Below are 112302 nucleotides of genomic sequence, written 5' to 3'. Positions count from 1 at the left end.
TCGGTTCGCAGCACCTCCAATATCGCCTTCCGCAATGCCTCTGCCGGCGAGGCGGACATATGGCGGTCAGCGCCTTCGTTGATGATGTGGATGGACCTGTGAACGATTGCCCATCCCCACTCGACGTCCTCAACGGTCACGACAGGATCGGATGGCGCTCGGCTTATGGCGCGGATGGTGGCCAGCCGCAGGCTGTTCTCCGCGGCGCGGCCGTTGATGTTGCGGGCCGTCTCGTCCCATGATGCGTGGTGCTGCCATATGAAGATCTCGCCCCAACGACGGTAGGCCTCACCGTCTTCTCCGTCTTGGAAAGGAATTTGAATCTTTGAGCCGCCAGACGGTTTGGGAAACCCTGTGATGGCGTTCTGGAGCGCGTGAACCAGTACGGCGGGTGGTTTGATATCCTTGCCCAACTTCGGCGGCGTTATCTCACCCTCCGGTCGACCAGCGGTGATGAAGACGAAGCGGTTCAAGAAACCGTCCGACACAGAGTCAGACGATAGGCCCGCATACAGCGTGGTGGCCGTAGTCATCCCGAGCACGGTCAGCGCCGGGCCAACAATGGGTCCGTCATCCTTCTTCGTCTCACTGCTGGCATACACCCGGCCATCAAACTTGCTGTTTGCCTGGTCATACACGGCAAGCAGGAACTTCCGGATTCCCGCTGCTACGCTATTCTTATGCTTGGCGTTGACGTCCTGCAGCGTAATTCCGAATTCATCCATGGTGATGACCGTCGACGAGTTCTTGCGGAGGATGCGCTCTATCGCAGCATAGGATGTTGGGTCGCCATTCGTGACCGCACCCATGGCGCCGCACTTGTCCGACAGGGAGCGGATGGCCTTCGGCGGATGGCCCTTGCCGCCCGCCGTGGCAAGCAGTGTGGTCATGTATACGTTCACACCAGAGTTGGTCGGCCCCAGGGCATACTTGCCGAAGACACCCGCCAGGAGGGCGATTGCGGAGGCCAAAGACAGCTCCTTGACCGGCACGATTGCAGTGTCTGCAATCCAGTCCGCAATGTGCTCTAGGAGGCCGCCGGCGGCTTCCGGACTGAAGGGGTCGGGATGCATCGCTGGTAGGGTTGCGACGGCATGATTGTCGTTCGCAGGCTTGTGGGCCGCGCGCCACTTTAGGAAGCTATAGAGGATGCGTTTCCTGCCGACGCGATCGAACTCGACGGTGATCTTGTCGCCATCGGCGTCGATAATAAGTCCATCGCCGAATTCCGGATGTGTGATCTGTTCGCCGATGTAAATCTGATCAGGCTGCTTTGTGGATGCCATTGGCCGTCAACGCCCTCAGTTCGTCGGTTGCGAGTTTCGTGATCTCGGACGCAAGCGGTGCCGCAAAGGTGGCAACGCGCCGATAGCCGGCCTGAGGCGCGAACGTCAGCAGGCGTCCGTCGGCCATGCGCAGTAGCCTCAGGCCGTACAACCTGCATTCTGGGGTTAACTGGAGGTCGAACACCGCGGCGGCGCGATGCCGGCCGGAGGGCTCGTCTATCAATTGAAAGTCGAGGATTTGCATTTGTCTCCCATAGGGGTTTGCCCCGCCGACTGCGGCCGGCGGGGTGGTGGTGGTATTGGCTGCGGGTCAGGCGGCGCGCTTCTCCCGCATCTCCGCTTTGATGACGGAAATTCGCTCTTCACGTTCGTTTGCGTGATCTGCGATAACCTCGTCGGCACGCTTTACGATGAAGTCTTCGATCCAGGAGGCGTGGCCCGCCTGCCACAGGCGGGCCACCTCGGTGCGCGCTTCTTCATTGGTTTCCCAGTAGCTGACATTCGCATTGCCGTAATCATGCTGAACTTCGTAGGGTCGCCCACCATCGCCGCCGCAAACCACCGCTCCCTTGTAGATCTCAAAAAGTTCGGTCTTCGCGAATTCGATGATCTCGGTGATGGTCATGTCGTGCTGATCCTCTTCGAACATAGTTCCTCCTTCCGCCGGTGAGGCGGTTTGAAACTGAGATGGTGTTGGGGGTGTAGGGGAGATTAGGCGGCTATACCCCAGGCTGCGAATTCCTCGGCCTTGTCGATGCGCTCGGCGATCTGCACTTTGCGCAGCCTGCGTGGATTGACGACGACCTCCGGCTCGGCACCGGACGTTTCCCACAGCGCGAGGATCGCATCACGGGGTATTTCGGCTGCAAGCACGACACCTTCACCGCTTCCGTGGCCATGGAGGGCGAAGCGTCGAGCGGTTGGATAGTCGCGGCTCCACGATAGGGCGAATGATGTGCTCTTGACGGTGTCCTTCATCTTTGCGCCGCGGAAGACGCGGACCGTCTCGCTCAAGCTCGACAGCGTTTCGATCTCCTCCGGAGCCATCAGGTCATTTCGCTCTACCTCTTGGAAGTATGTTACGATAGAGCTCAGGCTCCCTCCGTTTAGGGCAAGAACCGATCCGCTCTTTCCGTGCAGCCAAGCGTCCTTCAGTAGCGCCGCACGAACCCTCGGCCCGCAACCATGACAATGAAGGATCATTGCCGGAATGCTTCCGCGAGGTGCATTGCTGATCGCGATGAACAATCGCCCCGCAACTTCGAGAGCTTCGTCATCGTCCTTTTCGCCCTGGATGACGGTATCGCAGAAACTGTCGATCGCCTTCAGTTCGAAATCGTGGGGTTGATCGTCGCCGTGATGCAGACCCTCTTCGATGAGGTAGCGGCGATGCGCGATGATCTCTGCAACGGCGAACTTCCAGAACCAGTCCGATCGCTGCTTTGGGGTGGCTATGTGCCAGGAAAACATGGAGTGCAACCGGCTCATGCTGCACCTCGCAGTTTGCCGTTATCGTTGGCCGGCTGCCGGTTCGCAGCGACCCATGCATCCAGGTCTTCGCTGCGATAGATGACTGTCGTGCCGAGCTTCACGAAGGTCGGTCCGCCACCATAGCAGCGGGCCTTGTCCAGATACGATTTAGAAACGCCGACATATGCGGCGGCTTGCTTTACCCTAAGATTCGCCATGCAATTCCCTCCATGTTTGTGGTTGCATGGAGGAAGATGGCTGTTCAGGTGTCCCAAGAATAGGCCATCATTCTTGGGACAGTTTTTTGGCTGCTGCCCTTATCGCACGATCAGCTTTCCATTCGTACGGCCACCGGCGCATGAAATCCGGTGCGGGCGCGTTGCGCGATAATGCGCTATTTGCTGTTTTGAATGTGATTTTCCCTTTCGATTCCTTTGCGATCGTCCGCGCTGCTTCAGCCTGAGTTTTACCCTTTCGCATCTCGGCCTTCATCCGTGACCGAAGAATAAAGTTGCCCATCCCAACTGGACGACCACCAAGGCTTTCGCGATCTTCCGGCGTTTGAATCTGGAACAGCGGCTCGTACTTCAGCGCTAACTCGAGTGCCAACTGGCGCCAACCATCGGCGGTGGGCTCCAGTCCATTGTGCGATCGGAGGAGGGCATCCAGACGCTCGGCCATTTCTTCCGCGAGCTCGCCTTCATCCGTATGTTCCGTGACAGCCATCGGCCCGCGCCCCAACACCTCTGCCCAGGCGGGGAGGTGGTCTTCTTCATCGTCTGCCATCACTTCCCCTCCAGTGCCACGGCGATCTGTCCCGCGATTGCGTCGGCTGCCCGACGCGCAGCGTCGTCAGCAATGTGCGCATACTTCTGCGTCGTGCTCACGTCGGCATGACCGAGCAACGATCCAATTACGGGAAGACCGAGGCCAGACCACGCACCGACCGAGGCAAAGCTGTGCCGCAGGTCATGAATCCGAAGGCCGTCGAGGCCGGCACGTTTCGTCACCGAAGCCCAAGGTTTTTTCAGATCGGCGCGGGGCCTTTCGTCTTCCTCGCCGGCACTTGCTCCTGCGACAACATATATGCCGACGCGCGGCATCTCCTGCAGTACGGCCAAGGCAGCGCTCGACAAAACGACAGTCTTCCGGCCGGTTTTGCTGTCAGGGAGGAACAGTAGGCCGCGTTCCGCATCGACCTCATCCCAACGCAAGTGGAGGATTTCGCGCAGACGACAGCCGGTCAACATGATCAGCCGGATCGCACCTGTTACCGACGGGTGGAACGTGATGCGCTGCCCTTTGGGCGCGTGCTTCGCATCTCCGGCGTTAACGGGAAACCCGATCGTCTCAGCTTCGCGGAGAGCCTCGCCCAACCGCTTCATCTCATCCGTAGAAAGGAACCGCTCCCTACCTTCCTCTTTATTGAGGTCGATGCCTGAGGCGGGATTGAAGCCCTCCGGCACATATCCATTCTTCGCGCCCCAGCCGTACGCTGCAGATAAAAGCTTGATGGCGCGATTGGCCGCTATCCGGGCTTCCTTCGTCATGGATGCGTGAGCGCGCTGCACGTCGACACGGGCTAGGGCCACCGCCTTTTGGGTGCCCAGATGCGGCTCCACGTATTTCTTCAGCGATATCTTATAGAAATCCGTCGACGCCTTTTTCTTGTTCGGCTCAACGAACTCGTCGACGTACTTCTGTACCAGCTCTTTCACGGTCAGGCTGGCGCGCTCCTCGGCGCGCCCCTTTGCCAAATCCTTACCAAGGCCGGCATGCGCGATTGCCTTGCGAGCTGCCTCCCTGGCCTCGTTCGCCTTGAGGATGCCTACGCGGCCTAGCTTGAGCCGCTTCTTGGCACCACCCGCGATGGGCCTATATTCAACGAAGAATGTGCCAGTGCCTGTCGTGGTCCGATAGAGACCAAACCCGGCAAGATCCGCATCGAAATAGAAGGTGGTTTTGTTCGGACGCGCTGATGCCATCACCTCAGTGACCGTCGCTGCGCTGATCTTGATTGTAGCCATATCGCCTCAATTTGTAGCCAGAATATAGCCAGCATAGTAGAGGGGAAGCGAAATCAGTCAAGCGGGCATGGGTTGGACAACGTTGGAAAATGAGATGATGCAGCCGTTGCATCCAACGCAAAGAATGGCTATAAAACGTACTCAATAAGACTGGGGGTCAAGGGGTCGTGGGTTCGAATCCCGCCATTCCGACCATTTTTCCTTTTATTTTCGACACTATGCCTGGTTCCGACGGGAACCTTGTGGCTTCGCCTGCGTTTTCCACGGCCGGCCTCGATTGCCGGTGATATCGGCAGCGTGAGGAGACGGAAATGGAAGATGCAGGTGTCGGCTGGATTGCGGCCATCATCATCGGCGGTATTGCGGGCTGGCTCGCCGAAATGTTCATGAAGAGCAATATGGGCGTGCTGATGAACATCGTGCTCGGCATCGTCGGGGCGGCGGTGGCGAACCTCTTGCTCGGCCTGATCGGCGTCTCGCTCGGCGGCTGGATCGGCTATCTGATCGCGGGCTTCATCGGCGCCTGCATTCTCATCGCGCTGGCGCGGGCGATCAGGCGTTAACACGCCGCGCTGGAGAGAAGACGGTTCATCATCGAAGACCGCCGTTCCGAAAGAGCGGCGGTCTTTTACTTCAGGCGATCAGGCCGCGGTAGATCGCTTCCGTTTCACAGACCATGCGGTCGAGGCTGTAGTCGGGGCTGCGGGCGCGGGTGAGGGCGGCGGCGGTGTGGCGGGCGAGGTGGCCGGGATCGCTGAGGCGCAGCATGGCCTCGGCGAGGCGCGTCGGATCGTCGTCGTTTTCCACCAGAATCCCGTTCTCGCCGTCCTTCAGCACCATGGAAACACCGCCGACATCGGTAAGGATCAGCGGCCTGCCGGCGGCGGCGCCCTCCAGCATCACATAGGACATGGCCTCGTAGCGGCTCGGCATGGTGAGCACGTCGATGGCCGCCATCGCCTCCACGCCGGTAAAGCCCGTGGTGAGGTGGATGCGTGCGCCCTGGCCGCTCGCTTCGACCTGCCGGCGCACCTCCGCCTCCATGTCGCCGCTGCCGATCATCAGGAGATGGGCGTGCGGCAGGCGCTCGGCGACCTGCGCGAAGGCCGCCACCAGGCGCTCCGGCGCCTTCTGGCGGCAGAGCCGGCCGACGAAGCCGAAGAGCAGCGCCTCCATGGGGATGCCGAGCGCCTGCCGCACGGAGGCCCGGGAATCGGCGGGCGGCGTTTTAACGCCGTTGACGACGATCGACAGTTTTTCGCGCGGCATGCCGAGCGCGCGGGCATGGGCATATTCGTCGGCCGAGACGCAGATGACGCGATCGGTGAGGGCGCGGGCGAGCAGCTTCTCGATCGCGCCGTAGACCGTGCGGCCGAGCGCGCCGAGGCCGGGATCCATGGTGTAGAAGGCGTGCGGCGTGTAGACCCGCGGGATGTGGCGGCCGGGCAGGCGCAGGCGCGCCAGCGCACCGGCCTTCGAGCTGTGGGCATGGATGATGTCGAAGGGGCCGGCGCCGCGCATGACGGCGCGGATCGCGCGCCAGGCGCCGACATCGGACGGGCCGGGCGCACGTGTCATGGCGACGGCGTGCAGGCCGGCAAGGCCGAGTGCCTGCAGTTCCTCGACGAAGCGCGCTTCCGCCCGCAGCGGCGAATAGATGGCGTGCACGGCATGGCCGCGGGCCGTGAGGCCGCGGCACAGGTCGATGAAGTGCCGGCCGGATCCGCCGCCGCCGGTCTCCAGCACCTCCAGGAGGCGCATCTGGCGCGGGGCCCTGTCCTGTTTTCTGCTCATGGTGGGGTTAGTCCGGGGCGATCTGCCGGTTGTGGCGCTTCTCGAGGGCAAGACATCCCCAGACGATCCCGAGCAGCAGGTAGAAATGCCGCCAGTGATCCGTGTCGATGACGAAGCCGATCGCGGTGTGGCCGACGATGGTGATGTAGGAGATCATCAGGAAGGGTTGCCACGGCCGGTTGCGCAGAAGCGCCTTGAAGCCGGCGGAAAGCGTCCAGAGGATCAGGGCGAGGTAGGAGAGGAAACCGAGCCAGCCGTAGGTGGTCAGCGATTTCAGCCAGATATTGTGCTCGTCCTCTGGAAACATCTTGCTGAATTCCATCGGGCCGATGCCGAGCGGCTTCTCCATCGCCATGAGGAAGCCGATGCGGTGGCGCTCGAAGCGGCCGAGATGGCCGCCGTCATAGTCCTGCACGAGCTGGGTGCGGCTGGAGAAGAGGTTCGCCACCTTGTCGAATTGCAGCGCGACGACGAGCGCCACGACCATCAGGCCGGCGGCCGAGAGGCTGAGGATGAGAATCTTCAGGCGGAACGCCCCGGTGCGCTCCTTCAGCAGCATGACGAAGACGAGCGCCACGACGCAGACGAGATAGAGCCCCCAGGCGGCGCGCGAGAAGGAGAGGAAGATGCCGAGCGCCAGGACCAGCACGCCGGCGACCTTCAGCGGCGCGCCGAGGATCCGGCCGGAGAGCAGGCCGTACAGCAGGTAGAGCGAGGGGCCGACGAGGAAGGGACCGAAGACGTTCGGGTCCTGGAAGGCGCCCTTGGCGCGGTCGTAGAGCGTGAAGACCTCGGCGCCGGGAAAGGCATGGAAATAACCGAGGATGCCGAGCGAGGCGGTGATGAGCGCCCCGGCCACCCAGGCGCGGAAGATCAGCTCCAGCCGCGCCGGCCTCGCCTCGACGATGGCGGCGAAGAAGACGCTGGAGAGCGCCAGGAACAGCGAGACGGCGATGTACATCGGCCCGGCCGAGAGGTCGTCCAGCACCGTCAGCGAGAGCATGCCGCCGATATTGAACAGGACGAGCAGCACGAGCAGCGGAGCGATGCCCCGCGAGATGCGCAGGCCCACGATCGCCCACAGGCCGATGAGGCCGGCCATGAAGAGCTCATAGGGCGCCGGTTCGCTGATGACGAAGCCGGACAGGAACACCCCGACCGCCACCAGCAGCGAGCCGACGACGCCGAGGGCCGCCAGCTGCGGCCGGAACGGCGCGGCGTAGGGGAGGGCCGCGTCGCTCAATAGGCGTTTTCCGTGTTGAGCAGGCGGAAGGGCGTCAGGACGAGGATCTTCAGGTCCAGCCAGAGCGACCAGTTCTCGATGTAGTAGAGGTCGAATTCCGTGCGGAAGCGGATCTTGTCGTCATGGTCGATCTCGCCGCGCCAGCCGTTGATCTGCGCCCAGCCGGTCACGCCGGGCTTTACCCGGTGGCGGGCGAAGTAGCTTTCGATGACATCGACATATTTGCGGTCGTTCGACTGCGCCTGGATGGCGTGCGGGCGCGGGCCGACGAGGGAGAGGTCGCCCTTCAGGACGTTGAAGAACTGCGGCAGCTCGTCGATCGAGGATTTGCGCAGGAACCGGCCGACGCGGGTGACGCGCGGGTCGCCCTTCGTCACGGCGGCCTTCGCCGTCGGGTCGGCGAGATGCGTGTACATCGAGCGGAACTTGTAGACCTCGATGATCTCGTTGTTGAAGCCGTGGCGCTTCTGCTTGAAGATGACGGGACCCGGCGAGGAGAGCTTGACGGCGATGGCGGCGCCGAGCATCACCGGCCAGAGCAGGAGGATCGCGACGACGCTGAAGAAGACGTCGAAGAGGCGCTTGGCGACATTGTCCCAGTCGGCGATCGGCTTGTCGAAGATGTCGAGCATCGGCAGGCTGCCGACCTGCGAATAGCTGCGCGGACGGAAGCGCAGGCCCTTGGAATGGGCGGCAAGGCGGATGTCGACCGGCAGCACCCAGAGCTTCTTGAGCAGCGCGAGGATGCGCGCCTCGGCCGAGAGCGGCAGCGAGATGATCAGCATGTCGATGCGGGCGAGGCGTGCGAACTCGACGAGCTCGGCGACATTGCCGAGCTTCGGGTAGCCGGCGATGATCGCGGGCGAGCGGCGCTCGTCGCGGTCGTCGAAGATGCCGCAGATGCGGATGTCGTTCTCCGGCTGGTGCTCGAGCGCGCGGATGAGCTCCTTGGCCGGCTCGCCGCCGCCGACGATGACGGCGCGGCGTTCCATGGTGCCGTTGCGCGCCCAGCGGCGGATCGAATAGGCGATCACCTGCCGCTCGATGACGAGGTAGAGCGCGCCCGCCGCGAACCAGGAGGCGAACCAGACGCGGGAATAGTGCTCGCCGGACTTGAAGAAGAAGACGATGAGCGCCATCGCGCCGAAGGCAAGCGCCCAGGCGGCGAGGATGCGCGGCGTCATGCGCCAGGGCGAGCGCAAGGCCGGAACCTGATAGGCATCGGCGAGCTGAAGGATCAGGACGCCGATCGCCGCCCCGCCGACGATGACGAGGAGGTAGAGGAAGGGCAGGCCCATGCTGCTGACATAGAGCGCGTGGATGCTGTAGCCGAGCGCCAGCAGCGCGCCGAATTCGAGAAGGCGCAGGAGGCCGATGATCATGCTCGGGGAATAGGTGTCGACGCTGAATTGCGTGGCGATCCTGCGGGCGAGCGGATTGAGGTCGACGGTCTTGCCGGCATCCTGGGTTTCGCCGGGTGCGGCGACCGATATTTCGGACACCTTGCGCCTCAGCGCATCCGGATCGAAGGAGACGGGTTTGTCGACATGGTTCATGGCACGCACCTGTGGGGGCTTCGTCCTGGAAATAGCACGAAGCCCCTAAGAAACGTTTACGTTGTCGCTGCCGTAGCGTCAGGTGCTGTGCCGATTTCCTCCAGCCTGCCGGGCAAGGATGTCGCGATAGAGGTCGAGCAGGGCGTTGGACATGACGGAGGCGGAGAAGGCCGCCTTGAAACCGGCCGGCTCCGGCATCACCTTGCGCGGCCAGTCTTCGTCGGTGATCGCCTGGGCCATCAGGGCGGCGAGCCCGTCGGGATCGCCCGGTTCCGTCAGGGCGACGCTCTTTCGGCCGAGCACTTCCGGAATGCCGCCGACGCGGGTCGCGATGACCGGCTTTCGTGCGGCGAGCGCCTCGAGCACGATATAGGGCATGGCCTCGGCGCGCGAGGGCACGATGACGTTGCGCGTCAGCGCGAAGGCGTCGTGCGCCTTCATGGCGGGCAGCATGCCGATGCGCCGGCCAAGGCCCATGCGCAGCATCATGTCCTCGTATTTCGCCTTGTCCGGCCCGTCGCCGATCATCAGGGCGGAAAGCGGACGGCCGATCCGGCGTTCCGTGCGGGCGAAGGCCTCGACGAAGACGTCCGGCCCCTTCAGGTCGCGCAGCATGCCGATATAGAGGAAATCGACGGCATCCTCGCGGGAATAGACGGGTGCGAAGTCGCGGTCGTGGATGCCGTTGTAGATGCGTTCGGCCCTGACGCGCGGCCGGCCGACGCGGGCGGCATAGGCCTCGCGCTCGTAGTCGCAGACGAAGACGAGCGCATCGCCGCGCCTTTCCAGCAGGCGCTCGGCGGTCAGGATCGCCATGCCCGTCGCGGTGCGGCGATCGTAGTGCAGGCTGCCGCCATGCGGCGAATAGAGGCGGGCTACGCGATACCTGTTGACCCGCAGGGCTGAGCCGATGAGCCGGGCAATGGCGCCACCCTTGGCGCCGTGCCCGTGCAGGACATCCGGCTGCAAACTTCTTATTTCGTGATAGCTGCTCCAGAACGCGCCGACGTCGCGCGGGCTGACCGACCGGCTGATCGGCAGGCGCACGAGGCCGAGCGAGAGATAGGGGCGGATTTCATCGAAGAGGCCATCCTCATAGGAACTGCCGGTGAGACTGTCGCAGACGATGCCGACGTCGTGGCCCGCCTTCGCGTGGAACTCGGCAAGATCGCGCACATGGCGGAAAATCCCCCCGATGGGTGAGCGGAAGCAGTGAATGATGCGCAGAGGCCCATCGTCCGCCATCTTGCTTAGAACAGCCGTTCGCGGACATAGATGGTGTCGCCGGCCAGCACCGGATCGGAAATGGAGACACGGCCCGTAAGGATCTTGCCGTTGATCTTGCGGGTGACGTCGACATCGCCCTGGTTGGCGCGCGGCGAGAAGCCGCCGGCCAACGCAATGGCGTTCTGGATCGTCATGCCGGCGACATAGCTGTACTGCCCGGCCTGGCCCACTTCGCCCATCACGTAGATCGCGCGGTAGCGGTCGACCTCGATGGAGACGTCCGGATCGCGCAGATATCCCTGCCTGAGCTTCGTCGCGATGATGCTTTCCAGTTCCTGGATCGTCTGGCCGCGCGCCGGCACCGCGCCGATGAGCGGAAAGGCGACGTAGCCGGCCTGGTCGATCGAGTAGGTATTGCTGAGGCCGGCCTGTTCGAAAACGGTGATGCGCAGCCGGTCGCCGCTGTCGAGGCGGTAGGGCTGGATGGTCGCCTCATGAAACGCCTTTGGGGCGGGGCGGTAGCCGCTGCAGCCCGCAACGGCCGGCACGACGAGTGCCAGCGCAAGCAGCATGCCCTTGTTGATTGTTGCGAATGCCATTCGCTTTACCCAGTCCCGGAATCAGAAGTCTGGCCCCCGTTATCGATCCGTTAGGGTTAATAGCCGGTAAAGGCATGGGCGGGATCGGTCGGGCAAGGCGGTTTTTTCGCAGGGCGCGGCCCGCGGGAAGGGACGGGGCAGCCGCCGGCGATTAACCCTTGCGTTACCATGTTTGTTTACCCTGCGCGAAATTCGTGGTGTTTGGAGTTGGGATATGTCGGGCGCGCACAGCCAGCAGGATGTCGATATCGATCTTGGCGGCCTTTTCGGCGCGATCTGGCGCAACCGCATGCGCGTGCTGCTTGCCACCGTCGCCTGCGCGGGCGTTGCCTTTGCCGGCGCCAGCCTCGTCACGCCGCGCTACAAGAGCGAGGCCCGCCTGCTCATCGAAACGCGCGAGCCGGCCTTCACGACGGGCACCGACCGCGCGCAGGGCCGCGAGCAGCAGCCGGCCCTGGACGAGCTCGGCATCGCCAGCCAGGTTCAGCTTCTGCGGTCCGCCGACCTCATCAAGCAGGTCGCGCGCAACATGAAGCTCTATGAGCTGGAGGAGTTCGATCCGGCGGCGAAGCCCTCGGCCATTTCCGACCTGCTCGTCCTCTTCGGCCTGAAGAAGAGCCCGCTCGACCTCGAGCCGGAGGAGCGCGTGCTGAAGGAGTTCAACAGCAAGCTCGTCGTCTACCAGGTGGAGCGCTCGCGCGTCATCGGCATCGAGTTCTCCTCCAAGGACCCGCGCCTTGCCGCCGAAATTCCCAACGAGATGGCGAAGGTCTATCTCTCGCTGCAGAGCGGAGCGAAGCTCGACACCAATTCCGAGGCGACGCGCTGGCTGGAGCCGGAGATCGCCAACCTGCGCGAGAAGGTGCGCGAGGCCGAGCAGAAGGTCGCCGAATACCGCTCGCAATCCGATCTCCTGCCGACCGGCGAGAACTCCACCTTCGCCGTGCGCCAGCTCACGGACATCTCGACGGAACTTGCCCGCGTGCGCGGCGAGCGCGCCAATGCGGAAGCGCGGGCCGAAAGCGTGCGCACCGTGCTCAAGACCGGCGGCGCGCCGGACACGCTGAGCGACGTCGTCGGCTCGCAGATGATCCAGCGGCTGAAGGAAAGCGAGGCGCAGATCCAGGGCCAGATCTCCGATCTCTCCACCTCGCTGCTCGACGGCCACCCGCGCCTCAAGGGCCTGCGCTCGCAGCTTGCCGGCATCCGCGGGCAGATCAAGGCGGAGACGCAGAAGATCCTGTCGAGCCTCGAAAACGAGGCCCGCACCGCCCAGCTGCGCGAAACCCAGCTTCTGCAGCAGCTCAACACGGTGAAGGCGAACAGCGCGCGCGCCGGCGAGGACGAAGTCGGCCTCAAGGCGCTGGAGCGCGAGGCGACCGCCCAGCGCCAGCTGCTCGAAACCTATCTCGCCCGCTACCGCGAGGCCACCACGCGCACCGACAGCAGCTCCACGCCGGCCGATGCCCGCATCATCTCGGCCGCCGTCGAGCCGACGGAGGTGGCCTTCCCGAAGGTCGTGCCGATCACCATCGTCGGCGGTCTTGCCGGCTTCATGCTGAGCGCGATCGCCATCCTGCTGGCCGAGCTCTTCAGCGGCCGCGCGCTGAAGCCGGTGGGCGCTGCCGCTGCGGTCCCGGCGCGGCGCGAGGAGGAGGCCGTCGAGGACGAGGTCGAGGCGGACCTTCCTGCGGAGGAAGCGGTCATCCACAAAACCCCCGCCTTGCACCGCGATCCGGTCGCGCGCCTCGACCATGGCCCGGTCCGCGACGTCCGCGCGCCGGCAAAATCGCTGCTGGCCGACATCGCGCCCGACGAGGACGAGGAGGAGCAGGCGACAGAGGCGGGCTCACCCGCTTCGCTGCTCGATACGGCCGACCTCGGGGAGGAGGAGGCGGAATTCTCCATTGCCGCCGTTGCCCGGTACATGGTCGAGAACAACGTCTCGGTCGCGATCTCCGTCTCGCCCTCCGGAGACCGCGGCTCCACCGCCACCGTCATGCTGGCCCGCCGCATCGCGGAGGAACATCGCAAGACGCTGATCATCGACCTGACCGGCTCGGCCTGCCCGACGCGCCTGATGGCGCAGTCCGCCCATATGCCCGGCATCACCGATCTCCTCGTCGGCGACGCCGTCTTCGGCGACATCATCCATGGCGACCGGTTGTCCGGGGCGCACGTCATTCCGCGCGGCAATGCGAACATCAAGCGCGCCATGCGCGGCATCGACCGGCTGGCGATGGTCATCTCCTCGCTTGCCGATGCCTATGACACGGTGATCGTGGAATGCGGCCCGGCCGACGTGGAGGGCGTGCGGCGCCTGACGCGCGACCAGGAGACCGATATCATCCTCTCCCTTCCGGGCGCCGACGAGGACGAGATCGTCGAGATGATCGACGCCTTCGGCGCGGCCGGCTACAGCGAGGTCATGCTGATGACGGGCGAGGGGGGCGAGCCGCCGCGCTATCCGGGCCGCCGGGCGGCATAGGGCGGATCAGTCCGCGTCGTCCGCGCCATCCGCGCGCGGGCGTGCCGTCTTGCCGGAGCGCAGGCGCTGCAGGAAGGCGTAGACCTGCGGGTTCTGCTTTATGAGGCGTTTCGTGCCGGTCTTGGCCCGGTGCAGCGCGGCGACCGTCGCCCCGGCAACCGTCGTCGGCCAGAGCAGGTCGTGCTGCCGCGTCTCGATCGTGCACCAGGAGCGCTTGTAGGGCTGGTCGCCGATGCCGAAGTCGAACAGGCGCACGCCCTCGCCGCACAGTTTCCGGATGGCAAGGTAGAACAGGAATTCACCGGGGCTGGCATCCGCGGCGATCGTGTCGTCGATCGAGCCGAACTGGCAGATCACATGGTCGCCCTTGCGCGACAGGCCGGCAATGGCGGCAATCCGGCCGTCGTTCCCGCCCTTGAGGCGCACGGCATGGAGTTGCAGCGGATAGCTGCCATCCGCCTCGGGCACCGACACCAGCCGGCGGAAGAAATCCCGCGTGTCCTCGTCGCGAAAGACGTCGGGCAGGCCCATGGCGTCGAAACGTGCGGCCTTCTGCTGGAAGAAGGTTTCCAGCAGCGCCCGGCTCTCCCTGCCGGCCTCGGCGATGACGTATTCGTAGCCGCCAAGCGCCATCAGGCGGCGCTCGGAGGAGCGGAACTTCTTGCGGCGGCGGCGGGCGTTGACCTGCGCCAGCGTGCGCTCGAAATCGGGGAAGAGCTCGATCTGGAAGGCGGAATTCTGGTTCAGCACCGCGGGAAGATCGGAAAAGGGGCTCGCCTCGGCGCGCCAGTCCAGCGGCATGTTCTCAAGTAGGAAGATGTCGCAGTGGCGGGCAAGCTGCCCCCGCACCGTGTCCAGCGCCTGCCGGAGGCGTGGCGGGGCGGCGAGGGCGCGGAAATCCCGCGAGTAGAGACCCGTATTGATGTTGCTGAACGGGGCGGCGAGGAAGCGGGCGATGCGGATCGGCCCGCGGCGCACGATTTCGAACGGCAGCAGGAGATGCGTGCGCCCGCCGGAAAGGCCCTCGACGATCAGCAGCCGGCAGGCATGGCTTTCCGCCCAGGCGCGGCACCAGTCGTAGCTCTGGTGGAGCGAAAGCGGGTTGTCCGTTTCGAGCGCCCGCCAGCAGGCCTCCAGCGGTTCCATCCGCTCGTGCAGGCGGATCGACAGCGGCAGCGTCGAGCGGGTATGGTCGTCGCCGGCCGCCGGCGCCAGACCGCCGCGTGTGCGGTCGCGTTCGGACGGCATGATCTGGAAATGGAGTTGCATCGCTCCCATGGCCTGGCCTTCGTGCATTCGGTTGCCGCAGCGACACAATAGGCGTCAGGCCTGCGCAATTGGTTTAAATCCGCTGACGCCGGCCCGTATGCCCCGGGAAATCGGCCAGCGCGGTTAGCAAGTCGATAACGAGAGCGGCGGGTGATGCACCCCGCCGGCAGGAGGGACCCATGCAGACCTGGCGGCCGCCGCAGAAGATCCATGTGAAGGTGCTGGGCCTTGCCTGGCACGGCGGCCGGCTGCTGGCGGCGGAAGTGACGCGCGACGACGGCACGGTCAAGGGCGTGCGCCCGCCCGGCGGCTCCATCGAATTCGGCGAAACGCGGGAGGAGGCGCTCGCCCGCGAGTTCCGCGAGGAGTTCGGCTGCGAGATCGCCATAGACGGCCCGTGGACGACCTTCGAGAACCTCTACTGGCATGAGGGCGCGCAGGGTCACGAGTTCATTTTCGCCGCGAACATCTACCTGCTCGACGAAAGCCTCTATCGCCGGCCCGAGATCACGCTCGTCGAGCATGACCGCTCGCTCTGGACGGCACGCTGGTTCTACCCGCTCGCGCTGCCGGCCGGCGTGGAGCTTTATCCCGCCGGCCTTGCCGCCCATCTTCAGACATAGCCTATTCGTCGCGCGGCTTGCCCGGCTTTTCCATCCACTTGATGATCAGCATGGCCGGCAGGATCCACAAAAGGCCGGTCACGGTGAAGTAGAGAAGGTGGACGTACCATGGCGATTGCCCGAGCGTGGCGGCGGCGACGGTGGTCGCGACCAGCGCATAGACGAGCACGAGGATGATGATCAGGATCGTGCCGACCAGTTTTCTGAGGCGAGGGGGCATGGGCAGTCTTTCACTTCGGTAGCGGCAAAATGGCGCGACGGCATGCCGCAAAGGTTCGGGCCTTGTTTTGCACGGGCCGGTCAGGCAAATCAACGCCACAGTCGTTCCGGCTGAAGCCGCGCGCGCGGTTTTGCCGGAAGGACGCGAGAAAGGAACCGGAATGGCGGGCCGCCCGCCGCTCCGGAAAAGGAGCCGAGACGATGAGCGCCACGACCGCGACCGCATACCGCAGCCACAGTGACACGGACAGGACCGACCGCAACCGCCGCCAGGTGCGCCGGTGGCTCGGCTTCGTGCTGTTCACGCTGTTCGTGCTGGTGCTGGTGGGCGGCGCGACGCGGCTCACCGAATCCGGCCTTTCCATCACCGAATGGAAGCCGATCCACGGCATTGTCCCGCCGATCGGCGACAAGGAGTGGCAGGAGGAGTTCGACCTCTACAAGCGCATTCCGCAATATCAGCAGATCAACAAGGACATGACCGTCGAGGAGTTCAAGACGATCTTCTGGTGGGAATGGGCCCACCGGCTGATCGCCCGCTCCATCGGCTTCGTCTTTGCCGTGCCGCTCGCCTTCTTCTGGCTGACCGGCCGGATCGAGAAGAAGCTGCGCTGGCCGCTCGTCGGCCTTCTGGCGCTCGGCGGTTTCCAGGGGTTCATCGGCTGGTGGATGGTCACATCCGGCCTTGCCGAGCGGGTTTCCGTCAGCCAGTACCGGCTCGCCACGCACCTTACCATCGCCTGTCTGATCTTTGCCTGGACGACATGGCTGATGCGGGCGCTTTCGCCGCACAGCGACGACGCCGCGCCGACGGACGGTTCCCGCCGGATGGCCGGCATCATCGCCTGCATGGCGATCTTCCAGATCTATCTCGGCGCCCTCGTCGCCGGCCTAGACGCCGGCCTCACCTACAACACCTGGCCGCTGATGGACGGCGCCGTCGTGCCGGGCGGCCTCTTCGTGCAGCAGCCCTGGTGGATCAACCTCTTCGAGAACCCGAAGACGGTGCAGTTCGTCCACCGCATCGGCGCCTACGTGCTCTTCGCGCTCGTCGCCATGCACATGATCGCCTCGCTGCGCGCCGCCCCCGAAACGACGCATGCCCGCCGCGCCCTCGTGCTGTTCGGCCTCGTCTGTCTCCAGGCGATGATCGGCATCCTCACGCTCCTCTGGCAGGTCCCGCTCGGCTGGGCGCTGGCCCACCAGGGCGGAGCGCTGGTCGTGCTCGGCTTCGCGGTCGCCCATTGGCGCGGGTTCCACGGGGAAATGGAACGGTCGTGACTTGAAGCGTCACCTCTTATATAATCCCGAGGGTTTTATAGAAGAGGTGTGCCATGGCACTCAGCCTGAAGGATGCGGAAACGGATCGGCTCGCCCGCGAAGTGGCCGCCTTGACCGGTGAGAGCCTGACGACGGCGATCCGCAAGGCGCTTGCCGAGCGCCTCGAACGGGAACGCCGCCGCCGCGGCCAGCCGTCCGACCTGAAACGCCGCCTGCATGCGATCGGTGCCGCCTGCGCGGCGCTGCCCGACAGGGACGGCCGGTCCGCGGACGACATCGTCGGCTATGATGACGACGGGCTCTGGTGATGGTCATCGACACCTCGGCGCTCGCGGCCGTGCTGTTCCAGGAAGATGACGCGGCGATCTTCGAAGAGGTACTGGCAACTGGCGGGCGATGCCTGATTTCCGCCGTCACACGCGTCGAAGCCACCTGTGTGGTCGAAGGACGAAAGGGCGAAGAGGGGCGTGCCGCGTTGGAGGCGCTGCTGGATGCGGTGAGCGCCGAGACCGTCTCGGTCGATGGCGCCCAGGTCAATCTCGCCATTGCCGGCTTTCGTGCCTATGGCAAGGGGAGGCATCCGGCCGGCCTGAATATCGGCGACTGCTTTTCCTACGCGCTCGCAAAGGCTCTCGACGAGCCCTTGCTGTTCAAGGGCAACGATTTCGGCCTGACGGATATACGCTCCGCGCTTGCCTGAGGCGAACTCATGCCTTCAGCATCAGGTCCATGTTCTGCACGGCGGCGCCCGATGCGCCCTTGCCGAGATTGTCGAGCAGGGCGACGAGATTGACATGCGGCGCGCCGGCGGTGCCGAAGACGTAGAGCTTCATGCGGTCCGTATCGGCCAGCTCAACGGCGTTGACGCGGGCGAGGTTGGCGCTTTCCTTGAGGTCCACCACCTCGACGATGTCCTGGCCGGCGTAATGCGCGGCCAGCGCCTCGTGGATCGAGCCGAGCGAGGCGTGGTCGTTGAGGTCCGCAAGATAGAGCGGCACCTGAACGATCATGCCCTGCGGGAACTTTCCGACGGAGGGCGAGAAGAGGGGCGCGCGGGAAAGCAGGCCGTGCACCTGCATTTCCGGCACGTGCTTGTGCTTGAGCGTGAGACCGTAGAGGAAGTGCGGCGCGTCGATGGGATCCGGATGGCCGGCCTCCTCCATCTGCGCGATCATCTGCTTGCCGCCGCCCGTATAGCCAGAAACGGCGTTGACCGTGACCGGATAGTCCTCCGGCAGCAGGCCGGCAAGGCGCAGCGGGCGGAGGAGCCCGATGGCGCCCGTCGGGTAGCAGCCGGGATTGGCGACATAGCGGGCACCGGAGATCTTCTTCGGCTGTTCGCGATCCATCTCGGCAAAGCCATAGGCCCAGTCCGGGTTGACGCGATGCGCCGTCGAGGTGTCGATGATGCGGACGGAATTGTTGCCGGCGACCATGGCGACGGCCTCCTTCGCCGCATCGTCGGGCAGGCAGAGGATGGCGACGTCGGCACTGTTCAGGAGGTCCTCGCGCAGCCTGGCATTGCGGCGCTCGGCCTCGGGGATCGAGAGGAGCTCGACATCATCGCGGCCGGCCATGCGTGTGCGGATCTGCAGGCCCGTCGTGCCGTGTTCGCCATCGATGAAGATCTTCGGTTTCATCTGCAATCCAATCCTGTGAGAAGCCTGCCGCAATTCCGGCAAGACCCTGTCGCGGCCTTGCGTCCGAACGTGCGGAAAAGAGAATTTCCGGCCCGATATAACTCCTCGGCCCGTCGCATTCAATGCGGCGCCGTCAGCGCCGCTCGGCCAGCTTTGCGGCGTGAAGCCCCAGCATGTACATGGCGATGCTGGAGCCGGCGATGGCCGTGATGTCCGCATGGTCATAGGCCGGCGCGACCTCGACCACATCCGATCCGACGATGTTCAGCGCACCGAGCTTGCGCAGGACCGACAGGATTTTCGCGCTCGACGGACCGCCGGAGACGGGCGTGCCGGTGCCGGGCGCGAAGGCCGGGTCGAGGCAGTCGATATCGAAGGTGAGGTAGGTCGCCCCGTCCCCGACATGGTGGACGATCGCATCGGCGATCTCGCCGGCGGTCATCTCCTCCACGTCATAGCCGTAGAGGATGCGGATGCCGCAATCCTCCGGCGCATGGGTGCGGATGCCGATCTGGATCGAGGTCTCGGGATCGATCAGCCCCTCGCGCACCGCCGTGCCGACGAAGGAGCCGTGGTCGATGCGCCCCTTCTCGTCCGCCCAGGTATCCTGGTGGGCGTCGAACTGCACGAGGGAGAGGGGGCCGTATTTTTCCGCATGGGCGCGCAGGAGCGGCAGCGTGATGAAATGGTCGCCGCCGAGCGTCAGCATGTAGGCGCCGGATTTGAGGATCTTCCTCGCCTCGCGCTCGATGGTGCCGGGCGTTTTCTGGTGGTTGCCGTAGTCGAGCAGGCAGTCCCCGTAGTCGATGACGGCCATGTCCGCGAAGAGGTCGCGCTCGAAGGGATATTGCGGGTCGTTGTCCATGATCGCCGAGGCGCGGCGGATGGCCTGCGGCCCGAAGCGCGTGCCGGGCCGGTTGGAGGTCGCGGCATCGAAGGGAATGCCCCAGACGACCGCGTCGACATCCTTCAGGATTTTCGTATAGCGCCGGCGCATGAAGGAGAGGATGCCCGCATGGGTCGGGTCCGAGGCGGCGCTCTTCAGCGTCCTCGCCGTGATGGCATGGTCGATCGTCTTGTTGGCCATGAATGATCCCTCCGAATGTGGCGGGACGTTCGCCAATCGCGATCCTGAAGGCAAGGGAATTTTGGGGGCAGGGAAGCGAAAGATGTGGTGGCGAATCGTTCGATGGAACCGGGGTCGCCCCTCATCCAGAAACGAAAAGGCCGGGGTGAACCCCGGCCTTTCCTGAAAACCATGTCGTCCGAGCGATCAACGCTTGGAGAACTGGAACGAACGGCGGGCCTTGGCCTTGCCGTACTTCTTGCGTTCGACGACGCGCGAGTCGCGGGTCAGGAAGCCTCCCTTCTTGAGGACCGAGCGCAGGCCCGGCTCGAAGTAGGTCAGCGCCTTGGAGATGCCGTGACGAACGGCACCGGCCTGGCCGGAAAGGCCGCCGCCGGCGACGGTGGCGTCGATGTCGAACTGGCCGTCACGGGCCGCCGCGACGATCGGCTGCTGCAGGATCATCTGCAGGACCGGGCGGGCGAAATAGGCTTCGAACGACTTGCCGTTGACGGTGATCTTGCCGGAGCCCGGCTTGACCCACACGCGGGCGACAGCGTCCTTGCGCTTGCCGGTGGCGTAGGAACGACCCTGGGCGTCAACCTTCTTGACGTGAACCGGGGCGGAAGCGGCCGGAGCTGCAGCAGCGACGCCGAGGTCCTTGAGCGAGGAGAGGTCGGCCATTATCAGGCGCTCCTTGTGTTCTTGCTGTTCAGCTTGGCGACGTCGAGGGCGACGGGCTGCTGGGCTTCATGCGGGTGGTTGGCGCCGGCGTAGACGCGCAGGTTCTTCATCTGGCGACGGCCGAGGGGACCGCGCGGAACCATGCGTTCGACGGCCTTTTCGAGGACGCGCTCCGGGAAGCGGCCTTCGATGATCTGGCGAGCCGTACGCTCCTTGATGCCGCCCGGGTAACCGGTGTGCCAGTAGTACTTCTTGTCGGAGTACTTCTTGCCGGTGAAGACGACCTTCTCGGCGTTGATGACGATGACGTTGTCGCCGTCATCGACGTGGGGCGTGAAGGTTGCCTTGTGCTTGCCGCGCAGGCGGTTGGCGATGAGGGTAGCGAGGCGACCGACAACGAGGCCTTCGGCGTCGATGAGGATCCACTTCTTTTCTACCTCGGCGGGCTTCTGTACGAAGGTTGCCATGGGAGATGTCTTTCTTTTGCGATCCCGAGGTTTTGAGGCGACGGGCGTTTCTTGTTGCTTGGTTTGGCCCCTTGCGGGTGCCAAAAATCGAACGCGGCCCGTGGGGACCGCGATCTGGAGCGGTTTATAAGCGAGAGCCGACGGGACGTCAAGGGACGCCACTCGGTGGCCGTCAAAGATAAATAAGCAAAAACAATATGTTATAGAAGGGGTATTTCGATACCACAAATTATCGCGGCGGAATCGAATAGGTCGCGGTGGCATGCGCCACCAGATCCGCGGCATCCTCGCCGAAAATCGACGCCTCGATCACCGCCAGCCGCTTGCCGAGCTTGAGCAGCCGGCAGGTGCAGGTGAGGGGGCCGGGTTCGGGCCTCCGCAGGAAGTTGATGTTGAGATTGGTGGTGACGGCGAGCGCCACGGGGCCGATATGCGCCAGCACCACGCAATAGGCCGCGACATCGGCCAGCGCGAACAGGGTGGGGCCGGAGACCGTGCCGCCGGGGCGCAGATGCCGCTCGTTCGGCGCGAGCCGCATGACGACCGTGCCTGGCCCCACCTCGGTCACGTCGAAAACCTTTCCATCCGTATGGATCTGCGGAAAATCGGTTTCGAGGAACCGATTCAGGGCGTCCCGGTCCATGATGGGGGTCAGGGTCATGGTTTCCTCCTCCGCCTGCCTGGCGTTTACAGACCGATTTGCGCCGAGGGGCAAGCCCTCTCAAAGTCTATGTCGACCAACTTGAAACGGGGTGCGGTGAAGCGTAGGACGCTGTGGAAAGCTCACAAGGGAGGCGATCATGGCGGATGTGGTGTCGTTCAGGAAAGAGGAGCCGGCCGGGCTGGTGCGCATCGAACGGCATGAGCCGATCCTCAGGATCACACTCAACAACCCGCCGGCCAATGTTCTCTCCATCGCCGTCATGGAGGCGCTCGGCGAGGCGCTCGATGCGGCCGCGGGCGACGAGGCCATCCGCGTCGTCGTGCTCGCCTCGACCGGAAAGGTGTTTTCCGCCGGCCACGACCTCAAGGAGATGACCGCCCGCCGCGGCGATGCGGACGGCGGGCGCGCCTTCTTCGAGAAGACCATGCGCATGGCGGCGGATATCATGCTGAAGATTGCCGCGCTGCCGCAGCCGGTCGTCGCCGAGATCGACGGGCTCGCCACGGCCGCCGGCTGCCAGCTCGTCGCCAGCTGCGACCTTGCCATCTGCACCGACACCTCCGCCTTCTGCACGCCGGGCGTCAATATCGGCCTGTTCTGCTCGACGCCGATGGTCGCCGTCACCCGCGCCGCCCATCCCAAGCAGGCGATGGAGATGCTGCTCACGGGCGAGACGATCGACGCCTCCACCGCCAAGGATTTCGGCCTCGTCAACCGCATCGTGCCGCAGCAGTACCTGCGCCAGGTCGTCGACAAATATGCCGCCGTCATCGCCTCCAAGTCGCCGCAGGCGCTGCGCATCGGCAAGGTCGCCTTCCGCGCCCAGGCCGGCCTGCCGCTTGCCGAAGCCTATGACATCGCCGTCGCGACGATGGTCGACAACATGCTGGTCGATGACGCGAAGGAGGGGATCGGCGCATTCCTCGCAAAGCGCATGCCGGAGTGGAAATAGCCCTTCAGCCGTAGTGGTAGCGGCAGGCGGCGATTTCCAGCATCTGGGCCTGGCCGCTGCCGCTCACGCGGTAGACCAGCCGGTGCTCGTGCGTGATCCGGCGTGACCAGAAGCCTTTCAGCTCCCCGCGCAGCGGCTCGGGCTTGCCGAGGCCGGAAAACGGTTCCCGCCGGCATTCCTTGATCAGGCCGACGATCTTCTCCGCGGTCTTGCGGTCCGTTTCGACCCAATAGGTGAAATCGGCCCAGGCTTCCGGAGAAAAGCAGATCTTCATTCGCCGGTGACGGTCAGCTCATCGAGCGTTCTTGTCTCGCCCTTGCCTGCATCGAGCGATTGGATCGAGCGCAGCAGATGCGCGCGGTTCGCCGGGCCGGCGGTAAGGTACATCGTCTCTTTCCAGCTCTCGAAATCGGCGAGCGACATGACGACCATCGGCTCGCGGTTCTGCCGCGTGACGATCAGTTCGTCCCGGTCGGCCTCGACGCTGTCGAAGTGCTTGGCAATGTTCGCGCGCAGTTCGGAAAGGCTGACGACCTTCATGCCGGTGTCCTCTGTACAATAATACGTACATACACTCTGCGGGCGAGGATTTCAATCCTCAAGCCAGCTTCAGCACCAGCACGCCCGTCGCGATCACGGCACTGGCGATGTAGCGCCAGATGCTGGCCCTCTCCTTGAGGATGAAGACCGAGATGAGGAGGGCGAAGAGGATGGCGGTTTCGCGCAGCGCGGCGATGGTGGCGACCGGCGCCTTGGTCATGGCCCAGAGGGCGAGGCCGTAGGAGGCGATGGAACCGGCGCCGCCGAGGAGGCCGCGCACCCAGTTGCGGCGCACATGCGTCCAGACCGGCCTGCTGCCGCGCCGCGCGACCGCCCAGCCGAAGAGCAGGACCGGCGGCAGCAACGACATCCACAGCGTGTAGGAAACCGCATTGCCGGAAACGCGCGCGCCGGCGCCGTCGACGAAGGTATAGGTGGCGATGACGGCGGCGTTCGCCAGCGCATAGGTGATGGCCCGGCGGCTGCCATGACGCGATTCGAAGGCGAGCGTCAGCACGCCGACGGAAATGACCAGCACGCCCGCCATTGCGCCCGGTGTCAGGTGCTCCCCCAGGACGAGGCCGCTCGTCATGGCGACAAGAAGGGGCGCGGCGCCCCGCATCAGCGGATAGACGAGGCCGATATCGCCGGCCCGGTAGGCGGCGGCGACGAGCTGGAAATAGGCGAATTGCAGGACGGCCGAGGTGAGCACGAAGGGCCAGGCCGCCGGATCGGGCATGGGCACGAACGGCAGGAAGGCAAGGCCGACCATGCCGCCGCCGAGCGAGACCATGGCCGCGTCGAGCGACTTGTCCGTGCCGGATTTGACGAGGGCATTCCAGACGGCATGAAGAGCCGCGCCGAACAGCACGAGAAAAAGAATGTCTAGCGGCAATCCGGGACCTCGAAGGGGCAGGCCATTGGGGGAGGAGCGTGGTCCTTCATCGGCGCAATTTCGCCGATTTGCAATCGGGATACTGGCAGGATTTTCGGCAAAATGCGCCCTGGCGGCGGCAAAATGACCGAAGCTGATCCGCAATGGCACAATCGGCGCGCGAATGCCGGCCCCGGTGCGGTCGTCTTCTTTAAGGTTCTGCGCTAGCCTGGAAGGCAGGAAGACATGTGAGAGACGGTTGCGAACGCCGGAGGAGGCAGCGATGAACCACGATCACTATCCCGACAGCTACATCCGCCACATTCTCAAATCCGTGCACACGATCGCCGTGCTCGGCGCCTCGCCGAACGATGCGCGGCCGAGCCATGGCGTCATGGGTTTCCTGCTCGGCAAGGGCTATCGCGTCATTCCCGTCAATCCCGGCCACGCCGGAAAGACCATCCTCGGCCAGAAGGTCTACGCGCATCTTGCCGATATCGCCGAGCCGATCGACATGGTCGACGTCTTTCGCGCGGCAAGCCAGTTCGGTGCCGTCGTCGACGAGGTGCTGGCGCTCGATCCGCTTCCCGCCGTGCTCTGGGGCCAGTTCACGGTGCGCGACGATGCCGCCGCCGCGCGGGCGGAGGCCGCCGGCATCCAGGTGGTCATGGATCGCTGCCCGGTGACGGAATATCCGGTGCTGATGCTCAAGGCCTCCTGAGCGCCGCGCATATTGACTTCACGCAACGTTACCCCAATTCTCCGGCAGCAAAACGGGGTAGCCGCATGAACCACGATTCCTATCCGGACTATTACATCGCCGACATCCTGCGCTCGACCAAGCTCATCGCGCTCGTCGGCGCCTCGCCCAATCCGGAGCGCCCCAGCCACCGGGTGATGGCCTTCCTGCTGCGCAAGGGCTATCGGGTCATCCCGGTCAATCCCGGCCAGGCCGGCAAGGAGATCCTCGGTCAGCCGGTCGTCGCCCGTCTGGCCGATATCGTCGAACCCATCGACATGGTCGATGTCTTCCGCGCGGCGGATGCGCTCCCGTCGGTCGTCGAGGAGGTGCTGGCGCTGAACCCGCTGCCCAGGGTCATCTGGGGCCAGCTCTCGGTGCGCCATGACGCGGCGGCGGCAAAGGCGGAGGCGGCCGGCATCAAGGTGGTCATGGATCGCTGCCCGGCGATCGAATATCCCCGCCTCGTCGCCTGAGGTTTTCAGGCGGCAAAACGTCTGTTGCCGCGCCTGTGCCTTTTTCCGGAAAATCTTTCTTTGACCGGCTCTTACCACTCTGAAATAGTGCGCCCGACTTTAGCCAGGGAGGCCATTTCATGACGCAGAACAAGCCCGGATTTGCAACGCTCGCCATCCACGCCGGCGCCCAGCCGGACCCGACGACGGGCGCGCGCGCGACGCCGATCTACCAGACCACGAGCTTCGTGTTCAACGACACCGACCACGCCGCCTCGCTTTTCGGCCTCCAGGCCTTCGGGAACATCTACACCCGCATCATGAACCCGACCCAGGCGGTGCTGGAAGAGCGCGTCGCGGCGCTCGAAGGCGGCACGGCGGCGCTCGCCGTCGCCTCGGGCCATGCCGCCCAGCTCCTCGTCTTCCACACGATCATGCGCCCGGGCGACAACTTCATCGCCGCGCGCCGGCTCTATGGCGGCTCGATCAACCAGTTCGGCCATGCCTTCAAGAGCTTCGACTGGCATGTGCGCTGGGCCGATACGGCCGACCTCTCCTCCTTCGAAAGCCAGATCGACGACAAGACCAAGGCGATCTTCATCGAGAGCCTGGCAAACCCCGGCGGCACCTTCGTCGATATCGCGGGTATCGCCGAGATCGCCCATCGCCACGGCCTGCCGCTCATCGTCGATAACACCATGGCGACGCCCTATCTCGTGCGCCCGCTGGAGCACGGCGCCGACATCGTCGTGCATTCGCTGACCAAGTTCATGGGCGGCCATGGCAATTCCATGGGCGGCGTCATCGTCGACGGCGGCACCTTCGACTGGACGGCCTCCGGCAAGTATCCGATGCTGTCCGAGCCGCGGCCGGAATATGCCGGCATCGTGCTGCATGCCACCTTCGGCAACTTCGCCTTCGCCATCGCCTGCCGCGTTCTCGGCCTGCGCGATTTCGGCCCCGCCATCTCGCCCTTCAATGCCTTCCAGATCCTGACCGGCATCGAAACCCTGCCGCTGAGGATGCAGCGCCATTGCGACAATGCGCTCGCCGTCGCCAAGTGGCTGAAGGGCCACGACAAGATCTCCTGGGTCACCTATGCGGGCCTCGAGGACGATCCGAACCATGCCACCCAGCAGCGCTATTCGCCCAAGGGCGCCGGCGCGGTCTTCACCTTCGGCCTCAAGGGCGGCTACGAATCGGGCAAGCGCTTCGTCGAGGGCCTGGAAATGCTCTCGCACCTCGCCAATATCGGCGACACGCGCTCCCTCGTCATCCACCCGGCCTCCACCACCCATCGCCAGCTCAGCGAGGAGCAGCAGGTCGCCGCCGGCGCCGGCCCCGACGTCGTGCGCCTGTCGATCGGCATCGAGGACGTCGCAGACATCATCGCGGATATCGAGCAGGCGCTGGCCAAGGCATAGACGGGCCAGGGCATAAACGGGATTGCCCTTCATCCGGCCTGCCGGCCACCTTCTCCCCGCAGGCGGGGAGAAGGAAACACGCGGAGCGCTTTTCCCGTTCGTTGTCTGCATTGCTTGAGGAAACCGGTGCATCATCCCTTCGCCCCGCTTGCGGGGAGAAGGGGGCGGCAGCCGGATGAGGGGCATCTGGCTCAGGAAGGAACGGACAGCCTTATGACCAAGATACGCGATTTCGACATTGAGGGCATCGAGCCCGAGACGGGCCGCCCGGCCGCCGACCGGCTGATCGCTGGCGATCCGGTCTTCACCACCTGGAACATCGAGGAGGCCGATGGCGGCATCTATGCCGGCATCTGGCAGTCGACGCCGGGAAAATGGCGCATCCAGTACGACGAGTGGGAGTATTTCCATATCCTCGAGGGGCGCTCGATCGTGGTTTCGGAAAATGGCGAAACGACGCACCTGAAGGCCGGCGACCGCCTGATCCTGAGACCCGGCTTCAAGGGAACCTGGGAAGTCGTTGAAACGACTCGCAAGGACTACGTCATCCGCGTCTAGGATTTCGCCCGCAAGGCTTTTGTCAAATCGGGCGGCGGGTGAGCCCCAATCTTATGCAGGGGCTAGGATGCCGCCTGTAGAGGGAAAAAATTGGCCAAGATAGTCGCGAGGCCCAGCGTCCCTGCGAGCGAGAAGCATATGAAGCCGTACGTGTCGAACGGCTGCTTCAATCGTAGTCTGCTGCGTCCTGAACACGCTTGATAGAGCAGGAAGCCAGTCAAACAGACCAGAACAATGGTGACGGCTGTATGTGGCGGTTGGGCAAAAAGGCCCACTTGGCCGAGCCCGGTGAGAGGTAACGGAACGCCAATAGCGAAGCCCAGCAGCATGCTGCCAATCCAGGATGGCTCGCGACCAGAGGGAGATAGAAAGAAGCGTAGCGCGCCGCCGCCGACCGACGTCAGAACAACCAGGCCGAGGTACGGTAAAGAAAGACCCGATGCTAAATTGTCCTGACCCATGGATGTCGTGAACAATACCCAAAGTGCAACACTGGCGGCCACGAGCGCCGGGAACGTCCACTCATCGCCGCGCGACCTCAGAAAGCCGGAGGCGAGCGTGGCGAGGGGAACGAGCAGATAGACCGCGACGAAGATCGCGCCGATGAGGACGAGATTGTTATCGTGTGCCACTCAGCGCCTCACCATTCCAGCTCCAGCGCCTCCAGCCCGTGGAAGTGGTAGACATCCTTCACCACGGGCTTCTGCGCGATTCTTAGTCCCGGCAGGCGCTGAAAGAGGATCGGCAGGGCGATGTTGAGCTCCAGCCGGGCGAGCGGGGCGCCGATGCAGAAGTGGATGCCGGCGCCGAAGGAGAGGTTGGCGCCCTCGTTGCGGTCCGGCTTGAAGACGAGGGGATCGGTGAATTTCCTCGGGTCGAGATTGGCGGCCGCGAGGATCATCGCCACCTTGTCGCCGCGGCGGAAATGGATGCCGTCGAGTTCGACATCCTCCAGCGCGAAACGGTCGAAGATGTGCACCGGCGCGGAGATGCGCAGGCATTCCTCGACCGTGCGCTCCGTCGCCTTCCCGTCGGCGAAGAGCACGGAAGGATCGGCGCCGTTTTCCAGGATGGTGCGCACGGCATTGCCGATCTGGTGCACCGTCGCCTCGTGGCCGGCATTGAGCAGCACGATGGTCGTGGAGATCAGCTCGTCCTCGGTCAGGAGCTGGCCGCGGTGCTCCGTATGCACCATGTGCGAGAGCAGGTCGTCGCGCGGGTCCGCCCGGCGCTCGGCGATGACGCCGCGGACATAGGCGGAGAATTCCTCGGCCGCCCTGTCGGCCGCGATCTCGTCCGCGTGGGTGCGGCCGAACATGTACATGCGCACATAGGCATGCGACCATTTCAGGAGCTGCGGCCCCATCTCGTCGGGAATGCCGATCATGCGGGCGATCATCGTCACCGGCAGGATGTCGGCGAAGGCGGTGAGCAGTTCGACCTTCCCGTCCTTCTCGAACCGGTCGATCGCCTCGTGGCAGAGCGCGGAAATCTCCGGCGTCAGCTTCTCGATCATGCGCGAGACGAAGGCGCGGTTGACGAGGGTGCGCAGCCGCGTGTGTTCCGGCGGCTCCAGCTCCAGCAGCGACCAGGCTTCGGCGGCGTCGAAATGCGTCAGGTGCGGCTGCGGCTCCGGCAGGCCCAGTTCCTCGCGCGTCGCCACATGCAGGATCTGCCGGCCGAAGCGGCGGTCGCGCAGGAGGCCGTTCACATGGTCGTAGCCGGTGAAGTACCACATCTTCTGCTCTTCCCACCAGAAGGTGGGACAGTGCGCATGCAGCGCCGCGTAAACCGGGTTCGGATCGCGGTAGAAATCGGGATTGCGGCCGTCGAGCGAGACGCGGCGGCTGGCGGGATCGATGGAGAGGAAGGGGAAGTGTGTCGTCGTCATGATCGATGGGTAGCGCATACCGGCGTCGGGTGAAACCGGAATTTGATTTATCCAAAGCAATGGACTAAGTTTATCGGACTAAGTCCATGGGGAAGGCGATGCGTACGGTCAACATCCATGATGCGAAGACCAACCTTTCACGCTTGGTCGAGCAGGCGGCGAAGGGGGAAAGTTTCGTTATCGCCAAGGCGGGAAAGCCGATGGTCAAAGTCGTGCCGCTCGAACCGGTGGGGGAGGGCAAGACGAGCCGTTTCGGCTTTCTGCGCGGGGAGTTGACGGTTCCCGACGATTTCGACCGGATGGGCGAGGATGAGATCGCCCGGCAGTTTTCCGGTGAAGAATGAAGCTCCTCATCGATACGCACCTGCTGCTCTGGGCGGCGTCGAGCCCGGAGCGCCTCAGCGAGGCCGCGACGGCGCTTATGGCGGATCCGGAAAACACCCTCTATTTCAGCGTCGCGAGCCTCTGGGAAGTGGTCATCAAATCGAGCCTCGACCGCGAGGATTTCCAGGCGGACGCCGCGCGGCTGCGGCGCGGCCTGGTCGATAACGGTTACGTCGAGTTGCCGATCATCGCCGGCCATGCCATCGCCGTGGCGGACCTGCCGCACCTGCACCGCGATCCTTTCGACCGCATCCTCATCGCGCAGGCGAAACATGAGGGCCTGCTGTTGCTGACGGCGGATGCACGCGTTGCCGACTATGGCGGACCTGTCCGCCTCGTCTGACCCTATTTCCCGACCGCAATCCCCTCCCGCCGCGGATCGGCAGCGCCGGTGAGGCCGTCGGGGGAGATGGCGATGGCGTGCAGGCCGGAGTTCATTTCGCTCAGCTTCACCTCGTAGCCGAGGGCCTTCAGCGGTTCGGCGAGCTTTTCCGCGTCCGTTCCGGCTTCGAGGTCGTAGGGGCCGAAGCGGTTGACGAGATGCGGCATCGAGACGACCGCGCCGACATCCATGCCCCAGTCGATATGGGCGATCAGCGCCTGGGCGACATAGCCGATGATCTGGCTGCCGCCGGGCGAGCCGATGGCCAGCACGGGCTTGCCGTCCTTCATGACGATGGTCGGCGACATGGAGGAGCGGGGACGCTTGCTGGGCTCCACGCGGTTGGCGACGGGCAGGCCCTCGTCATGGGTCTTGAAGGAGAAGTCGGTGAGCTCGTTGTTGAGCAGGAAACCGCCGGTCATCAGCCGCGAACCGAAGCCGTTCTCGATGGTGGCCGTCATGGAGACGACATTGCCGGCCTTGTCGACGATGACGAAATGGCTGGTGGAGGGCAGTTCGAGCGCGGCATCCCGGCCGAAATTGAAGGCGTGGTCCCATTCCGGCCTGCCCGCCGTCACGGCATCGCCGGCGAGCGCCTTGTCGCCGTCGAGCAGTTTCGCCCGCTCGCCGAGATAGATTTTGTCGAGGAGCCCCTTGATGGGCGCAGGCACGAAATCCGTGTCCGCAAGGTAGCGCTCGCGGTCGGCGAAGGCGAGGCGCTGGGCGTCGCCGATCAGCCGCCAGCTTTCCGGATTGTCCCTGCCGAGCGCCTTGAGGTCGAAATTCTCCAGCATGCCGAGCACCTGGCCGACGGCGACCGCGCCGGAGGAGGGCGGCCCCATGCCGCAGATGTCGAGCGCCCGATAGGCGATGCAGACCGGCCGGCGCTCCTTCACCTGGTAGTTCCGAAGGTCGGCGAGCGAGAGCACGCCGGCATTGCTGCCCGAGCTGCGCACCGTATCGACGATCCCCTGGGCGATGGCGCCGGTATAGAAGGCCGGCGCGCCGCCGCCGGCAATGGCCGACAGCGTCTCGGCATAGGCCGGGTTCCTGAGGATGGTGCCGGCCTTCAGCGGCGCGCCGTCCGCGCCGAAGAAATAGGCGGTGGTCGCCTCGAAGGTCTTCAGCCGGTCCCCTTCGGCGGCGATCAGGCCGGCAAGGCGCGGGGAGACGGCAAAGCCGTCGCGGGCGAGTTTTTCGGCGGGGGCGAAGAGGTCCTTCCAGGGCTTGCGGCCCCAGCGGTTGTGCGCCTCCTGCATCAGCATGACGGTGCCGGGCGTTCCGACGGATCGCCCGCCGACGACGGCGTCGAAGAACTGCATCGGCGCGCCCTTGTCGTCGAGGAAGAGCTTGGGGGTCGCCTCCATCGGCGCCGTCTCGCGCCCGTCGAGCGTGGTGAGGCGCCCGGTCCTGGCGTCGTAGTAGACGAGGAAGGCGCCGCCGCCGAGGCCGGAGGATTGCGGCTCGACGAGGCCGAGCACGGTCTGGACGGCGATCATGGCGTCGATCGCGCTGCCGCCGTCCGCGAGGATCCTTTCGCCGGCCTCGGCCGCAAGCGGGTGCGCGGCTGCCACCATATGGGTCTTCGCGGTGGCGACCTTGGCCGCCGCAAGGCCGGTCGCCCGTTCGGGCGCGACGGCGTCGGAGGCCTGCTGGGCGGGTGCCCCGGCCGATGTCAGGAAAAGAAGCCCGAGGGCGACGAGGGATCGTTTCATCATGGCTGCCTCCGCTGGAGCACGATATAGTGCAGACAATCGCCGGGGGGAGGCAAGGCCGGGGCGGAATTCACCCTTCCTTCACCTTGCCGGCGCTCCGGTTGTGGAAATCGCCGCCGCCCGTTGCGTCAGTTAACTGCATTCTCGCATAGAGCGCCGCAAAACGCGCACCTGTCTTGAAGTCCGCCACCCTCACACTCTATGTAGGGAAGACGAAACTTGCTGATTCCCAACGCTTGCGAAGGGTTTCAGGGCCACACCGATGAAGGATTGACATGAGAAATCCCGTAGATACCGCCATGGCTCTGGTGCCGATGGTCGTCGAGCAAACCAACCGCGGCGAGCGTTCCTACGATATCTATTCGCGCCTCCTGAAGGAGCGCATCATCTTCCTGACGGGTCCCGTCGAGGATCACATCGCAACGCTCGTGTGCGCGCAGCTTCTCTTCCTCGAGGCCGAGAACCCGAAGAAGGAGATCGCGCTCTACATCAATTCGCCGGGCGGCGTCGTCACCTCGGGCATGGCGATCTACGACACGATGCAGTTCATCAAGCCGGCCGTCTCGACGCTCTGCATCGGCCAGGCCGCCTCGATGGGCTCGCTGCTGCTGGCCGCCGGCCACAAGGACATGCGTTTCGCGACGCCGAACGCCCGCATCATGGTGCACCAGCCCTCGGGCGGCTTCTCGGGCCAGGCGTCCGATATCGAGCGCCATGCCAAGGACATCCTCAAGATGAAGCGCAAGCTGAACGAGGTCTATGTCAAGCATTGCGGCCGCACCTACGAGGAGGTGGAACAGACGCTCGACCGTGACCATTTCATGAGCGCCGACGAGGCGAAGGATTGGGGTCTGGTCGACCGCGTGATCACCAGCCGCGAGGCGATCGAGGGCGTCGAGGGCGCGTGACGCCATGCTTTTGCCGCGGATGAAGTTATTGTGACGCATTTGTAATGGTCGCGGGGCTTTATCCGCACGGCAAAGCCGTTAATATTGGCCGTTAATGCTATGTTGATTTGTAACGGCCTAGCATTCGGTGTTCGGTGGGGGATTCGTTGCCACCGGTTTGGGGAAACCCTTTTCCGGTCAGTACCCCTGGAGCCTTTGAAGGACGGCGAGAACGCTTCCGGCAAAGGCGGTTTGAGTGGTCCGGCCATCTTGTCTAAGATGAACGGCGTGCTGGAAGGATAGTGACATGAGCAAGGTCAGCGGCAGCAACGGCGGCGACTCCAAGAATACCCTTTACTGCTCCTTCTGCGGCAAGAGCCAGCACGAGGTCCGCAAGCTGATTGCCGGACCGACCGTGTTCATCTGCGATGAATGCGTCGAATTGTGCATGGACATCATCCGCGAGGAGAACAAGACCTCGATGGTGAAATCCCGCGACGGCGTTCCCACGCCCCAGGATATCATCAAGGTCCTCGACGAATATGTCATCGGCCAGCAGCAGGCGAAACGCATCCTGTCGGTCGCGGTGCACAACCACTACAAGCGCCTGGCGCATGCCGCCAAGGGCTCGGACGTGGAACTGGCGAAGTCGAACATCATGCTGGTCGGCCCGACGGGCTGCGGCAAGACCTATCTCGCCCAGACGCTCGCCCGCATCATCGACGTGCCCTTCACCATGGCCGACGCCACGACGCTGACCGAAGCCGGTTACGTCGGCGAGGACGTGGAGAACATCATCCTGAAGCTGCTTCAGGCCGCCGACTACAATGTCGAGCGCGCCCAGCGCGGCATCGTCTATATCGACGAGGTCGACAAGATCTCGCGCAAGTCCGACAACCCGTCGATCACGCGCGACGTCTCGGGCGAGGGCGTGCAGCAGGCGCTTCTGAAGATCATGGAAGGCACGGTCGCTTCCGTACCGCCGCAGGGTGGCCGCAAGCATCCGCAGCAGGAATTCCTGCAGGTCGACACGACGAACATCCTGTTCATCTGCGGCGGCGCCTTTGCCGGCCTCGACAAGATCATTTCCGCCCGCGGCGAGAAGACCTCGATCGGCTTCGGCGCGACGGTGCGTGCGCCGGAAGACCGCCGCGTCGGCGAGGTTCTGCGCGAGCTGGAGCCGGAAGACCTGGTGAAGTTCGGCCTCATCCCCGAATTCATCGGCCGCCTGCCGGTCCTGGCGACGCTGGAGGACCTCGACGAGGATGCGTTGATCCAGATCCTGTCGGAACCGAAGAACGCGCTCGTCAAGCAGTACCAGCGCCTGTTCGAGATGGAAGACGTGGAACTGACCTTCCACGAGGACGCGCTGCGCGAGATCGCCCGCAAGGCGATCGTCCGCAAGACCGGCGCGCGCGGCCTGCGCTCGATCATGGAGAAGATCCTGCTCGACACGATGTTCGAGCTGCCGACGCTGGAAGGCGTGCGCGAGGTCGTCATCTCCGACGAGGTCGTCAAGGGCTCTGCCCGTCCGCTCTACATCTATTCGGAGCGCTCCGACGAGAAGGCCAACGTTTCGGCCTGATCGGCTGTTGGAATGAGGCGCGCGCCAGCACGTCGATCAAGTGCCGCAACCTCTCTTCCGTCATGGTCGGGCTTGACCCGACCATCCACTGGATCCTCGGCTCAAGGCCGAGGATGACGGTGAGGGTGGGCTGAGGTTGCCATCAATAAGGACCCGCCGCGGCGGGTCTTTTCGTTTGCGTCGCCTGGTGACATTTCGTGACTGGTCGCGTGCCGCGGGAAGGGGCATGATGGGCAAGCTTCCACTGCTTCGTCGGGCCGTTGCGAAACGGTCTGCGCCGGGCCAGAATGGAAGGCGTCGATTCTGTGCTGTGTATGCTCCGGCGGTCCCGCCGGGGGAAGGCCGCAAGTTCCGCGACAGCGCGGAAGACTACACTTCCTGTCGCTGGTTCGCTTGTCCGTCGTGGAGTGGGGCACTCTGCAACCGGGCTTGAAAATGTGTTAGCCGCACGCCACTTGTGGATGGAAAAGATCGCCGGCCCGGCACCCCAAGCGCCGAATGGACCGGTTCCCGGAAACGGGACGTTTGAAAGGAAATGACATGACGAAAAAGACGTCTGCGTCGCACGACTCCACGGCCTTCCCGGTCCTGCCCCTGCGCGACATCGTGGTGTTCCCGCACATGATCGTCCCGCTGTTCGTCGGCCGTGAGAAGTCGATCCGCGCGCTCGAAGAGGTGATGGGCACCGACAAGCAGATCATGCTTGCCACCCAGATCAACGCTTCCGACGACGACCCGGAAGTCGACGCCATCTACCGCATCGGCACCGTCGCCAACGTGCTCCAGCTCCTGAAGCTGCCCGACGGCACCGTCAAGGTGCTGGTCGAAGGCCGTGCGCGCGCCGAGATCGACGGTTACACCGAACGCGACGAGTTCTACGAGGCGATGGCCCATGTGCTGGCCGAGCCGGACGAGGACCCGGTGGAGATCGAGGCGCTGTCGCGCTCGGTCGTCTCCGAGTTCGAGAACTATGTGAAGCTCAACAAGAAGATTTCGCCCGAAGTCGTCGGCGCCGCGAGCCAGATCGAGGACTACTCGAAGCTCGCCGACACCGTTGCCTCGCACCTGTCCATCAAGATCGTCGAGAAGCAGGAAATGCTGGAGACGACGAGCGTCAAGCTGCGCCTTGAAAAGGCGCTCGGCTTCATGGAAGGCGAAATCTCCGTCCTGCAGGTCGAAAAGCGCATCCGCTCGCGTGTCAAGCGCCAGATGGAGAAGACCCAGCGCGAGTACTACCTCAACGAACAGATGAAGGCGATCCAGAAGGAACTCGGCGACGGCGAGGACGGCCGCGACGAGATGGCCGAACTGGAAGAGAAGATCGCCAAGGCCAAGCTCTCCAAGGAAGCCCGCGAGAAGGCGGACGCCGAATTGAAGAAGCTGCGCCAGATGAGCCCGATGTCGGCGGAAGCCACCGTCGTGCGCAACTATCTCGACTGGCTGACGGGCATTCCGTGGGGCAAGAAGTCGAAGATCAAGACCGACCTCAATGCGGCGGAAAAGATCCTCGACGAGGATCATTTCGGCCTCGACAAGGTCAAGGAGCGCATCGTCGAATATCTCGCCGTGCAGGCCCGCTCGACCAAGATCAAGGGGCCGATCCTGTGCCTCGTCGGCCCTCCGGGCGTCGGCAAGACCTCGCTTGCGAAATCGATCGCCAAGGCGACCGGCCGCGAATACATCCGCATGGCGCTCGGCGGCGTGCGCGACGAGGCCGAGATCCGTGGCCATCGCCGCACCTATATCGGCTCGATGCCCGGCAAGGTCATCCAGTCGATGAAGAAGGCGAAGAAGTCCAACCCGCTCTTCCTGCTCGACGAGATCGACAAGATGGGCATGGATTTCCGCGGCGACCCGTCCTCGGCCCTGCTGGAGGTGCTCGATCCGGAACAGAACTCGACCTTCATGGACCACTACCTGGAAGTCGAATACGATCTGTCCAACGTCATGTTCGTGACGACGGCGAACACGCTGAACATTCCCGCGCCCCTGATGGACCGCATGGAAGTGATCCGCATCGCCGGCTATACGGAAGAAGAGAAGCTGGAAATCGCCAAGCGGCACCTGCTGCCCAAGGCGATCCGCGACCACGCGCTGCAGCCGAAGGAATTCTCGGTCACCGACGGCGCGCTGATGGCGGTCATCCAGCAGTATACCCGCGAGGCGGGCGTCAGAAACTTCGAACGGGAACTGATGAAGCTCGCCCGCAAGGCGGTCACCGAGATCATCAAGGGCAAGTCGAAGACGGTCGAGGTCACGGCGGACAACATCCATGACTTCCTCGGCGTTCCGCGCTTCCGCCATGGCGAAGCCGAGCGCGAGGATCAGGTCGGCGTCGTCACGGGCCTTGCCTGGACGGAAGTCGGCGGCGAGCTGCTCACCATCGAAGGCGTCAGCCTGCCGGGTGGCAAGGGCCGCATGACCGTCACCGGCAACCTGAAGGACGTGATGAAGGAATCGATCTCGGCGGCGGCCTCCTATGTCCGCTCGCGCGCCGTCGATTTCGGCATCGAGCCGCCGCGTTTCGACAAGACCGACATCCACGTGCACGTGCCGGAAGGCGCGACGCCGAAGGACGGCCCGTCCGCCGGCATCGCCATGGCGACCGCCATCGTCTCCATCATGACCGGCATCCCGGTCTCGAAGGACATCGCGATGACGGGCGAGGTGACGCTGCGCGGCCGGGTGCTGCCGATCGGCGGCCTGAAGGAAAAGCTGCTCGCCGCGCTTCGCGGCGGCATCAAGAAGGTGCTGATCCCGGAAGAGAACGCCAAGGATCTGGCCGACATTCCGGACAATGTGAAGAACAATATGGAGATCGTCCCGGTGACCCGCATGGGCGAGGTGATCAAGCATGCGCTGGTCCGCCGGCCCGAGCCGATCGAGTGGGACGGCACGGTCGAGGATGCCAAGGTTCCGGCGGTCGAATCGACCGACGAGGGCACCGGCGCGATCGCGCATTGAGCCTTTATGCCGGGTAAAGCATCCGGCATTTTGGAGCGAAACGGGAAAAGACCGGCCGTTCGGCCGGTCTTTTTCGTTGAAAAGCGTGTGTAAAGCCCGGATTCTCAGGGTTTTGCGACGAAATTTTCTTGCGAGGCGAAGGGCGATGCGTATTCTGCCCCCGACTTGTATGAGTCGTTTCAAACCGTATGAAAGGGGTGGAAACATGAACAAGAATGAACTCGTATCCGCAGTGGCTGAGAAGTCTGGCCTCTCCAAGACGGACGCAGCATCGGCTGTCGACGCCGTTTTCGAGACGATCCAGGGCGAACTCAAGAACGGTGGCGACGTTCGTCTCGTCGGTTTCGGCAATTTCTCCGTATCGCGCCGCGAAGCTTCGAAGGGCCGCAACCTTTCGACCGGCGCCGAGATCGAGATCCCGGCACGCAACGTGCCGAAGTTCTCGGCCGGCAAGGGCCTGAAGGACGCCGTCAACGGCTGATCCTTGGTTCGGGCAGAGCGGTTATCCACTCCGCCGCCAAACCTGAAGTTCAGGGTCGGGGTCCGGTTCTTCCGGGCCCCTTTTTATTTGCGGGAGAAGGGGCGGCACTGTCGCCGAAATGTCATCGGCCTGTAACAGGAAAGCCTCAGAACCGCCGGGTTCCTTTTGACCGGATCCCGGAGGATTTCATGAAAACCCGTTCGATCACCGCCGCCCTCGCGGCGGTCCTCGCCGCATCGGTGGCCCCCGCCGCCAGCGCCGAGCCCGTATTCAATCGCATTGCGTCCTTCGCCGTCGCCGACAACCTGCCGGAGGGCGTGGACAGGGCGACGCCGACCTCGTCCGAAATCATTGCCGCCTCCGAGGACGGCAACACGCTCGTCTATTCCGACAGCCCGAACAAGGCGATCGGCTTCATCGACATCACCGACGCCAGGGCCCCGAAGGCCGGAGGCTCCCTTTCCTTCGAGGGCGAGCCGACCTCGGTCGCGATCGCGGCCGGCAAGGCGCTCGTCGCCATCAACACGCGCGAGAGCTTCGTGAAGCCGTCCGGCGTCCTCGCCCAGGTCGATCTCGCTTCCAAGGCCATCGAGGCGACCTGCGATCTCGGCGGCCAGCCGGATTCGATCGCCCTCAACAAGGACAGGACGATCGCCGCCATCGCCATCGAGAACGAGCGCGACGAGGAGGTCAATGACGGCGCCATCCCGCAGATGCCGGCCGGCGATCTCGTGCTGCTGTCCCTCAAGGACGGCATCGTCGATTGCGGCTCGATCAAGCATGTCGCGCTGACCGGCCTTGCCGATGTCGCGGGTGAGGATCCGGAACCCGAATTCGTCGCCTTCAACAGCCTCGACGAGGTCGCCGTCACCCTGCAGGAGAACAACCACATCGTCGTCGTCGACGGCAGGAACGGCACGGTGAAGAGCCATTTCTCCGCCGGCACGGTCAACCTTGAAGGCATCGACACCAAGAAGGACGGCGCCCTGAAGTTCACGGGCGAGATGAAGGATGTCGCCCGCGAGCCCGACGCCGTGAAGTGGCTCGACGACGACCGCCTGGTCGTTGCCAATGAAGGCGACTGGAAGGGCGGCGCGCGCGGCTTCACCATCTTCGACAAGCAGGGCAAGGTTCTCTACGAGAACGGTGCCGGCTTCGAGCGCGAGATCGCCAGGATCGGCCATTACCCGGACAAGCGCAACAAGAAGGGCGTCGAGCCGGAAGGCATGGAAGCGGCCAGGTTCGGCGACGACAACCTGTTCTTCGTGCTCGCCGAGCGTGCCTCGATCGTCGGCGTCTACAAGGACACCGGCGGCGAGCCCGAGCTTCTGCAGCTGCTGCCCTCGGGCGTCGGCCCGGAAGGCGCCGTCGCCATTGCGAGCCGCAACCTCTTCGTGACCGCCAACGAGACCGACCTCGTCGAGGACGGCGGCGCCCGCTCGCATGTCATGATCTATGAGCGTGCGGAAGGGGAGGTTGCCTATCCGCAGATCGTCTCCACCGACAAGGACGGCGAGCTGATCGGCTTCGGCGCCCTCTCGGGCCTTGCCCCGGTCAAGGACAAGCCGGGCATGCTCTATGCCGTCAACGATTCCTTCTACGCCGCGCAGCCGACGATCTTCACGATCGACGCCACTGCGAAGCCGGCGAGGATCGTCGATGCATTGCGCATCACGCGCAATGGCGCGGCCGCCCAGAAGCTCGACAGCGAAGGCCTGACGCCGGACGGCGAGGGCGGCTTCTGGCTCGCCAACGAAGGCGATGCCGACAAGCTCTACAGCCACGCCATCATCCATGTGAACGAAAAGGGCGAGATCCAGAAGGAAATCGCCATTCCCGCCGCGCTGCGCGCCGGCGAGAAGCGCTTCGGCTTCGAAGGCATCACCAGCGTCGGCGAAGGCGATGACAAGGTGCTGTGGATGGCCGTGCAGCGCGAATGGGGCGATGACGAGAAGGGTTTCGTGAAGCTCGTCTCCTACAAGCCGTCCTCGGAGGAATGGGGCGCCGTGCGCTACCCGCTCGAAAAGACGGAAAGCGGCTGGGTCGGCCTTTCCGAAATCACCGTGAACGGCGAGCATGCCTATATCATCGAGCGCGACAACCTGATCGGCCAGGCCGCCAGGCTGAAGAAGCTCTACCGCGTGGCGCTCGCCGACCTGAAGCCGGCCGCGCTCGGCGGCGACCTGCCCGTCGTCAGGAAGGAGGAGGTCCGCGACCTCATCCCGGACCTCAAGGGCGCCACCAACGGCTTCGTCGTCGACAAGGTCGAGGGCTTTGCCATCGATGCCGCCGGCAACGGCTTCATCGTGACCGACAATGACGGCGTGGACGATTCCTCCGGCGAGACGCTGTTCTTCGGCATCGGCCCGATGAACGCCATTTAAGCTGCGCGCATCACCGCCCCTTTTCCCGCAGGCGGGGAGAGGGGTCGGTTGCCGAAAGCAGGAACGAAAAAAGCCGGGATCCTGCGATCCCGGCTTTTTTGTCTTTCGTCTTCGCCGGGCTCAGCCGACGGCGCGCAACGGCCGCGCGGGGGCTGCCCCGGCGCTTCCTTCGGCCTTGTCCCGTTCGCGTTGCAATTCCTCGGTCTTCTCGCTGAGGCAGCCGATGATCTCCTTGAGATGCTGCTTCTGGTCCTCGGTCAGCACCGCGAAGATCGCTTCGATCGTCTTGTGCTGCGGCTGCTGGGCGGCGGAGATCACCGTGCGGCCCATATCCGTGATCGAGACGATCTTGGCACGACGGTCCTTCGGGTCCGGCTCGCGCTTGACGAGCTTGTCGCGCTCCAGCCCGTCGATCGCTTCCGTCACCGTGCGGGGCGCGAAGCCGAGCGCGCAGGCGATGTCCGTCGAGCGCTGCGGCCCCTGGCATTCCAGAAGAAGCAGGAACTTGCTGCGGGCAAGCGACACGCCTTCGTCCATCATGCACTCGTTCACCAGGCGACTCACCTGATGGTAGAGTTTGAACATGCCCTGGGAGATTTCTATCGTGCTACTCATGAGGGGAAATATAGGTATTATGAGGGACCATGTCAAATGATCACGAAGGTTTTCGGATAATTTGATCATAGATATTGAACGATCTCTGTAAATGCGAACGGTCAGGCGGAGGACGTTATTCCCGCCCTTTTCCGGATTTTTCCGGGTGGGACGATTTCTCTCCTGCATAACCCTGTCGGCGATGCGCCAAGCATTGACCCGGCGGGAGGGGAAAGCGATTGTCCGGGGATGCCGTTCCGCTTCATCCATACCGCCGATCTCCATCTCGATTCGCCCCTGACATCGCTCGCCCTGCGCAATGCCGAGCTTGGCGACCTGGTGCGCGGGGCGACGCGCAAGGCGCTGGAGCGCATCGTCGATCTTGCCATCACGGAAGCCGTCGACGCGCTCATCATCGCCGGCGATCTCTACGACGGCTCGCAGACCTCGATGGCGACGGCGCTCTTCCTGATGGAGCAGATGCGCCGGCTGGAGGCGGCCGGCATCCGCGTCTTCCTCATCCGCGGCAATCATGACGCCCAGTCGCAGATCACCCGCGAACTGACCTTTCCGCCGAACGTGCACGTCTTCGACGGCCGCGGGAAGCCGGTAAGGGCCGGCATATTGGCGAGCGGCCGCGAGGTCCACGTCCACGGCATCAGCTTTGCCAATCCCCATGCCCCGGCCTCGCTCCTGCCGGGCTTTCGCGCCCCGCTGCCGGACGCCGTCAATATCGGCCTGATGCACACCAGCCTTGCCGGCGCCAGCCGCCACGATCCCTATGCGCCCGTCGGCATAGCCGATCTTGCCGCGCACGGCTTCGACTACTGGGCGCTCGGGCACATCCACCAGCGCCGGGTGCATCTCGAAAAGCCGTGGATCGTCATGCCCGGCAATCCGCAGGGCCGTGACATCAACGAGGGCGGCCCGAAGGGCGTGACCCTCGCCACCGTCGACGATGACGGCACGATCACCTGCGCGCTGCATCCGGTTGCCGTCGCCCTGTTCGAGCGGCTTTCCGTCGATCTTTCCGGCATCGACGACTGGCGCGGCATGCTCGACCGCATCGAAGCCGCGCTGGCGGAGGCGCGGGTGGCCGCGGGCGGCGCCCATCTCGTCGCACGCCTCACCCTTGCCGGCGCCACGCCGCTCGCCTGGCGCCTGCGCCGCGACGAAGACCTGCTCGCCGCCGAATTGCAGAACCTTGCCGCCTCGCTCGGCGAATGCTGGATCGAGGCGGTGGAGCTTTCCGTCGCCGCGCCGCTTGTCGCGGCCGGTGCCGATGCCGGCCCTCTTACCGAGCTGTCGCGCCTGATGCGCGAGGACGTCGTCGAAAGCCATGCCTATCGCGAGGAGCTGCGCGAGGCGCTGGCCGACCTCCTGCGCCAGTTGCCGAAGGAGGCGCGCAGCCTGCTGGCGGCGGACGAGGCGGCGGAGGAGACCCTGCTCCATGAGCTCGCCCTTGAGGGCGCCGATGCCGTTCTCGCCCGCCTCGGCGGGGAAGGCGCGGGGGCATAGCCGATGCGCCTCGATCGCCTGGACCTCGTCCGCTACGGGAAATTCACCGACCGCAGCCTCGATTTCGGCGCGGCCCAGCCCGGAAAGCCGGATTTCCACCTCGTCTACGGCCCGAACGAGGCGGGCAAGTCCACGCTCTTTTCCGCCTATCTCGACCTGCTCTTCGGCATCGAGAAATCCAGCGCCTACGGCTTCCTGCATCCCTATGCCCTGATGCGCGTCGGCGGGCAGTTCTCCGTCGGTGCCGAGCGCCACGAGGCCTATCGCCTGAAGCGCAACCAGGCCTCGCTCGTCTCCGCCGACGACCGCCCCCTGCCGGACACGCTCTTTGCCACCGTGCTCGGCGGCATGGACCGCAATGCCTATCGCACCATGTTCTCGCTCGACGACGAGAGCATCGAGAAGGGCGGCGAGGACATCCTGAAGAGCGAGGGCGAGCTCGGCGCGATGCTCTTTTCCGCCAGCTCCGGCCTGTCCGACATGGCCACGGGCCTTGCGGCGCTGAAGGCGGAGGCCGACGAGTTCTATCGTCCCTCCGGCCGCAAGCACGCGCTCTCGGCCCTCAAGGCGGATATCGAGGCCCTCGCCGGCGAGCGCAAGGCGCTCGACGTCGCGGCCCGCGACTATGGCCTCCTGGTGCGCGAGCGCGATGCCGCCGCCGGGCGGCACGGCGAGATGACCGCCGCCCGGGCCGAGGTGCGCGCCGCGCTGGCGCAGGTGGAGCGCAGCCTCTCCGCGCTGCCATACCTTCGGCGCCTGCGCGCCTTGCGTGCCGAACTCGGCGCGTTCGACCTCGGTGATTCCCCGCCGGCTGCCTGGCGGTCGCTTTCCGGCGAACTGGCGCGCGAGGAGGCGGAAATCGCCGCCCGGGCCGCCCGCATGGAGGCCGAGCGCCTGCATCTTGCCGAGGAACTGGCGGTGCTGCCCGAGGACGCGGCCGTGCTGGCCGTGGAAGGCGACATCGCGGCCCTTGTCGGTTCCGCGCTCGAAGCCCGGTTCCGCACGGCGGCAATGGATCTTGCCGCCCGCGAGGCGGAGCGGGACCAGGTGGCCGTCTCCATCGGGGCGAGCCTTGCCGTGTTCGGCCTGCCCGCGGATGCCGACCCGGCCGGCATCCTGCTTCCTCCCGGCCTTGGCGAGAAACTCGCAGCCCTCCTGTCGCGGCGGGCGACGCTTGCGGAACGGGCCGAGGCGGCGCTTCGCGAGCGTGCCGAGGCGGAACGGGCGCTTGCTGCTGCCGGCGGCGAGGCCGGTGCCGTTTCGGATGAGCAGCGGCAGGCGGATGCGGCGCTGCAATCGACGCTCGCTGCCGTCCTGCGTGCCGCCCGGTCCACCGATCTTCCGGCGCGCCTTCGCGAGGCCCGGCGTCTCGTCGCGCTTGCCCGGCAGGAGGCCGACGGCGCGATGGCCCGTCTTGCGCCCTGGTCCGGCACGGCGGCGTCCCTGGAAGGCATGGCGGTTCCGCCGCCCGCCGAAATCGAGGGCCTGCGCAGACGATACGATATTGCGGCCGAGGCCCTGCACCGTCAGCGGGAGCAGGTTGCCGCGCTGGAACTGGAGGTCGCCTCTGCCCGTGCGACGCTTGCGGCGCTGCAAAAGGCGACCGGCGCCGCCGGCGAAGAGCAGGCGAGCCATCTGCGGGCCGTGCGCGACGCGGCCTGGCGGACGCATGTCGGAACTCTCGACAGCGCTTCCGCCGCCGCCTTCGAGCAGGCGATGCGCGACGACGACCGTGCTTCGGAGGCGTGCCTGCGCAATGCCGACCGCCTTTCGGAGCTTCGCCTTCTCGAACGGACGGCTGCGGAGGGCACGGCGCGGCTGGAGACCCTCGGGGATGACGTGACGCGCCTGATGGAGGCGCGGGCGGCGGTTGAAGCGCAGATAGCGGCGCTTGCCCGGCGCCTCGGCCTGCCCGAGGGGGCGACGCTGGCGGACATGGCCGGCTGGCTGGAACGGCGGACGGCGGCGCTGGACGCGCTTGGCGCGCTCGCGCTGCGCACGGTCGCGGCCGATCTCGTCGAACAGGACAGGCGGGACGTGCTGGCGCGGCTGGCGGCGCTGCTCGGCGAAGCGCTGGCGGAGGATAGCCCCTTCGAAGAAGCGTTGTTCCTTGCCGAGGATAGGCTGGAGGCGCTGAAGGCGGGCGAGGCCCGGCGGCTCGCCGCGGCCGCGCAGCTTGCCCGGTTGAAAGCCGATGCCGATATGCGCGGCAAGGCCGCGGAGGACGCCGGCGCGGCGCTTGCCGAATGGCAGGAGGCATGGGCGCGGGTGATCGCCGGCACCTGGCTTGCACGGCAGGATGCGCCCGTCTCGCTGGACCGCGTTGCCGCCTTCCTCCCGGCGCTGCAGACGCTCGCCCAGAATGTCGAGCGGCGCAGGGACTTCGACCATCGGATCGCCGGCATGCGCCGCGACCAGAAGGACTACGCCGACCATGCCCGCCGTCTCGCCGCGCGTCTGTCCGAGCCGTTTAACGCCGAGGACCCGCTCGCGACCGTCGCGGCTTTCGGTCGGCGGCTCGCCGCGGCGACGGCGGTGCGCCAGCGGCGCGAGGCGATCGACAAGGCGGTTCTGCGCCTTGACGAGGAGGAGAGGGCGCTGGACGAGCGCCGGACGGTGCTCGCCGCGCGGCTTTCGGAGGTCTACGCCGTCCTCGGCTGCGACACGCTCGCGGAGGCGGACGTGCTGCTCGAAGCTTACCGCAAGCGCGACGAGATCCTGGCGCGCGTCCATGACGTCGGCCGCGACCTCGCCCAGCAGCTCCGCACCGAGACGGTCGAGGAAGCCGAGGCGCTGCTCTCGGCGGTCGATGACGACCAGCTCGCCGTGGAGAAGGACGCGCTCTCCGCACGGCTGGAAGAGCTCGACCGCGCGGTGCAGGAACAGCACCTGCTGCGCGCGCGGGCGGAGGAGGCGCTGGCGAAGGTCGCCGGCAGCGATGCGGCGGCGGTGCTGGAGGAGCGGCGCCGCACGGTGCTGGTCGACCTGGCGGAGAAATCGCGGCGCTACCTTGCGACGCGCGCCGGCATCCTGGCCGCGGAACAGGCCCTGCGGCTCTACCGCGAGCGCCATCGCAGCGCGATGATGGAGCGTGCGTCCCGGACCTTCCGCGACATCACGGCCGGCGAATATACCGGCCTTTCGACGATCCTCGAAAAGGACAGCGAATTCCTCGTTGTCAATGCCGCCTCCGGCGGCGCGAAGCTGGCGAAGGACCTTTCCAAGGGCACGCGCTTCCAGCTCTATCTGGCGCTGCGCGTGGCGGGCTACCATGAGATCGCCGCCAGCCGCGAGATCGTGCCCTTCATCGCCGACGACATCATGGAAACCTTCGACGACCGGCGCGCGCTCAATGCCCTGACGGTGATGGGCGCGATGGCGACAGGCGGGCAGGTGATCTACCTCACCCATCACGAACATCTCTGCGATCTCGCGAAAAAAGCCTGCCCCGATGTCACGATCCATGAATTGTGAGGCCAGAAACGTCGAAGCGTAAAGGAAGCGTTAGCGTCGAAACTTGACTTGGCCGGTGGTAAGTGGTTCTTGGCGCACCACCGGCATTGCTGCGAAGCCTGCTTCGCGCGGCGCTCCGCCCTGAAGAAACGGACGGATATGACGTTGAGGACCGACAGAGAAGCGACGATCTGGGAGCGGGGTTTTGCGCCCGTCGGCTTCCTCGTGCTGCTCGTCACCCTGTTCCTGTCGCAATTTTCCCTGCCCGGCAATGCAGACGGCGCCGGTCATCCGCCGCGGGCGGCGGCCGAAGGCGGCGTTGCGCCGTCGCCGCTGTCGGCCACCGGCGAGGAGCTTTGGTTCCCCGCCAGCGGCCATGCCGAGCGGCGGGTCGCCAAGGTCAAGAGCGGCCTGCCGGAGGGCGATGCCGCCGGCAAGGCGCTCGTCCCGGGCGCCGGTGCCGTGCTTTATCCCTTCGAGACCGCCGCCTCGGTGGTCCCTGTCGCTGTCGACGATGCGGCGCCCGCCCGCCTGGGTCCGGCATCCTTCCGCAGCCGCGCGCCGCCGGCTCTTTCCGCCTGAGGCCCTGTGGCGTCCCGTACGCCGCGCCATTCGTTCGAAATTCCGATTCCCGCGGACGGTGCCGACTTCACGTCGCGCCCGTCCGGCAGTCTAGATGGAACAACCCCATGAAAACCTCCAAATGGGCATTGTTGGTCTATATCGCGATCATCCTCTTCGGGGTGCTCGCGGCCGTGCCCAACGTGCTGACGCCTGAACAGCAGGCGAAATTCGGGCGCTTCCTGCCCGCCAATCCCGTCACCCTCGGCCTCGACCTGAAGGGCGGTTCGCATCTCGTGCTGGAGGTCGATTCGGCGGCGCTGCGCAAGGCGCGCATGGACGTGCTGCTGAACGATACGCGCGCGATCCTGCGCACAGCCGGCGAGCGCGCTTCGGCCGCCCGCCTCAGCGGCACGACGCTGACGATCACGCTGCCCGACCCGGCGGCGCGCGACAAGATCCTGCCGGAGGTGCGCAAGCTCGCGACGCCGACGACGACGCTCGGCTTTACCGCCGGCAGCGCCGATATCGATGTCGCCACCAGCGACAACCTGATCAATGTCACGTTGACGGAAGCCGGCATCAACGAGCGCATGTCGGCCGCCGTCGAGCAGAGCCTCGAGATCATCCGCCGCCGCGTCGACCAGGTCGGCGTTGCCGAACCGCTCATCCAGCGCGTCGGCGGCGATCGCATCCTCGTCCAGCTGCCGGGCCTGCAGGACCCGACGCGCCTGCGCCAGCTGCTCGGCTCCACCGCGCAGATGAGCTTCCACATGGTCGATCAGACCGTGGACCCGAACGGCGTCGCCCCGCGCGGCGTTATGATCCTGCCCGGCGCCAACGACCCCGGCAAATATGCCGTGGAAGAGCGCGTCGCCATTTCGGGCGATCGCCTCGCGGATGCCAAGGCCGGCTTCGACCAGCGCACGAACGAGCCGATCGTCTCGTTCAGCTTCGATTCCACCGGTGCGCGCCAGTTCGCGGAGATCACCCAGGCGAATGTGGGAAAACCCTTCGCCATCGTGCTCGACGGCAAGGTGCTGACGGCCCCCGTCATCCGCGAACCGATCATCGGCGGCCAGGGCCAGATTTCGGGCAATTTCAACCCGCAGGAAGCGACCGTTCTGTCGGCGCTGCTGCGCTCCGGCGCGCTGCCGGCGCCGCTCACCATCATCGAGGAGCGCACCGTCGGCCCGAACCTCGGCTCCGACTCGATCCGCATGGGCCTTTATACCGGCCTTGCCGGCCTTGCCGCCGTCGTCGTGCTGATGCAGGTGCTCTACGGTTCGTGGGGCCTCATCGCCAATCTCGGCCTCGTGCTGCATACGGTGCTGACCATCGGCACGCTCGGCCTGCTCGGCTCGACGCTCACCTTGCCCGGCATCGCCGGCATCATCCTCGGCATCGGCATGGCCGTCGACGCCAACATCCTGATCAATGCGCGTATCCGAGAGGAGACGGCGGCGGGGGCGGGGGCCATGAAGGCGCTCGACGTCGGCTTCAACAAGGCCTATGCCACCATCGTCGACGGCAACATGACGACCATGGTCGGCATGATCCTGCTCTTCATGTTCGGCTCGGGCCCGGTGCGCGGCTTCGCCATCACCATGATCATCGGTCTTGCGATCTCGATGTTCACCTCGATCACCTTCGTGCGCCTCCTGATGCGCGAGGTGGTGATCCGCCGCAAGATGAAGCGGATCGACATCCACTCGATCTTCGGCAAGGTCTGGAGCATCCCGAGCTTCTCCTTCATGCGCGGGCGCTACATCGCCATCGCCATGTCGGCCTTCATCTCGATCAGCTCGATCATCCTGTTCTTCACGCCGGGCCTCAACTACGGCATCGACTTCGTCGGCGGCATCCAGGTCGAGGCGACGTCCAAGACGCCGATCGACCTCGCCCCGCTGCGCGAGAAGATGGAGGGGCTGAACCTCGGTGAAGTGGCCCTGCAGGAATTCGGCCAAGGCACCTCGGTCCTCGTGCGCGTCCAGCGCCAGCCGGGCGGCGAAGAGGTGCAGACGGCGGCCTTGCAGAAGATCCGCGACGGCGTTGCCGAAGTGATCCCGGATGCCAATTTCGAGCGGACGGAAGTGGTCGGCCCGACGGTCAGCACCGAGCTTGCCCGCTCCGGCTTCCTCGCCGTCGGCCTCGGCATGGTGGCGATCCTGCTCTATATCTGGTGGCGGTTCGAGTGGCACTTCGCCGTGGGCGCCATCGCGACGCTGATCCTGGATATCACCAAGATGATCGGCTTCTTCTCGCTGATGCAGATCGACTTCAACCTGACGGCCATCGCCGCCGTGCTGACGCTGATCGGCTACTCGGTCAACGACAAGGTGGTGGTCTACGACCGCATGCGCGAGAACCTGCGCAAGTACAAGTCGATGCCGTTCTCCGACCTCATCGACCTGTCGATCAACCAGGTGGTCATGCGATGCATCTTCACCTCGGTCGCCGTCGCCGCCTCGCTGCTGCCGATGGCGATCTGGGGCGGCGACACGGTCAAGCCCTTCGCCTGGCCGATGCTGTTCGGCGTGGTCGTTGCGACCACCTCGTCGATCTATATCGGCGGCCCGATCCTGCTCTTCCTCAGCCGCTGGTGGAAGGACCGCGATACCGCGCGGGCGGCCGCCTCGGCAACGACGCCGGCAACGGAAGCATAAAACAGAACGGGCGCCCCTGGGGCGCCCGTTTCGTTTCAGGAGAAGCGGCGGGGGCTGAAGGTCTCCGCCGTTATGCCCTCGCGGGCGAGCGGCTCGGGCACCGGGCTTCCGGTGAGGAGGGCGGCGGAAAGGCTGCCGAGGGCGGGCGAGGTCAGGATGCCGTAGCCGCCCTGGCCGGCGAGCCAGAAGAAGGACGGCTCGTCCCCGGCCGGGCCGATGACGGGCAGGCGGTCCGCCGAGAAACTGCGCATGCCGGCCCAGCTCCGGAAGACGCGGCGCACCGTGAGCGTCGTTGCCTCCTCGACATAGTGGGCGGCATAGGCGATGTCGAGCTCCTCCGGCTGCACATCCGCCGCCTCGCAGGGCGTCGCATCGGCAGGCGAGGCCAGCAGGCGGCCCCCTTCCGGCTTGAAGTAGAACAGATCCTCGATCTCGTTGATCTCCGGCAGGCGGCTCGCGTCGATGCCATCGGGCAGGTCGACGGTGATGGCCGTGCGGCGGTGCGGCACGATGCCGGCGGGCGCGACGCCGGAAAGCGCGGCGACCGCATCGGCCCAGCCGCCGGCCGCATTCACCAGCATGCCGGCGGCGATCGTCTCCTCGCCGGCTTCGATCAGCCATCGGCCGCCGGCGCGGCGGGCGCCGGCAAAGCGGCGGCCCTCGACGATCTGGGCACCATGGCGCCGGGCGTGGCGGGCATAGGATTGCAGCAGCGCGTCCACCTCGATGTCCCAGTAGTCGGGGTCGAAATAGGCGGCGGCCGCATAGGCGGGGTCCAGCATCGGCGCGCGGGCGAGCATCGCGGCCTCGTCCAGCCATTCCACCGCCACGCCGAGGCTTCTGGCCGTTTCGAAGCGTTCGCGCACCAGCGCCGCCTTCTCCGCCGCGCCGAGGATGATGCTGCCCCGCTCGATGAGCAGCGGCACGGCGGCGAACCCCTCGGGCGGCCGCATGAGGAAAGCATGGCTGGCGCGGGCAAGCGCATTCACCAGCGGCGCATTGTCCCGCAGCGTGAATTCCGCCGCCGAGCGGCCGGTGCTGTGATAGCCGAGCGCGCCCTCCTGCTCCAGCACGGCGACGGAACGGTGCGGGCTCAGGAAATAGGCGAGCGAAAGGCCGGCAATGCCGCCGCCGATGATCACGATGTCGAATGTCCGCATGACCCGCCTCCGCTCTAGACCCTTGTCCCTCCTGCCTAAGCAAGCCGGCCGCATTCTTCAAATTTATAGGGATGAAGGTGGTTATCAGCCGGATTGATGCGGCTCGCCCCAGCGCCAGGCCGGCACATCGGCCATATGGGCGAGGAAGGCGCGTTCGGCCGGGTTGAGCGCGGAGCCGGGATTGGTGATGCGGAAGGTCTCGGTCACCGGCAGGTCGTCATAGGGCGGCAACTGCCAGAGCTCGCCGGCCGCCAGCGCCGCGCCGGTCAGGTGCACCGGCAGCATGCCGATGCCGGCATTGGCCACCACCAGCCGCAACACCTCTTCCACGTTGAAGGCCAGCGCCCGTACCTGCTGGCCGAAGGAACCGATGGCGCGCACGGCCGTCACCGGGCCCATATGCGGCCCGCCGAGCACGTCGGCGAGGAAGCTGACATAGGGCTCGCCCCGTAAATCCTCCAGCCGGGCATCGCGCACGCCGAACAGCCGGTGTCCGCGGCCGCAATAGAGCGCGTAGCGCTCGTAGCAGAAGGGCGTCTTTTCCAATCCCTCCGGAATGATGCCGTCGGAAAGGCCGAGCGTCGCGACGCCCCGTTCCACCGAACGGATGACATCCGTCGTCGTCTCGACCGTCACGCCCATGGTGACGCGCGGATGCTGCCGGAAGAAATCGGCGATCGCCCGATCCCAGGCCGGATTCATGGCATGGCTGACGGCATGGAGGGTGATGTGGCCGGAAATATCCTCGCCGGAAAGCTGCATGGCCTCCGGCAGGCGCACGATGGCGGTGAAGATGTCGTGGCAGAGCGCATGCAGCCGCTCGCCGGCCTCCGTCAGCTCGAAGCGGCCCGGGCTGCGGTCGATCAGCCGGTGACCGACCGACTGCTCCAGCCGCTTCAGCGCCATGCTGACGGCCGGCTGCTGCAGCAGCAGCCGGTTCGCCGCCCGCGTGATCGAGCCTTCCTCCACCACGACCACGAAGGTGCGCAGCAGGTTCCAGTCGAGATTGTGGGCGAAGCGTTCGAGGCGGTTGATCGGCATGCACGTAGCTACGGCCAGGGGGGCGGGAAAGGCAAGAGGCGGCGGGCTGGCGTGCCCTGAAATGTGATCGGCAGGCGCCGTTTTTCGCGGAACCAAAAAGGAGCCCGGCGCATTCCGGTCCCCGGAAGAGGGGGAAATGCATTATGTGGCAAAGGTTTAGCACCAGCGGACTCGCGGGAGCCTATCTCGACGAGCTCCTGGCGGGCGGCGTGGAGGCGCGCATGGAGTTTCGTCCGCGGCGGGCGCTGGACCCACATCCGTTTCTGGTCAGCCTTGACGGCGAGGGCAGCGACGAAGCCTTCTTCACGCGACCCATGGACGGCGTTCGCGGTGAAAACCGCACCCGCTTCGATCCCTGAGCCCGGACAGGTGAAAGGCGGCCGAAGCCGCCTCGACCTGATCGCAACGTCGCCCTGACCAATCGCGTCATCCGCGAATTCAACCCGAGGACACACGCGGCTGTGGATGATCGGGTCGAGCCCGCCCACGACCGATGAGGGAGATTACTTCATCGTATAGATGTCGATGGAGAAGTACTTGTCGTTGATCTTCTGGTAGGTGCCGTCCTCGCGGATCGCCTTCAGCGCGGCGTTCAGCTTCTCGCGCAGGTCGTTGTCTTCCTGGCGCACTGCGATGCCGACGCCTTCGCCGACGAATTTCGGGTCGGTGATCGGCTCGCCGATCAGTTCGCAGCAGGCCTTGCCGTCGTCGTTCTTGGTGACCCAGTCGAGCAGCGGGATCATGTCGCCGACCTGCAGGTCGAGGCGGCCATTCGCCATGTCGAGGTTCACCTCGTCCTGCGTCGGGTAGAGCTTGATGTCCGCATCCGGATAGACGGCGGCGGCAAAATCGGCCTGCGTGGTGCCGGACTGGGCGCCGATCGTCTTGCCCTTCATGCCTTCATTGGTGAAATCGGTGATGCCGGCGCCCTTCGGCGCGGCATGGGTCATGGCGGCGAGATAGTAGGGGTCGGTGAAGTTGACCTGCTTCTTGCGCTCCTCGGTGATGAACATCGAGGCGATGATCATGTCGTATTTCTTGGCGACGAGGCCGGGAATGATGCCGTCCCAGTCCTGCGCGACCACGTCGCACTCGACCTTCATCTTCTCGCAGAGCGCAAGGCCGATCTCCACGTCGAAGCCGCCGAGTTTTCCCGCGGAATCCTGGAAGTTGAAGGGCGGGTAGGCGCCTTCCGTGCCGATCTTCAGCGTCTCGGCGAAAGCCGGGCCGGAAAGCAGCGTGGAGCCTGCGAGAGCCAGCGCGAGCAGCATTGTCTTCATGGTCGTTCCCCTGTTGTGATTGTGACCGATGGGGAACGGCAGCGCGGCCTCGTGCATAAACGAAATAGATAGCCATGATGTCGGCTATCATTTCAGTTGATGCGCGAAGCCGCAGGGCCGCGTCCTACCAGCGATCGTGCACATGCGGCGCGACGAGCCGGTAATAGATCTCGCGCGTCGCCTCCATCACGTCGTCCGAAAGCGCCGGCAGGCTTGCGGCCCGGGCATTCGCCTCGGCCTGCGCGGCGTTGCGCGCGCCCGGAATGACGACGCTGACCGCATCAGCCATCAGGATCCAGCGCAGCGCGAAGGCGGCCATGGCGGTGCCGGCCGGCACCAACGCACGGATTTCCTCGACGGCCTGAAGGCCGGTCTCGAAGGGCACGCCGGCAAAGGTCTCGCCGACATCGAAGGCATCGCCCTGACGGTTGAAGTTGCGGTGGTCGTCGGCGGCAAAGGCGGTGTCGCGCGTGATCTTGCCCGAGAGCAGGCCGCTGGCCAGCGGCACGCGGGCGATGACGGCGACCTGGCGGCGGGCGGCTTCCTTGAAGAAGAGCTGCGCCGGGCGCTGGCGGAACATGTTGTAGATGATCTGCACGCTGACGACGCCGGGATATTCGATCGCCTTCAGCGCCTCCTCGACCTTCTCGACGCTGACGCCGTAATTGGCGATCTTGCCGGCGGCCTTGATCTCTTCCAGCGCATGGAAGACCTCCGGACGGTAGTAGACCTCCGTCGGCGGGCAGTGCAGCTGCACGAGATCGAGCCGCTCGACGCCGAGGTTCTTCAGGCTGCGGTCGATGAAGCCTTCGAGGTTTTCCTTGGTGTAGCCATCGGCGACATGCGGGGAAAGCCGGCGCCCGGCCTTGGTGGCCACCATCGGGCGCTGGCCGCCACGGTCCTTCAGGACGTCGGCGATGATCTTTTCCGAGCGGCCGTCGCCATAGACGTCGGCGGTGTCGATGAAGGACATGCCGGCGTCGAGCGCGGCGTTGAGGGCGGCGCGGCCGTCCGCCTCGCTGACATCACCCCAGGCGCCGCCGATCTGCCAGGCGCCGAAGCCGATATCCGTGGTGGTGAAACCCGTGCGGCCGAATTTGCGATGTCTCATGAAAATCTCTCCCGACAAATGCCCAATGAATGAATGTGTCGGGAGGTAGCACTCCGCTCCGGGACGGACAAGGAAATCGCTTCCCCGCAAACGGTCAGTCCTGGGTGATTTCCACCAGATAGAAGGCCGCCTGTTTGCCGGCCGGCACGATCTCCGCCGCCGATCCGCCGTCGAGCACGAGCGCATCGAGCGGCTGGAGCCCGACGAGGCCTTCCGGCGTGGAGACGCCGAGCGGTTCCAGCGCCAGCAGCAGACGTTCTCCCATTGCTTCCGGCAGCGCCAGTGCGTCACGCGCGACGTGATGCGTCAGCCTGTGCCGGAAGGCACCGCGTCGGGTCATCACGTTGAGGTCGGTGATCGGCCCTCCCGTGAGGCGCGCCGTGGTCGGCGCATCGGCGGGGAAGGCCAGCGGCGCGGAGGCGGGCGTCAGCAGTCTCTCGCCAAGTCCCTCGATCGAGAGCGCCATGCCGTCTCCGGCAAGGACCGCCAGCGTGCGGTCGATGCCGGGGAAGACCGAGAAGGGCCCGTCGCCCGCCACGCGCGCCATGCTGACGCGCCAGCCGAAATCCGAAAGGCTCGCGCCTTCCGGATGGACGATCACTTCGACCGTCTCGCCGCCGCCGTTCTTCCACGGCATGCGGCGATGGTCGCTGTTGCGCAAAAGTCTCGGTTTGTTGTGCATATCGTTCTCCCAAAACCGCTGCGCACTTTCAGGCGATATGCATCAGTTGCCGAGGATGCCCGGCAGGCGCAGGCCCTTTTCGCGGGCGCAGTCGAGCGCGATGTCGTAGCCGGCGTCGGCGTGGCGCATTACGCCGGTCGCCGGGTCGTTCCACAGCACGCGGCCGACGCGCTCGGCGGCCTCATCCGTGCCGTCGCAGCAGATGACAACGCCCGAATGCTGCGAGAAGCCCATGCCGACGCCGCCGCCGTGATGGAGCGAGACCCAGGTCGCGCCCGAGGCGGTGTTGAGCAGGGCATTGAGCAGCGGCCAGTCGGACACCGCGTCCGAACCGTCCTTCATCGCTTCCGTCTCGCGGTTCGGCGAGGCGACGGAGCCGGAATCCAGATGGTCGCGGCCGATGACGATCGGTGCCTTCAGCTCGCCGTTCTTGACCATCTCGTTGAAGGCGAGGCCGAGGCGGTGGCGGTCGCCGAGGCCGACCCAGCAGATGCGCGCCGGCAGGCCCTGGAAGGAGATGCGCTCCTTCGCCATGTCCAGCCAGTTGTGCAGGTGCTTGTTGTCGGGCAGCAGTTCCTTCACCTTGGCGTCGGTCTTGTAGATGTCCTCCGGATCGCCGGACAGCGCCGCCCAGCGGAACGGGCCGATGCCCTTGCAGAACAGCGGGCGGATATAGGCCGGCACGAAGCCCGGGAAGGCGAAGGCGTTTTCGAGGCCTTCGTCCTTGGCGACCTGGCGGATGTTGTTGCCGTAGTCGAAGGTCGGGATGCCCATGTCTTGGAAGGCGATCATCGCTTCGACATGCTCGCGCATCGAGGCGCGGGCGGCCTTTTCGACGGCCTTCGGGTCGCTTTCGCGCTTGGCCTTCCACTCGGCCATGGTCCAGCCCTTCGGCAGGTAGCCGTTGATCGGGTCATGGGCGGAGGTCTGGTCGGTGACCATGTCGGGGCGGATGCCGCGGCGGATCATCTCGGGAAGGATTTCCGCGGCATTGCCGAGCAGGCCGACGGACTTGGCCTCGCCGGCCTTCGTCCAGCGGTCGATCATCGCCATGGCCTCGTCGAGCGTTTCGGCCTTCTCGTCGATATAGCGGGTGCGCAAGCGGAACTCGATCGAATCGGGGTTGCATTCGACGGCGAGGCACGAGGCGCCGGCCATGACGGCGGCGAGCGGCTGGGCGCCGCCCATGCCACCGAGACCGCCGGTCAGCACCCACTTGCCCTTGAGGTTGCCGCCATAGTGCTGGCGACCGGCCTCGACGAAGGTCTCGTAGGTGCCCTGCACGATGCCCTGCGAGCCGATATAGATCCACGAGCCGGCCGTCATCTGGCCGTACATGGCAAGGCCCTTCTTATCCAGCTCGTTGAAATGGTCCCAGGTGGCCCAGTGCGGCACGAGGTTGGAATTGGCGATGAGGACGCGCGGTGCATCCTTGTGCGTGCGGAAGATGCCGACCGGCTTGCCGGACTGCACGATCAGCGTCTCGTTGTCCTCGAGGTCGCGCAGCGAGGCGACGATCCTGTCGAAATCGGCCCAGGTGCGGGCGGCACGGCCGATGCCGCCGTAAACGACGAGCTCGTGCGGGTTTTCCGCGACGTCCGGGTCGAGGTTGTTCATCAGCATGCGCAGCGGCGCTTCGGTCAGCCAGCTCTTGGCGGTGCGCTCTGTGCCGGTGGCGGCGCGGATTTCGCGGATGTTGTGGCGGGGATTGTCGGTCATGGCTGGTTCTCCCGGATCAGCGTGTGAGGGTGGAGGCGAGGGCCTCGATACGGTTCAGGATATCTTTGAGGGGAATGCGCAGTCTTGCGGCCTTCGCCTCGTCGAGGGCGAAGGGCGGGGCTTCCGTGGCAAGGTGGCTGACCTGCGCCAGCTCCATCTGGATGGCGTGCACGCCGGTTTCCGGCCTGCCGTAGTGGCGCGTCGTCCAGCCGCCCTTGAAGCGGCCGTTGAGGATGCTTGTATAGCCCTCGGCCCGGGCGCAGATCTCGAACATCGCCGTTTCGATCTCCTTGGCGCAGGTGCGGCCCATGTCGGTGCCCACATTGAAATCCGGCAGCCGGCCTTCGAAGAGGAAGGGGATCAGCGAGCGGATCGAGTGGCAGTCGTAGAGGATCGCCACGCCGTGGATCGCCTTGACGCGCTCGATCTCGGCGGCAAGGGCCGCGTGGTAGGGCGCGTGGAAATGGGCGAGCCGGTAGGCGATGTCCGCCTCGGTCGGCGCCGCGCCGTCCTTCCAGATCGGCTTGCCGTCGAAATCCGTTTCGGGAACGAGGCCGGTCGTGTTCTGGCCGGGATAGAGGCTGACGCCGGCCGGATCGCGGTTGGCGTCGATGACATAGCGGTGGAACGTGGCACGCACCGTCGTCGCCTCCGGCAGCAGGCCGGCATAGAGACGCTCGATGTGCCAGTCCGTATCCGCGAGGATGCGGCCGTTGTCGTTCAGGCGCTCCCAAATATCGGCCGGGACATCCGTGCCGGTATGCGGAAAGGCGAGAATGACGGGCGAGGTGCCCTGGTGCGTTTCGAAGAGGGCGCTCATTGGACGGCCTCCGGGTGGCGCTCACCCCCCTTTGCCCGGCCGGGCATCTCGCCCACGAGGAGCACGGTTATCGCATATGGCGGGAAACCGTTGCCCCATCCCCTTCTCCCCCGCGGGGAGAAGGTGCCGGCAGGCGGATGAGGGGGGTGGCGAAGGCGCGGACGACCCGTCAGAGCCACCCCCTCATCCGACCCTTCGGGCCACCTTCTCCCCGCGGGGGAGAAGGGGAGAACGGCAACGTCGAACTCCATGGGCGATTGCCCTGTCCTTGAGGGGGAAATGCCCGGCCGGGCAGAGGGAGGTATGTTCGCGAAAATACTCATCCTCAAGCCTCCAGAACCGGCAGGATGCCCTTGGTGACGGAGGCGGCGAGCGCGCCGGAGGAGACGAAGGTGCTGGCGGCGGCAAGGTCATGCGCCATGTAGCGGTCCTCTTCCAGCGTCGCGACGACCGTGCGCAGCGCGGCGACGACCTTCTGCAGCTCCGGGCTGGTGACGAGCGGGGCGCGGAACTCGATGCCTTGAGCGGCCGTCAGCGCCTCGATGCCGATGATGGCGGAGAGGTTCTCCGTCATGCGCAGGAGGCGACGGGCGCCGTGGCAGGCCATGGAGACGTGGTCTTCCTGGTTGGCGGAGGTCGGCGTCGAATCGACCGAGGCCGGATGCGCCATCTGCTTGTTCTCGCTCATCAGCGCGGCCGAGGTGACCTCCGCGATCATCAGGCCGGAATTGAGGCCCGGCTTCTTGGCGAGGAAGGCCGGCAGGCCGAAGGAGAGGGCGGGATCGACCAGGAGCGCGATGCGGCGCTGGGCGATGGCGCCGATCTCGCAGGCCGCGATGGCGATCTGGTCGGCGGCGAAGGCGACGGGCTCGGCATGGAAGTTGCCGCCCGAGACGACGCTGTCGTCGGAGAGGACCAGCGGGTTGTCGGTGACGGCATTGGCTTCGATTTCGAGCGTCCGGGCGGCGGCACGCAGCAGATCGAGGCAGGCGCCGTCGACCTGCGGCTGGCAGCGGATGCAATAGGGATCCTGCACGCGCTCGTCGCCGGTGATGTGGCTTTCGCGGATGACGGAGCCGGCAAGCAGCGCGCGCAGCGCGGAAGCGGCGTCGATCTGGCCCTTGTGGCCGCGCAGCGTGTGGATATCCGGATGGAACGGCGCGGAGGAACCCATGGCCGCGTCGGTGGAAAGCGCCCCGGTGACGAGGGCGGCCTGGGCGGCGCGATGGGCGCGGAAGAGGCCGGCGAGCGCCAGGGCGGTCGAGACCTGCGTGCCGTTGATGAGGGCAAGCCCCTCCTTGGCGGCGAGGACGACGGGCTTCAGGCCCGCCTTTTCCAGCGCCTTGCCGCCGGAAAGGCGCTCGCCGGCATGAAAGGCCTCGCCTTCGCCGATCATCACCGCCGTCATGTGGGCGAGGGGGGCGAGGTCGCCGGAGGCGCCGACGGAGCCCTGTTCCGGGATGACCGGGATGACGCCCTTTGCCTGCATCGCCTCGATGAGGCGCACGACCTCGATGCGCACGCCGGACGCGCCGCGCCCGAGCGAGATTAGCTTCAGCGCCATGATGAGGCGCACGATGTTCTCGGCAAGCGGTTTGCCGACGCCGCAGCAATGCGACAGGATCAGGTTGCGCTGGAGGGTCGCGACGTCGGCCGGCGCGATCTTGATGGAAGCGAGTTTGCCGAAGCCGGTATTGATGCCGTAGACCGGCTCGTCGCCGCCGGCGATTTGTGCGATGCGCGCGGCGGCCTTCTCAATTCCGGCGTCGAAGGAGGCGTCGAGCTTGGCGGCCTCGCCGGTCCAGTAGATGGTTTCAAGGGTCTTGAGGGGCACGGAGCCCGGATGGAGCATGATCGTCATGGTGCATTCCCCGATGCAGCGCTGTGCTGCTTACTGGATGGATCAGTGTCCGCTGCGGATACGGGCATGCATGGGGTTGAAGCCCATGCGGTAGACCAGTTCCGCCGGCCGGCCGATGTCCCAGAGGACGAAATCGGCCCATTTCCCGGCTTCGAGCGTTCCCACCTCGTCGACGAGGCCGAGGGCACGGGCGGCCTCGCGCGTCGTGCCGGCAATGCATTCCGTAACAGTCATGCCGAAGAGGGTCGCGGCCATGTTCATGGTGAGGAGCAGCGAGGTGAGTGGCGAGGTGCCGGGATTGGCGTCCGTCGCGACGGCCATCCTGACGCCGTGCTTGCGGAAGAGATCGACCGGCGGCTTCTTCGTCTCGCGGATGAAGTAGAAGGCGCCGGGCAGGATAACGGCGACGGTGCCGGCCCTGGCCATGGCCGCCGCGCCCGCATCATCGGTATATTCGAGGTGGTCGGCCGACAGCGCGCCATAGCGGGCAGCCATTTCCGCGCCGTGGAGGTTGGAAAGCTGGTCGGCATGCAGTTTCACGGGCAGGCCGTGCGCCTTGGCGGCGTCGAAGACCCTGGCCATTTCTTCCGGCGAGAAGGCGATGCCCTCGCAGAAACCGTCGACGGCATCGGCAAGCCCCTCGGCCGCGACGGCCGGCAGCATCTCACCGATGACCTTGTCGATATAGGCCGCCTTGTCGCCGTTCATTTCCGGCGGCAGCGCATGGGCGCCGAGGAAGGTGGTGCGCACGGTGACGTCCCTCATCTCCGCGATGCGCCGCGCGGCGCGCAGGGATTTCACCTCGTTCTCGGTGTCGAGGCCGTAGCCGGATTTCAGTTCGACCGTCGTCACGCCCTCGGCGATCAGCGCGTCGAGGCGGGGTAGGGTCTGGCGCACCAGCTCGTCCTCGCTTGCGGCGCGCAGCGCCTTGACGGAGGAGACGATGCCGCCGCCGGCCCGCGCGATCTCCTCATAGGAGGCGCCGTCAAGGCGCAGCTCGAATTCCTGGGCGCGGTCGCCGGCATGGACGAGATGGGTATGGCAGTCGATGAGGCCCGGCGTGATCCAGCGGCCTTCGCAGTCGATGGTCTCAGCGGCGGAGAATTCGGCGGGAAGATCGGCCTCGGGGCCGGCAAAGGCGATGCGTCCGTCGCGGACGGCGATCGCGCCGTTCTCGATGATGCCGAGGTCCGGCAGGCTCTCCTTCAGCGTCGCAAGCCGGGCATTGCGCCAGACTCGGGGACTGTCCTTTTCCGGTGTCGTCATGGTGATTGCCTCTTCCCTGTGATGGATATAATGTATATACATAATTGCGAGAGGCGCAAGAGCCAATTTGCCGGCGCGGCGCCAGGATGTACCATCGGGAGAAGGAACGGGCCATGGCCGTCATTCATGCAAGGCAGGCGCTGCTTACGGGCGGCTGGGCGAAGGATGTGCGTATAGACATCGCGGACGGCCGCATCGCGACGCTCGAAACCGGCGCCGCGCCGGCGCCTGGCGACGAGCGCCACGACACCGTCGTCGCCGGCATGCCCAACCTGCACAGCCACGCCTTCCAGCGCGGCATGGCGGGGCTGGCGGAAACCCGCGGGCCGGGGAGCGACTCGTTCTGGAGCTGGCGCAACGTTATGTACCGCTTCGCGCTGTCCATGACGCCCGACGATGTGGAGGCCGTTGCCGGCCAGCTCTATGTCGAGATGCTGGAGGCGGGCTTCACCCGCGTCGGCGAGTTCCACTACCTGCACCACGACAAGGACGGCGGGCACTATGCCGATATCGCCGAGATGGCCGCGCGCATCGCCGCCGCGGCGTCCAAGACAGGCATCGCGCTGACGCTGCTGCCCGTCTTCTACGCCCATGCCGGCTTCGGCGGCACCGCGCCGGGCGAGGGCCAGCGCCGCTTCATCAACGACCGGCAGTCCTATGCCGCATTGCTGGAGCGCTGCCGCGCGCTGACCGATGCGCTGCCCGCCGGCATCACCGGCGTTGCCCCGCACAGCCTGCGCGCCGTCACCCCGGAGGAGCTTTCCGACGTCGTGGCGATGGCGGGCGACGCGCCGGTCCACATCCATATTTCCGAGCAGGTCAAGGAAGTGGAGGACAGCATCGCCTGGTCCGGCCGTCGTCCGGTGGAATGGCTGCTCGACAACCAGGCGGTCGACGGCCGCTGGTGCTTCATCCACGCGACGCACATGACGGAGGCCGAGACGCGCGGCATGGCGAAGGCCGGGGCGATCGCCGGCCTCTGCCCGGTGACGGAGGCCAATCTCGGCGACGGAACCTTCCCGGCGCCGGACTTTCTTGCCCATGGCGGCCGTTTCGGCGTCGGCTCGGATTCCAACGTGCTGATCGGCCTGCCGGACGAGCTGCGCCAGCTCGAATATTCGCAGCGTCTCGCCCACCGCGCCCGCAACGTGCTCGCCGCCCCCGGGGGCTCGACGGGCCGGGCGCTCTTCGACGGCGCGCTTCTTGGCGGCGCGGCGGCGCTCGGCGTCGAATCGGGCCTTTCGGCCGGCAGCCCCGCCGATTTCGTCAGCCTGAAGGCCCGGCACGACCTTGACCTTGCCGGCGACGCGTTGCTCGACGGCTGGATCTTCGCCAATGGCGCTAAGGTCGATTGCGTCTGGGTGAATGGCCGCCGGCAGGTCGAGGGCGGTCGCCATGTGGCGCGCGAGGCGGTCGGCCGGCGCTTCACGGCCACCATGCGGGCATTGGCCGAGGCCTGAGGACGTATTGAAAGGTGGCCCCGCCTTTCCTATGACTTTTCCGGACCGGGCGAATTTGTGCCCGGCAAGCGCGGAGGCGACCATTTTCACTCTCGGGGACAACAGGCAGGCCGAGGCCAAGGAGCCGTCGCTGCACCGCCGCATCCTGGAGGATGTGGAGGGCAGGATCCTTTCGGGCGAATGGCCGCCGGGCCACCGCATTCCCTTCGAGCACGAACTGACCGAGCAGTACCAGTGCTCGCGCATGACGGTGAACAAGGCGATCACCGAGCTGGTCAAGCGCGGCCTGATCGAGCGCCGGCGCAAGTCCGGCAGCTATGTCACCCACCCGCACGCCCAGTCGGCGGTTCTCGAAATCCACGACATCCGCCTGGAGGTCGAATCGCTCGGCCTGCCGTATCGCTACGAGCGGCGCACGCGGGTAAACCGCGCTGCGAAGGCTGGCGACCGGCGGCTGATGGAGCTTTCCGAATCGGCCCGGCTGACCGAGATTTCCGCCCTGCATTTTGCCGGTGCCCAGCCGTTCTGCCTGGAGGACCGCCTGATCAACCTGGAAGCCGTGCCGGAAGCCGTCGACGAGAGCTTCGACGAAACCGCGCCCGGCGCCTGGCTGATCAGCCGCGTGCCCTGGAGTGCCGCCGAACACCGCATCCGTGCCGTCGGTGCCGATGCCCGGGCCGCCGGGCTTCTGGCGATCGCGCCCGGAACGCCCTGCCTCGTCGTCGAGCGCCGCACCTGGAGCGGCGGCCTCTACGTCACCCATGTACGGCTGACCTATCCCGGTGAAAAACACGAGCTCGTCGCCGAGTTCGCCCCCTCGCATCCCAAGCAGGGCGCGTAGGACCTACGCGCCGCCGGCCGCATGTCCGGACCGGACTGTCGCGTAATAGGGGGCCAGCGCCGGAGCGATCTCGACCAGCGCATCGAAGGCCCTGTCATCGGCGGCGAGGCGTCCGGCATACTTGGCCTCGACGAACAGGGCGTGCAGCGCCTTCGCCTCTTCCGGCAGGCTGCGGACGGCGGTGAAGACCGGGGCCGCGCCGGTGCGGCCCTTGACCGTGATGCGGTCGAGTTCGAGCACGGCGAAATCCGTCGCCGTCAACTGCGCCGTGCTTTCGCCGATGAGCAGCGGCACGCCATAGGCCTTGGAAGCGCCTTCGAGGCGCGAGGCAAGGTTCACCGCATCGCCGAGCACCGAATAGTCGAAGCGCCGCGAGGATCCCATGTTGCCGACCACGCATTCGCCCGTGTTGATGCCGATGCCGATGCGCAGCGCATGGTGGGTGCCGCCGCTGGCCGCCGCCTCCGCCTGGAGCTTTGCATTCAGCGTCGCCATCACGTCGAGCATGTCGAGCGCGGCGGCCACCGCATGGCGGGCATGGTCCCCGTCGTCGAGCGGTGCGTTCCAGAAGGCCATCACGCAGTCGCCGATATATTTGTCGATCGTGCCGCCGTGCTTGAGCACGATATCGGAGAGCGGCGTCAGCAGCCGGTTGATCAGCGTCGTCAGCTGCTCCGGGTCGTCCTTCATCGTCTCGGCGATGGTGGTGAAGCCGCGCACGTCGCAAAACAGGATGGAGAGCGTGCGCCGCTCGCCGCCGAGCTTCAGTTGCGAAGGATCGCGCGCGAGGCGCTCGACGAGGGCGGGCGAGAGATATTGCGAGAAGGCGCGCACGATCGCGCGGCGCCGGCGCCGCTCCTCCGCATAATCGAGCGCCGTCTGGCCGGCCGCGACCAGGAGAAGCGCGATGGTGGGGCCGATGGGCGAGACGAAGAGCCTGGCCTCGCGGATCAGCGCGAAGCTGAGAAGGCCGAGCATGGCGCTTGCAAGGATGCCGAGCACGGCCGTCTGCCAGCGCGTCGCGCGGCGCACGATCGCCGCCGAAACCAGGGCGGCGAGGGCGACGGCGGCGATGGCCAGCGGCGTGCCGGCCCGGGTGATCGCGGCGCCGGCGGTGAGATTGTCGAGGATCGTCGCCTGGATTTCCGCTCCCGCCACCAGCCGGCCGGTATGGACCGTGTAGGGCGTGGCGAAGGCGTCCGCGCCGCCGGAATTGATGACGGGCGCATTCTGCAGGCTGAGGCCGACGATCACCACGCGGCCCTTGAACGTATCCTTCGGCAGCATGTTCTCCGGATCGAGCGCCTGGTAATAGGAGACCGTCGGATAGCTGCGCGCGGGGCCGAAGGATTGCAGCAGCTTGCCCTCGGGCGAGACCGCGGGCTTGCCCGCGATGCGGGCGAGGGCGCGCGCAAAGCCGTCCTCATAGCGCGGCAGGTCGCGAAAGACGCCGTCGCCGCCGAGCGTGATCGAGGCGATGCCCGTCACCGCGCCCGCCGCGGTGAACGCCGGCAGCGGCGTCGTGCGCAGAAGCTGCTCGGCCTGCGGCGTGACGATGACGCTCTCGTCGCCGGCCAGAACGACATCCGGCCCGAGCGTTGCGGCAAAGGCCGCATCGGAGGCCGGGTTGGAGGGTTCGGCGAAGATGATGTCGAGGCCGATCGCCGTGGCGCCGGCCTTGCGCAGGCTTTCCACCAGCCGGCCATGCAGTTCGCGCGGCCAGGGCCATTGCGCATTGATTTCCGCCAGCGACGGCTCGTCGATCGCGACGACCACCGGGCCATCGACCGGCGGGCGCGGATCGTCGACGGTGGAAAGATAGTCGAAGGCGCGCAGATCCGCGAGCGACCAGGCCGGAAGCTGCGTGAGGGCCGAGACGAGCACGACGACGGCAAGGGCGAGCACGGCAAGCCGGCGGGTGCGGCGCGACCAGCGGTGGGGAAGGCGCGGCGTTGTGCTCATGCACCGCTCCGGGCGGCGCGCCGCAGGGCAGGAAAGGTCGGCGGGCCGGGCGGCGGGATGAGGTTCAGCATGCAACCAGAACTCGACATCCCCCCGAAAAAGTCAAGCGGTGCCGAGGGCAGGCCGTTGCTTTCCGAAGGCACTCGGCTATCACGAGGCGGGCGCAGGAGGGACGGAAGCGACATGACGGCTTTGGAAACGCGGCAGACCATTCTCGGGCAGGCCCTCGATGGCACGCAGGGCATCGCGCTGGAGCATTTCGACCATATCCGCCGCATCAACGACGTCTTCTACGACCAGGTGAAGATCTCCGACCAGAAGGCCGCCTATATCTTCACCTTCATGCTCGCACTGCTGGTCACCTCCACCGAGAGCCGCGCCGTCTTCACCTGGGCGCGCTATGCGGAGGGCAACCCGACGGCGATCGCCTTTTCCGGCCTGCTCGCCTTCGCGCTGATCTTCTCCATCGTCTCGGCCATCCTCGTCGTGCTGCCGCGCCGGGTCGACAAGGCGACCTCGCTGTTCTGGGGCGCCTGGCCGCATCACCGCGAGGGGTTCCGCACGGCGGCGCACGAGCGTGACGTCGGCTACCTCTTCGAACAGTACATGCAGAATGCCGACGCCATGGCCTCGATCGCCCGCGACAAGTACCGCTTCGTCGGCTTCGCCTTCCGCGGCCTGCTGCTGACGGTCGTCGCCTATGTCGCGCTGCTCGCGACGCGCTAGCCGTGCCGCCGGCGGCGCGGGGCCGCTCATCCCGGAAAATTCCACGGCGGCGACAGACTTCGCCGCAAATACGGCGCGGGGCCGCCTTTTAGCGCGCGGCATATTAGCCTACGCTTGCCGGGGCCGGGAACCTGGGGGAGAGGGCGATGCTGAAGAAGCCACCGTCGGACTATGCACGAGGCTTTCATACCAAGGCGTTCGAGTGGAAGGGGATCTATATCCTCGCCAACGACGCCATTCCCGACGAGGCGGTCTACCGGGCTGCGGAGATCATCTTCAATTCCATCGCCGGGGCTGGAAAATACGTGTCCGCGATCGTCGATGCCGGCGGCCGCTTCGCCATCATCCCGGAAGGCACCAAGATCACCGAACTGCCGGATTATTCCGACCTCGGTGCGTCCTGGGATATCTATCGGGGGCTGGGGGCCGTGCCGGGGCGGCCGACCTCGTCGTCCGGCGAGGAGAACCTGCTCAACTACCCGACCGACCCCTATGGCGGCAGCGAGAGCATCGCGCTGCACGAATGGGCGCACGCCATCGACAATCTCGGCGTATCGACGGTCGACAAGGGGCTGATGGAGTCTTTCTCCGCCGTCTATGAAAATGCCAAGCGCACCGGTCTTTGGAAGAACACCTATGCGGACGACACGCTCGACGAATATTTCGCGGAGCTGAGCCAGGCCTATTTCAACGACAATCCCGAGCGGGAGGGCGCGGACGGCATCCACAACGAGATCAACACCCGCACCGAGCTCGCGAAATACGACCCGAAGGCCTATGCCATCCTGAAGAAGATCTACGGCGAGGGAAAATGGAGCCCCGGCGACTTCTTCGGCGAGGCCGGCGCCGACATGTTGAAGGGCACGTCCGGCGACAACCTGATCTTCGGCAATGGCGGCAATGACCGGATCTATGCCGGCGCCGGCGCCGACTATGTGCTGGGCGGCACCGGCAACGACACGATCAGCGGCAGCGCCGGCAAGGACAAGCTGATGGGGGAGGCGGGCAACGACCGGATCAGCGGCGGCACCGGTGCCGACAGTCTCCATGGCGGCTCCGGCGCCGATGTCTTCGTCTTCGCCTCGGTCCGGGATTCGACCGCTTCGACGTCCGGCCGCGACACGATCGCGGATTTCAGCCGCGCCCAGAAGGACAAGATCGATCTCAAGGCGATGGACGCGAACACGAAGTCCGCCGGCGACCAGGCTTTCACGTTCATCGGCACCGATTCCTTCCACAAGAAGGCGGGTGAACTGCGCTACGAGAAGAAGAACGGCGACACGATCATCCATGCGGATGTCAATGGCGACGGAAAGGCCGACTTCTCCATCCTGCTCGACACCAGCCTCAGCCTGAAGGCGACGGATTTCATCCTGTAGGCCGGCTCCTGCACGGCGATCCCGCGTGAGTGCCGGGTCGTGACGCTTTGCTGGCCGGGGCCTCGCCAGAGCATCTCCGCTTTTCTCCGAACAGCGAAAACACTCGAACCTTTTGTTCTGTCGCAATTCCGGACGCAAAACCGCTTCGCACTTTTGCTGGAATTGCTCTGATCACGGCCGCCCTTCGGCCTCGTATTGCCGGCGCATGACGAGCGTTGCGACGGCAAGCTGCTCCTCGACGGCATCCCGTTCGGCAATCAGCGTGCGCAGCGCTTCCAGGGCATCGCCATTGTGAAGGGCGAGGATTTCGGCGGCTTCCTCGCGCACGATGCCGCCCTGTCGTCTTGAAACGCGCATCATTGCAGCCGCAGCTCCAGCTGAGTCTTGGACTTCAGAACATAGAGGGGCTTGGCGACCGCCTCCAGCTTGCGCTGGAATTCCGCCCGGTGAGCCTGCTGCTTTTCGCGCAGGGCCCGGCAGGCAGCAACCTCGGCCAGGGCCCGTTCGATGGCATCGCTTTGCATCGGCACCTCCATTCGTTCCCTTTATGTTCTTATTTTTGGCCGCAACTGTCAAGCGGCCTGGCAACCCGCACGGAACGCGGCCGGAGGAGGGACGGCGGGGATATGACGGTGATAACCGGGGCAGACCCGGCGGGGCGTCACCCGGAAACGGCGGCGCCGACGAGCTGGCGAAGCACCTCGCTGTCGCGAAAGCACAGGACCTCTATCGGGTCCTGCTTCCCGGCCAGCATCACGGGGACGAAGGTGAAGGCGTGCGGTTCGCCCGCCGCCATCAGGACCGCCTCCTTCGAGGCGATCAGCGTCGCGCCCAGCTGCTTGGTCTGGGCCTCCAGCCGCGCGGCGACATTGCCGGTATCGCCGAGGAAAGGCATGCCTTCGAGGCCGCCCGTCCACTCCGTGCCGACGACCGCAACCCCGACATGCAGGCCGATCCCGATGCGCAGCGGCTCGTTCAGTTCCTGCCGCAGCTCCTCGTTCAGGGCGTCGATCCCCTCCCACAGCCGCAGCGCGGCGCGAAAGGCATCGCGCGCGGCATCATGCGTCGGCCCGTCGGTGCCGAAGACGCTCATGACGCCGTCGCCGGCAATGTTCGTGACATGGCCGCCGCTCGCCCGCACCGCGGAGGAGACGGCCTTGATGTAGCGTTCGACGATGAAGAAGGTGTCGTAGGGCAGGCGATCGTCGGCAAGGCGCGTGGATTGGCGCAGGTCGACGAAGAGCGCCGCCACCTCCGCCTCCCGGCGGGCGGCCGTCACCGGGCCGAACCGGCCCTTCGGCAGCTGGGCCGCGGTGGTCGAGTGCACGAGCGGCACGACGGCGATGTCGCGTTCCGGCCGGATCTGGCAGGCGAGCCGCACCGGTGGCGGTGCCCCGATGCGCCGCAGGAGGCGCTGCTCGTCGCCCGCCGGGGCCGGCAGCGTTTCGCCGCCGGCGGTAATCTCGACGCGACAGGTCGAGCACCGGCCCCGGCCGCCGCAGACGGAGGCATGCGGAATGGCCGACCAGCGGCTCGCCTCCAGCACGCTGAAACCGACGGGAACGGAAACGACGCGGCCGCCGGGATAGGTGATCCGGACCGAATCGAACCGCGTGGCGTGCCAGTCGCGCGCCATTCGCAGGATGAAGATGCCGGCAAGCAGGGCGAGATAGCCCATGGTGAAGCGGTTTGCGATGGCATTGGCCTCGGCGGCTGCGGCCGCGGCGGGTGAACCCGGCAGGTCATGCAGGCCGGGCCGCAGGGCTTCCGCGCCCTGGGCGGCAATGTCGCGCATGTCGAGGCCCGCATTGATGAAGCCGAGCACCGCCAGCACCGGCAGCAGGGTGGCGAGCGACATCAGGATGGGCACGGATCGCGGATACCAGGATTTGCCGCGCAGCCAGGCGCGCACGCCGATGCAGCCGTGGATCCACACGACGATGATCAGCAGGAACTGGCGGGGCAGGCCGACCTCGGGGCTGGCGACCCAGAGCGCGTAGACGGTCTTGTCGAAATCGATTCGCGCGCCGTAGACGCCCTTCAGATAGGCGATCGCCCCGGCATGGGCGAAGAGCACGGCCGGGATGGCGAGGCCGAAGGCCAGTTGCACGGCATCGACCGCGGGCAGCCGCAGGTGCCGCCGCCGATAGAGCGCGCGCAGCCCGAGCGCCGCGTGAACGGCGAGCCCGCCGTAAAGCAGCACCCGTCCCGGCAGGCTCTGCCACGGCTGGAAAAGCACCCGGCTCGCCATTTCCATCGCCTCGATGGAGCGGATGCCGAAAGCCTGGTTGAGGAGGTGCATCGTCGCGTAGAGAAAAAGGGTCAGGCCCGTCCACAGCCGAAGCCGGCGCAAAAACGCCCGGGATGCCGCCGGGCGCTCGTCGGTTTCGTTGCCAAAACGCTGCCCCGCCGCAACCTTGCCGCTCAAGCAAAACACCTCATATGCCTAAAATCCCGAATCCATCCGCGGGATGGCGCGGTGTCCTGCCCGATTTGCCGGCAGATCGGCGCAAATCCGCTCTTTCTCAAGTCAACTAGTGGCTCGGGCTCTGATTGCAAACCGAATCTGACGTGCCGCAGGACAATTCTCCGCGATCTCTTGACGGGAAGGCGCGGCTTGCAAGAATGAGCGCACAGGCCGTGCGCGAAAGCCCGGGAAAGACGGCTCCCCGCACGAAAAGCGTTGAAATCGCTGGAAAACTTGAACTTTTGGGGAAAATGGTGGGCGATGAGAGACTCGAACTCCCGACATCCTCGGTGTAAACGAGGCGCTCTACCAACTGAGCTAATCGCCCGCCGCGTTGGTGGCCGTGATCTATGCGGAACCGGATCAAACCGCAAGAGGCAATCGCAAAGTTTTTGCATTTTTTTGAACGCGACCATGACGATGCGTGAGGCTGTGGAAACATTTTCGGACGCGTCATTCTTTTGTCGTGAAACCTGCTTGACACCCAGGGGCGAACCCCTTAGTTAGCCGCTCATCGAACGGCTGAGGCCGCTCGGGACGGATGTTTTGCCATCCGGTCGCTTTCGAGGATGCGGGTGTAGCTCAGTCGGTTAGAGTGCCGGCCTGTCACGCCGGAGGTCGCGGGTTCGAGCCCCGTCACTCGCGCCACTCGAAAGACCGGACGAAACGTGCCAGGGCCGAAAGGCCACAAGATGCGCGGGTGTAGCTCAGTCGGTTAGAGTGCCGGCCTGTCACGCCGGAGGTCGCGGGTTCGAGCCCCGTCACTCGCGCCATTCTTCTTTCTCTCCAGTCTATTGCGGTTGTTTCCTGATGCGGCACGTTATGATTGCTCGTGGCTATCGGTCGGTTTCGTGTCGGGCCGCAGAATGCGGGGCGGCGGCGGATCGGTGCCGCCGGGCGACGCGATCGTGCGCCCGGCCCGTGCGCCGGGGACGGTGGCAGGGTCGTTTTCTTCGCAACTGCGGCGAAACGTCCCGCATTGCGTCAGTCATGAAATCGTAACGATTTAAATGGCTTTGCGCCCGGGGTTTCGCGGCTGTTCGGAAAACAACACAATGAATGGGGCGAAAGCCGGACAAAGCCTTGCGCGGGGGCGCTCACTGCGCTAACGACGGGGCGTTGCAACATACTTTCTCGGCTTGCAGGTTCTCACGACCAACAGGCGTCTCTCCGGCGCCACGAGCAGGCAGGATGGACGCCAATGACTGAACTTCTCGGTTCCTATATCCCGATCGCCATCTTCATCGGTATCGCGCTCGTGATCGGCCTTGCGCTGCTGGTCGCGCCGTTTGCCGTCGCATACAAGGCCCCCGATTCGGAAAAACTCTCCGCTTACGAGTGCGGCTTCAATGCGTTTGACGATGCGCGCATGAAATTCGATATCCGCTTCTACCTGGTGTCGATCCTCTTCATCATCTTCGACCTCGAAGTCGCCTTCCTCTTTCCCTGGGCCGTCTCCTTCGGCGACATGGGCTGGTTCGGCTTCTGGTCGATGATGGTCTTCCTCGGCGTGCTGACCATCGGCTTTATCTACGAATGGAAGAAGGGAGCGCTCGAATGGGAGTAGCCCACACCAACACGACGCTCGTCGCGCCGCAGGCCAGGGGGATCATCGATCCCAACACCGGCAAGCCCGTCGGCAGCAACGACGCCTTCTTCGGCGAGATCAACAACGAACTCGCCGACAAGGGCTTTCTCGTCACGTCGACGGATGAGCTCATCACCTGGGCGCGCACCGGCTCGCTGATGTGGATGACCTTCGGTCTTGCCTGCTGCGCGGTGGAGATGATGCAGCTCTCCATGCCGCGTTACGACGTCGAGCGCTTCGGCTTCGCGCCGCGCGCCTCGCCGCGCCAGTCCGACGTCATGATCGTCGCCGGCACGCTGACCAACAAGATGGCGCCGGCGCTCCGCAAGGTCTACGACCAGATGCCGGAGCCGCGCTACGTCATCTCGATGGGCTCCTGCGCGAACGGCGGCGGCTACTATCACTATTCCTATTCGGTGGTGCGCGGCTGTGACCGCGTGGTGCCGGTCGACATCTATGTACCAGGCTGTCCTCCCACGGCGGAAGCGCTCCTTTACGGTGTGCTCCTGCTGCAGAAGAAGATCCGCCGGACCGGTACGATCGAGCGTTAAGGGCAGGGGACTTTAAGATATGAGCGAAGCCCTCCAGGAGCTTTCCTCCCATATCGGCGAAGCGGCCGGCAATCTCGTCGCCTCCGCCGATATCGCCTATGGCGAACTCACCCTGAAGACGGACGGCGCCCGCGTCGTCGAGCTTCTGACCTTCCTGCGCGACGACGTGCAGTGCGGCTTCGTCAACCTCGTCGATATCTGCGGCGTGGACTGGCCCGCCCGCGCCGAGCGTTTCGACGTGGTCTACCACCTGCTGTCGCCGCGCCAGAACGTGCGCATCCGCGTCAAGGTCGCGACCGGCGAGGACCAGCCCGTTCCCTCCGCCTGTGCGGTCTATCCGGGCGCCGACTGGTTCGAGCGCGAAGCCTACGACATGTACGGCATCCTCTTCACCGGCCATCCGGACCTGCGCCGCATCCTCACCGACTACGGCTTCGAGGGGCACCCGCTGCGCAAGGATTTCCCGACGACCGGCTTCGTGGAGGTGCGTTATGACGACGAGGTGAAGCGCGTCGTGTACGAACCCGTCGAACTGAAGCAGGAATTCCGCAACTTCGACTTCCTCTCTCCCTGGGAAGGCACGGATTACGTGCTGCCGGGGGATGAGAAGGCGAAGCAGTAATCAGGAACTAGGCAGTAGCCAATAGGCAGTAGGAAGGAGCGAGCGGACGGCGATTAATTCCTATCAGGATCTGAAGGTCTGGCAGCGCGCCATGGATTTGGCTGTCGAATGCTACGACCTGACGCGGCGGTTCCCGCGCGACGAAGTCTATGGCCTTGTCTCGCAGATACGCCGTTCGGCAGCGTCGGTGGCAGCCAACATAGCTGAAGGCCACGGTCGGGATGCGACAGGACACTACGTCCAGCACCTCAAGATCGGGCAAGGGTCCCTGAAGGAATTGGAGACGCATTTGATACTTTCGTCACGGGTCGGCATCGTCTCACCGGATCAGGTGGATGGGTTGTTAAAATCGAGTGACGAAATCGGAAGAATGCTGAGATCGCTAATCCGCAGTTTGCAGGATGGACGAAATGAACGCGCAGAGTGAAGTAACCCCTACTGCCTACTGCCTATTGGCTAACCCCTCCCAGCGCGGAGCGCGCCCATGAACGAGCATAACGTTCGCAATTTTAATATCAACTTCGGCCCGCAGCACCCGGCGGCGCACGGCGTGTTGCGTCTCGTTTTGGAACTAGACGGCGAAATCGTCGAGCGTGTGGATCCGCATATCGGCCTCCTGCACCGCGGCACCGAAAAGCTGATCGAGACGAAGACCTATCTCCAGGCCGTGCCCTATTTCGACCGCCTCGACTACGTGGCGCCGATGAACCAGGAGCACGCCTTCGCGCTTGCCGTCGAGAAGCTGACGGGCACGGAAGTGCCGATCCGCGGCCAGCTGATCCGCGTGCTCTATTCGGAAATCGGCCGCATCCTCTCGCACCTCCTCAACGTCACGACCCAGGCCATGGACGTCGGCGCGCTGACGCCGCCGCTCTGGGGCTTCGAGGAGCGCGAGAAGCTGATGGTGTTCTATGAGCGGGCCTGCGGCGCGCGCATGCACTCGGCCTATATCCGCCCGGGCGGCGTGCACCAGGACCTGCCGCACGAGTTGGTGGAAGACATCGGCAAGTGGATCGACCCGTTCCTGAAGACCGTCGACGACATCGACGAGCTTCTGACCGGCAACCGCATCTTCAAGCAGCGCAACGTCGATATCGGCGTGGTGAAGCTGGAAGACTGCTGGGCCTGGGGCTTTTCGGGCGTCATGGTGCGCGGCTCGGGCGCGGCCTGGGACCTGCGCCGCTCGCAGCCCTATGAATGCTATTCCGACCTCGACTTCGACATCCCGATCGGCAAGAACGGCGACTGCTACGATCGGTACGTGATCCGCATGATCGAGATGCGCGAAGCGGCGAAGATCATGCGCCAGTGCGTCGACCGCCTGCTGGGCGACGCCAAGGTCGGCCCGGTCTCCTCGATCGACGGCAAGATGGTGCCGCCGAAGCGCGGCCAGATGAAGCGCTCGATGGAGGCGCTCATCCACCACTTCAAGCTCTACACCGAAGGCTACCACGTGCCGGCCGGCGAGGTATATGCGGCCGTCGAGGCGCCGAAGGGCGAGTTCGGCGTCTATGTCGTCGCCGACGGCACCAACAAGCCGTACCGCTGCAAGATCCGCGCCCCGGGTTACGCCCACCTGCAGGCGATGGACTTCATCTGTCGCGGCCACCAGCTCGCCGACGTCTCGGCGATCCTCGGCTCCCTCGACATCGTGTTCGGCGAGGTCGATCGCTGATGCCGAACGTTGCCCTTGCCACGCTGATCCTCCTGGCAACCGCCGCTGCCGCCAACGCGCAGCAGGACGTGCAGATCGGTGCGTCCGGCACCACCATGGGGGCCTTGGCGAGCCAGGGCTACGAGATCAAGGCGGCGGCGCCGAATGGCAGCCGCTACGTCGTATTCATGCAGAAAGACACGTCGGCCTACGCCTGCGAATTCGTCAACACGACGCAAACGCAGTGCCGGCAGATCAACTGAGACAAGGCGTTACAGAATGTCCGTTCGTCGACTAGCCGATGACAATGTCCAGCCCGCCAGCTTCGCCTTCACCAAGGAGAACGCGGACTGGGCCGAGGCAACGATCAACAAGTACCCGAAGGGCCGTCAGCAATCGGCGGTCATCCCGCTTCTGATGCGGGCGCAGGAGCAGGACGGCTGGGTCACCAAGGCGGCGATCGAATCCGTCGCCGACATGCTCGGCATGGCCTATATCCGCGTGCTCGAGGTCGCGACCTTCTACACCCAGTTCCAGCTGCTGCCGGTCGGTACGCGCGCCCATGTCCAGGTCTGCGGCACGACGCCCTGCATGCTGCGCGGCGCGGAAGACCTCATCAATGTCTGCAAGAAGCGCATCCATCCCGAGCCTTTCCATCTCAACGAGACGGGCACGCTCTCCTGGGAAGAGGTGGAGTGTCAGGGCGCCTGCGTCAACGCGCCGATGATCATGATCTTCAAGGACAGCTATGAGGACCTGACGGCGACGCAGCTCGAGCACATCATCGACCGTTTCGACGCCGGCAAGGGCGCCGACGTCACGCCCGGCCCGCAGGTCGACCGCATCTTCTCCGCCCCGGTTGGCGGCCTCACCAGCCTCAACGAGCCGGAGGCGGTTGCCAAGAAGGCGCCGGCCCGCGCCAAGAAGACCGAGGAGGAGAGCGTCAGCGTCCCCCCGTCGAATGCCGCCAAGCCGAAGACGGATGCCGTCGAGACCGATCCCAAGCTGAAGACGCCGGCGACCGCCAAGGCGGAAGCGGCCGCCAATGCCAAGGCGACCGGCGACACGCGCGCCGAGGGCGGCGATGCCGCCGCCAAGCAGCCGCTCGCGGAGGCCGGCAAGCCGTCGCTGGAAGACAAGAACCGCCCGGCCGCCATCGCGCGCCCGCAAACGCCCGACGACCTGAAGCTCATCTCCGGCGTCGGCCCGAAGATCGAGGGCATCTTGCACGAGCTCGGCATCTTCACCTTCGCGCAGGTCGCGGCCTGGAAGAAGGCGGAGCGCGAATGGGTCGATTCCTATCTGAATTTCAAGGGCCGCATCGAGCGCGACGACTGGGTCAGGCAGGCCAAGGCGCTCGCCAAGGGCGGCGAAGCGGAATACATCCGCGTCTTCGGCAAGAAGCCGCGGTAAAGGGGTGAATCATGCTTAAGGACCAGGATCGCATCTTCACCAACATCTACGGCACCAAGGACAAGTCGCTGAAGGGCGCCATGGCCCGCGGCCATTGGGACGGCACCAAGCAGCTGCTCGAAAAGGGCCGTGACTGGATCATCAACGAGGTCAAGGCCTCGGGCCTGCGCGGCCGCGGCGGCGCCGGCTTCCCGACCGGCCTCAAGTGGTCCTTCATGCCGAAGGAATCTGACGGCCGCCCGCACTATCTCGTCGTGAACGCCGACGAATCCGAGCCCGGCACCTGCAAGGACCGCGATATCCTGCGCCACGATCCGCACACGCTGATCGAAGGCTGCGTCGTCGCCTCCTTCGCCATGGGCGCGAACGCCGCCTATATCTATGTGCGCGGCGAGTTCATCCGCGAGCGCGAGGCGCTGCAGGCGGCGATCGACGAGTGCTACGACGCCGGCCTTCTCGGCAAGAACAACAAGCTCGGCTACGACATCGACATCTATGTCCACCACGGCGCCGGCGCCTATATCTGCGGCGAGGAGACCGCGCTGCTCGAAAGCCTGGAAGGCAAGAAGGGCCAGCCGCGCCTGAAGCCGCCGTTCCCGGCGAATATGGGTCTCTATGGCTGCCCGACGACGGTCAACAACGTCGAATCGATCGCCGTGACGCCGACCATCCTGCGCCGCGGCGCCAGCTGGTTCTCCTCGTTCGGCCGCCCGAACAATGTCGGCACCAAGCTGTTCATGATGTCCGGCCACGTCAACCGTCCCTGCACGGTCGAGGAGGCCATGGGCATCTCCTTCAAGGAAATGGTCGAAAAGCACGGCGGCGGCATCCGCGGCGGCTGGGACAACCTGCTTGCCGTCATCCCCGGCGGCGCATCCTGCCCGGTCGTCAAGGCCGAGGACATGATGAACGTCACGCTCGACTTCGACGGCCTTCGCGAGGTGAAGTCCTCCTTCGGCACCGGCGGCATGATCATCATGGACCGCTCGACCGACATCATCAAGGCGATCTGGCGCATCTCGGCCTTCTTCAAGCACGAGAGCTGCGGCCAGTGCACGCCGTGCCGCGAAGGAACCGGCTGGATGATGCGCGTCATGGAGCGCATGGTGAAGGGCAATGCGCAGAAGCGCGAAATCGACATGCTGTTCGACGTGACGAAGCAGATCGAAGGCCACACGATCTGCGCCCTCGGCGATGCGGCGGCCTGGCCGATCCAGGGCCTCATCCGCAACTTCCGCCCGGAAATCGAGGCACGCATCGACCAGTACACGGCCAACGCCATGGCGCACGGCGCCGTGCTCGAAGCAGCGGAGTAAGACGATGAAGACGCCGGCAGGACAGGATGCGAATGCAACCAGGGTTCAGCCGGCGGAAGCCGGCGGGAACGATCCCTTCGGGCTCGCGCCCTGGCTGAGGGAAATGCCGGACATGCCGCTGCACCCGCTGATGGCCCATCCGGTGGCGGCGATGGCCGCGACGACCGCGATCGGCTTCGGCATTGCGGGCCAGATGGCCGGTGCGATGCTGGGCCTGATGCAGAGCGCGGCGGAGCGGGCCAAGGTGGTGCTCGACGAGGCCGCGGCGCTGGCGGCGGAGCCGCAGCCGGTGGAGCCGGTCAAGGCGAAGCCGGCGCTGACCGTGGTGCCGAAGGCGGAAAAGCCCGCCGTGGCGAAGACGGTGACGGTGGCGCGCGAGAAAAGTGCGACGCCGAAGGCGGCCGGCGCCAGACAGGCGCGCAAGGCGCCGGCGGCAAAGACCGCCAAGGCCGATGACCTGAAAGCGATTTCGGGCATCGGGCCGAAGCTGGAGCAGGTGCTGAACGGCATGGGCTTCCGGCGCTATGCCGACATCGTGGGCCTGACGCCCGCCGATGTCGCAAGGATCGAAGCCGAACTCGGTTTCGCAGGGCGCATTGCCCGCGATGGCTGGGTGGAGCAGGCAAAGGCGCTGGCGAAGGGCAGGGGCTGAGACCCCGCCGGAACCGGCAGATGGAACAAGGCCGAAGGGACGGGACCCGGACCTGAGGCTGGACAGAATGGCGCTGGCGAGACGCGGGGCTTTCCCGCGTCAAAAGCGGGATTGAGATATGGCAAAGCTGAAAGTCGACGGAAAAGAAATCGAAGTCCCGGATCACTTCACGCTGCTTCAGGCGTGCGAGGAGGCCGGCGCCGAGGTTCCGCGCTTCTGTTTCCACGAGCGGCTGTCGGTTGCCGGCAACTGCCGCATGTGCCTCGTCGAGGTGAAGGGCGGCCCGCCGAAGCCGGCGGCCTCCTGCGCCATGGGCGTCAGGGACCTGCGTCCCGGCCCGAACGGCGAACCGCCGGAAGTCTTCACGACCACGCCGATGGTCAAGAAGGCGCGCGAGGGCGTGATGGAGTTCCTGCTCATCAACCACCCGCTGGATTGCCCGATCTGCGACCAGGGCGGCGAATGCGACCTGCAGGACCAGGCGATGGCCTTCGGCATCGACAGTTCGCGCTACGCGGAGAACAAGCGCGCGGTCGAGGACAAGTATATCGGCCCGCTCGTCAAGACGATCATGAACCGCTGCATCCACTGCACGCGCTGCGTCCGCTTCACGACGGAAGTGGCCGGCATCACCGAGCTCGGCCTGATCGGCCGCGGCGAGGATGCCGAGATTACCACCTATCTCGAACAGGCGATGACCTCCGAGCTGCAGGGCAACGTGGTCGACCTCTGCCCGGTCGGCGCGCTGACCTCCAAGCCCTTCGCCTTCACCGCCCGCCCGTGGGAATTGAACAAGACCGAATCGATCGACGTCATGGACGCCGTCGGCTCGGCGATCCGCGTCGATACCCGCGGCCGCGAGGTGATGCGCATCCTGCCGCGCGTCAACGAGGAGATCAACGAGGAGTGGATCTCCGACAAGACCCGCTTCATCTGGGACGGCCTGAAGACCCAGCGTCTCGACCGCCCCTATGTCCGCAAGGACGGCCGTCTGCAGCCCGCCAGCTGGGCCGACGCCTTCGGCGCCATCAAGGCCGCTGTCGCCGGCAAGCCGGGCGACCGCATCGGTGCGATTGCCGGTGACCTCGCCTCCGTCGAGGAGATCTACGCGCTGCGCGAACTGATGACCGCGCTCGGCTCGAAGAATATCGACTGCCGCCAGGACGGTTCGGTGCTCGATCCGTCGCTCGGCCGTGCCAGCTACCTGTTCAACCCGACCATCGAGGGCATAGAGCAGGCCGACGCGCTGCTCATCGTCGGCGCCAATCCGCGCCTCGAAGCCGCCGTGCTCAACGCCCGCATCCGCAAGCGCTGGCGCATGGACAACTTCCCGATCGGCGTGATCGGCGTTGAGGGCGAGCTGCGCTACGACTACGACTATCTCGGCGCCGGCACGGACACGCTTTCGGCCCTCATCGACGGCTCGCTCTCCTTTGCCGAAAAGCTGAAGAAGGCCGAACGCCCGATGATCATCGTCGGCCAGGGCGCGCTGTCGCGCGCCGATGGTCTCGCCGTTCTCTCGGCCGTCGCGAACCTGGCGGAAAGCGTCGGCGCGGTGACGGCGGACTGGAACGGCCTTGCGGTCCTCCACACCGCGGCCGCGCGCGTCGGCGGCCTCGACCTCGGCTTCGTACCGGGCGAGGGCGGCAAGACCGCGGCCGAGATGCTGACCGGCACGGACGTGCTCTTCCTGCTTGGCGCGGATGAAATGGATTTTTCCAACAAGACCGCCTTCACGGTCTATATCGGCTCGCACGGCGACAATGCGGCGCATGTCGCCGACGTCATCCTGCCGGGCGCGACCTATACCGAGAAGTCGGGCACCTGGGTCAACACCGAAGGCCGCGTCCAGCTGGGCAACCGCGCCGGCTTCGCGCCGGGCGACGCCCGTGAGGACTGGGCGATCCTGCGTGCGCTGTCCGACGTGCTCGGCAAGAAGCTGCCTTTCGATTCGCTGGTGCAGCTGAGAGCGAAACTCCACGCCGCACACCCGCATTTCGCCGCGATCGACGAGATTGCGGCGGGCGATATCGCCGATCTTTCCGCACTTGCGAAAAAAGGCGGGACGATGGCGAATTCCGGGTTTGCGTCTCCGATCAAAGACTTCTATTTGACGAACCCGATAGCGCGCGCCTCCGCGGTCATGGCCGAATGCTCGGCGCTGGCCCGCAACAATTTCAAAGCCGCGGCGGAATGAGCGCGAAGGGATAAAGCATTATGGACGCTTTCGTTTCGACCTATGTTTGGCCCGGCCTGATCATGGTGGCCCAGTCGCTGCTGCTCCTGGTCGCGCTCCTGGTCTTCATCGCCTACGTGCTTCTGGCCGACCGCAAGATCTGGGCGGCCGTGCAGCTGCGCCGCGGCCCGAACGTCGTCGGCCCCTTCGGCCTGTTCCAGTCCTTCGCCGACCTCTTGAAGTTCGTCTTCAAGGAGCCGGTGATCCCGGCGACGGCCAACAAGGCGATCTTCCTGCTCGCCCCGCTCGTCTCCGTGACGCTGGCGCTCGCCACCTGGGCGGTCGTGCCGCTCAACGACGGCTGGGTGATCGCCAACATCAATGTCGGCATCCTCTACATCTTCGCGATCTCCTCGCTCGAAGTCTATGGCATCATCATGGGCGGCTGGGCTTCGAACTCGAAGTACCCGTTCCTCGGCGCGCTGCGCTCCGCCGCGCAGATGGTCTCCTATGAAGTCTCCATCGGCTTCGTCATCGTCACGGTGCTGCTCTGCGTCGGCTCGCTGAACCTGACAGATATCGTCAATTCGCAGCGCGACGGCCTCGGCACGATGATCGGCCTGCCGGGTTCTTTCCTGGATTGGCACTGGCTGGCGCTGTTCCCGATGTTCGTGGTGTTCTTCATCTCGGCGCTCGCCGAGACGAACCGCCCGCCCTTCGACCTGCCGGAAGCCGAATCCGAACTCGTCGCCGGCTTCATGGTCGAATACGGCTCCACCCCGTACATGATGTTCATGCTCGGCGAATATGCCGCCATCTGCCTGATGTGCGCGCTGACCACGATCCTCTTCCTCGGCGGCTGGCTGCCCCCGGTCGACGTCTGGTTCCTCAACTGGGTCCCGGGCATCATCTGGTTCGTCCTGAAGGCGTCCTTCGTCTTCTTCATGTTCGCGATGGTGAAGGCCTTCGTGCCGCGCTACCGCTACGACCAGCTCATGCGTCTCGGCTGGAAGGTCTTCCTGCCGATCTCGCTCGCCATGGTCGTCATCGTTGCATTCGTGCTGAAGCTCACGGGCTGGTCCGCATGAGGACCGCCCTGACCCTCAGCAGCATTGGAGCTTGAAATGGCTAGTCTTTCGCAAGCCGTAAATTCGCTGTTCCTCAAGGAATTCGTCGGGGCGTTCTTCCTGTCGATGCGCTACTTCTTCCGCCCCAAGGCGACAGTGAACTATCCCTTCGAAAAGGGCCCGGTCTCGCCGCGCTTCCGCGGCGAGCATGCGCTGCGCCGCTACCCGAACGGCGAGGAACGCTGCATCGCCTGCAAGCTGTGCGAAGCCATCTGTCCGGCTCAGGCCATCACCATCGAGGCCGGCCCCCGCCGCAACGACGGCACGCGCCGCACGGTGCGTTACGACATCGACATGGTGAAGTGCATCTATTGCGGCTTCTGCCAGGAGGCCTGCCCGGTCGACGCCATCGTCGAGGGCCCCAACTTCGAGTTCTCGACGGAAACGCGCGAAGAACTTTATTACGACAAGCAGAAGCTGCTCGAGAACGGCGATCGCTGGGAGCGGGAAATCGCCCGCAACATCGCGATGGACTCGCCCTACCGCTGATAGCCGGCGCGAGGGTAAAACGAAATGCATGTGCCTGACGGCATAAGGTCGTCAGGCTTCGACGGGGGAGGGGGGACCTCCTCCGGGGAAGACGAAAAGGCACCAAAATGGGTCTGCAGGCTCTATTCTTCTATCTGTTCGCCTTCGTGGCGGTGGCGTCCGCCTTCATGGTGATCGCGTCGAGGAACCCGGTCTATTCCGTGCTGTTCCTGATCCTCACCTTCTTCAATTCGGCGGGCCTCTTCCTCCTGACGGGCGCCGAGTTCCTGGCGATGATCCTGCTGGTCGTCTATGTCGGCGCCGTTGCGGTTCTCTTCCTCTTCGTCGTGATGATGCTCGACATCGATTTCGCCGAACTCAGGGCAGGCGCGCTGGAATATGCGCCGGTGGGCGCGCTGATCGGCCTCATCCTTGCGATCGAGCTCGTGGTCGTCGTCGGCGGCTCGACGCTCTCGCCGGAGATCGCCGCCAATGCCTCGATGCCGATCCCGCCGGTCGCCGAGCGCACCAACACGGCCGCCCTCGGCGACGTGCTCTATACGCACTACGTCTATTTCTTCCAGATCGCCGGCCTCGTGCTGCTCGTCGCCATGATCGGCGCGATCGTGCTGACGCTGCGTCACAAGCCGCATATCAAGCGCCAGGATATCCCGACGCAGGTCGCCCGCACGCCGGAGACCGCCGTCGAGGTGGTCAAGGTGAAGCCCGGTCAGGGCATCTGAGGCAGCGCGGACCCAAGGAAAAGCATCATGGAAATCGGTATTTCCCACTATCTCACTGTCAGCGCCATCCTCTTCACCCTCGGCGTCTTCGGCATCTTCCTGAACCGGAAGAACGTCATCGTCATCCTGATGTCGATCGAATTGATCCTGCTTGCGGTCAACATCAACATGGTCGCCTTCTCGGCGTTCCTGAACGACATCGTCGGCCAGGTCTTCGCGCTGTTCATTCTGACCGTCGCGGCTGCGGAAGCGGCCATCGGTCTTGCAATTCTCGTCGTCTTCTACCGCAACCGCGGTTCGATCGCCGTCGAAGACGTCAATATGATGAAGGGCTGATCGGGTCATGGATACCATCATCAAGGCAATCGTCTTCCTTCCGCTGATCGGCTTCCTGATCGCCGGCATCGGCGGCAATGCCATCGGCGCCAAGGCGTCCGAATACGTCACGTCCGGCTTCATGATCATCGCCGCGGTGCTGTCGTGGATCGTCTTCTTCGACGTCGCCATGGGCGAGACGGAGATGATCAAGGTCAGCGTGCTGCGCTGGATCCAGTCCGGCGGCTTCGATGTCGAATGGGCGTTCCGCGTCGATACGCTGACGGCCGTCATGCTCGTCGTCGTGAACTCCGTCTCGACGCTGGTACACGTCTACTCGATCGGCTACATGCACCACGATCCGCACCGGCCGCGCTTCTTCGCGTATCTGTCGCTCTTCACCTTCGCCATGCTCATGCTGGTGACGTCCGACAACCTCCTGCAGATGTTCTTCGGCTGGGAAGGCGTGGGCCTTGCGTCCTACCTGCTCATCGGCTTCTGGTACAAGAAGCCGTCGGCCTGCGCTGCCGCCATGAAGGCCTTCATCGTCAACCGCGTCGGCGACTTCGGCTTCATCCTCGGCATTTCCAGCGTGTTCGTGCTCTTCGGCTCGATCAATCTGGAGACGATCTTCGCGACGGCCGCGACCTACCTGCCGGCCGAAGGCGCCGCGGATGCCGCCGATCCCGTCATCACGCTGTTCGGCATGAGCCTCGACAAGTCGCATGCGCTGACCGCCACCTGCCTCCTGCTCTTCATGGGCGCGATGGGCAAGTCGGCGCAGTTCCTGCTGCACACCTGGCTGCCGGACGCCATGGAAGGCCCGACCCCGGTTTCGGCGCTCATCCATGCCGCGACCATGGTCACCGCCGGCGTCTTCCTTGTCGCCCGCATGTCGCCGCTCTTCGAACTGTCGCATGACGCCCTCGTGGTCGTGACGCTCGTCGGCGCCATCACCGCCTTCTTCGCGGCGACCGTCGGTCTCGTGCAGAACGACATCAAGCGCGTCATCGCCTATTCGACCTGCTCGCAGCTCGGCTACATGTTCGTCGCGCTCGGCATCGGCGCCTACGGCGCGGCGATCTTCCACCTCTTCACACACGCCTTCTTCAAGGCGCTCTTGTTCCTCGGCGCGGGCTCCGTGATCCATGCCGTCGATGGCGAGCAGGACATGCGCTACATGGGCGGTCTTCGCAAGCACATCCCGGTCACCTTCTGGATGATGACGATCGGCACGCTGGCGCTGACCGGCGTCGGCATCCCGGGCACCGTCATCGGCTTTGCCGGCTTCTTCTCGAAGGACGCGATCATCGAATCGGCCTTCGCCTCGCACAGCCCGGTTGCCGGCTTCGCCTTCGTGCTGCTGGTCATCGCCGCGCTGTTCACCAGCTTCTACTCCTGGCGCCTGGCATTCATGACCTTCTTCGGCAAGCCGCGTGCCTCCGCCGACGTCATGCACCATGTGCACGAATCGCCGGCCGTCATGCTGGTCCCGCTCTATCTGCTGGCTGCCGGCGCGGTGGTCGCGGGCGTGATCTTCGTGGAGTACTTCTACGGCCATCACTATGACGAGTTCTGGCAGGGCGCGCTCTTCACGCTTCCCGACAACCATCTCGTGCACGAGTTCCACAATGTGCCGAAGTGGGTGAAGTGGAGCCCGTTCGCCGCCATGGCCATCGGCTTCGTTACCGCCTGGTACATGTACATCCGCTCGCCGGAAACGCCGAAATACCTCGCCGAGCAGCACCGCGGCCTCTACCTGTTCCTGCTCAACAAGTGGTATTTCGACGAACTGTACGACTTCATCTTCGTCCGCCCGGCCAAGTGGCTCGGCAAGTTCCTCTGGAAGAAGGGTGACGGCGCCGTCATCGACGGCCTCGGCCCGAACGGCATCGCCGCCCGCGTCGTGGACGTCACGGATCGCGTCGTCCGCCTCCAGACCGGTTACCTCTATCACTACGCATTCGCGATGCTGCTGGGTATTGCGGCACTCGTTACCTGGATGATGCTCGGGAGCTCCCTCTGATGACCGATTGGCCCATTCTTTCAGCGGTCACCTTCCTCCCGCTCGTCGGCGTGGCGCTTCTGCTGCTGACCCGCGAGGACAGCCCGTACGGCCGCCGCAACATCCTGAACGTCGCGCTGCTGACGACGGTCTTCACCTTCGTGCTCTCGCTCTTCATCTGGATCGGCTTCGACAATTCGAACCCCGGCTTCCAGATGGTCGAGAAGGCCGAATGGCTCGGCACCGGCATTTCCTACCATCTCGGCGTCGACGGCATCTCCATGCTGTTCGTCATCCTGTCGACCTTCCTGATGCCGTTCTGCGTGCTCGCAAGCTGGCATTCGGTCGAAAAGCGCCTGCGCGAATACATGATCGCCTTCCTGCTCCTGGAAGTGTTCATGGTCGGCGTCTTCGTCTCGCTCGACATCGTGCTCTTCTACGTCTTCTTCGAGGCGGGCCTCATCCCGATGTTCATCATCATCGGCGTGTGGGGCGGCAAGGATCGCGTCTACGCATCCTACAAGTTCTTCCTCTATACCCTGCTCGGCTCGGTGCTGATGCTGCTCGCCATCATGGCGATGTACTGGCAGGCCGGCACGACCGACATCACGGAACTGCTCGCCTACAACTTCCCGGCCCACATGCAGACCTGGCTGTGGCTCGCCTTCTTCGCCTCCTTCGCGGTGAAGATGCCGATGTGGCCGGTGCACACCTGGCTTCCCGATGCGCACGTCCAGGCGCCGACGGCAGGCTCCGTCATCCTGGCGGGCGTGCTCCTGAAGCTCGGCGGCTACGGTTTCATCCGCTTCTCGCTCGCCATGTTCCCGCTTGCCTCCGACTATTTCGCGCCCTTCGTCTTCGCGCTGTCGGTCATCGCCATCATCTACACCTCGCTGGTCGCGATGATGCAGGACGACATCAAGAAGCTGATCGCCTATTCGTCGGTCGCCCACATGGGCTACGTGACCATGGGCATCTTCGCGGCGAATGCTCAAGGGTTGCAGGGCGCCATCTTCCAGATGCTGTCGCACGGCATCGTCTCGGGCGCGCTCTTCCTGTGCGTCGGCGTCGTCTATGACCGGCTGCACACCCGCGAGATCGCGGCCTATGGCGGCCTCGTCAACAACATGCCGAAATACGCCGTCGCCTTCATGATCTTCACCATGGCGAATGTCGGCCTTCCGGGCACCTCGGGCTTCGTCGGCGAGTTCATGACGCTGATCGGCGTCTTCCGCGCCAACACCTGGGTCGCGCTCTTCGCCACGACCGGCGTCATCCTTTCGGCCTCCTATGCCCTCTGGCTCTACCGCCGGGTGATCTTCGGCGCGCTGGAGAAGGAAAGCCTGAAGTCGCTGCTCGATCTCGACATGCGCGAGAAGCTGCTGCTCTATCCGCTCCTGATCCTGACGATCTTCTACGGTGTCTATCCGGCGCCGGTATTCGATGCGACGGCGGCTTCGGTCGACGCGCTGCTCAATAACTACTCCGCGGCTCTGCAGGCGGCGCAATCCGTTGCGCTTTCGGCGAACTGACGACGGGACTCGAAGACATGACCGCTGATACGATCCTTGCCAGCCTTCAACTCTCGACCCCCGAGATCATTCTTGCCGTCGGCGCCCTGGCCCTTTTGATGGTCGGCGTGTTTTCCGGCGAACGCTCGGGCACGACCGTCACGGGGCTTGCCGTCGCGCTGCTCATCATCTCCGGCCTCTGGCTCGTGCTCGCCACGGGCGAGGGCCAGGCCTATGGCGGCGCCTTCGTCTCCGATCCCTTCGCCAAGTTCATGAAGGTGCTGGCGCTGATCGGCTCGATCACCGCCATGGTGATGACCGTCGGCCACGCCCGCTCGGAGCAGCTCGACCGCTTCGAATTCCCGGTCCTCATCGTGCTGTCGACGCTCGGCATGCTGCTGATGATCTCCGCCAACAGCCTTCTGTCGCTCTACCTCGCGCTGGAGCTCCAGTCGCTGGCGCTCTACGTCGTCGCCGCGATCAACCGCGACAGCCTGCGCTCGACGGAAGCGGGCCTCAAATATTTCGTGCTCGGCGCGCTGTCCTCGGGCATGCTGCTCTACGGCATGTCGCTGGTCTACGGCTTCACCGGCCATATCGGCTTCCAGGAGATCGCCGCGGCGCTGACGGCCGAAGGCCGCTCGCTCGGCCTCGTCTTCGGCCTGGTCTTCATCCTTGCCGGCCTTGCCTTCAAGATCTCGGCCGTGCCGTTCCACATGTGGACGCCGGACGTCTATGAGGGTGCGCCGACCCCGGTAACGGCCTTCTTCGCCGCCGCCCCGAAGGTCGCCGCCATGGCCATGCTGGTGCGTATCGTCATCGATGCCTTCGAGCCGGTCGTCGCCGACTGGCAGCAGGTCATCGTCTTCATCGCGATCGCCTCCATGCTGCTCGGCGCCTTCGCCGCCATCGGCCAGCGCAACATCAAGCGCCTGATGGCCTATTCCTCGATCGGCCATATGGGCTATGCGCTGGTCGGCCTTGCCGCCGGCTCCATGGCGGGCGTGCGCGGCGTCGCGCTCTATATGCTCATCTACATGGTCATGACGCTCGGCACCTTCGCCATCATCCTCGCCATGCGCCGCAAGGAAGGCGGCAATGTCGAGGACATCAACGACCTTGCCGGCCTCTCCTCGACCAATCCGTTCATGGCGACCGTGCTGACGATCCTGATGTTCTCGCTCGCCGGCATCCCGCCGATGGCGGGCTTCTTCGCCAAGTACTTCGTGTTCATGGCGGCCATCGAGGCGCATCTCTATGCGCTCGCCATCATCGGCGTGCTCGCCTCGGTCGTCGGCGCCTACTACTACCTGCGCATCATCAAGGTGATGTGGTTCGACGAGCCGACGGGTGAGTTCGCCCGCACGGCCGGCGAACTGAAGCTGGTCTTCGGTCTCTCCGGCCTGTTCGTCGTCGGTTACGTGCTGATCGGCGGGCCGATCGGCGCAGCGGCCGAAGCCGCCGCCCGGACCTTCTTTTGAGCGGGTCCGGCACGCACCGCCGGTTGTCGCTCGACGACTTCCGGCACGAGGCGCTCGCCGACGTGGGCTCGACCAATACGGAATGCCTGGAGCGCGCCCGAAAGGGCGCGCTTTCGGGTCTCTGGATCACGGCGGAGCGGCAGACGGGCGGCCGCGGCCGGCGCGGGCGCGCCTGGTTTTCCGAACCCGGCAACCTCTACGCCTCGCTGCTCCTGATCGATCCGGCGCCGATGGACCGGCTCGGCTCCCTGCCGCTCGCCGTCGCGGTCGCGGTGCAGGATGCGGTGAGCCGCATCATGCCGCCCGATGCGCCCGACGTGCTGATCAAGTGGCCGAACGACATCCTCGTCGACCGCCGCAAGGTCTGCGGCATCCTGATCGAGGGCGAGACGCTTCCCGACGGGCGCCATGGGCTGGTCATCGGCATCGGCATCAATGTCGCCGTGGCGCCCGACGCCGGGCTCTATCCCGTCGCAACGCTGCGTGATTTCGGTGCGGCCGCTTCTCCCGAGGAATTGTTCGCCTATCTCTTCCAGTCGATGGCGGAAACGCTGTCGCTTTGGGACGGCGGACGCGGGATTTCGGCCATCATGGAGCGCTGGAAACGGGTGGCCGGCGGCATCGGGGAAAACATCACGGTCAATCTGCCCGACCGTTCTATTTCCGGGCGCTTTTCCGGAATAGATGATACAGGTCTCCTGAAACTGGAGACGGATGACGGCGGCACGCGGTTGATCGCGGCCGGCGACGTGTTTTTTGGATAGGAATTTTAAAAGCCGATGGCAAAAGAAGACGAACTGGTATTCCTGCCGCTTGGCGGCGTCGGCGAAATCGGCATGAACCTGGCGCTCTACGGCTACGGCCCGAGGAAGAACCGCCAGTGGATCATGGTCGATTGCGGCGTCACCTTCCCGGGGCCGGACCTGCCGGGGGTCGATCTCGTGCTGCCCGATATCCGCTTCCTCGCCGAGGAGCGCAAGAACCTCAAGGGCATCATCATCACCCATGCGCACGAGGACCATTACGGTGCGCTGAACGAGCTATGGCCCGGCCTCAACGTGCCGGTCTATGCCTCGCCCTTCACCGCCGGCATGCTGGAGGCCAAGCGCGACTACGAGAAGAGCCGCACCGAGATCCCGGTGACGATCTTCAAGCAGGGCGACCGCATCAATGTCGGCCCGTTCGAGATCGAGGCGATCGGCGTCAACCACTCCATTCCCGAGCCGATGTCGCTGGCGATCAAGACGCCGCTCGGCACGGTCATCCACACCGGCGACTGGAAGATCGACCTCGATCCGTCGCTCGGGCCGCTGACCGACGAGACCCGCTTCCGCAAGCTCGGCGACGAGGGCGTGCTGGCGCTGATCTGCGACAGCACCAATGCGGTACGCGACGGCGTCTCGCCCTCAGAGCGCGAGGTGTCGGAGAGCCTGACGAAGATCATCGAGGCCGCCGAGGGCCGGGTGGGCATCACCACCTTCTCCTCCAATGTCGGCCGTATCCGCTCCATTGCCCAGGCCGCCGAGGCCGCCGGGCGCGAGGTGCTGCTGCTCGGCAGCTCGATGAAGCGCGTCACCGAGGTGGCGCGCGACATCGGCCTGATGGAGGGCCTGAAACCCTTCATCGCCGAGGACGAGTTCGGCTATATCCCGCGCGACAAGGTCGTCGTCATCCTGACCGGCAGCCAGGGCGAGCCGCGCGCGGCCCTCGCCAAGATCGCCCGCGACGAGATGCGCAACGTCGCCTTCACCGACGGCGACACGATCATCTTCTCCTCGCGCGCCATCCCGGGCAACGAGAAGGCGATCAACGATATCAAGAATGGCCTGGTCGAGCAGGGCATCAACGTCATCACCGACAGCGAGGCGCTGGTGCACGTTTCCGGCCACCCGCGCCGCCACGAATTGCAGCAGATGTACGGCTGGACGCGCCCGAAGATGGTCGTGCCCGTCCATGGCGAGGCGGTGCATCTCACCGCCCATGCCGAGCTTGCCGAACAGTCCGGCATCGCCGCGGTGCCGCGCGTGCGCAACGGCGATATCCTGAAGCTCGCTCCCGGCGAGCCGGAGGTCGTCGACCACGCCCCCTTCGGCCGCATCTTCAAGGATGGCAACCTTATCGGCGACTATGACGAGATGGGCATCGGCGACCGCCGCAAGCTCGCCTTCGTCGGCCATGTCGCCGTCAGCGTCCTGCTCGACAGCCGCTATGATTTCATGGGCGATCCCGAAGTGGAGCCCTTCGGCCTGCCGCAGTTCGACGACGAGGGCGAGGACATGGGCGATACGCTCTATGACGCCGTGCTCGGTGCCGTCGAGAGCATCCCGCGCGCGCGCCGCAAGGACCTGGAGATGGTGCGCGAGGCCGTGCGCCGCGCCGTGCGCTCCACCGCCAACGAGATCTGGGGCAAGAAGCCCGTCGTCACCGTGTTCCTGACGAAGGTCTGACGGGATGCGCGAAAGCCCTTCGTCCTACCGGCGGGATGAGGGGCGGGCGGCAGGGGTGTGACAGCACGCCGCCTTCGCGCCGTTTGAACTTCATCCGCGACAGGCGTACAAGACCGGCTGTCGCACGAGGGCCGTCCATGCAGATCTTCTCTTATTTCGCCGTCTATTTCATCGTCTGGTGGATGACGCTGTTCGCCGTGCTTCCCTTCGGGTTGAAGACGCAGGCCGAGGCGGAGGAGGTGGTGCCCGGCACCGTGGAGAGCGCGCCTGCGCGCTTCCGCGGCGGACGTGTCGTGCTCATGACGACGCTCATCTCCGCCATCATCTACGGCATCTGGTACGTCCTGTCGGTGCGCCTCGGCTATGGCATCGATTCCATCCCGCAGTTCATGCCCGATTTCAACTGAGCGGCTGCCCAAAAGGTTAACGGCCACTTGAGGCCGAGAGCAAGCCATTCCAACCGTTCCGGGCCGCTCCGGAAAGTCTTTCCTTGATCATCGAGGCGAATGCACGTGAAAGAGGCGGGCCGAACGCTCCGTTGCCTCCGGGAAAGGCGCATTCCGGCGGATTGGCTTCACCCTACGTGAGGCGGAGTGTCGCGGGAGCGGCCGGTGTGCGCCTTTGCCGCATGGACTTTTCAGGCAAATCGGTCTCGGGGAGGCTGCTCCTGCAAAAGGCAAAAAAAAACAAGGCTGAAAGCCTTGTTTTGCAGGTATCGCGTGATCTTTATCCGTTGTGCGGTGGCAGCGTCTACGCGCGCCAAAGATCTGATCCTCCCAAGACTTGACCGCGAAATTGGCAGGAATTTGCACTTCTTGCCTGTTTTGTGGCCTGAAACTAGCCCAAACGTTAGGCGTTGTCATCCGGTTTTTTTGCATTTTTGTTACACTGGAATAAAATTTTTCCATTGACAAAGCCTGCGCAATTTCCGTTATTGGCGGCCCCATTTTTCTGCCACATTTGGCGAGGCCATCCGGGCGGTGGACAGTGCGCCGACTCGGCGCTCCGCTGCGGGCTGCCGGGTTCCCTTCCGGTGGCGAAGCGTTTATGAACGCATCAAAATCAACGTCATTTTGCCCGATTCCCGAAATAGGGCGGATCAGTCACTCCGGAACCCGATATGCGCCTTTCCCGCTTCTTCCTGCCCATCCTCAAGGAAAATCCCAAGGAGGCCGAGATCGTCTCCCACCGGCTCATGCTGCGTGCGGGCATGATCAAGCAGCAGTCCCAGGGCATCTATACCTGGCTGCCGCTCGGCAAGCGGGTTCTCGACAAGGTGAACGCCATCATCCGCGAGGAGCAGAACCGCTCCGGCGCCGTCGAGCTTCTGATGCCGACGCTGCAATCGGCCGAGCTCTGGCAGGAAAGCGGCCGCTATGATGCCTATGGCAAGGAGATGCTGCGCATCAAGGACCGCCAGGAGCGCCCGATGCTCTACGGCCCGACCAACGAGGAGATGATCACGGACGTCTTCCGCTCGTTCGTGAAGTCCTACAAGGACCTGCCGCTCAATCTCTACCATATCCAGTTGAAGTTCCGCGACGAGATCCGCCCGCGCTTCGGCACCATGCGCTCGCGCGAATTCCTGATGAAGGACGCCTATTCCTTCGACCTCGACCGCGAGGGCGCCGTGCACGCCTACAACCGCATGTTCGCGGCGTATCTGCGCACCTTCTCGCGCATGGGCCTGCGCGCCATTCCGATGCGCGCCGACACCGGCCCGATCGGCGGCGATCTCAGCCACGAATTCATCATCCTCGCCGATACGGGCGAATCGGAAGTCTTCTGCCACACGGATTTCCTGAATTTCGACATTCCGGCGGAAGACACCAACTTCGAGGACGTCGCCGGCCTGAAGGCGATCTTCGACAAGTGGACCTCGCGCTACGCGGCCACCTCCGAAATGCACGACGCGCCCGCCTTCGAGGCGATCCCGGAAGGTGAGCGCCTGTCGGCCCGGGGCATCGAGGTCGGCCACATCTTCTATTTCGGCACGAAATATTCCGAAGCCATGGGCGCCAAGGTCCAGGGCCCCGATGGCAAGGAGCATACCGTGCATATGGGCTCCTACGGCATCGGCCCGACGCGCCTCGTGCCGGCCATCATCGAAGCCTCGCATGACGAGAACGGCATCATCTGGCCGAAGGCCGTCGCGCCCTTTGAGGCGATCGTCATCAACATGAAGTCGGGCGATGCCGCCTGCGACGCGGCCTGCGAGCAGATCTACGGCGCGCTGCTGAAGGCCGGCGTCGACGTGCTCTACGACGACAAGGACGAGCGCGCCGGCGCGAAATTCGCGACCGCAGACCTCATCGGCGCGCCGGTGCAGGTCATTGCCGGTCCGCGCGGCATCGCGAACGGCGAGGTCGAGATCAAGGATCGCAAGACCGGCGAACGCGAGACGCTGACCATCGAGGCGGCGATCAACCGCCTGACGTCCGGCATTTGATGCGGCGCAGCGGCGCCGGCGGCAACGGGGGAAATCATGGCTGACGCAGCGAGCGGTGCATCTGCAACCGAGGCGCAGGCCTTCAACAAGAACCGCCCGTTCTCCGCCTTCGAGCGGATGGTCGCCTGGCGCTACCTGCGCTCCCGGCGCAAGGAAGCCTTCATCTCGGTGATTGCCGGCTTCTCCTTCATCGGCATCATGCTGGGCGTTGCGACGCTCATCATCGTCATGGCCGTCATGAACGGGTTCCGCACCGAGCTGATCTCGCGCATCCTCGGCATCAACGGCCACATGATCGTCCAGCCGATCGACACGCCGCTGAACAACTATGCCCAGCTCGCCGAGCGCCTGTCCGCGGTCCCCGGCGTCACCATGGCCATTCCGCTCGTCGAGGGCCAGACGCTCGCCTCGGGCACGGCAGGCGCCGGCACCGGCGCGCTGGTGCGCGGCGTGCGCGCCGACGATCTCGCCAAGATGAAGGCCGTCTCCGACAATATCAAGGAAGGCGATCTCGTCGGGTTCGCCTCCGGCAGCGGCGTCGCCATCGGCTCGCGCATGGCCGAGCAGCTCGGCCTCAGCGCCGGCGGCCAGATCACGCTCGTCGCGCCGGAAGGCGACGTGACGCCGCTCGGCGTCAATCCGCGCGTGAAGACCTACACGGTCTCCGCCATCTTCGAGATCGGCATGTCGGAATACGACGCGTCGATCATCTACATGCCGCTCGAGGAGGCGCAGCTCTATTTCAACGCCGAGGGCGTCGTTCAGTCGATCGAGCTCTTCGTCGCCAATCCCGACGATGTCGACCAGCTGCGCCAGCCGATCGAGGCGGCGGCCGAACGGCAGATCTTCATCACCGACTGGCGCCAGCGCAACCGCACCTTCTTCTCGGCCCTGCAGGTCGAGCGCAACGTCATGTTCATGATCCTGACGCTGATCGTGCTCGTCGCCGCGCTCAACATCATCTCCGGCCTCATCATGCTGGTGAAGGACAAGGGCAGCGACATCGCGATCCTGCGCACCATGGGCGCCACATCAGGCGCCATCATGCGCATCTTCTTCATGACGGGCGCGGCGATCGGCACGGTGGGCACCTTCGCGGGTGTGCTGCTCGGCGTCATCGTCTGCCTCAACGTCGAATCGATCCGCCAGTTCTTCTCCTGGATCTCGGGCACGACGCTGTTCAACCCGGAACTCTATTTCCTCAGCCAGCTGCCGGCCGACATGAATGCCGGCGAGACGATTTCGGTCATCCTCATGGCACTGGCGCTTTCCTTCCTCGCGACGATCTTCCCTGCCTGGCGCGCCTCCAAGCTCGATCCGGTTCAGGCCCTGCGGTACGAATAGGAACAGAACGCATGAACGCGCGCGTCGCTCTGGAACTCAAGGGCATCGAACGGCACTACGGCCAGGGCGAAACCCTGTTGACGATCCTCAAAGGGGCCGATTTCACGCTGAAGAGCGGCGAGACCGTCGCGCTCGTCGCGCCCTCGGGCACCGGCAAGTCGACGCTCCTGCACATCGCCGGCCTGCTGGAAAAACCCGACGCCGGCGAGGTCTTCGTCAACGGCCATTCCTGCGCGACGCTTCCCGACGACCAGCGCACGGCGATCCGGCGCGGCGAGATCGGCTTCGTCTACCAGTTCCATCATCTCCTGCCGGAATTCAGCGCGCTGGAAAACATCATGATGCCGCAGCTCATCTCCGGCCTTTCCAAGGCGGAAGCGCGCGAACGCGCTGCCCAGCTGCTCGATTACATGCGCATCGGCCACCGCGCCGACCACCGCCCGTCGGAACTCTCCGGCGGCGAGCAGCAGCGCGTCGCCATCGCCCGGGCCGTCGCCAATGCGCCGCTCCTGCTGCTCGCCGACGAGCCGACCGGCAACCTCGATCCGGAAACCGCCGGCTACGTCTTCGAGGCGCTGGAGGCGCTCGCCCGCCAGTCGGGCCTTGCCGCACTGATCGCCACCCATAACCACGAGCTCGCCGGCCTGATGGATCGCCGCGTGACGATCGAGGACGGTCGCGTGCACGAGCTCGCCTGAGGCCGGGCGCGCCGGCCGGCTGGAGACCGGCCGCCATACTGCCCGAACCGGACCGCCAACGGCATTTTTTTCGCGCTTCTGGGAAGTGCGCGGCGGTGTTGCGTCCGAACGGGCGCTCTAGTTGTCCAGCCCGCAGACCGAGCGGGCAATCCCGTCCTTCCAGTCCTTCAGCAGCACGAATTGCGCCTGTCCGCTGATCGGTTGCCCGAGGGCCTTGCCCTTGCCGGTCAGCACGTTGAGGTCGCATTCGCTTCCCCCGTCCGGGTTGAGCGTATCGTAGGACGAGAAGGTGTAGCCCGCGACGATGAAGTCGAAGTTGCGGTAGGCGATGGTCAGTGTCTGGCGCCACCGGTCCCGGCCGATCGATTCGTTCTTCGTCACCAGCGTGAAGGAACCGTTGGAAAGCGCCGCCAGCTCCGGCTCCTGGCCGGCCATGATGGGCGGGCTGCCCCAAACGGTGTTCGGCAGGGAGAGCGCCAGCGTCAGCCGGCCTTCCTCCGGTTTGGCGAGATAGACATAGAGCCCGCTGTCGTTGCCGCTGTCCTCGTCCGCCGTCGCGACGATGGCGAGGTCCGGCACGCCGTCCTTGTTCCAGTCGCCGCTCGCCATCGCCAGGATGCGCTCGGCCGGAAAGTCCGCAGCCCCCGCCGCGGCGGGCAGGGCGGCTGAAAGCACAAGGACGGCAATCAACGACTTCATCTTTTTTCCTCCGTTTGACCGAGGCGACCTTATTGCGCCCGGACGCGCCGGTCCAGAGGCCCTGTGGAAAGCGGTTGACATGAGAACAAGAATAGAACAAAATGAAAACATAAAAGGAAAGGGAGCCACAATGACCGATTTTCTTCGTGATCTTGCTGCATTCACCTCCATGGCCATGTTCGTCGCCAGCTTCTCCGTCATCCTCTTCGGAATCTGATCGTCCGCCTTGCCTCACCGGCCGGTCGTCTGCCGATGCGTGGAAAGCGGGTGCAACGCCAAGAACCGGCTGGACGAGGAGGGGGCGAATCCGCTTAAGCTTTCCGTCCTGATCGGAAGGAAGGTGACATGGCGGACGAAGCGCAGAAGACCGATGGCGGAACGATAGTACAGACGCCGGAATTCGTGCACCTGCGCGTGCATTCGGCCTTCTCGCTGCTCGAAGGCGCCCTGCCGATCAAGAAGATCATCGGCAAGGCGACTTCCGACCAGCAGCCGGCGATCGCGATCACCGACACGAACAACCTGTTCGCGGCGCTCGAATTCTCGCAGAAGGCGATTAGCGAGGGAATCCAGCCGCTGATCGGCTGCCAGCTGTCGATCGACATGGAAGACGAAGGGGAAGGCGAGCGGCGCGGCGGACAGGCCCAGCTTGCAAAGCTGCCCTCGATCGTGCTTCTGGCGGCGACGGATGCGGGTTACGCCCGGCTCGTCGCGCTGGTCAGCCGCGCCTATCTCGGCGGCGAGGGCAGCCAGGCGATCCGGATCGCCTATAGCTGGCTGGTCGAGGAGGGCGCGGAAGGGCTGATCGCGCTTTCCGGCGCGAGCGGCGGTCCGGTCGACATGGCCTTCCTGGCCGGCCAGCCGGCAATGGCGCGGGCACGGCTTCAGGCACTGAAGAAGGTCTTCGGCGACCGGCTCTATATCGAGCTGCAGCGGCATGGCCGCTACGACAGGCAGCACGAGCGGCGGATGGTGGAGCTTGCCTATGCGGAGGACGTGCCGCTGGTGGCGACCAACGAGCCGTTCTTCCCGGCCCCGGACGATTACGATGCACACGACGCGCTGATGGCGGTGGCGCACAATGCGATGGTCTCGGACGACAACCGCTTCCGCCTGTCGCCGGACCACTACCTCAAGAGCCGAAAGGACATGGCGAAGCTTTTCGCCGACCTGCCGGAGGCCTTGGAGAACACGGTGGAGATCGCGCGGCGCTGCTCCTTCGTGCTGAAGACGCGCGGCCCGATCCTGCCGCGCTTCACCGGCGCTTCGGCGGATCCGGAGGAGGCCGAGAGGGCGGAGGCGGCGGAGTTGCGCCGGCAATCCGTGGAGGGCCTCGAAAGCCGCATGAAGCTGCTCGGCCTGACGCCGGGCTATACGGAGCAGGATTATCGCGAGCGGCTGGATTTCGAGCTCAGCGTCATCGAGCGGATGAAGTTCCCCGGCTACTTCCTGATCGTTGCCGACTTCATCAAATGGGCCAAGCAGCACAACATCCCGGTCGGTCCGGGCCGCGGCTCAGGCGCGGGCTCGCTGGTCGCGTACGCGCTGACGATTACCGACGTTGATCCGCTGCGATTCTCGCTGCTCTTCGAGCGCTTCCTCAACCCGGAACGCGTCTCGATGCCGGACTTCGACATCGACTTCTGCCAGGACCGCCGCGAAGAGGTGATCCGCTACGTGCAGCAGAAATACGGCCGCGAGCAGGTGGCGCAGATCATCACCTTCGGTTCGCTGCAGGCGCGCGCGGCGCTGCGCGACGTCGGGCGCGTGCTCGAAATGCCCTATGGCCAGGTCGACAAGATCTGCAAGCTGGTGCCGAACAACCCGGCCAACCCGACGCCGCTCTACAAGGCGATCGAGGAGGAGCCGAAACTGCAGGAGGAGGCGGAGAAGGAGCCGGTCGTCGCGCGCCTGCTCGATATCGCCCAGAAGATCGAGGGCCTCTACCGCCACGCTTCGACGCACGCCGCCGGCATCGTGATCGGCGACCGGCCGCTCTCGCAGCTCGTGCCGATGTACCGAGATCCGCGCTCCGACATGCCGGTCACCCAGTTCAACATGAAATGGGTGGAGCAGGCCGGCCTCGTCAAGTTCGACTTCCTCGGCCTGAAGACGCTCACGGTGCTGAAGACCGCGGTCGACTTCATCCGCAAGCGCGGCATCGAGGTGCATCTCGAAAGCCTGCCGCTCGACGACCAGCTCACTTACGAGATGCTGTCGCGCGGCGAGACGGTCGGCGTGTTCCAGGTGGAAAGCGCGGGCATGCGCAAGGCGCTGATCGGCATGCGGCCGGACTGCATCGAGGACATCATTGCGCTGGTGGCGCTCTACCGCCCCGGCCCGATGGAAAACATCCCGGTCTACAACGCCCGCAAGCATGGCGAGGAGGAGATCGAATCGATCCATCCGATGATCGACCACCTCCTGAAGGAGACGCAGGGCGTCATCGTCTACCAGGAACAGGTGATGCAGATCGCCCAGGTCCTGTCAGGCTATTCGCTCGGCGAGGCCGACCTTCTGCGCCGCGCCATGGGCAAGAAGATCAAGGAGGAGATGGACAAGCAGCGCGCCCGCTTCGTCGATGGCGCCGTCAGGAACGGCGTGTCGAAGCCGCAGTCCGACCTGATCTTCGACCTGCTCGCCAAGTTTGCGAACTACGGCTTCAACAAGTCGCATGCCGCCGCCTATGCCATCGTCTCCTACCAGACGGCCTATCTGAAGGCGCATTACCCGGTCGAGTTCCTCGCCGCGTCGATGACCTACGATATGTCCAACACGGACAAGCTGAACGATTTCCGGCAGGATGCCGCCCGCCTCGGCATCGAGGTCATCCCGCCGTCGGTGCAGACCTCGTTCGCCCATTTCGAGACCGGCGAGAACCGCATCTATTATGCGCTTGCCGCCATCAAGGGTGTCGGCGGGGCCGCCGTGCAGCATATCGTCGATGTGCGCGGGTCTGCGCCCTTCAAGAGCCTTGAGGATTTCTGCGCGCGCATCGATCCCAAATTCGTCAACCGCCGCGTCTTCGAAAGCCTGATCGTTGCCGGCGCCTTCGATTGCTTCGGCCATGACCGCGCCGCGATGATCGCAGGCCTCGACCGGCTTCTCGGCGCTGCCCAGCGCGCGCAGGAGAACAAGACGAGCGGGCAGGGCGATATCTTCGGCATGGGCGCGGCGACGGGGCCGGAGGTCATCACGCTCCCCTCCTACACGCCCTGGCTCGCCTCGGAAAAACTGCACCGCGAGTTTCAGGTGCTCGGCTTCTACCTGTCGGCCCATCCGCTCGACACCTATGCGCCGATCCTTTCCAAGATGCGCGTGCAGACCTTCGGCGATTTTTCCGGCGCGGTGAAGCGCGGCGCCACCGCTGGCCGCCTTGCCGGCACGGTCACCTCGAAGCAGGAGCGCAAGACGCGCACCGGCAACAAGATGGGCATCGTCGCCTTTTCCGATTCGTCCGGCCAGTTCGAGGCGGTGCTGTTCTCCGAAATGCTGAACCAGTACCGCGATCTTCTGGAGCCCGGCAAATCGCTGGTCATGACCGTGCAGGCGGAGGAGCGGCCGGAGGGTATCGGCCTGCGCATCCAGACGTTGCGTTCGCTCGAGGAGGAATCGCTGCAGACCCAGAAGGCGCTGCGCGTCTATGTGCGCGACAGCGGCCCTCTGCGCTCCATCGCCGCCCATCTCAACACGAAGGGCGACGGCCTCGTCTCCTTCATCGTGATCAAGGACGACGGCCAGCGGGAAATCGAGGTGGAGCTGAGCGAACGCTTCCGCATCTCCTCGGAAATCGCCGCCGCCATGCGCTCCACGCCGGGCGTGCTGGAGGTGGAGCTGGTCTGAGGCCTATGCGGCCGCCGGCACGCGGGCGACAACCTTGATCTCGAAGTCGAAACCGGCGAGCCAGTTCACGCCGATCGCGGTCCAGTTCGGATAGGGGCGCGTGTCGAAGATCTCCTGCTTGACGGCCAGGATCGTGCCGAACTGGTTTTCGGGATCGGTGTGGAAGGATGTCACGTCGATGATGTCGTCGAAGGTGCAGCCCGCTGCCGCGAGCGTTGCTTTGAGGTTCCGGAAGGCGAGGCGCACCTGCTGCTCGAAATCGGGCTCCGGCGTGCCGTCGGAACGGCTGCCGACCTGGCCGGAGACGAACAGGAGGTCACCGGATTTGATCGCGGCCGAATAGCCGTGCTCGTCGTAAAGGGCGTGTCTGTCCGCCGGAAAAATCGCTTCGCGCTGAGTCATGGTTGATCTCTCTTTCAAGGGTGAACGGGGAGGCCAGGATGCTTCACAATGATCGTAATTTCATATACGTTGCGTATATGAAATTGGGTGTTCGGGGCCGCGATGTCAAGTTCGTATACGTGCCGTATATGAAAAGAACGAGGATGAAAGCGTGAATCGACGCATCGCGATGATGGAGGAAAACCGGATCAAGCTGATCGGCGCGGCGCGCAAGGCCTTCGGCAGGAAGGGATACGCGGCCGCCTCCATGGACGACTTGACCGCCGATGTGGGGCTGACGCGCGGCGCGCTCTACAATATTTTTGGCGACAAGCGGGGTCTTCTCGCGGCGGTCGTGCATCAGATCGACACGGAAATGGCCGCGCGCGCCAAGCAGATCGGCGCTTGCGCAGGAGACGATTGGAGCGGCCTCCTGGCGGAAGGGGCGGCCTATATCGAAATGTCCCTCGACCCCGAGGTGCAGCGCATCGTCCTGCTCGATGGGCCTGCCGTACTGGGAGACCCCTCGCGATGGCCGAGCCAGAGCAACTGCCTGCAGGTCACGCAGGCGAAGGTGGAACAGCTCATTGCCGAAGGAATGCTCAAGCCGGTGGATGCCGAGGCCGCCGCCCGGCTCCTCAGCAGCATGGCGTTCAACGCCGCGCTCTGGATCGCGGCGAGCGACGATCCGAAGGGTGTCCTGCCGAAGGCGATCGAGGTGTTCCAGGCGCTTGCGACGGGTCTTCTCGCCAAACCGTCCTGACGCGGTGCGCAATTTCTGCTGCGATGTTTCGGCGAGGGACGGAACGAAAAGGGCCGCCGCGCCGGAAGAGCGAGCGGCCCTGATGTCATGTCAGGCGTCTCCGGTCAGTTGACGACGGAGATCGATGACGTCTTCTTCTTTTTCTTTGTCTTCTTGCCGCCTTGCACGATCCCGGCATCCGCCTTCTGCACCTTGCGCGTCACGGTGATGAAGTCCGTGCCGTCGCCGGTCTCCGGGCCGAGGCCGGTGTCGGAGATGGAGAGGGAGGCGCCTTCGCCCATCAGGCCGGAAATGCGCAGGCGCATCTCCTCGGGAATGTCGAGGCGGTCGAGGGTCCTGGCCAGCGCGTCGGGGGCGGCGGCGTCCGCTTCGGTGGTGATGCCGAGGCGCTTCATCGTCGCCTGCGAGAGCTGGTTGTCCATGCTCACGCCATACCATTCCGCCTTGCCCTTGTCGGCATCGACCCCGCGGGCGAGCAGGAAATGCGTGCCGAGGGCGATGTCCGGATCGCGGATGGCGATCGGCATTTCGAGCACGGGCTTGAACTTCTGCCGCACGAGGATCTGCCCGTTCGGCGGCGCCCCCTTGCCGGCCTTGGCATAGACGGCGGCGATGAGCTCCGGCGCGATCACGCCGTCCTCCGTCAGCCCCTCGGCGCGCTGGAAGGCGCGGATGGCGGCCACGGTCTGCTTGCCGTGCAGGCCGTCCGGCACACCGGCGTCATGGCCGAGCGAATTGAGGAGGGCCTGCAGGTCCATCAGCATCTCGCGCTCGCCGCGGCGGGTGATGAGGATGCGGATCGGGTCCTGCTCGGTCTTCTGCACGATGGGCGTGACGATATCCGGCTTCGGATCGGTCATCGCCACCTCGACGCTCCTGTCGCCGGCTTCGATGAGGGCGGGGCGCAGGCCCGCATCCGAGAGCAGCGGCGTATCCGGCACGACGACGACGGGCTTGAACAGCGCGGCATGCACGATGCGCTGCGGCGCGACCTCGTGGTCGGTGATGAGGACGTGGCCGCCGCGGCGCGTCGTGCTGAACAGCGTCTTCGCAAAATCGTTCGGCAGGCGCACGCAGCCGTGCGAGGCGGGATAGGACGGCACGCTGTTGGAGGCGTGCAGCGCGATGCCCGACCAGGTCAGCCGCTGCATGAAGGGCATCGGCGCGCTGTCGTAGAGGTTGGAGAAGTGCGTGCGCTTCTTCTCGAGGATCGAGAAGATGCCGGTTGGCGTCGAATGTCCCGCCTTGCCGGTGGAGACGCGCGAGGTGGCGACCACCACGCCGCCATCGTAGACCTTCAATTGCTGCAGGTCCTTCGACACCATGATCTGGAGCGGACCTTCGAGCGTGCCGCCGAGCGCGGTGGCGCAGCTCAGCATCAGGCCCAACATGCTCATGCCGGTAACGAGGCGAAACTTCATGTGACCCATCCGTACGCAATACAAACCGGCGGGAAGCGTAGTGCATCCGGTTTAAGGAAGGCTTGATGCTTGCCGGCGCTTCCCCGATCTGTGCCATCCCGATGCAGTCAGAACGCCGGCTTGCCGGGATTTATTCGGTCGGGTCGTCGATTTTTCCGGCGGTCTTGAATGTCAACTTTTCGTGAAAACGAGCCGGGCCGGATTTGCCGAACGTATAGCCGGTCTCCACGCTCGCCTTGCCGAATTTGTCGCGCAGCGTGTTCATCGCGGCTTCGGCGGCGGCGCGGCGGCCGGCGGCGGGATCGACGAGGTCCGGCGGATCGGCGCGGCCGGGATCGGCAAGGTCGCTGACGCCGATGCCGATCAGCCGGTACTTCGTGCCATCGATCTCCTTGCGCAGGAGTTCGATGCCGGTGCGGAAGATGCGGTCGGCAAGCATGGTCGGGTCTTCCAGCTTGCGGTTGCGCGTGCGGCCCTTGAAATCGGCGGTCTTCAGCTTGAGCACGACCGTATGGCCGGCAATGCCGGATTTGCGCAGGCGCGTGGCCACCTTCTCGCTGAGGCGGCGCAGATGCGTCACCAGCTCGTCGTAGCCCGCGATATCGTCGAAGAAGGTGGTTTCGGCCGACACGCTCTTGGCCGGGTCGTTCGGGTGCACCTCCCGGTCGTCCTGCCCGCGGGAGAGGTTGAAGAGCCGCTTGCCCATCACGCCGTAGCGGCGCATCAGGTCGGTTTCCTCCATGGTCTGCAACTGGCCGACGGTGCGGATGCCGTCGCGCTCCAGCGTCTCGGCGAAGGCCTTGCCGACGCCCCAGATGAGGCGCACCGGCTTTTCGCGCAGGAAGTCGAGCGCCTCGGCCGCACCGATGACGGAAAAGCCGCGCGGCTTGTTGAGGTCCGAGGCGACCTTGGCGAGGAACTTGCAATAGGAAAGGCCGATCGAGATCGTGATGCCGACCTCCTTCTCCACGCGCTGGGCGAAGCGGGCGAGCACCCGGGCGGGCGGGTCGTGGTGCAGGCGTTCGGTGCCCTTGAGCTCCAGAAAGGCCTCGTCGATGGAAAGCGGCTGCACCAGCGGCGTCAGGTCCTGCATCATCGCGCGCACCTGCCGGCCCACGGCGACGTATTTCTCCATGTTCGGGCTGATGACGACGGCGTTCGGGCAGGCCTCCAGCGCCTTGAACATCGGCATGGCCGAGCGCACGCCATGGATCCGCGCGACATAGCAGGCAGTGGAGACGACGCCGCGCTTGCCGCCGCCGACGATGACGGGCTTGTCGGCAAGCTCCGGATTGTCCCGCTTTTCGATCGCGGCGTAGAAGGCGTCGCAGTCGATATGGGCGAGCGTCAGGCCGTAGAGCTCGTCATGATAGACGAGGCGGGGGCTGCCGCAGGCACGGCAGCGGCGCAGATTGGCCGGCTGCCCGGCAAGGCAGTCGCGGCAGAAGCCCGGAAAACGCGAGTCGGCGATGCTCATCGTATGGAACAAATATTGAACATCGCGACATTACTGCTTAAATTCACGAGTCTCAATAGTCGCCGGAGGTGAATGCATGACGACGCACAGGCAAGCGCGTGGCGACCCCGGCGAAGCGCCCGCTCAGAAATCCTCGCCGCCATATGGGCCGGAGAGGATGGCGTGGGCATGGACGACCGCCTCCGGCGTGACGCCCGTCGCCGCGCTGAAGGCGAGAAGCGTCGGCTCATGGTCCATCAGGAAGCCGACGAGACCGGCGAGGAAGCCGGGATCGTTGACGGCATTGCGCACTTCGGAAGGGGCAACGCCGGTGAGCGCGAGGAAGCGCGACAGCAGCTCCGGTTCGCCGGCAAGCCAGCCGAGGATGGCGACGGCGGTTGCCTCCGCCTCGGCCACCGCGGGTGTATCTTTTTGGCTTTTCATCGTTTTCCCTCGGGAAATTTACCTTTTAATCAACCAAGTCACGCTAACGTTGATGCGGACAGGCTGGGTGATTTCGGCTCTGCCGCAACGTATCGATCTCCCAAAAGGTTGCAAGGCCGGTGAGAGGAACAGGGACGCACGATGCCCAAGCAGGTGATGATTGTCGAGGACAACGAGCTCAACATGAAGCTCTTCCGGGACCTCATCGAGGCGTCCGGCTATACGACCATCCAGACCCGTAATGGCATGGAAGCCCTTGATCTTGCCCGGAAATATCGCCCGGACCTGATCCTGATGGACATCCAGCTTCCGGAGGTCTCGGGCCTTGAGGTCACCAAGTGGCTGAAGGAGGACGACGAGCTCCATGTCATCCCGGTGATCGCTGTCACGGCCTTTGCGATGAAGGGCGACGAGGAGCGCATCCGCCAGGGCGGCTGCGAGGCCTATGTCTCCAAGCCGATCTCCGTTCCGAAATTCATCGAAACGATCAAAACCTATCTCGGCGACGCTTGAGGCGGAGGTCTGGGGCATGACAGCACGCATTCTCGTCGTCGACGACATTCCGGCCAATGTGAAGCTGCTCGAGGCGCGGCTGCTGGCGGAATATTTCGACGTGCTGACGGCCGGGAATGGCTACGACGCGCTGGCCATGTGCGAGCGCACCCAGGTCGACCTCATCCTGCTCGACATCATGATGCCCGGCATCGACGGTTTCGAGGTCTGCGAGCGGCTGAAGGCCAATCCGCGCACCGCCCATATCCCGGTGGTCATGGTGACGGCGCTCGACCAGCCGTCCGACCGGGTGCGGGGCCTCAAGGCCGGTGCCGACGACTTCCTGACCAAGCCGGTCAACGACCTGCAGCTCATGTCGCGGGTGAAAAGCCTCGTGCGGTTGAAGACGCTGACGGACGAGCTGCGCATGCGCGCGGCCACCGCCCGCGCCATCTCCATGGAGGAGGGGCTCGACGATTCCTTGGGCGACGAGCCGGGCGACGTGCTGCTCGTCGACGGCCGGGCAAGCTCGCAGGAGCGCATCGCGCGCGCGCTGAAGCCGATCGCCGATGTCACCAGCATGTCGGACCCGCAGGCCGCGCTCTTCCAGGCGGCCGAGAGCAATTTCGAACTGGTGATCGTCAACGCCAATTTCGACGACTACGATCCGCTGCGCCTGTGCTCGCAGCTTCGCTCGCTGGAGCGCACGCGCTTCCTGCCGATCCTGCTGATCGCCGAGCAGGGCGACGACGACATGGTCGTGCGCGCGCTCGATCTCGGCGTGACGGATTACCTGATGCGGCCGGTCGATCCGAACGAGCTGATCGCCCGCAGCCTCACCCAGATCCGCCGCAAGCGCTGCAACGACCGCCTGCGCGCCAGCGTGCGCCAGACCATCGAGCTGGCCGTCACGGACGGCCTGACGGGCCTGCACAACCGCCGCTACCTCGACAATCACATGAAGCTCCTGATCGATCGCGCCGCCGCGCGCGGCCGGCCGCTGTCGGTCTGCATCACCGATATCGACCGATTCAAGCTGGTCAACGATACCTATGGCCACGATGCGGGCGACGCCGTGCTGCGCGAATTCGCCAACCGCGTGCGCTCGGCCGTGCGCGGCGCCGACCTTGCCTGCCGCTACGGCGGGGAGGAATTCGTTCTGGTCATGCCGGACACCTCCGCCGAGATGGCGGCGGGCGTGGCGGAGCGCCTTCGCGCGATCGTCGAGCGGGAACCGTTCCGCGTGCCCGGCACGGATGTCTTCCTGCCCGTCACCGCCTCGCTCGGCCTTGCCAGCGCGCTGCCGGCAGGGGACAGCCCCGATGCCCTGCTGAAGCGTGCCGATGCGGCGCTCTACGAGGCGAAGCGCTCCGGCCGCAACCGGGTGGTGGCGGCAGCCGCCTGAGTCGGCCGATTCGCCTCACGTTTGTCCACAGGCAATTTAGTTGCTGGGCATTTGCCTTGAAAATCGGGCAGTTGCCCCAAAAGGCCGTTTGCCGGCGGAGATGAATAGCACGACGCCGCGGGATTGCGGCCTGTCGTGAAATCTTGTTATAAATCATACCATTCAAGTTTGGCGAATTTTATCAATGGGTTGTATTGCGCGCAATCTTTCCGTGCGCCAACGGGGCGGTTTGTCAGGGTTGCAGGCCCTTCGTGCCTTGGTTGAAGGATGCGGGCCTGTCCTTGTCGTGATCCATGACGAAACCGGTGCTCCTTGGCACACTTGTCCCCACCGCGATTAACTATGAGACAACGAGGCGTCGGGGGAGCGTTAAGAATTCGTTGATTTTTTTTCTTTTTCGCGCGATGCTCAACTCATGGGTGGCAAACAAGCCCACACAACCGGTTACCCCATGATGCTAGGTCCGCCGCATCTCCTGGGTCGTGGGGTCGGTCGACCGGTTATGACAAATACGGAATCCTCGTGCCGTTGTCATAATTGGTCGACCCCCGTTCAACGCCGCTCCCTTCACGGGAGCGGCGTTTTTGATTCGGAGACCAGAACGGGGCGCCGGCCCGCAGCCAAAAGAAAAGGCGCCGGACGTTTCCGTCCAGCGCCTTTGCGAACCGCAATGGCTCCCAAGATTACTTGATCTTGGTTTCCTTGAATTCGACGTGCTTCTTGACGACCGGGTCGTACTTCGTCTTGGTCATCTTTTCCGTCATCGTACGGCTGTTCTTCGTGGTTACGTAGAAGAAACCGGTGTCGGCCGTCGACAGCAGCTTGATCTTGATGGTGGTAGCCTTGGCCATGGTCGTCCTGCCTTTATGAAAAACGAAGCCGCGGACAGCCAGTCTGCTCCACGGCTTAAATCTGGGCGGAAACTACAAATCGCGCCCGAAAAGTCAAGCCTGTTTCGGCCGGAAAACCATCCGGGCGAGCGAAAGTACGAGGTAAAACCCGAAGAAGGCGACGATCGCCCAGGCAAAACCGTCATTGCCGGAAACGTCCATCGCCGCGCCGATCGCCTGCGGACCGACCACCGTGCCCACCGCATAGCAGAAGATGAAGGCGGCATTGGCGGCTGCGAGGTCCGCCCCGTGCAGGCGCGAGCCGAGGTGGCTGAGGCCCACCGTGTAGAGGCCGGCGACGCAGCCGCCCCACAGCAGCAGCACGGCGGCCATCAGCACCCAGCTGTGCGCGATGAGCGGCAGGCAGAGGGCGCCGACAAGGCCGATGACCGCCATGATGGTCAGCAGGCGCCTGCGGTCCTTCATGCGGTCGGAGAGCATGCCGAGCGGGATCTGGAACGCCATGTTGCCGATGCCCATGACGGTGAGCAGAAGGGCCGCCTGGGGCTCGCTGAAGCCGGCGCGCGTCGCATAGATGGGCAGGAGCGAGAGCCCGCCCACTTCCACCGCGCCGAAGATGAAGACCGCCGCCGTCGCCGTCGGCACGAGAAGGATGTAGCGCATGAAATGCAGCTCCGGCTTCTCGTCGATGATCGGGCTTTCGCCGCGCGCGATGAAGATGGGGGCGGCGGCAAGCAGGATGATGCCCGCGCCCACCGCGAAGGGCAGCACGCCGTCGCTGCCGAGGAGCGAGAAGAGCAGGGGGCCCGTGGCGAAGCCGAGCGAGAGGACCGTGGCGTAGATGCCGAGCACCAGGCCGCGCCGCCGGGGCGGGGCGGCGGCGTTGATCCAGAACTCGGAGAGGATGAAGAGCGTGGTGATTGCGCCGTGGAAGACGAGACGGAGCGGAAACCACAGCCAGAAATTCTGGATGTAGTAGAAGCCGAGGCCGCTGACGGCCGCAAGCAGGATGGCGCCCAGCATGGTGGTCGAGGTGCCGCAGGCATGCGCAAGGCGCGTGGTGAAAGGCGCGGCGACCATGGCGGCGATACCGGCCATGGCGGAATTGATGCCGATGAGCGTGGAGGAGATGCCACGCTTTTCCATGATGATCGAGAGCAGCGGAAGGCCGAGGCCGATCGCGATGCCGACGGCGGAAATGGCGGCGACGGCTGCAATGAGAGACCGCCAGTGGATGCTGTCCACCGGGCCGGAGGTGCCGGATTGCGGCTGCGTCATATGCGGTCGATCCTCAAAGAAGGTCCCGAAGGAGGCGCCCGCGCTGGGTGTGGTACAGCGGCACGGCTCTTCCGAAGGGCAGAGACTTGTCTTCCTGAAGGCTTTTTCGAAGCTCTTCAAGGATCAATACGGTTATGTCGGGCATCTCGATGCCCTTGTGGTCAAAAATATCGACCCAGCGCAGGTCTTCCAACTCGTGGCTCGCCGTCGCGCCGGCCGGATCGACGCCCGCCTCGTCGGTGAAGAGCGTGAAGAAGCGCGTGTCGAACCGCCGCACCATGCCGGCCGGCGTGATGGCGCGGGCGAGGAACCTGAGGCCGGAGAGGTCGGGACGGAAGGGCAGGGCGCTCGGCGCCGGTTCGGCAAGCGGCGTGCCGACGGAAATGCCGGCTTCCTCGTAGAGTTCGCGCAGCGCCGCCACGCCGAGGGCGCGCAGGCGCGAATCGGAACAGCGCGTGCCGCTGCGCAGCGCCAGCCGCTCGCAGGCCTGCGGGTTCAGCGGATTGGCGACGGGAACGAGGCGGTCGCCCGCATCGCGCCGTCCGCCGGGAAAGACATAGACGTCCGGCATGAAGACGTGCTTGCTGCTGCGCCGGCCGACGAGCACGCGCATGCCCTCGCCAGACCGGTCGAGGAGCAGGATCGAGGCTGCATCGACGGGCCGGACGGGCGTCATGCCGTCCGGTCGCCGTAGGCGGACGTCGTGTCCGCTTCGGTCTCTTCCGGCTTGGCGCCGAAGCCGTGCATCTTCAGCGCCCATTGCAGGCCGATGGCGCCGCCCTTGATCGGCTGGAGCAAAAGAAGCGAGAGGATGACGGTGATCGGCGCCCAGATGGCCAGATGCTGCCAGGTGGTGAGCGGCCAGACGAGGTCCGTCGCCATGTAGCCGCCGAGCACGACATGGCCGACGATGGTGATGACGAGATAGGGCGGCAGGTCGTCGGCGCGCTGGTGCGTATAATCCTCGCCGCAGGCCGCGCAGTGATCGACGGGCTTGACGAAGGACTTGAACAGGCGGCCGGAACCGCAGGCCGGGCAGCGGTTCAGCATGCCGCGCTTGATGGCACGGCCGAGCGGGCGCTCCGCCGGCGTGTCGGCCGGGTTGTCGCCGAAATGCTGCATGCCGCCGTTGGTGTCGTTCGCCTGCATGTCCATGTCCTTCCCGCCGGCGCCTTCTCCGGCTGTTTTCTTCCTGCTGCGGCGCTCAGCGTCTTCCGCGCGGCGGGCGCATGCCCGGCTGGCGGCGCGAGGCGCCATCCTTGCGCCGGCCCGACTTGTGGAAGGAGCGCACCGCCGTCGGCATCTTGCGTCCCTCGCTGATCATGTCGAACCGGAGAGAGCCGGCCAGCGGCACCGCTTCCGCGAGCTTGACGCGCACCGTGTCGCCGAGGCGATAGCCGAGCCCGGTCTTCTCGCCGGAAAGCGCCTGGTGCGCCTCGTCATAGATGTAATAGTCGCGTCCGAGCATAGATATAGGCACGAAACCGTCGGCACCATACTCCGGCAGGGTGACAAAAAGTCCCGCCTTGGTGACGCCCGAGACGCGCCCGTCGAACTCCTCGCCGATGCGCCCGGCAAGGTGATGGGCGATCAGCCGGTCGACCGTATCGCGCTCGGCTGCCATGGCGCGGCGCTCGAAGGTCGAGATTTCCGCGGAAATGTCGTCCAGCGCGGCCTCCTCGTCCGGCGTGATGCCGCCTTCGCCGAGCCCGAGCGAGCCCACCAGCGCCCGGTGCACGATGAGGTCCGCATAGCGGCGGATCGGCGAGGTGAAATGGGCGTACCGCATCAGGTTGAGCCCGAAATGGCCGATGTTTTCCGGGCTGTAGATCGCCTGGCTCTGCGAGCGCAGCACCATCTCGTTCACCATCTGCTCGAACGGCTTGTCCTTGGCTTTCGAAAGCACGCCGTTGAAATGGTTGGAGCGCATGCTGCCGCCCTTCACCAGCGTGATGTCGAGCGTCTGCAGGAACTCGCGCAGCACCTCCTGCTTGGCGAGCGAGGGCGCGTCGTGCACACGGTAGACGAGGACCTGCCTCTTCTTCTCCAGCGTCTCGGCGGCCGAGACGTTCGCCTGGATCATCATCTCCTCGATGAGCTTGTGCGCATCGAGCCGCGGCGGCACGAAGACCCGGTCGACGGTGCCGTCCTCCTTCAGGAGGATCTTGCGCTCGGGCATGTCGAGCTCGAGCGGCTGGCGGCGGTTCCGGCCGACCGTCATGATGCGGTAGGCGTCCCATAGCGGCTTCAGGATCGTCTCGAGGATCGTACCGGTCTTGTCGTCGGGCGCGCCGTCGATGGCGGCTTGCGCCTGCTGGTAGGAGAGTTTCGCCGCGCTCTTCATCATGATGCGGTGGAAGGTGTGGCTTGCCTTGCGGCCTTCATGCGAGAAGACCATGCGCACAGCGAGCGCCGGCCGGTCGACGCCCTCCTTCAGCGAGCAGAGGTCGTTGGAAATGCGCTCCGGCAGCATGGGCACCACGCGGTCCGGGAAATAGACCGAGTTGCCGCGCTTCAGCGCCTCGCGGTCGAGTGCCGATTTCGGCCGCACATAGTAGCTGACATCGGCGATGGCGACGGTGACGATCACGCCGCCCGGATTGTCCGGGGACGGGTCCGGCTCGGCGAAGACGGCGTCGTCGTGGTCCTTGGCGTCGGCCGGGTCGATGGTGATGAGCGGCAGGCTGCGCCAGTCCTCGCGATGCGCCATGGTCGCGGGCCCTGCGGCCTCCGCCTCGCGGATCACCGCGCCGGGGAAGATATAGGGGATGCCGTGGGAATGGATGGCGATCATCGAGATCGCCTTTTCCGAGGCGACGGAGCCGATCACGCCCTTGATCTGCGCGCGCGGCAGGCCGTAGCGGCCCATGCGCACGACATCGATCTCCACGAGGTCGCCGTCCCTGGCGCCTGCCGTGAACTCCGCGTCGACGTCCATCTCCTCGCCGCGCCGGTCGATCGGCATGATGCGCCCGCCGCCGCCCGCCATGGCGCGGAAGACGCCCATGCCGGAATTCTTCTTCTTGTCGAGAACCTTGATGACCCGCGCCGTATAGGCCGGACCGCCGCGCTCCTTCGCCGGGAAGATCTTCGCCAGAACGCGGTCGCCGAGACCGGCGACGGGCGCCTTGTCCCTGCGCACGCCGCCCGACTGGCGGATCAGCACGGCCGGCGCGACGCCCGCATCGTCAAGCCATTCCGCCGGGCGGCCGATCAGCTCGCCGTCGATATCGCGCGTCGTGATGTCGAGAACGGTGACGGGCGGCAGGGCGCCGGGGCGGACGAGCGACTTGCGCCGCTTTTCCAGGAGCCCGTCCTCCTCGAAGGATTTCAGGAGCGCCTTCAGTTCCACGCGCGCCTCGCCCTTCAGGCCGAAGGCCTTGGCGATCTCGCGTTTCGATGCCTGCTCCGGATGCTCGGCGATGAAGCGCAGCAGCACGTCACGCGGCGGGATGACGCCATGGATGATCGGGATGTTGTCTGCCGGCGGCACGTCACGGCCCGCGCGGCCGGGCCGCTTGGATTGTCCTGCCCGGCTGCGTGGTTCTCTCGTCATGCCGTCAGGCCTTCTTTGCCTTGGATGCGGTCTTGGCCTTGGGCGCCACCTTCGGCTTTGCGGCCTTGGCATCGTCGGATTTTGCCGCCTTGGTGGTCTTCGCCGCCTTGGCCTTGCCCTTGGTCGGCGTCTTGCCGGCCTTGTCGGCGATCAGCACGAGTGCCTCCTCCAGCGTGACGCTCTCGGCGGCCTTGCCCTTCGGCAGCGTCGCGTTGACCTTGCCCCAGTTCACATAGGGGCCGTACTTGCCGTCCCGCACGGTGACGGGGCCGCCGTCGGGATGGTCGCCGAGCGTCTTCAGCGCAGCGGGCGTGCCGCGTGAGCGGCCGCCAGGCCCCTTGGACTGCTTGTCGGCGATCACCGAGACGGCGCGGTTGAGGCCGATCGAGAAGACGTCCTCGACGCTGTCGAGGTTGGCATAGCCGCCGTCATGCAGCAGGAACGGGCCGTAGCGGCCGATGCCGGCGGAGATCATCTTGCCGGTTTCCGGATGCTGGCCGATGTCGCGCGGCAGCGAGAGCAGGGCAAGCGCCTTCTCGTGGTCGATGCTCGCCGGCGTCCAGCCCTTCGGCAGGCTGGCGCGCTTGGCCTCCTTGCCGTCGCCGCGCTGCACATAGGGGCCGAAGCGGCCGGTGCGCAGCGTGATGTCCTCGCCGGTATGCGGGTCCTTGCCGAGATTCTGCGGCTCGTTGGAGGCGGCGGCCTCCGCATCCGAGCCGTTGTCGGCGGAAAGCTGGCGGGTGTAGTTGCATTCCGGATAGTTCGAGCAGCCGACGAAGGCGCCGAACTTGCCGAGCTTCAGCGAGAGCTTGCCGGTGCCGCAGACCTGGCAGATGCGCGGATCGCTGCCGTCCTCGCGCTTGGGGAAGACGAGCGGCGCCAGCTCTTCGTTGAGCGCGTCGAGCACGTTGGTGACGCGCAGCTCCTTGGTATCCTCGATCTGCGCGAAGAAATCCTTCCAGAAATCGCGCAGGACCTGCTTCCAGTCGAGCTCGCCGGCCGAGATCTTGTCGAGCTTTTCCTCGAGGTCCGCCGTGAAGTCATATTCGACATAGCGCGTGAAGAAGCTTTCCAGGAAGGCGGTGACGAGACGGCCCTTGGCTTCGGGGATCAGCTTGCGCTTGTCGATGACGATGTATTCGCGGTCGCGCAGCGTGGCGAGCGTCGCGGCATAGGTCGACGGGCGGCCGATGCCGAGCTCTTCCATCTTCTTGATGAGCGAGGCTTCCGAATAGCGCGGCGGCGGCTCGGTGAAATGCTGGGTGGCGTTCACCTTCTGCTTGGTGACCGTTTCCTTCGCATTGATCTCCGGCAGGCGGCCGCCATCCTCGCCGTCGTCCGATTGCTCGCCGTCTTCCTTCTGGTCGGTATAGGCGGCGATGAAGCCGTCGAAGCGGATGACCGAGCCGGTGGCGCGCAGGCCCGCCTTGCGTCCGCCATTGTCCGCCTCGATCTCGACCGTCGTGCGCTCGATCTCGGCGGAGGCCATCTGGCTGGCGATGCCGCGCTTCCAGACGAGGTCGTAGAGCCTCAGCTGGTCGGGATCGAGATAGCGCTTCACCTGGTCGGGCGTGCGGTCGAAGGAGGTCGGGCGGATCGCCTCGTGCGCTTCCTGGGCGTTCTTCGCCTTGGTGGAATAGAAGCGGGGCTTTTCCGGCACGTAGCGCTCGCCGAACTGGCTGGCGACGGCACGCCGGGCGGCATCGATCGCCTCCGGCGCCATCTGCACGCCATCGGTACGCATATAGGTGATGAGACCGACCGTCTCGCCGCCGATGTCGATGCCTTCATACAGCTTCTGCGCGACCTGCATGGTGCGCGATGCCGAGAAGCCGAGCTTGGAGGAGGCGGCCTGCTGCAGCGTCGAGGTGGTGAAGGGCGGTGCGGGATTGCGCCTGGTGGGCTTGGCTTCGACGCTTTCGACGCGGTAGGCCGCGCCGTCGAGCAGCGCCTTGAGGCGGTTCGCCTCATCGCCATTGCCGATCGACCGCGCCTGGAGGCGTTTGCCCTCCGCCGAAACGAGGCGGGCCTCGAACTCGTCGCCGCGCGGGGTCTTCAAGAGGGCGGAGAGGTTCCAGTATTCCTCCGAGACGAAACGCTCGATTTCGGCTTCCCGGTCGCAGACGAGGCGCAGCGCCACCGACTGCACGCGGCCGGCCGAGCGGGCGCCCGGCAGCTTGCGCCACAGCACGGGCGAAAGGTTGAAGCCGACGAGATAGTCGAGCGCGCGGCGGGCGAGATAGGCGTCGACCAGCGAGATGTCGATGTCGCGCGGGTTGCGCATGGCGTCGAGCACGGCCGACTTGGTGATGGCGTTGAAGACGACGCGCTTGACCGGCTTGTCGCCGATCACGCGCTTTTTCTTCAGGACGTCGAGCACGTGCCAGGAGATGGCCTCGCCTTCGCGATCCGGGTCGGTCGCGAGAATGAGGCCATCGGAGGACTTCATCGCGTCGGCAATGTCCTTGATGCGCTTGGCCGAGGCGCTGTCCACTTCCCAGGACATCTCGAAATCCTCGTCCGGGCGCACGGAGCCGTCCTTGGCGGGCAGATCGCGCACATGGCCGAAGGAGGCAAGCACCTTGTAGCCGGGGCCGAGATACTTGTTGATCGTCTTGGCCTTGGCGGGCGATTCCACAACTACAACATTCATCGTCATTTCTCTGATACCGGGAGCGCGCGCGGGAATGCGCGGCGAAAGGGCGCTCTTGCGCCGGAAAGTCGTGTCTCGACATGAACAGACAAAGCGTCCGGGTCAAGAGGTAGGG

General features: G+C 65.2%; 104 protein-coding genes and 3 tRNA genes (1 of these 107 running past the window's edge). 56 read left to right on the top strand and 51 right to left on the bottom strand.

Translation table 11 applies throughout. From position 1 onward, the window contains the following. The 7 genes from MUU56_RS03395 to MUU56_RS03365 form a co-directional block, all read right to left on the bottom strand. On the bottom strand, positions 1–1286 hold the 5' portion of the coding sequence (locus MUU56_RS03395) for a YfjI family protein (RefSeq protein WP_244765889.1). 163 nt of this gene lie to the left of the window's left edge; 1286 of the gene's 1449 nt are visible here — the first part of the coding sequence; it begins with the start codon at positions 1284–1286; its stop codon lies off the left edge, out of view. Beyond that, the gene (locus MUU56_RS03390) at positions 1264–1530 is read right to left on the bottom strand and encodes a hypothetical protein (protein ID WP_244765888.1); all 267 of its coding nucleotides are present in this window, start codon (positions 1528–1530) and stop codon (positions 1264–1266) included. Before MUU56_RS03390 ends, MUU56_RS03395 begins: the two co-directional genes overlap by 23 nt. Before the next feature lie 66 nt (positions 1531–1596). Next, entirely contained in the window at positions 1597–1935 is a 339-nt protein-coding gene (locus tag MUU56_RS03385) for a hypothetical protein (protein WP_244765887.1), read from the bottom strand. Positions 1936–1997: 62 nt separating this feature from the next. Beyond that, a complete protein-coding gene (locus MUU56_RS03380; RefSeq protein ID WP_244765886.1) occupies positions 1998–2774 on the bottom strand; it encodes a hypothetical protein in 777 nt (258 codons plus the stop codon). Further along, positions 2771–2974 carry a helix-turn-helix transcriptional regulator gene (locus tag MUU56_RS03375; RefSeq protein ID WP_244765885.1) on the bottom strand — a complete coding sequence of 68 codons (204 nt, stop codon included), beginning with the start codon at positions 2972–2974 and terminating at the stop codon, positions 2771–2773. The genes MUU56_RS03380 and MUU56_RS03375 overlap by 4 nt, the downstream gene beginning before the upstream one ends. 67 nt (positions 2975–3041) lie before the next feature. Then, positions 3042–3542: a hypothetical protein gene (locus tag MUU56_RS03370; RefSeq protein ID WP_244765884.1), complete on the bottom strand. Its 501-nt coding sequence runs from the start codon at positions 3540–3542 to the stop codon at positions 3042–3044. After that, entirely contained in the window at positions 3542–4783 is a 1242-nt protein-coding gene (locus MUU56_RS03365) for a tyrosine-type recombinase/integrase (RefSeq protein WP_244765883.1), read from the bottom strand. Before MUU56_RS03365 ends, MUU56_RS03370 begins: the two co-directional genes overlap by 1 nt. A gap of 311 nt (positions 4784–5094) precedes the next feature. On the opposite strand from MUU56_RS03365, the gene MUU56_RS03360 reads away from it, so the two are divergent. After that, positions 5095–5346, top strand: a complete 252-nt coding sequence (locus MUU56_RS03360; RefSeq protein ID WP_244765882.1) for a GlsB/YeaQ/YmgE family stress response membrane protein — start codon at positions 5095–5097, stop codon at positions 5344–5346. A gap of 70 nt (positions 5347–5416) precedes the next feature. Here MUU56_RS03360 and MUU56_RS03355 read toward each other — a convergent pair whose 3' ends face one another. The 5 genes from MUU56_RS03355 to MUU56_RS03335 all read right to left on the bottom strand — a co-directional run bounded on the left by MUU56_RS03355 (position 5417) and on the right by MUU56_RS03335 (position 11202). Continuing rightward, positions 5417–6577 (bottom strand): glycosyltransferase, encoded by a 1161-nt coding sequence (locus MUU56_RS03355; RefSeq protein ID WP_244765881.1) that lies wholly within the window; start codon positions 6575–6577, stop codon positions 5417–5419. Between the two features lie 7 nt (positions 6578–6584). Beyond that, positions 6585–7820, bottom strand: coding sequence for an O-antigen ligase family protein (locus tag MUU56_RS03350; protein WP_244765880.1), 1236 nt, complete (start codon positions 7818–7820; stop codon positions 6585–6587). Next, the gene (locus tag MUU56_RS03345; RefSeq protein ID WP_244765879.1) at positions 7817–9376 is read right to left on the bottom strand and encodes an undecaprenyl-phosphate glucose phosphotransferase; all 1560 of its coding nucleotides are present in this window, start codon (positions 9374–9376) and stop codon (positions 7817–7819) included. The genes MUU56_RS03350 and MUU56_RS03345 overlap by 4 nt, the downstream gene beginning before the upstream one ends. Positions 9377–9454: 78 nt before the next feature. Beyond that, complete coding sequence (locus tag MUU56_RS03340; RefSeq protein WP_244765878.1) at positions 9455–10621, bottom strand: glycosyltransferase family 4 protein; 1167 nt, start codon at positions 10619–10621, stop codon at positions 9455–9457. 5 nt (positions 10622–10626) lie between these two features. Further along, positions 10627–11202 (bottom strand): polysaccharide biosynthesis/export family protein, encoded by a 576-nt coding sequence (locus tag MUU56_RS03335; protein WP_244765877.1) that lies wholly within the window; start codon positions 11200–11202, stop codon positions 10627–10629. A 214-nt stretch (positions 11203–11416) separates the two neighbouring features. Between MUU56_RS03335 and MUU56_RS03330 the strand changes: the two genes are divergently transcribed. Then, complete coding sequence (locus MUU56_RS03330) at positions 11417–13690, top strand: exopolysaccharide transport family protein (protein ID WP_244765876.1); 2274 nt, start codon at positions 11417–11419, stop codon at positions 13688–13690. A gap of 6 nt (positions 13691–13696) precedes the next feature. Here MUU56_RS03330 and MUU56_RS03325 read toward each other — a convergent pair whose 3' ends face one another. Next, on the bottom strand, positions 13697–14968 hold the full coding sequence (locus tag MUU56_RS03325) for a GNAT family N-acetyltransferase (protein ID WP_244765875.1): 1272 nt from the start codon (positions 14966–14968) through the stop codon (positions 13697–13699). Between the two features lie 170 nt (positions 14969–15138). Between MUU56_RS03325 and MUU56_RS03320 the strand changes: the two genes are divergently transcribed. Further along, positions 15139–15582: an NUDIX hydrolase gene (locus MUU56_RS03320; RefSeq protein ID WP_244765874.1), complete on the top strand. Its 444-nt coding sequence runs from the start codon at positions 15139–15141 to the stop codon at positions 15580–15582. A 1-nt stretch (position 15583) separates the two neighbouring features. On the opposite strand, the gene MUU56_RS03315 is transcribed toward MUU56_RS03320, so the two are convergent. Further along, a complete protein-coding gene (locus MUU56_RS03315; RefSeq protein WP_244765873.1) occupies positions 15584–15802 on the bottom strand; it encodes a DUF2842 domain-containing protein in 219 nt (72 codons plus the stop codon). Between the two features lie 200 nt (positions 15803–16002). Here MUU56_RS03315 and MUU56_RS03310 point away from each other — a divergent pair, with 200 nt between their 5' ends. Genes MUU56_RS03310 through MUU56_RS03300 form a run of 3 tightly spaced genes read left to right on the top strand, consistent with a single transcriptional unit; the run spans position 16003 to position 17782 of the window. After that, entirely contained in the window at positions 16003–17082 is a 1080-nt protein-coding gene (locus tag MUU56_RS03310; protein ID WP_244765872.1) for a COX15/CtaA family protein, read from the top strand. 53 nt (positions 17083–17135) lie between these two features. Beyond that, on the top strand, positions 17136–17390 hold the full coding sequence (locus MUU56_RS03305) for a type II toxin-antitoxin system VapB family antitoxin (RefSeq protein ID WP_244765871.1): 255 nt from the start codon (positions 17136–17138) through the stop codon (positions 17388–17390). Further along, entirely contained in the window at positions 17390–17782 is a 393-nt protein-coding gene (locus MUU56_RS03300; protein ID WP_244765870.1) for a type II toxin-antitoxin system VapC family toxin, read from the top strand. Before MUU56_RS03305 ends, MUU56_RS03300 begins: the two co-directional genes overlap by 1 nt. A 7-nt stretch (positions 17783–17789) precedes the next feature. Here the strand turns inward: MUU56_RS03300 and argC are convergent, their stop codons facing one another. The 5 genes from argC to MUU56_RS03275 form a co-directional block, all read right to left on the bottom strand. After that, positions 17790–18722 (bottom strand): N-acetyl-gamma-glutamyl-phosphate reductase, encoded by a 933-nt coding sequence (argC, locus tag MUU56_RS03295; protein WP_244765869.1) that lies wholly within the window; start codon positions 18720–18722, stop codon positions 17790–17792. A gap of 133 nt (positions 18723–18855) precedes the next feature. After that, positions 18856–19809 carry an agmatinase gene (gene speB, locus MUU56_RS03290; protein WP_244765868.1) on the bottom strand — a complete coding sequence of 318 codons (954 nt, stop codon included), beginning with the start codon at positions 19807–19809 and terminating at the stop codon, positions 18856–18858. Between the two features lie 186 nt (positions 19810–19995). Beyond that, on the bottom strand, positions 19996–20472 hold the full coding sequence (rpsI, locus tag MUU56_RS03285) for a 30S ribosomal protein S9 (RefSeq protein ID WP_023513728.1): 477 nt from the start codon (positions 20470–20472) through the stop codon (positions 19996–19998). 2 nt (positions 20473–20474) lie between these two features. Further along, on the bottom strand, positions 20475–20939 hold the full coding sequence (rplM, locus tag MUU56_RS03280) for a 50S ribosomal protein L13 (RefSeq protein WP_064329732.1): 465 nt from the start codon (positions 20937–20939) through the stop codon (positions 20475–20477). Positions 20940–21168: 229 nt separating this feature from the next. Then, positions 21169–21600: a PaaI family thioesterase gene (locus MUU56_RS03275; protein WP_244765867.1), complete on the bottom strand. Its 432-nt coding sequence runs from the start codon at positions 21598–21600 to the stop codon at positions 21169–21171. 139 nt (positions 21601–21739) lie between these two features. Here MUU56_RS03275 and MUU56_RS03270 point away from each other — a divergent pair, with 139 nt between their 5' ends. Then, positions 21740–22555: an enoyl-CoA hydratase gene (locus MUU56_RS03270; protein ID WP_244765866.1), complete on the top strand. Its 816-nt coding sequence runs from the start codon at positions 21740–21742 to the stop codon at positions 22553–22555. A 4-nt stretch (positions 22556–22559) separates the two neighbouring features. Here MUU56_RS03270 and MUU56_RS03265 read toward each other — a convergent pair whose 3' ends face one another. Genes MUU56_RS03265 through MUU56_RS03255 form a run of 3 tightly spaced genes read right to left on the bottom strand, consistent with a single transcriptional unit; the run spans position 22560 to position 23990 of the window. Beyond that, positions 22560–22829: a Txe/YoeB family addiction module toxin gene (locus MUU56_RS03265; RefSeq protein ID WP_244765865.1), complete on the bottom strand. Its 270-nt coding sequence runs from the start codon at positions 22827–22829 to the stop codon at positions 22560–22562. Continuing rightward, positions 22826–23095 (bottom strand): type II toxin-antitoxin system Phd/YefM family antitoxin, encoded by a 270-nt coding sequence (locus tag MUU56_RS03260; protein ID WP_244765864.1) that lies wholly within the window; start codon positions 23093–23095, stop codon positions 22826–22828. The genes MUU56_RS03265 and MUU56_RS03260 overlap by 4 nt, the downstream gene beginning before the upstream one ends. Before the next feature lie 58 nt (positions 23096–23153). Beyond that, on the bottom strand, positions 23154–23990 hold the full coding sequence (locus tag MUU56_RS03255; RefSeq protein WP_244765863.1) for an EamA family transporter: 837 nt from the start codon (positions 23988–23990) through the stop codon (positions 23154–23156). A 262-nt stretch (positions 23991–24252) separates the two neighbouring features. Between MUU56_RS03255 and MUU56_RS03250 the strand changes: the two genes are divergently transcribed. The 4 genes from MUU56_RS03250 (at position 24253) to MUU56_RS03235 (ending at position 27145) form a co-directional block, all read left to right on the top strand. Beyond that, complete coding sequence (locus MUU56_RS03250; RefSeq protein WP_244765862.1) at positions 24253–24690, top strand: CoA-binding protein; 438 nt, start codon at positions 24253–24255, stop codon at positions 24688–24690. Positions 24691–24755: 65 nt separating this feature from the next. Further along, entirely contained in the window at positions 24756–25184 is a 429-nt protein-coding gene (locus MUU56_RS03245; RefSeq protein WP_244765861.1) for a CoA-binding protein, read from the top strand. A 119-nt stretch (positions 25185–25303) separates the two neighbouring features. Beyond that, on the top strand, positions 25304–26587 hold the full coding sequence (locus tag MUU56_RS03240) for an O-acetylhomoserine aminocarboxypropyltransferase (RefSeq protein WP_244765860.1): 1284 nt from the start codon (positions 25304–25306) through the stop codon (positions 26585–26587). Positions 26588–26800: 213 nt separating this feature from the next. Continuing rightward, positions 26801–27145 carry a cupin domain-containing protein gene (locus tag MUU56_RS03235; protein ID WP_244765859.1) on the top strand — a complete coding sequence of 115 codons (345 nt, stop codon included), beginning with the start codon at positions 26801–26803 and terminating at the stop codon, positions 27143–27145. A gap of 62 nt (positions 27146–27207) precedes the next feature. Here the strand turns inward: MUU56_RS03235 and MUU56_RS03230 are convergent, their stop codons facing one another. Continuing rightward, the gene (locus MUU56_RS03230; RefSeq protein ID WP_244765858.1) at positions 27208–27777 is read right to left on the bottom strand and encodes a hypothetical protein; all 570 of its coding nucleotides are present in this window, start codon (positions 27775–27777) and stop codon (positions 27208–27210) included. An 8-nt stretch (positions 27778–27785) separates the two neighbouring features. Beyond that, positions 27786–29054, bottom strand: a complete 1269-nt coding sequence (locus MUU56_RS03225; protein WP_398431715.1) for a cytochrome P450 — start codon at positions 29052–29054, stop codon at positions 27786–27788. Positions 29055–29134: 80 nt separating this feature from the next. Between MUU56_RS03225 and MUU56_RS03220 the strand changes: the two genes are divergently transcribed. After that, a complete protein-coding gene (locus tag MUU56_RS03220; RefSeq protein WP_244766006.1) occupies positions 29135–29380 on the top strand; it encodes a type II toxin-antitoxin system Phd/YefM family antitoxin in 246 nt (81 codons plus the stop codon). Continuing rightward, positions 29377–29763 carry a type II toxin-antitoxin system VapC family toxin gene (locus MUU56_RS03215; RefSeq protein ID WP_244765857.1) on the top strand — a complete coding sequence of 129 codons (387 nt, stop codon included), beginning with the start codon at positions 29377–29379 and terminating at the stop codon, positions 29761–29763. Before MUU56_RS03220 ends, MUU56_RS03215 begins: the two co-directional genes overlap by 4 nt. 2 nt (positions 29764–29765) lie before the next feature. Here the strand turns inward: MUU56_RS03215 and ggt are convergent, their stop codons facing one another. Next, entirely contained in the window at positions 29766–31517 is a 1752-nt protein-coding gene (ggt, locus tag MUU56_RS03210; RefSeq protein ID WP_244766005.1) for a gamma-glutamyltransferase, read from the bottom strand. A gap of 275 nt (positions 31518–31792) precedes the next feature. On the opposite strand from ggt, the gene clpP reads away from it, so the two are divergent. From clpP to MUU56_RS03185, 5 genes are all read left to right on the top strand, one after another. Then, positions 31793–32425 carry an ATP-dependent Clp endopeptidase proteolytic subunit ClpP gene (clpP, locus tag MUU56_RS03205; RefSeq protein WP_244765856.1) on the top strand — a complete coding sequence of 211 codons (633 nt, stop codon included), beginning with the start codon at positions 31793–31795 and terminating at the stop codon, positions 32423–32425. Between the two features lie 286 nt (positions 32426–32711). After that, entirely contained in the window at positions 32712–33989 is a 1278-nt protein-coding gene (gene clpX / locus MUU56_RS03200) for an ATP-dependent Clp protease ATP-binding subunit ClpX (RefSeq protein WP_064329747.1), read from the top strand. Positions 33990–34529: 540 nt separating this feature from the next. Then, a complete protein-coding gene (lon, locus tag MUU56_RS03195; protein WP_244765855.1) occupies positions 34530–36953 on the top strand; it encodes an endopeptidase La in 2424 nt (807 codons plus the stop codon). 205 nt (positions 36954–37158) lie between these two features. After that, the gene (gene hupB / locus MUU56_RS03190; RefSeq protein WP_023516583.1) at positions 37159–37434 is read left to right on the top strand and encodes a DNA-binding protein HupB; all 276 of its coding nucleotides are present in this window, start codon (positions 37159–37161) and stop codon (positions 37432–37434) included. Between the two features lie 188 nt (positions 37435–37622). After that, complete coding sequence (locus MUU56_RS03185; protein ID WP_244765854.1) at positions 37623–39818, top strand: esterase-like activity of phytase family protein; 2196 nt, start codon at positions 37623–37625, stop codon at positions 39816–39818. Between the two features lie 120 nt (positions 39819–39938). On the opposite strand, the gene MUU56_RS03180 is transcribed toward MUU56_RS03185, so the two are convergent. Continuing rightward, complete coding sequence (locus MUU56_RS03180) at positions 39939–40403, bottom strand: MarR family winged helix-turn-helix transcriptional regulator (RefSeq protein WP_244765853.1); 465 nt, start codon at positions 40401–40403, stop codon at positions 39939–39941. Between the two features lie 258 nt (positions 40404–40661). On the opposite strand from MUU56_RS03180, the gene MUU56_RS03175 reads away from it, so the two are divergent. The 4 genes from MUU56_RS03175 to secD all read left to right on the top strand — a co-directional run bounded on the left by MUU56_RS03175 (position 40662) and on the right by secD (position 48610). Continuing rightward, the gene (locus MUU56_RS03175) at positions 40662–41930 is read left to right on the top strand and encodes a metallophosphoesterase family protein (protein ID WP_244765852.1); all 1269 of its coding nucleotides are present in this window, start codon (positions 40662–40664) and stop codon (positions 41928–41930) included. 3 nt (positions 41931–41933) lie between these two features. Further along, positions 41934–45404, top strand: a complete 3471-nt coding sequence (locus MUU56_RS03170) for an ATP-binding protein (protein ID WP_244765851.1) — start codon at positions 41934–41936, stop codon at positions 45402–45404. Positions 45405–45548: 144 nt separating this feature from the next. Next, positions 45549–45965, top strand: a complete 417-nt coding sequence (locus MUU56_RS03165) for a hypothetical protein (protein WP_244765850.1) — start codon at positions 45549–45551, stop codon at positions 45963–45965. Between the two features lie 107 nt (positions 45966–46072). Then, the gene (secD, locus tag MUU56_RS03160; RefSeq protein WP_244765849.1) at positions 46073–48610 is read left to right on the top strand and encodes a protein translocase subunit SecD; all 2538 of its coding nucleotides are present in this window, start codon (positions 46073–46075) and stop codon (positions 48608–48610) included. A gap of 35 nt (positions 48611–48645) precedes the next feature. Here secD and MUU56_RS03155 read toward each other — a convergent pair whose 3' ends face one another. Both MUU56_RS03155 and MUU56_RS03150 read right to left on the bottom strand, forming a co-directional pair. After that, positions 48646–49770 (bottom strand): NAD(P)/FAD-dependent oxidoreductase, encoded by a 1125-nt coding sequence (locus tag MUU56_RS03155; protein ID WP_244765848.1) that lies wholly within the window; start codon positions 49768–49770, stop codon positions 48646–48648. Between the two features lie 84 nt (positions 49771–49854). Next, positions 49855–50811, bottom strand: coding sequence for a LysR family transcriptional regulator (locus MUU56_RS03150; RefSeq protein WP_244765847.1), 957 nt, complete (start codon positions 50809–50811; stop codon positions 49855–49857). 143 nt (positions 50812–50954) lie between these two features. Here MUU56_RS03150 and MUU56_RS03145 point away from each other — a divergent pair, with 143 nt between their 5' ends. Then, the gene (locus MUU56_RS03145) at positions 50955–51170 is read left to right on the top strand and encodes a hypothetical protein (protein WP_244765846.1); all 216 of its coding nucleotides are present in this window, start codon (positions 50955–50957) and stop codon (positions 51168–51170) included. 144 nt (positions 51171–51314) lie between these two features. On the opposite strand, the gene MUU56_RS03140 is transcribed toward MUU56_RS03145, so the two are convergent. The 7 genes from MUU56_RS03140 to hutI all read right to left on the bottom strand — a co-directional run bounded on the left by MUU56_RS03140 (position 51315) and on the right by hutI (position 59550). Next, positions 51315–52091, bottom strand: coding sequence for an ABC transporter substrate-binding protein (locus MUU56_RS03140; RefSeq protein ID WP_244765845.1), 777 nt, complete (start codon positions 52089–52091; stop codon positions 51315–51317). Positions 52092–52215: 124 nt separating this feature from the next. After that, positions 52216–53202, bottom strand: coding sequence for an aldo/keto reductase (locus MUU56_RS03135; protein ID WP_244765844.1), 987 nt, complete (start codon positions 53200–53202; stop codon positions 52216–52218). 94 nt (positions 53203–53296) lie between these two features. Further along, a complete protein-coding gene (locus MUU56_RS03130) occupies positions 53297–53884 on the bottom strand; it encodes a HutD/Ves family protein (RefSeq protein ID WP_244765843.1) in 588 nt (195 codons plus the stop codon). A gap of 42 nt (positions 53885–53926) precedes the next feature. Then, positions 53927–55603: a urocanate hydratase gene (gene hutU / locus MUU56_RS03125; protein ID WP_244765842.1), complete on the bottom strand. Its 1677-nt coding sequence runs from the start codon at positions 55601–55603 to the stop codon at positions 53927–53929. 16 nt (positions 55604–55619) lie between these two features. Continuing rightward, the gene (gene hutG, locus MUU56_RS03120; RefSeq protein ID WP_244765841.1) at positions 55620–56423 is read right to left on the bottom strand and encodes an N-formylglutamate deformylase; all 804 of its coding nucleotides are present in this window, start codon (positions 56421–56423) and stop codon (positions 55620–55622) included. Positions 56424–56748: 325 nt separating this feature from the next. Then, complete coding sequence (gene hutH / locus MUU56_RS03115) at positions 56749–58284, bottom strand: histidine ammonia-lyase (RefSeq protein WP_244765840.1); 1536 nt, start codon at positions 58282–58284, stop codon at positions 56749–56751. Positions 58285–58326: 42 nt separating this feature from the next. Beyond that, positions 58327–59550 carry an imidazolonepropionase gene (hutI, locus tag MUU56_RS03110; protein ID WP_244765839.1) on the bottom strand — a complete coding sequence of 408 codons (1224 nt, stop codon included), beginning with the start codon at positions 59548–59550 and terminating at the stop codon, positions 58327–58329. A gap of 113 nt (positions 59551–59663) precedes the next feature. On the opposite strand from hutI, the gene MUU56_RS03105 reads away from it, so the two are divergent. Next, the gene (locus tag MUU56_RS03105) at positions 59664–61010 is read left to right on the top strand and encodes a formimidoylglutamate deiminase (RefSeq protein ID WP_244765838.1); all 1347 of its coding nucleotides are present in this window, start codon (positions 59664–59666) and stop codon (positions 61008–61010) included. A gap of 82 nt (positions 61011–61092) precedes the next feature. Then, positions 61093–61851, top strand: coding sequence for a histidine utilization transcriptional repressor HutC (gene hutC, locus MUU56_RS03100; RefSeq protein WP_244766004.1), 759 nt, complete (start codon positions 61093–61095; stop codon positions 61849–61851). A 3-nt stretch (positions 61852–61854) separates the two neighbouring features. Here hutC and MUU56_RS03095 read toward each other — a convergent pair whose 3' ends face one another. After that, complete coding sequence (locus MUU56_RS03095) at positions 61855–63813, bottom strand: adenylate/guanylate cyclase domain-containing protein (RefSeq protein WP_244765837.1); 1959 nt, start codon at positions 63811–63813, stop codon at positions 61855–61857. A 183-nt stretch (positions 63814–63996) separates the two neighbouring features. Here MUU56_RS03095 and MUU56_RS03090 point away from each other — a divergent pair, with 183 nt between their 5' ends. Further along, complete coding sequence (locus tag MUU56_RS03090; RefSeq protein ID WP_244765836.1) at positions 63997–64539, top strand: Pycsar system effector family protein; 543 nt, start codon at positions 63997–63999, stop codon at positions 64537–64539. A gap of 146 nt (positions 64540–64685) precedes the next feature. After that, the gene (locus MUU56_RS03085; protein WP_244765835.1) at positions 64686–65918 is read left to right on the top strand and encodes a M10 family metallopeptidase C-terminal domain-containing protein; all 1233 of its coding nucleotides are present in this window, start codon (positions 64686–64688) and stop codon (positions 65916–65918) included. 171 nt (positions 65919–66089) lie between these two features. Here the strand turns inward: MUU56_RS03085 and MUU56_RS03080 are convergent, their stop codons facing one another. The 4 genes from MUU56_RS03080 to MUU56_RS03065 form a co-directional block, all read right to left on the bottom strand. Then, positions 66090–66278, bottom strand: a complete 189-nt coding sequence (locus MUU56_RS03080) for a hypothetical protein (RefSeq protein WP_244765834.1) — start codon at positions 66276–66278, stop codon at positions 66090–66092. Then, positions 66275–66442, bottom strand: coding sequence for a hypothetical protein (locus MUU56_RS03075; protein ID WP_244765833.1), 168 nt, complete (start codon positions 66440–66442; stop codon positions 66275–66277). Before MUU56_RS03075 ends, MUU56_RS03080 begins: the two co-directional genes overlap by 4 nt. 137 nt (positions 66443–66579) lie before the next feature. Continuing rightward, complete coding sequence (locus tag MUU56_RS03070) at positions 66580–68346, bottom strand: adenylate/guanylate cyclase domain-containing protein (protein ID WP_244765832.1); 1767 nt, start codon at positions 68344–68346, stop codon at positions 66580–66582. Between the two features lie 291 nt (positions 68347–68637). Then, a tRNA-Val gene (locus tag MUU56_RS03065) sits at positions 68638–68713 on the bottom strand. Positions 68714–68956: 243 nt separating this feature from the next. On the opposite strand from MUU56_RS03065, the gene MUU56_RS03060 reads away from it, so the two are divergent. From MUU56_RS03060 to MUU56_RS02940, 25 genes are all read left to right on the top strand, one after another. After that, positions 68957–69033 (top strand) — tRNA-Asp (locus MUU56_RS03060). 48 nt (positions 69034–69081) lie between these two features. Next, positions 69082–69158 (top strand) — tRNA-Asp (locus MUU56_RS03055). Positions 69159–69586: 428 nt separating this feature from the next. Continuing rightward, positions 69587–69952, top strand: coding sequence for an NADH-quinone oxidoreductase subunit A (locus tag MUU56_RS03050; RefSeq protein ID WP_064329771.1), 366 nt, complete (start codon positions 69587–69589; stop codon positions 69950–69952). Further along, a complete protein-coding gene (locus MUU56_RS03045) occupies positions 69943–70524 on the top strand; it encodes a NuoB/complex I 20 kDa subunit family protein (protein ID WP_244765831.1) in 582 nt (193 codons plus the stop codon). The genes MUU56_RS03050 and MUU56_RS03045 overlap by 10 nt, the downstream gene beginning before the upstream one ends. Positions 70525–70543: 19 nt before the next feature. After that, positions 70544–71146, top strand: a complete 603-nt coding sequence (locus MUU56_RS03040) for an NADH-quinone oxidoreductase subunit C (protein WP_064329773.1) — start codon at positions 70544–70546, stop codon at positions 71144–71146. A 91-nt stretch (positions 71147–71237) separates the two neighbouring features. Continuing rightward, on the top strand, positions 71238–71573 hold the full coding sequence (locus MUU56_RS03035) for a four helix bundle protein (RefSeq protein WP_244765830.1): 336 nt from the start codon (positions 71238–71240) through the stop codon (positions 71571–71573). A gap of 57 nt (positions 71574–71630) precedes the next feature. Then, positions 71631–72821 (top strand): NADH-quinone oxidoreductase subunit D, encoded by a 1191-nt coding sequence (locus MUU56_RS03030; RefSeq protein WP_064329775.1) that lies wholly within the window; start codon positions 71631–71633, stop codon positions 72819–72821. Next, the gene (locus MUU56_RS03025) at positions 72821–73063 is read left to right on the top strand and encodes a hypothetical protein (RefSeq protein WP_244765829.1); all 243 of its coding nucleotides are present in this window, start codon (positions 72821–72823) and stop codon (positions 73061–73063) included. The genes MUU56_RS03030 and MUU56_RS03025 overlap by 1 nt, the downstream gene beginning before the upstream one ends. 16 nt (positions 73064–73079) lie before the next feature. Next, a complete protein-coding gene (locus MUU56_RS03020; RefSeq protein ID WP_244765828.1) occupies positions 73080–74213 on the top strand; it encodes an NADH-quinone oxidoreductase subunit E in 1134 nt (377 codons plus the stop codon). A gap of 11 nt (positions 74214–74224) precedes the next feature. Then, positions 74225–75529, top strand: coding sequence for an NADH-quinone oxidoreductase subunit NuoF (gene nuoF, locus MUU56_RS03015; RefSeq protein WP_244765827.1), 1305 nt, complete (start codon positions 74225–74227; stop codon positions 75527–75529). Between the two features lie 4 nt (positions 75530–75533). Further along, positions 75534–76181: an NADH:ubiquinone oxidoreductase gene (locus MUU56_RS03010; protein WP_244765826.1), complete on the top strand. Its 648-nt coding sequence runs from the start codon at positions 75534–75536 to the stop codon at positions 76179–76181. 118 nt (positions 76182–76299) lie between these two features. Beyond that, positions 76300–78378 (top strand): NADH-quinone oxidoreductase subunit NuoG, encoded by a 2079-nt coding sequence (gene nuoG, locus MUU56_RS03005; protein ID WP_244765825.1) that lies wholly within the window; start codon positions 76300–76302, stop codon positions 78376–78378. A 20-nt stretch (positions 78379–78398) separates the two neighbouring features. Beyond that, complete coding sequence (gene nuoH / locus MUU56_RS03000; RefSeq protein ID WP_244765824.1) at positions 78399–79445, top strand: NADH-quinone oxidoreductase subunit NuoH; 1047 nt, start codon at positions 78399–78401, stop codon at positions 79443–79445. Between the two features lie 36 nt (positions 79446–79481). Further along, complete coding sequence (gene nuoI / locus MUU56_RS02995) at positions 79482–79973, top strand: NADH-quinone oxidoreductase subunit NuoI (protein ID WP_023513863.1); 492 nt, start codon at positions 79482–79484, stop codon at positions 79971–79973. A 107-nt stretch (positions 79974–80080) separates the two neighbouring features. Further along, positions 80081–80695 carry an NADH-quinone oxidoreductase subunit J gene (locus MUU56_RS02990; RefSeq protein ID WP_244765823.1) on the top strand — a complete coding sequence of 205 codons (615 nt, stop codon included), beginning with the start codon at positions 80081–80083 and terminating at the stop codon, positions 80693–80695. Between the two features lie 27 nt (positions 80696–80722). Beyond that, entirely contained in the window at positions 80723–81031 is a 309-nt protein-coding gene (gene nuoK, locus MUU56_RS02985; RefSeq protein WP_160860343.1) for an NADH-quinone oxidoreductase subunit NuoK, read from the top strand. A 7-nt stretch (positions 81032–81038) separates the two neighbouring features. Continuing rightward, positions 81039–83036: an NADH-quinone oxidoreductase subunit L gene (gene nuoL, locus MUU56_RS02980; protein WP_244765822.1), complete on the top strand. Its 1998-nt coding sequence runs from the start codon at positions 81039–81041 to the stop codon at positions 83034–83036. After that, positions 83036–84547 carry an NADH-quinone oxidoreductase subunit M gene (locus MUU56_RS02975; protein ID WP_244765821.1) on the top strand — a complete coding sequence of 504 codons (1512 nt, stop codon included), beginning with the start codon at positions 83036–83038 and terminating at the stop codon, positions 84545–84547. Before nuoL ends, MUU56_RS02975 begins: the two co-directional genes overlap by 1 nt. Positions 84548–84564: 17 nt before the next feature. Then, the gene (nuoN, locus tag MUU56_RS02970) at positions 84565–86007 is read left to right on the top strand and encodes an NADH-quinone oxidoreductase subunit NuoN (protein WP_244765820.1); all 1443 of its coding nucleotides are present in this window, start codon (positions 84565–84567) and stop codon (positions 86005–86007) included. Beyond that, positions 86004–86771, top strand: coding sequence for a biotin--[acetyl-CoA-carboxylase] ligase (locus MUU56_RS02965; RefSeq protein ID WP_244765819.1), 768 nt, complete (start codon positions 86004–86006; stop codon positions 86769–86771). Before nuoN ends, MUU56_RS02965 begins: the two co-directional genes overlap by 4 nt. A gap of 15 nt (positions 86772–86786) precedes the next feature. Continuing rightward, positions 86787–88454, top strand: coding sequence for a ribonuclease J (locus MUU56_RS02960; protein ID WP_244765818.1), 1668 nt, complete (start codon positions 86787–86789; stop codon positions 88452–88454). A 137-nt stretch (positions 88455–88591) separates the two neighbouring features. Next, the gene (locus MUU56_RS02955; protein WP_244765817.1) at positions 88592–88861 is read left to right on the top strand and encodes a DUF1467 family protein; all 270 of its coding nucleotides are present in this window, start codon (positions 88592–88594) and stop codon (positions 88859–88861) included. 713 nt (positions 88862–89574) lie between these two features. Further along, the gene (gene proS, locus MUU56_RS02950) at positions 89575–90903 is read left to right on the top strand and encodes a proline--tRNA ligase (RefSeq protein ID WP_244765816.1); all 1329 of its coding nucleotides are present in this window, start codon (positions 89575–89577) and stop codon (positions 90901–90903) included. Between the two features lie 36 nt (positions 90904–90939). Further along, on the top strand, positions 90940–92247 hold the full coding sequence (locus tag MUU56_RS02945; RefSeq protein WP_244765815.1) for a lipoprotein-releasing ABC transporter permease subunit: 1308 nt from the start codon (positions 90940–90942) through the stop codon (positions 92245–92247). Between the two features lie 11 nt (positions 92248–92258). Continuing rightward, positions 92259–92945, top strand: a complete 687-nt coding sequence (locus MUU56_RS02940; RefSeq protein ID WP_244765814.1) for an ABC transporter ATP-binding protein — start codon at positions 92259–92261, stop codon at positions 92943–92945. Between the two features lie 117 nt (positions 92946–93062). Here the strand turns inward: MUU56_RS02940 and MUU56_RS02935 are convergent, their stop codons facing one another. After that, positions 93063–93644, bottom strand: coding sequence for a hypothetical protein (locus MUU56_RS02935; RefSeq protein ID WP_244765813.1), 582 nt, complete (start codon positions 93642–93644; stop codon positions 93063–93065). 345 nt (positions 93645–93989) lie between these two features. Here MUU56_RS02935 and dnaE point away from each other — a divergent pair, with 345 nt between their 5' ends. After that, positions 93990–97487, top strand: a complete 3498-nt coding sequence (dnaE, locus tag MUU56_RS02930) for a DNA polymerase III subunit alpha (protein ID WP_244765812.1) — start codon at positions 93990–93992, stop codon at positions 97485–97487. Between the two features lie 3 nt (positions 97488–97490). Here dnaE and MUU56_RS02925 read toward each other — a convergent pair whose 3' ends face one another. After that, positions 97491–97889, bottom strand: a complete 399-nt coding sequence (locus MUU56_RS02925) for a RidA family protein (RefSeq protein ID WP_244765811.1) — start codon at positions 97887–97889, stop codon at positions 97491–97493. 172 nt (positions 97890–98061) lie between these two features. Between MUU56_RS02925 and MUU56_RS02920 the strand changes: the two genes are divergently transcribed. Next, positions 98062–98631, top strand: a complete 570-nt coding sequence (locus MUU56_RS02920; RefSeq protein WP_244766003.1) for a TetR/AcrR family transcriptional regulator — start codon at positions 98062–98064, stop codon at positions 98629–98631. 104 nt (positions 98632–98735) lie between these two features. On the opposite strand, the gene MUU56_RS02915 is transcribed toward MUU56_RS02920, so the two are convergent. From MUU56_RS02915 to MUU56_RS02905, 3 genes are all read right to left on the bottom strand, one after another. Then, positions 98736–100052, bottom strand: coding sequence for a L,D-transpeptidase family protein (locus MUU56_RS02915; protein WP_244765810.1), 1317 nt, complete (start codon positions 100050–100052; stop codon positions 98736–98738). 130 nt (positions 100053–100182) lie between these two features. Beyond that, entirely contained in the window at positions 100183–101529 is a 1347-nt protein-coding gene (locus tag MUU56_RS02910; protein ID WP_244765809.1) for a DNA polymerase IV, read from the bottom strand. Positions 101530–101652: 123 nt separating this feature from the next. After that, positions 101653–101952, bottom strand: coding sequence for a DUF3572 domain-containing protein (locus MUU56_RS02905; protein WP_244765808.1), 300 nt, complete (start codon positions 101950–101952; stop codon positions 101653–101655). 141 nt (positions 101953–102093) lie between these two features. On the opposite strand from MUU56_RS02905, the gene MUU56_RS02900 reads away from it, so the two are divergent. After that, positions 102094–102465, top strand: a complete 372-nt coding sequence (locus tag MUU56_RS02900; protein ID WP_010065708.1) for a response regulator — start codon at positions 102094–102096, stop codon at positions 102463–102465. 16 nt (positions 102466–102481) lie between these two features. Further along, positions 102482–103849 carry a PleD family two-component system response regulator gene (locus MUU56_RS02895; protein WP_244765807.1) on the top strand — a complete coding sequence of 456 codons (1368 nt, stop codon included), beginning with the start codon at positions 102482–102484 and terminating at the stop codon, positions 103847–103849. 683 nt (positions 103850–104532) lie between these two features. Here MUU56_RS02895 and rpmG read toward each other — a convergent pair. The 6 genes from rpmG to topA form a co-directional block, all read right to left on the bottom strand. Then, on the bottom strand, positions 104533–104700 hold the full coding sequence (gene rpmG, locus MUU56_RS02890; RefSeq protein ID WP_034795357.1) for a 50S ribosomal protein L33: 168 nt from the start codon (positions 104698–104700) through the stop codon (positions 104533–104535). A gap of 93 nt (positions 104701–104793) precedes the next feature. Beyond that, a complete protein-coding gene (locus tag MUU56_RS02885) occupies positions 104794–105978 on the bottom strand; it encodes an MFS transporter (RefSeq protein ID WP_244765806.1) in 1185 nt (394 codons plus the stop codon). A 13-nt stretch (positions 105979–105991) separates the two neighbouring features. Then, entirely contained in the window at positions 105992–106654 is a 663-nt protein-coding gene (locus MUU56_RS02880) for an NUDIX hydrolase (RefSeq protein WP_244765805.1), read from the bottom strand. Further along, positions 106651–107100 carry a DUF983 domain-containing protein gene (locus MUU56_RS02875; protein WP_244766002.1) on the bottom strand — a complete coding sequence of 150 codons (450 nt, stop codon included), beginning with the start codon at positions 107098–107100 and terminating at the stop codon, positions 106651–106653. Before MUU56_RS02875 ends, MUU56_RS02880 begins: the two co-directional genes overlap by 4 nt. Before the next feature lie 82 nt (positions 107101–107182). Next, entirely contained in the window at positions 107183–109534 is a 2352-nt protein-coding gene (gene rnr / locus MUU56_RS02870; RefSeq protein WP_244765804.1) for a ribonuclease R, read from the bottom strand. Positions 109535–109538: 4 nt separating this feature from the next. Further along, positions 109539–112187: a type I DNA topoisomerase gene (topA, locus tag MUU56_RS02865; protein ID WP_244765803.1), complete on the bottom strand. Its 2649-nt coding sequence runs from the start codon at positions 112185–112187 to the stop codon at positions 109539–109541. Positions 112188–112302 lie beyond the last annotated feature (115 nt).

Origin of the sequence: Shinella yambaruensis (assembly GCF_022899355.1) — a bacterium.
In the GTDB taxonomy this organism is placed as follows: domain Bacteria; phylum Pseudomonadota; class Alphaproteobacteria; order Rhizobiales; family Rhizobiaceae; genus Shinella; species Shinella yambaruensis.
Note: the sequence above shows the minus strand (reverse complement) of the source record. Positions and strands in the feature narration are given on the sequence as shown.

What these genes read in the sequence shown, in the direction of transcription:
- MUU56_RS03390 (WP_244765888.1), bottom strand. Translation starts at nt 1,530, where the DNA reads ATGCAAATCCTCGACTTTCAATTGATAGACGAGCCCTCCGGCCGGCAT.
- MUU56_RS03385 (WP_244765887.1), bottom strand. Translation starts at nt 1,935, where the DNA reads ATGTTCGAAGAGGATCAGCACGACATGACCATCACCGAGATCATCGAA.
- MUU56_RS03380 (WP_244765886.1), bottom strand. Translation starts at nt 2,774, where the DNA reads ATGAGCCGGTTGCACTCCATGTTTTCCTGGCACATAGCCACCCCAAAG.
- MUU56_RS03375 (WP_244765885.1), bottom strand. Translation starts at nt 2,974, where the DNA reads ATGGCGAATCTTAGGGTAAAGCAAGCCGCCGCATATGTCGGCGTTTCT.
- MUU56_RS03370 (WP_244765884.1), bottom strand. Translation starts at nt 3,542, where the DNA reads ATGGCAGACGATGAAGAAGACCACCTCCCCGCCTGGGCAGAGGTGTTG.
- MUU56_RS03365 (WP_244765883.1), bottom strand. Translation starts at nt 4,783, where the DNA reads ATGGCTACAATCAAGATCAGCGCAGCGACGGTCACTGAGGTGATGGCA.
- MUU56_RS03360 (WP_244765882.1), top strand. Translation starts at nt 5,095, where the DNA reads ATGGAAGATGCAGGTGTCGGCTGGATTGCGGCCATCATCATCGGCGGT.
- MUU56_RS03355 (WP_244765881.1), bottom strand. Translation starts at nt 6,577, where the DNA reads ATGAGCAGAAAACAGGACAGGGCCCCGCGCCAGATGCGCCTCCTGGAG.
- MUU56_RS03345 (WP_244765879.1), bottom strand. Translation starts at nt 9,376, where the DNA reads ATGAACCATGTCGACAAACCCGTCTCCTTCGATCCGGATGCGCTGAGG.
- MUU56_RS03340 (WP_244765878.1), bottom strand. Translation starts at nt 10,621, where the DNA reads ATGGCGGACGATGGGCCTCTGCGCATCATTCACTGCTTCCGCTCACCC.
- MUU56_RS03335 (WP_244765877.1), bottom strand. Translation starts at nt 11,202, where the DNA reads ATGGCATTCGCAACAATCAACAAGGGCATGCTGCTTGCGCTGGCACTC.
- MUU56_RS03330 (WP_244765876.1), top strand. Translation starts at nt 11,417, where the DNA reads ATGTCGGGCGCGCACAGCCAGCAGGATGTCGATATCGATCTTGGCGGC.
- MUU56_RS03325 (WP_244765875.1), bottom strand. Translation starts at nt 14,968, where the DNA reads ATGGGAGCGATGCAACTCCATTTCCAGATCATGCCGTCCGAACGCGAC.
- MUU56_RS03320 (WP_244765874.1), top strand. Translation starts at nt 15,139, where the DNA reads ATGCAGACCTGGCGGCCGCCGCAGAAGATCCATGTGAAGGTGCTGGGC.
- MUU56_RS03315 (WP_244765873.1), bottom strand. Translation starts at nt 15,802, where the DNA reads ATGCCCCCTCGCCTCAGAAAACTGGTCGGCACGATCCTGATCATCATC.
- MUU56_RS03310 (WP_244765872.1), top strand. Translation starts at nt 16,003, where the DNA reads ATGAGCGCCACGACCGCGACCGCATACCGCAGCCACAGTGACACGGAC.
- MUU56_RS03305 (WP_244765871.1), top strand. Translation starts at nt 17,136, where the DNA reads ATGGCACTCAGCCTGAAGGATGCGGAAACGGATCGGCTCGCCCGCGAA.
- MUU56_RS03300 (WP_244765870.1), top strand. Translation starts at nt 17,390, where the DNA reads ATGGTCATCGACACCTCGGCGCTCGCGGCCGTGCTGTTCCAGGAAGAT.
- argC (WP_244765869.1), bottom strand. Translation starts at nt 18,722, where the DNA reads ATGAAACCGAAGATCTTCATCGATGGCGAACACGGCACGACGGGCCTG.
- speB (WP_244765868.1), bottom strand. Translation starts at nt 19,809, where the DNA reads ATGGCCAACAAGACGATCGACCATGCCATCACGGCGAGGACGCTGAAG.
- rpsI (WP_023513728.1), bottom strand. Translation starts at nt 20,472, where the DNA reads ATGGCCGACCTCTCCTCGCTCAAGGACCTCGGCGTCGCTGCTGCAGCT.
- rplM (WP_064329732.1), bottom strand. Translation starts at nt 20,939, where the DNA reads ATGGCAACCTTCGTACAGAAGCCCGCCGAGGTAGAAAAGAAGTGGATC.
- MUU56_RS03275 (WP_244765867.1), bottom strand. Translation starts at nt 21,600, where the DNA reads ATGACCCTGACCCCCATCATGGACCGGGACGCCCTGAATCGGTTCCTC.
- MUU56_RS03270 (WP_244765866.1), top strand. Translation starts at nt 21,740, where the DNA reads ATGGCGGATGTGGTGTCGTTCAGGAAAGAGGAGCCGGCCGGGCTGGTG.
- MUU56_RS03265 (WP_244765865.1), bottom strand. Translation starts at nt 22,829, where the DNA reads ATGAAGATCTGCTTTTCTCCGGAAGCCTGGGCCGATTTCACCTATTGG.
- MUU56_RS03260 (WP_244765864.1), bottom strand. Translation starts at nt 23,095, where the DNA reads ATGAAGGTCGTCAGCCTTTCCGAACTGCGCGCGAACATTGCCAAGCAC.
- MUU56_RS03250 (WP_244765862.1), top strand. Translation starts at nt 24,253, where the DNA reads ATGAACCACGATCACTATCCCGACAGCTACATCCGCCACATTCTCAAA.
- MUU56_RS03245 (WP_244765861.1), top strand. Translation starts at nt 24,756, where the DNA reads ATGAACCACGATTCCTATCCGGACTATTACATCGCCGACATCCTGCGC.
- MUU56_RS03240 (WP_244765860.1), top strand. Translation starts at nt 25,304, where the DNA reads ATGACGCAGAACAAGCCCGGATTTGCAACGCTCGCCATCCACGCCGGC.
- MUU56_RS03235 (WP_244765859.1), top strand. Translation starts at nt 26,801, where the DNA reads ATGACCAAGATACGCGATTTCGACATTGAGGGCATCGAGCCCGAGACG.
- MUU56_RS03225 (WP_398431715.1), bottom strand. Translation starts at nt 29,054, where the DNA reads ATGCGCTACCCATCGATCATGACGACGACACACTTCCCCTTCCTCTCC.
- MUU56_RS03220 (WP_244766006.1), top strand. Translation starts at nt 29,135, where the DNA reads ATGCGTACGGTCAACATCCATGATGCGAAGACCAACCTTTCACGCTTG.
- MUU56_RS03215 (WP_244765857.1), top strand. Translation starts at nt 29,377, where the DNA reads ATGAAGCTCCTCATCGATACGCACCTGCTGCTCTGGGCGGCGTCGAGC.
- ggt (WP_244766005.1), bottom strand. Translation starts at nt 31,517, where the DNA reads ATGAAACGATCCCTCGTCGCCCTCGGGCTTCTTTTCCTGACATCGGCC.
- clpP (WP_244765856.1), top strand. Translation starts at nt 31,793, where the DNA reads ATGAGAAATCCCGTAGATACCGCCATGGCTCTGGTGCCGATGGTCGTC.
- clpX (WP_064329747.1), top strand. Translation starts at nt 32,712, where the DNA reads ATGAGCAAGGTCAGCGGCAGCAACGGCGGCGACTCCAAGAATACCCTT.
- lon (WP_244765855.1), top strand. Translation starts at nt 34,530, where the DNA reads ATGACGAAAAAGACGTCTGCGTCGCACGACTCCACGGCCTTCCCGGTC.
- hupB (WP_023516583.1), top strand. Translation starts at nt 37,159, where the DNA reads ATGAACAAGAATGAACTCGTATCCGCAGTGGCTGAGAAGTCTGGCCTC.
- MUU56_RS03185 (WP_244765854.1), top strand. Translation starts at nt 37,623, where the DNA reads ATGAAAACCCGTTCGATCACCGCCGCCCTCGCGGCGGTCCTCGCCGCA.
- MUU56_RS03180 (WP_244765853.1), bottom strand. Translation starts at nt 40,403, where the DNA reads ATGTTCAAACTCTACCATCAGGTGAGTCGCCTGGTGAACGAGTGCATG.
- MUU56_RS03175 (WP_244765852.1), top strand. Translation starts at nt 40,662, where the DNA reads ATGCCGTTCCGCTTCATCCATACCGCCGATCTCCATCTCGATTCGCCC.
- MUU56_RS03170 (WP_244765851.1), top strand. Translation starts at nt 41,934, where the DNA reads ATGCGCCTCGATCGCCTGGACCTCGTCCGCTACGGGAAATTCACCGAC.
- secD (WP_244765849.1), top strand. Translation starts at nt 46,073, where the DNA reads ATGAAAACCTCCAAATGGGCATTGTTGGTCTATATCGCGATCATCCTC.
- MUU56_RS03155 (WP_244765848.1), bottom strand. Translation starts at nt 49,770, where the DNA reads ATGCGGACATTCGACATCGTGATCATCGGCGGCGGCATTGCCGGCCTT.
- MUU56_RS03150 (WP_244765847.1), bottom strand. Translation starts at nt 50,811, where the DNA reads ATGCCGATCAACCGCCTCGAACGCTTCGCCCACAATCTCGACTGGAAC.
- MUU56_RS03145 (WP_244765846.1), top strand. Translation starts at nt 50,955, where the DNA reads ATGTGGCAAAGGTTTAGCACCAGCGGACTCGCGGGAGCCTATCTCGAC.
- MUU56_RS03140 (WP_244765845.1), bottom strand. Translation starts at nt 52,091, where the DNA reads ATGAAGACAATGCTGCTCGCGCTGGCTCTCGCAGGCTCCACGCTGCTT.
- MUU56_RS03135 (WP_244765844.1), bottom strand. Translation starts at nt 53,202, where the DNA reads ATGAGACATCGCAAATTCGGCCGCACGGGTTTCACCACCACGGATATC.
- MUU56_RS03130 (WP_244765843.1), bottom strand. Translation starts at nt 53,884, where the DNA reads ATGCACAACAAACCGAGACTTTTGCGCAACAGCGACCATCGCCGCATG.
- hutU (WP_244765842.1), bottom strand. Translation starts at nt 55,603, where the DNA reads ATGACCGACAATCCCCGCCACAACATCCGCGAAATCCGCGCCGCCACC.
- hutG (WP_244765841.1), bottom strand. Translation starts at nt 56,423, where the DNA reads ATGAGCGCCCTCTTCGAAACGCACCAGGGCACCTCGCCCGTCATTCTC.
- hutH (WP_244765840.1), bottom strand. Translation starts at nt 58,284, where the DNA reads ATGACGATCATGCTCCATCCGGGCTCCGTGCCCCTCAAGACCCTTGAA.
- hutI (WP_244765839.1), bottom strand. Translation starts at nt 59,550, where the DNA reads ATGACGACACCGGAAAAGGACAGTCCCCGAGTCTGGCGCAATGCCCGG.
- MUU56_RS03105 (WP_244765838.1), top strand. Translation starts at nt 59,664, where the DNA reads ATGGCCGTCATTCATGCAAGGCAGGCGCTGCTTACGGGCGGCTGGGCG.
- MUU56_RS03095 (WP_244765837.1), bottom strand. Translation starts at nt 63,813, where the DNA reads ATGAGCACAACGCCGCGCCTTCCCCACCGCTGGTCGCGCCGCACCCGC.
- MUU56_RS03090 (WP_244765836.1), top strand. Translation starts at nt 63,997, where the DNA reads ATGACGGCTTTGGAAACGCGGCAGACCATTCTCGGGCAGGCCCTCGAT.
- MUU56_RS03085 (WP_244765835.1), top strand. Translation starts at nt 64,686, where the DNA reads ATGCTGAAGAAGCCACCGTCGGACTATGCACGAGGCTTTCATACCAAG.
- MUU56_RS03080 (WP_244765834.1), bottom strand. Translation starts at nt 66,278, where the DNA reads ATGATGCGCGTTTCAAGACGACAGGGCGGCATCGTGCGCGAGGAAGCC.
- MUU56_RS03075 (WP_244765833.1), bottom strand. Translation starts at nt 66,442, where the DNA reads ATGCAAAGCGATGCCATCGAACGGGCCCTGGCCGAGGTTGCTGCCTGC.
- MUU56_RS03050 (WP_064329771.1), top strand. Translation starts at nt 69,587, where the DNA reads ATGACTGAACTTCTCGGTTCCTATATCCCGATCGCCATCTTCATCGGT.
- MUU56_RS03045 (WP_244765831.1), top strand. Translation starts at nt 69,943, where the DNA reads ATGGGAGTAGCCCACACCAACACGACGCTCGTCGCGCCGCAGGCCAGG.
- MUU56_RS03040 (WP_064329773.1), top strand. Translation starts at nt 70,544, where the DNA reads ATGAGCGAAGCCCTCCAGGAGCTTTCCTCCCATATCGGCGAAGCGGCC.
- MUU56_RS03035 (WP_244765830.1), top strand. Translation starts at nt 71,238, where the DNA reads ATGGATTTGGCTGTCGAATGCTACGACCTGACGCGGCGGTTCCCGCGC.
- MUU56_RS03030 (WP_064329775.1), top strand. Translation starts at nt 71,631, where the DNA reads ATGAACGAGCATAACGTTCGCAATTTTAATATCAACTTCGGCCCGCAG.
- MUU56_RS03025 (WP_244765829.1), top strand. Translation starts at nt 72,821, where the DNA reads ATGCCGAACGTTGCCCTTGCCACGCTGATCCTCCTGGCAACCGCCGCT.
- MUU56_RS03020 (WP_244765828.1), top strand. Translation starts at nt 73,080, where the DNA reads ATGTCCGTTCGTCGACTAGCCGATGACAATGTCCAGCCCGCCAGCTTC.
- nuoF (WP_244765827.1), top strand. Translation starts at nt 74,225, where the DNA reads ATGCTTAAGGACCAGGATCGCATCTTCACCAACATCTACGGCACCAAG.
- MUU56_RS03010 (WP_244765826.1), top strand. Translation starts at nt 75,534, where the DNA reads ATGAAGACGCCGGCAGGACAGGATGCGAATGCAACCAGGGTTCAGCCG.
- nuoG (WP_244765825.1), top strand. Translation starts at nt 76,300, where the DNA reads ATGGCAAAGCTGAAAGTCGACGGAAAAGAAATCGAAGTCCCGGATCAC.
- nuoH (WP_244765824.1), top strand. Translation starts at nt 78,399, where the DNA reads ATGGACGCTTTCGTTTCGACCTATGTTTGGCCCGGCCTGATCATGGTG.
- nuoI (WP_023513863.1), top strand. Translation starts at nt 79,482, where the DNA reads ATGGCTAGTCTTTCGCAAGCCGTAAATTCGCTGTTCCTCAAGGAATTC.
- MUU56_RS02990 (WP_244765823.1), top strand. Translation starts at nt 80,081, where the DNA reads ATGGGTCTGCAGGCTCTATTCTTCTATCTGTTCGCCTTCGTGGCGGTG.
- nuoK (WP_160860343.1), top strand. Translation starts at nt 80,723, where the DNA reads ATGGAAATCGGTATTTCCCACTATCTCACTGTCAGCGCCATCCTCTTC.
- nuoL (WP_244765822.1), top strand. Translation starts at nt 81,039, where the DNA reads ATGGATACCATCATCAAGGCAATCGTCTTCCTTCCGCTGATCGGCTTC.
- MUU56_RS02975 (WP_244765821.1), top strand. Translation starts at nt 83,036, where the DNA reads ATGACCGATTGGCCCATTCTTTCAGCGGTCACCTTCCTCCCGCTCGTC.
- nuoN (WP_244765820.1), top strand. Translation starts at nt 84,565, where the DNA reads ATGACCGCTGATACGATCCTTGCCAGCCTTCAACTCTCGACCCCCGAG.
- MUU56_RS02960 (WP_244765818.1), top strand. Translation starts at nt 86,787, where the DNA reads ATGGCAAAAGAAGACGAACTGGTATTCCTGCCGCTTGGCGGCGTCGGC.
- MUU56_RS02955 (WP_244765817.1), top strand. Translation starts at nt 88,592, where the DNA reads ATGCAGATCTTCTCTTATTTCGCCGTCTATTTCATCGTCTGGTGGATG.
- proS (WP_244765816.1), top strand. Translation starts at nt 89,575, where the DNA reads ATGCGCCTTTCCCGCTTCTTCCTGCCCATCCTCAAGGAAAATCCCAAG.
- MUU56_RS02945 (WP_244765815.1), top strand. Translation starts at nt 90,940, where the DNA reads ATGGCTGACGCAGCGAGCGGTGCATCTGCAACCGAGGCGCAGGCCTTC.
- MUU56_RS02940 (WP_244765814.1), top strand. Translation starts at nt 92,259, where the DNA reads ATGAACGCGCGCGTCGCTCTGGAACTCAAGGGCATCGAACGGCACTAC.
- MUU56_RS02935 (WP_244765813.1), bottom strand. Translation starts at nt 93,644, where the DNA reads ATGAAGTCGTTGATTGCCGTCCTTGTGCTTTCAGCCGCCCTGCCCGCC.
- dnaE (WP_244765812.1), top strand. Translation starts at nt 93,990, where the DNA reads ATGGCGGACGAAGCGCAGAAGACCGATGGCGGAACGATAGTACAGACG.
- MUU56_RS02925 (WP_244765811.1), bottom strand. Translation starts at nt 97,889, where the DNA reads ATGACTCAGCGCGAAGCGATTTTTCCGGCGGACAGACACGCCCTTTAC.
- MUU56_RS02920 (WP_244766003.1), top strand. Translation starts at nt 98,062, where the DNA reads ATGGAGGAAAACCGGATCAAGCTGATCGGCGCGGCGCGCAAGGCCTTC.
- MUU56_RS02915 (WP_244765810.1), bottom strand. Translation starts at nt 100,052, where the DNA reads ATGAAGTTTCGCCTCGTTACCGGCATGAGCATGTTGGGCCTGATGCTG.
- MUU56_RS02910 (WP_244765809.1), bottom strand. Translation starts at nt 101,529, where the DNA reads ATGAGCATCGCCGACTCGCGTTTTCCGGGCTTCTGCCGCGACTGCCTT.
- MUU56_RS02905 (WP_244765808.1), bottom strand. Translation starts at nt 101,952, where the DNA reads ATGAAAAGCCAAAAAGATACACCCGCGGTGGCCGAGGCGGAGGCAACC.
- MUU56_RS02900 (WP_010065708.1), top strand. Translation starts at nt 102,094, where the DNA reads ATGCCCAAGCAGGTGATGATTGTCGAGGACAACGAGCTCAACATGAAG.
- MUU56_RS02895 (WP_244765807.1), top strand. Translation starts at nt 102,482, where the DNA reads ATGACAGCACGCATTCTCGTCGTCGACGACATTCCGGCCAATGTGAAG.
- rpmG (WP_034795357.1), bottom strand. Translation starts at nt 104,700, where the DNA reads ATGGCCAAGGCTACCACCATCAAGATCAAGCTGCTGTCGACGGCCGAC.
- MUU56_RS02885 (WP_244765806.1), bottom strand. Translation starts at nt 105,978, where the DNA reads ATGACGCAGCCGCAATCCGGCACCTCCGGCCCGGTGGACAGCATCCAC.
- MUU56_RS02880 (WP_244765805.1), bottom strand. Translation starts at nt 106,654, where the DNA reads ATGACGCCCGTCCGGCCCGTCGATGCAGCCTCGATCCTGCTCCTCGAC.
- MUU56_RS02875 (WP_244766002.1), bottom strand. Translation starts at nt 107,100, where the DNA reads ATGCAGCATTTCGGCGACAACCCGGCCGACACGCCGGCGGAGCGCCCG.
- rnr (WP_244765804.1), bottom strand. Translation starts at nt 109,534, where the DNA reads ATGACGAGAGAACCACGCAGCCGGGCAGGACAATCCAAGCGGCCCGGC.
- topA (WP_244765803.1), bottom strand. Translation starts at nt 112,187, where the DNA reads ATGAATGTTGTAGTTGTGGAATCGCCCGCCAAGGCCAAGACGATCAAC.